This window comes from Citrobacter sp. Ce129 (assembly GCF_030334545.1).
In the GTDB taxonomy this organism is placed as follows: domain Bacteria; phylum Pseudomonadota; class Gammaproteobacteria; order Enterobacterales; family Enterobacteriaceae; genus Citrobacter; species Citrobacter europaeus.
In genome coordinates this window covers 1-115,343 of record NZ_JAOWDS010000059.1, presented here as the reverse complement: position 1 = coordinate 115,343, position 115,343 = coordinate 1, and the positions used below count along the sequence as shown (strand labels likewise).

Genomic DNA, 115,343 nt, shown 5'->3' with positions numbered 1-115,343 from the left:
CTATTGAAGAATACAAAATCTCCGCCTACGATGCAGAACCCACAGGAAACCAATGGTAAATAGAATCATGACCATATATACAATCAACAATCAATGTACTTATGATGATAAAACTCATGAAATCAAAAATCTGAAAAGCTCAGATAGATTAATAATGACAAGTATGAGGGTAAGATGTCTAAGATATATGATCCAAAATTCACACGAGGAAGTTATTCACAAGAAACAGCTTGCGCAGGCTCTATGGGGAGAACGCTGCCAGTTTGTGAACGACGCAAACCTGACTCAGCTACTATATTTATTGCGTAGAGATCTCAGAGAATGTGGTCTGCATGATTTTTTCTCTACCATCCCGAGGCTAGGTGTAAAAGTTAATGCTGACATCATTATCAATAAACCGGTGAAAAAATTATGGCTTCATCAGCGGTTGTGTAAAAACATACTATTTATTACTGTGTTAATTATTTTCTCCGTTCTGGCATTCATATTCATTCATTAATCACTGGGTCAATCATTAGAACCTATAACAGGCATCTCATAATGGACATAGGGATATGTCATGACATTTTATTTTTATCAAGAATAGATTGCAGTAATAGAATAAAATCTTTTGCTACTTGATAACGCTCACTTTTAACAGATATGCAGGCATAGACAGGCAATTTTTTAAATGAAAACTCACTGGGTGGTCGCATAATTTTCACTTTGTAATTTCTGACATCACGAAAATACAAAGCATAATTTAAAGGTACCAGCGCAATCATATCGCTTCGTTCCACAACATTAAAAACCCCAACTAATGAATCACTATGATAACCCGCATTCCTGCGTCCTTTGCAAAAAACTGTGTTCTCATACAAATCAACCACGTCCGCCGCTGCTGGGGTAAAGATATCCGTATGATACATTGCATGTTTACTGGCATAGAAATTATGCAGCGACAGTGCATCTAACTCATACAGTAAATTATGACTACCACATATGCACACATAGTCTTCAATATAATCAATAAGATGAACATCTACCAAATGATGTTCAATGGCTGTGAGACCAAAAGAAATATCGATCCGTCCCTTTATCAGCATCGTACTTAACGCGTTTTTTTCATTTTTCCTGGCTGAGTAGTGGTTAATAATATAATTACTGAATAAATCGCAATCATTAAATACAGAAAAGTAGTAACTCTCAATAATATCACCCCCTAAAATAATGATCTCATTATCTTCTTTGGCGTGATGTTGGCTATTGAGGGTTGCATCGATAGCAGAAATAACTTGCCGAAACACCTGGTGCAAATCTTTTCCTGCCACAGTTGGCACCAGACCATCTCGGGTTCTGATAAAGAGATCTTCGTCATAGATGGTGTGCAGCCTGACAAGAGCATGAGAAACCGCCGCTGGCGTCACCTCCAATTTTTGAGCTGCCCGGGTTGCATTTCCCTCCGTGATAACAGCATCAAATACTTTAATCAGGTTGAAATCAAGATTTTGGTAATGTTTCTTTCCAACAACCATTCACGTATCCCTGTATCAATATGAAAATTTTATCGCGGCAACAGATTACCTTCGGGGATAATTTATTACAATAAAATTACCAGATAACAAGTTATAAATAAACAATACTATTGTAATTACCTACTTTATAAGTATCAGACTCGCCATCAAGATTCATAGCGTAAATGCATGTACAAAAAACGCACATCAACCGTAATAAAAAAAGATAAAAACATTATCACAATTGTTGTTTATCTAAATTAACAATAAATGATTTCTCAACACTCAGGACTTAATCTAGCCTAAAGTCTGATATTAACCAACGAGTGGATTTACAGGCGGCATATTAAATACTGATAACCTGTATTTTCTTATTATGTTAGTGAGGCGCAATAAATTAATGAAACAGTATAAAATCAACGATACGATTATTTATAATGAGTCATTACGAGAAATCACATCATTACAAGATAAAACGATAATAAAAATGACGCATATGCGGGCACAATGCTTAAGCTTTTTGCTTCGCAATGCAAAGCGAGATCTGATTACGCGCGAGATGGTCACAGAAGCCGTCTGGGGGCAAAAAGGGAAATTTATCAGTGACGCCAGCCTGACCCAACTGCTTTATCTGTTACGTCGTGATTTAAAACAAATTGGTTTGGACGAATTGTTCACAACATTGCCACGCCAAGGATTAAAAATTAATGATGATATTAATATCACTTTCAATGATACCCCAACCAGCTATACCTCACCAGCAATAAAAAATAAAACATTACAGGCAATATTTCTAATCACTTTATTGCTCACAATTTCATTCGCACTTGTCAGATATATGTAGGCCAATTGGGGAAAACGCATCATGAATAAGACTCTGGAGAACATTTTGATACTGGAAGGGGGTTATGTTGATAACCCGAAAGACAAAGGTGGTGCAACCAACTGGGGAATTACTGAGGCAACCGCCCGTAAACATGGGTTCTTGAATGATATGCGAGATTTAACTCGCAGCGAAGCCTACGCTATCCTCGAAGAGGATTACTGGATTAAACCAGGGTTTAAAGATGTTGCAAACCTATCCGAATCTATTGCATTTGAGCTATGTGATGCGGCAGTCAACATTGGACAACATCATCCTGTTTTATGGTTACAGCGCTGGTTAAATGTTCTCAACCGAGAAGAGAGAAGCTATCAGGATATTGTCGTGGACGGAAAAATCGGCCCATACACCATGGCAACGCTGCAATATTACCTGACCGTACGTGGCAAAGAAGGTGAGGAGGTATTGGTGAAAGCGCTAAATTGTAGCCAGGGGGCCTGGTATCTGAGTCTCGCCGAGAAAAACCAACAAAATGAAGAATTTATTTATGGCTGGATGAAAAATCGAGTCTCATAACATACTCAATTATGTTATCCCCCGGCTCATGGAGGAGCCTGCTTAAAGAATAAAAGAATATTTAAGCTTTCGCATTATCAAGCATACGTTTTATCTTATCTCCAAGAACCTTCAGAATGGGTCCAGCAAAGACACCACCAAGGCCAGCGGCCAATAACACCATATTAAAGCTGAGCTCTTTTTCAATCGCCAGAGCACTCAACAGGAAGCTGGTAAAACACGAAATAACCATCTGTGTTAAGCAATACCTGATTTTATCGAAAATACTTCGTTTTTCTCTATTTTCTTTTCTCAGCAGAAAGCTGACTACACCTCCCCAGGCGCCAATTGCAATTACCGTCATTAACACTTCCAGTTCCAGCAGCACAACTTCAGACGTAGCTAAATGATTTGAAATAGCCATGATTAACACTCCAGTTTTTAGCGAAATAGTGTTTACAGCTGGAGTTTATGCGCATTAATAAGATGAGAAAAATCACAGTGCATCATCTGTCAGCACAGCGTATCAAAGAAGAGAAATGATATTTCTCATGCACGGCATTAAGGCATGAAAATCGATAGCGAATTAGGCATTACGTTGAGGATAAAAAAACCTGGGCTATTTGCCCAGGTTCAGAGGAGTTCAACACTGAAGCTTAGCGCGTCAGATCGTCGAAGAACTTCTTCACACCATCGAAGAAGCTTTTAGAGCGCGGACTGTTTTGCTCGCCGGTCGGGCCGCCAAAGCTGTCCTGCAGATCTTTGAGCAGTTGCTTCTGCTTGTCGTTCAGGCCCACTGGGGTTTCAACCACCACGCGGCACAGCAGATCGCCCTGAGCGCCACCGCGTACAGACTTGACGCCCTTTCCACGCATGCGGAAAAGTTTGCCAGTTTGCGTTTCGCCCGGAATTTTTAACTTCACGCGACCGTCCAACGTCGGGACTTCAATTTCGCCGCCCAGCGCTGCCATCGCAAAGTTAATCGGTACTTCGCAGTACAGGTTATTGCCTTCACGTTCGAAAATTGGGTGCTGTTTCACCTGCACCTGAACATACAAATCACCCGCTGGCGCACCATGTTCACCGGCTTCACCTTCACCCGCTAAACGAATACGGTCGCCGGTATCAACCCCTGCCGGGATCTTAACGGACAGCGTTTTGCTTTTCTCAACGCGACCATGACCGTGGCATTTGTTGCACGGATCTTTGATCAGCGTACCGCGACCCTGACAGTGTGGACAGGTCTGCTGTACGGCAAAAAAGCCCTGACGCATCTGTACCTGACCGGAACCGTGACAGGTTGGACAGGTCTGCGGCTGAGTCCCTGCCTTCGCACCGCTGCCGTGGCAGACATCACACTCTTCCAGCGTCGGAATACGGATCTCTTTGGTGACGCCACGCACGGCTTCTTCCAGAGTGAGATCCATGTTGTAACGTAAATCAGCACCACGTGAGGCGCGCTGACGACCACGACCGCCGCCAAAGATATCGCCAAACACGTCACCAAAGATATCGCTGAAGTCAGCCCCGCCGCCAAAACCGCCGCCGCCGCCCATGCCGCCTTGCTCAAACGCTGCATGGCCGTACTGATCGTAAGCCGCACGTTTTTGCGCATCGGTCAGGATCTCGTACGCTTCTTTGATCTCTTTAAACTTGGCTTCGGCCTCTTTATCACCCTGGTTGCGGTCCGGGTGATATTTCATGGCCAGGCGCTTGTAGGCCTTTTTGATTTCACGCTCTTCCGCTGATTTGGAAACGCCTAAAATCTCGTAATAGTCTTGCTTAGCCATCTCTTTTTATCTGCCCCTAACATGCGTGCACGGGCGGAGAGGAAACCTCTTCGCCCGTGCCAGTAATTACCCGTTCAAAGGGCGATTATTTTTTGTCTTTCACTTCTTCAAACTCGGCGTCGACAACGTCGTCATCTTTCGCGTTGTTTGCAGAAGCATCAGCGCCTGCTGCGCCAGCCTGCTGCTGTGCGTGCTGCTGCTGAGCGATTTCCATCAGTTTCTGGGAAACCTGTGCCAGCGCCTGCATTTTCGCTTCGATATCTGCTTTGTCTTCGCCTTTCAGAGAAGTTTCCAGCGCGGACAGTGCAGACTCAATGGCAGTTTTGTCATCAGCCGGCAGTTGGTCGCCTGCTTCTTCAACCTGCTTACGAGTGCTGTGCAGCAGATGGTCACCCTGGTTACGGGTCTGAACCAGCTCTTCAAACTTACGGTCAGATTCTGCGTTCGCTTCTGCTTCGCGAACCATTTTCTGAATTTCTTCTTCGTTCAGACCAGAAGAAGCCTTGATGGTGATCTTCTGCTCTTTACCGCTGTTTTTGTCTTTCGCGGAAACGTGCAGGATACCGTCGGCATCGATGTCAAAAGTCACTTCGATCTGCGGCATACCGCGCGGAGCCGGGCTGATACCATCCAGGTTAAATTGACCCAGATCTTTGTTATCAGCGGCACGTTTACGTTCACCCTGCAGCACGTGGATGGTTACCGCAGACTGGTTGTCTTCAGCGGTAGAGAACACCTGGCTGTGCTTGGTCGGGATAGTGGTGTTTTTCGCGATCAGTGGAGTCATTACGCCACCCATGGTTTCGATACCCAGAGACAGCGGGGTAACGTCCAGCAGCAGCACGTCTTTCACATCACCGGTCAATACACCACCCTGAACGGCAGCACCGATTGCCACTGCTTCGTCCGGGTTAACGTCTTTACGCGGCTCTTTACCGAAGAATTCAGCAACTTTCTTCTGTACCATCGGCATACGAGTCTGACCACCGACCAGGATAACGTCCTGAACGTCGGAAACAGACAGACCAGCGTCCTGCAGAGCGACTTTCAGCGGCTCGATAGAACGGTTAACCAGGTCTTCAACCAGGCTTTCCAGTTTCGCACGGGTCACTTTAATGTTCATGTGTTTCGGACCGGTCGCGTCTGCAGTGATGTACGGCAGGTTCACGTCGGTCTGCTGAGCGGAAGACAGTTCGATCTTCGCTTTCTCAGCGGCTTCTTTCAGACGCTGCATCGCCAGCGGGTCGTTACGCAGGTCGATACCCTGATCTTTCTTAAATTCGTCAACCAGGTAGTTGATCATACGGCTGTCGAAGTCTTCACCGCCCAGGTGGGTATCACCGTTGGTTGCCAGAACTTCGAAGGTTTTTTCGCCGTCAACTTCGTCGATTTCGATAATAGAGATATCGAAAGTACCACCACCGAGGTCATAAACCGCGATAGTACGGTTGCCGACTTCTTTATCCAGACCGTAAGCCAGCGCGGCTGCGGTCGGTTCGTTGATGATACGTTTGACTTCCAGACCTGCGATACGACCGGCGTCTTTGGTTGCCTGACGCTGAGCATCGTTAAAGTATGCAGGTACGGTGATAACCGCTTCAGTTACCGGTTCACCCAGGTAATCTTCAGCCGTTTTCTTCATTTTTTTCAGCACTTCAGCAGAAATCTGCGGCGGTGCCATTTTCTGACCTTTTACGTCAATCCATGCATCACCGTTGTCAGCACCGATGATTTTGTACGGCATGATGGCTTCATCACGCTGTACTTCTTCGTCCTGGAAGCGGCGGCCAATCAGGCGTTTAATCGCAAACAGGGTGTTTTGCGGGTTTGTCACTGCCTGACGTTTAGCCGGCTGACCAACCAGAGTTTCACCATCCTGGGTATAAGCAATGATAGAAGGCGTGGTGCGATCGCCCTCGGCGTTCTCCAGCACACGTGCAGTAGTGCCATCCATAATCGCTACACAAGAGTTGGTAGTACCCAGGTCGATACCAATAATTTTACCCATCTAAACGTCTCCACTAAAAATTCGGTCATCATGTGGTTGTGAATCTGTAATAAGGGCGAAACGTGCGGTTTCAACTACCCTGAATCGTTTTTTTTCAGACTCACCACTGCGGTTGTCTACAAGATGGGGTCGTAACCCACTTCATCAAGGGGGGAATGAAAATTTTTTTTAGCCTTGTGGCAATAAAATCACAGAAAAAAGGCTAAAAGATAAAAAATGAATAGTTGCCAACCAGAATTAATTCACACCAGCAATTAAATAAATAAAGCCATTCACATAAAAATTGTAATAAAAAGAAAAGATTACGAGCATGAATCATTTTTCCGACAGCGGTAAGATGGTCTGAAGTCACACACTTTTGCAGCCGTCAAAGAGAAATCCCATGAAATCCTCGTTAACCCTTTCCGCCAGCCTGTTTATGGGCCTGCTGCTGAGCAGCGCCGCGCACGCTAACGATCATAAAGTTTTGGGTATGATTGCCATGCCCCGTAACGAAACCAACGATCTGACCCTAAAACTTCCCGTTTGTCGCGTGGTGAAACGCATTCAACTCACGGCCGATCATGGTGATTTACAGCTCAGTGGCGCATCTGTTTATTTCAAGGCTGCCCGCATGTCCAGCCAAAGTCTGAATGTGCCTTCCTCCATCAAAGAAGGGCAAACGACCAACTGGATCAACATTAATAGTGACAACGACAATAAGCGCTGCGTCAAAAAAATCACCTTCTCCGGCCATACGGTGAACTCCTCTGATATGGCGACGCTGAAAATCATCGGCGACGACTAATTCCGCACACTTTTATTCAGAAGCCATAGAAAACATGAATGTCACGTATTTGAATGACGACGACCTCGACTTTCTTCAGCATTGTAGTGAGGAGCAACTCGCCAATATTACCCGCCTGCTCACGCATAATGAAAAAGGGAAAGCCCGTCTGTCGAGCGTACTAAACCACAACGATTTATTTAAATCGATGGAAGGACACCCGGAACAACATCGTCGCAACTGGCAGCTGATTGCCGGCGAGCTTCAGCATTATGGCGGCGACAGCATTGCCAATAAACTCCGCGGCCATGGAAAACTGTATCGGGCGATTTTGCTGGATGTTTCGAAGCGTCTGAAGCTGAAAACCGACAAAGAGATGTCCACATTCGAAATTGAACAATATCTGCTGGAACACTTTTTACGTAATGCCTGGCAAAAAATGGATACGGAACACAAGCGGACTTTTTTACAGGCCGTTGATGCAAAAGTCTCTGAACTTGAAGAACTTTTGCCACTATTAATGAAGGACCGTCATCTGGCGACAGGTGTATCTCACCTGCTCTCCAGCCAGCTTAGCAAGATCCTAAGAACACACGCCGCCGTCAGCGTCATCGGACACGGATTACTGCGTGGAGCCGGACTTGGCGGCCCGGTCGGCGCCGCATTAAACGGAGTTAAAGCGGTGAGCGGCAGCGCCTATCGCGTGACGATTCCGGCGGTACTTCAAATCGCCTGCCTGCGCAGAATGATCGCCCACGCGCAAGCGTGATGCCCATCACAGGGAAAATAATTCATTTTCCCTTCGTTAGATCATAGACAGTGCCCTCTCCCCTGATTATCATGCCGCGCCCCGAAGACTGCGATCGTTATTCGGGGAAACTATTTCACCATTCAATCAATGATGATTTTGAGGAATTATGGGCAACACTAAGTTGGCTAATCCGGCACCGCTGGGCCTGATGGGCTTTGGCATGACCACCATTCTGCTTAACCTGCACAACGCGGGTTTCTTCGCCTTTGACGTTATTATTCTGGCGATGGGCATTTTCTACGGCGGTATCGCGCAAATTTTTGCCGGTCTGCTGGAATATAAAAAAGGCAACACCTTCGGTTTAACCGCCTTTACCTCCTACGGTTCGTTCTGGCTGACGCTGGTTGCGATCCTGATCATGCCGAAAATGGGCCTGGCGGATGCAACCAATGGTCAGTTCCTGGGCGTGTATCTGGGTCTGTGGGGCGTCTTCACTCTGTTCATGTTCTTCGGCACGCTGAAAGCGGCTCGTGCGTTGCAGTTTGTCTTCCTGAGCCTGACGGTGCTGTTCGCGCTGCTGGCCGTTGGCAACATTGCAGGTAACGAAGCGATCATTCACGTTGCTGGCTGGGTTGGCTTAGTGTGTGGCGCAAGCGCCATTTACCTGGCGATGGGTGAAGTGCTGAACGAACAGTTTGGCCGTACCATCCTGCCGATTGGTGAAGCGCACTAATCTGACGTTATCCCCCCCCTGACGGGGGGATATTCCTTACAAGCGCTGTAACTCTGCCTGCACGTTCGAATCGCGATGATAAATATCCTGTCGCAGCCAAATTCCCAGACCTAACCCCACCAGCGATAGCGCCAGCACATACCAGGCCGGAGCCATTGGCGACACGCTCATTAACATCGTCACGGCGATTGGCGTCAGACCACCAAAAATGGCGTACGACACGTTGTAAGAGAAGGATATTCCGGTAAAGCGGACTTCCGCCGGAAACGCTCGAACCATGACATAAGGCACAGCCCCCACCACGCCAACGCACAACCCCACCAGCCCATACAACAGGAACAAGTGCTGAGGATGGCTGCCGGTCAGGTGATAGAAAAACCAGCTTGAACAGGCCAACAGCAGGCTGCCGACAATAAAGGTTTTGCTGGCGCCGACCCGGTCGACAATAAACCCAGCCAGCAGACAACCCACGCACAGCATAATAGTCGCGACACTGTTGGCTTGTAACGTCAACGCTGGCGCAAAGCCATACTGTTTCTGCAACCACACTGGCGACATCAGGATCACCACCACAATCCCGGCCGACAACAACCAGGTCAGCAGCATGGAAATGACCACCGCTTTTTTATGTTTGCTCACCACCGACTTCACCGGTAGTTCTTGCGCCAGCGCTTTACGTTGCTGCATTTCGAGGAATATAGGCGTCTCCTGCAGCCAGCGGCGCAGGTACATTGCCACCAGCCCAAATACGCCCCCCAGCAGGAATGGAATACGCCAGCCGTAGTCATGCACCGCCTGCTGCGTCAGGCTGGTGTTCACCAGCGTCGCAACTACCGACCCCAGCAGAATTCCCACCGTCAGCCCGGCGGTTAGCGTGCCACAGGCAATGCCGATGCGGCGCTCCGGTACGTGCTCCGCCACGAACACCCACGCGCCCGGCACTTCTCCGCCGATGGCAGCGCCTTGCAAAATGCGCATCAGCAGTAACAGCAGCGGCGCGAGGATCCCCATTGAGGCGTAAGTAGGCAATAGCCCAATCGCCAGCGTTGGTATCGCCATCAGCAAAATGCTCAGGGTAAACATTTTCTTGCGCCCGACCAGATCGCCAAAGTGCGCCATGATAATGCCACCCAGCGGACGCGCCAGATATCCGGCGGCAAAAATGCCGAAGGTTTGCACCTGACGTAGCCATTCAGGGATGTCTGCCGGAAAGAAGAGTTCGCCAACAACAGCGGCAAAGAAGACGAAGATAATGAAATCATAAAACTCAAGCGCACCGCCGAGGGCAGCAAGCGTAAGGGTTTTATAATCCTGGCGATTCAGCGGTCGAGTGTGTTGTGACATAGCAAACCATGAGTCAGTGGAGTAATTGAATCTGTCTGTCGATATATGTAAAGCAAAAATTACTATATCGTAAACAATTCAATACTCCACTATCATCGTCATTTATGTCACGATCGCGCCACCTTCAGGGATTTGTATCGCGAATTGCGCTTTTAGGACGAAAAGATGCTACAACAGCCGGTGCGGTTTCCACATACGGCCCATCCAACAACTGTATACAATACGGTACACTTGCAAAAATACCCGGTACGATAACTTTACCGTCGGCATCTTTCACACCTTCCAGCGTTTCTTTGATCGACTTCGGCTGTCCAGGCAGATTCAGGATCAGCGCCTGCTTGCGAATCACGCCAACCTGGCGGGAGAGAATAGCCGTTGGCACAAAATGCAGGCTTATCTGGCGCATCTGCTCGCCAAAGCCCGGCATCTGGCGGTCGGCTACGGCCAGCGTGGCATCAGGCGTCACGTCGCGACGGGCCGGACCCGTTCCGCCGGTAGTCAGCACCAGATGACAGCTCATTTCATCCACCAGCTCGCATAAGGTCTGTTCGATGATCGCCTGTTCATCCGGGATCAACCGCGTTTGCAGCTCAAAAGGGGTGGTAAGGGCAGACGCCAGCCACTCTTCAAGGGCCGGGATACCTTTATCCTGGTAAACGCCGCTGGAAGCACGGTCAGAAATGGAAACCAGGCCAATGCGTAAAGTATTCATGATTATTCCGTTTAAACAGTCTCGTTAAACAGAATGATACACTGCGAAGGGAAGGACAGACAGGTTTCAGAAGAGGTAGCGTGACCCATATCAGGGCCACGCGCTAATGATTACAGCAGATCGCCGATCATTTTTTCCAGTTTACCCTGGTCTACAGCAAACTTACGGATACCGTCCGCCAGTTTGTCTACAGCCATCGGATCCTGGTTGTGCTGCCACAGGAACTCAGCTTCAGTGATGCGTGCAGGGCGCGCTTTCACTTCGCCGGAGAAGGACAGTTTACGTTCGATAGCGCCTTCGCTTTCCGCCAGCTCTTTCAGCAGTGCCGGTGCAATCGTCAGACGATCGCAGCCTGCCAGCTCAATGATTTCGCCAATGTTACGGAAGCTCGCACCCATCACCACAGTTTCGTAACCGTGTTGTTTGTAGTACTCGTAGATTTCCGTTACGGAAACCACACCCGGATCTTCTGCCGGTGCATACTCTTTTTTGTCGGTGTTGGCTTTGTACCAGTCAAGAATACGGCCAACGAACGGAGAAATCAGGTATACGCCAGCTTCTGCACATGCACGCGCCTGCGCGAAAGAGAACAGCAGAGTCAGGTTACAGTTGATGCCTTCTTTTTCCAACTGCTCAGCGGCACGGATGCCCTGCCAGGTTGAAGCCAGTTTGATCAGAATGCGATCGTTGCTGATGCCAGCATCGTTGTACATTTTGATCAAGCGTTTTGCTTTTGCGATAGACGCGTCGGTGTCGTAGGACAGACGAGCGTCAACTTCAGTGGAGATACGACCCGGGACCAGTTTCAGGATCTCCAGACCGATATTTACTGCCAGTTTGTCGGTCGCGTCGACGACCTGCTGCGCACGGTCGTTGCTCTGCTGCTTAGCCCAGGCTACAGCGTCATCAATCAGCTTGCGGTATTCCGGGATCTGCGCTGCGTTAAGAATGAGAGAAGGGTTAGTTGTGGCATCCTGAGGCTGATACAGCTTCATTGCCGCGATGTCTCCGGTGTCGGCCACTACTGTGGTGAACTGACGAAGGGAGGTCAATTTGTCCGTCATGATAGCGATTCTCTTTAAACAGCTTGTTAGGGGGATGTAACCGATCTTCCCTGATGATAGCACGACGCACTCTCAGCGCAACCGCCTGGATTGTCCGACCAGCCGCTCAGCCCTGATTACGCATCTCAAAGCCCGAGATGCGCAATTAAGGATATAACGATTGTTATGATAAACTCCCGCAATCAATCACCTTTCAAGGTATATACTGGTCGATTATTGGAAGCGCTTACACGGAAATCCTCGCGCTAACCGGCATCAACAAGAGGGATGTTAATGCCTGATTTTTTCTCATTTATTAATGAAATACTCTGGGGATCGGTGATGATCTACCTCCTGCTTGGCGCAGGATGTTGGTTCACCTGGCGTACAGGGTTCGTTCAGTTTCGCTACATTCGCCAGTTTGGCAAAAGTCTTAAAAATAGCATCAGCCCGCAGCCGGGTGGTTTAACTTCCTTTCAGGCTTTATGCACCAGTCTTGCCGCACGAATCGGTAGCGGCAATCTGGCAGGCGTGGCGTTGGCGATTGCCGCCGGCGGCGCGGGAGCCGTTTTCTGGATGTGGGTTTCGGCGGTTATTGGCATGGCAACGTCATTTGCCGAGTGCTCGCTTGCCCAACTGTACAAAGAACGCGACAGCAAGGGACAGTTTCGCGGCGGTCCTGCGTGGTATATGGCGCGTGGGCTGGGCATGCGCTGGATGGGCGTGCTTTTTGCCATCTTTTTACTCATTGCCTACGGGCTGATTTTTAACAGCGTTCAGGCAAATTCAGTCTCTCGTGCGCTAACCTTTGCGTTTGATATCCCTCCCCTCTTCTCCGGTATCACCCTGGCAATCGTGTCATTGCTGGCAATCGTCGGCGGCATTAAAGGCGTTGCCCGCCTGATGCAATGGTTCGTTCCGATGATGGCTCTGCTGTGGGTCGGTTGCAGTATCATCATCTGCCTTTGGCATTTCGGGCAGCTTCCCGGCATTATCATGACCATTATAAAAAGCGCTTTCGGCTGGCAGGAGGCCGCGGCCGGTGCCGCCGGGTATACGCTAAGCCAGGCCATTGCCAGCGGCTTTCAACGCGGTATGTTTTCTAATGAGGCCGGGATGGGATCAACTCCGAATGCCGCCGCCTCGGCAGCGTCCTGGCCCCCGCATCCGGCGGCACAAGGCATTGTGCAAATGATCGGAGTATTAGTTGATACGCTGATTCTCTGTACCGCCAGCGCGATGATCGTTCTGTTGGCAGGCAATGGCACCAGCTATGTGCCAATGGAAGGCATCCAACTGCTTCAGAAAGCGATGGTAACGCTCACGGGGGAATGGGGAGCCGGATTTGTGGCTTTCATTGTGATTCTGTTTGCCTTTAGCTCTATCGTCGCCAACTACATCTACGCGGAAAATAACCTGGTTTTCCTGAAGATGGACAACATGCGCGTCATCTGGCTATTACGGATCGCCACCGTTAGCACCGTGGTCGGCGGAACGTTAATCAGTGTCCCGCTGGTCTGGCAATTGGCCGACATCATTATGGCCTGTATGGCCATCACTAACCTGACGGCGATTTTGCTGCTTTCTCCAGTTGTACATACCATCGCCAGCGACTATCTGCGCCAGCGTAAACTCGGGGTGCGCCCGCAATTCGATCCGCGCCGTTATCCTGATATCAGACAACAGCTTGCGCCCGAAAGCTGGGATGAAACGCCGCGCGAATAGCGCGGCAATCGCAACCATCGATCAATTCAGTCGTTTTTTTTGCTAAAGTCGCAGTAAATTTCCTGCAAGGACTGGATATGCTGATTCTGATTTCACCTGCAAAAACGCTCGACTACCAAAGTCCGCTGGCAACGACACGTCATACGTTGCCCGAACTGCTGGATCACTCCCAGCAGCTTATTCACGTGGCGCGCCAGCTCTCTGCCCCGCAGATTGGCAAGCTGATGGGGATTAGCGACAAGCTGGCGGATCTGAATGCCACGCGTTTCCATGACTGGCAGCCTGACTTCACACCGGAAAACGCGCGCCAGGCCATTCTGGCGTTTAAAGGCGACGTGTATACCGGGCTGCAGGCTGAAACCTTCAGTGAGGCGGATTTCGACTTCGCTCAGCAGCATTTACGCATGTTGTCCGGGCTTTACGGCGTTTTGCGTCCGCTGGATTTGATGCAGCCTTACCGTCTGGAAATGGGCATTCGCCTGGCCAATGCGAAGGGTAAAGATCTCTACCAGTTCTGGGGAGATATCATCACCGATAAACTTAATGAAGCACTTGAAGCGCAAGGCGACAGCGTGGTGATTAACCTCGCCTCGGATGAGTATTTTAAATCCGTGAAGCCGAAAAAGCTCAACGCAGAGCTTATCAAACCGGTCTTCCTTGATGAGAAGAACGGCAAGTTCAAAGTCATCAGCTTCTATGCCAAAAAAGCGCGCGGCCTGATGAGTCGCTACATTATTGAGAATCGCTTAACGCAGCCAGAACAACTGACCGCTTTTAACAGCGAAGGTTATTTCTTTGATGAAGAAGCGTCAGGGAATGGCGAACTGGTGTTTAAACGCCACGAGCAGTAGCGTACATGCCGGATAGCGGGGCCCGCTAAGCAAAGCGCCAGCGGGCACCACCGTTAACCGCGAGTCATCATCAGCTTACGCAGCGCAGCAAAATCAGCAGGCAGGTGATGAGAAAGCAGCGGCAGGTCCGCGCGTTCCGCCAGCTCTTTTGGCAGAGCCAGCTTCAGGTCAAGAATCTCTTCAACGCTTTCTTTAAACTTCGCCGGATGCGCAGTACCGAGGAACAGGCCGTACTCGCCAGGGTTCAACTGGTCGCGCAGCGCACGGTACGCCACCGCCGCATGCGGTTCTGAGGTGTACCCCATCTCATGCAGCTCACGCATCGTATCCTGCGTCGTAGCATCATCAACGGCAGCATAACCCAGCTCATTCAGGCGCCAGATTTTACGGCGGAACAGTTCTTCCACGCGCGGCCAGTTGTTCGGCTGGCTGACATCCATCGCATTCGACAACGTCGCCTGAGTCGCTTTCGGCGCCCACTCACCTTGTGCAAGGAAACGCGGAACCGTATCGTTGACGTTGGTCGCCGCAATAAAACGTTTCACCGGCAAGCCCAGCGATTTCGCCAACAGCCCGGCGGTTAAATCGCCAAAGTTACCGCTGGGAACGGAGATTACCAGTTGATTACGCGCCTCTTGCGGCAGTTGGGCCACGGCCTCAAAGTAATAACAGATTTGCGCCAGCAGACGGCTGATGTTGATCGAGTTAGCCGAGTTCAGCCCCAGAGCCGTCTTCAGTTCTTCGTCATCAAACGCCTGTTTCACCAGCGCCTGGCAGGCATCAAAATCGCCATCAATTGCTACAGTTTCAATATTGCCGCCCAGCGTACAGAACAGTTTTTCCTGTAATGGGCTGATCTTGCCGTTGGGGTAGAGGATTACCACGCGCACATTTTTCAGGCCATAAAAGGCATGTGCGACCGCCGCCCCAGTGTCTCCGGAGGTCGCCGTCAGAATGGTGACCGGTTTGTCGCCGCTGATATGCGTCAGCATCTGCGCCATAAAGCGACCGCCAAAGTCTTTAAATGCAAGCGTTGGGCCGTGGAACAGTTCCAGACAGCCGACATCCGCAGCAACCTGGGCCACCGGCGCCGGGAAGGCAAACGCCGCGCGCACGCGCTGTTCCAGGATCTCCTGAGGGATCTCATCCCCGATAAATGCGGAAAGGATCTTCGCGCTGCGGCTAACGAAATCCAGGTCCAGCATCTCATCAACTTCTGTCAGATTGAATTCCGGCAAATCGTGCGGAAAAAACAATCCCTGATTCTTGCCAAGTCCTTGCGTGACGGCCTGCGCAAAGCTGACCTGTTCGTTGTGATCTTTCAGATTATACAGTTTCATTGATTATCCCAGTACCCGTGCGCCCGCCGTGTCCAGCCGGCAAATATGAACAAAGCCTTCCTGATTTTGCAGATAATTTTTCCCCAGCCAATCTGCTACGCGCTGCGCTGTATCCGGTTTGTCGCACAAGGCAAACAGCGTCGGCCCCGACCCGGAGATACCGCTGGCCAGCGCGCCGATTTCCGCTACCGCCTGACGCGCCTGGCTAAAGCCTGGCAGCAAGCGGGTACGGTACGGCTCAGCAATGACATCTTTCATCAGCTTCGCAGCAAGCCCAGGCTGACGGGAATAGCAGGCATGAATAAATCCAGCCAGATGTCGCCCGTGGGCGATACAGTCCTGACGGCGATACTGCGCAGGTAAAATCGCCCGTGCTTCTGCCGTTGACACTTTAATCCCCGGATACGCCAGTACCCACAGCCACTCATCAAAGCCTGGCACCTGCTGGCTGATAATGCCGTTTTCTTCGATCATTAACTGCATGCCGCCCAAAAAGCACGGGGCGACGTTATCGTAATGAATACTGCCGGAGATACGCCCTTCCAGCTCGCCCATTATCGCTAACAGGCGCGTATCGTTGAGCGGCTTACCGCAGTGTTCGTTCATAGCGACTAACGCCGCCACGACGGAACAGGCGCTGGAGCCTAACCCGGAGCCAATCGGCATATTTTTTTCCAGCGTCATCGCCACCGGAACGCTTTTACCCAGCTCCTGACAGAATCGCTCCCAGCACTGGTAGACAATATTTTCTCGCGGCTCAGGCGGCAGTTTGTTGGCAAAGCGCCCGAGGTTGTTCAGGCTGAAATGGTCGGCCGCCTCAACGGACACCACATCTCCCAACAGCGAACCGTCCACCGGGGTTACCGCCGCGCCGAGCACATCAAACCCGACGCTCATATTGGCACTGGAAGCCGGGGCATAAACTCTCACCATGTCAGACTCCTAACTTCCATGAAAGGGTGCGTAGCAGGTCGGCAAAGACGCCCGCCGCCGTCACATCGTTACCCGCGCCGTATCCGCGCAGAACCAACGGTAACGGCTGATAGTAGTGGCTATAGAATGCCAGCGCGTTTTCACCGTTTTTCACTTTGAACAGCGGATCGTTGCCGTCCACTGCATCAATTTTCACGCGACAAACGCCGTCCTCTTCAATATTGCCAACATAGCGCAATACTTTCCCCTCATCACGGGCTTTCGCCACGCGCGCAGCAAAGGCGTCGTCCAGTTGCGACAATTTCGCCATAAACGCGGAAACATCACCGGAATCATCAAACTCTTTTGGCAGGACCGGCTCAATGACAATGTCAGAAAGCTCCAGCTCACGACCGGTTTCACGGGCCAGGATCAGCAGCTTACGCGCCACGTCCGTACCGGAAAGATCGTCACGCGGATCGGGTTCGGTATAGCCCAGTTCACGCGCCATTGTGGTGGCCTGGGAGAAGCTCATGCCTTCATCAAGCTTGCCGAAAATAAACGACAGCGAACCGGAAAGAATGCCTGAGAATCGTTGCAGTTCATCGCCCGCGCTGAGCAGATTTTGCAAGTTTTCAATAACCGGCAAGCCCGCGCCCACGTTGGTGTCGTACAGGAATTTACGACGCGACTTCGCCGCGGCAAAACGCAACTGATGGTAGTAATCCATCGACGACGTGTTGGCCTTTTTGTTCGGCGTGACCACATGGAAGCCTTCGCGCAGAAAGTCAGCATACTGATCCGCTACTGCCTGACTTGAGGTACAGTCGACAATCACCGGGTTGAGCAGATGATATTCTTTCACCAGACGAATGAGGCGCCCAAGGTTGAATGGCTCTTTCGCGCTTTCCAGCTCCGTCTGCCAGTTTTCCAGATTCAAACCGTGGACGTTGGTCAGCAGAGCCTTCGAGTTCGCCACCCCGCACACACGCAGATCGATATGCTTCTTTTTGAGCCAGGTCTGCTGACGTTTAAGCTGTTCCAGCAGCGCACCGCCCACTCCGCCTACGCCAATCACAAACACTTCAATCACCTGGTCGGTGTTGAACAGCATCTGATGGGTAACGCGTACGCCGGTGGTCGCGTCATCGTTGTTCACTACCACCGAAATAGAACGCTCGGACGACCCCTGGGCGATCGCCACGATGTTGATGTTCGCACGAGCCAGCGCGGCAAAGAATTTCGCCGAGATGCCGCGCAGCGTGCGCATACCATCGCCAACGACGGAGATGATAGCCAGTCGCTCAGTCACCGCCAGCGGCTCCAGCAGGCCTTCTTTCAGTTCGAGATAGAATTCATCCTGCATGGCGCGCTGCGCACGCGCGCAGTCGCCCTGTGGGACGCAGAAACTGATGCTGTATTCAGAAGAGGATTGGGTGATCAGCACTACCGAGATGCCCGCACGCGACATCGCGGCGAAAACGCGCGCCGCCATACCCACCATGCCTTTCATCCCAGGGCCGGAGACGCTAAACATCGCCATATTATTGAGGTTAGAAATGCCTTTTACCGGCAAATCGTCGTCATCACTGCTGGCACCGATCAACGTACCGGGCGCTTGCGGATTACCGGTATTTTTAATCAGGCACGGGATCTGGAACTGAGCAATAGGGGTAATGGTGCGCGGGTGCAGAACTTTGGCGCCGAAGTAAGAAAGCTCCATCGCTTCCTGATAAGACATCGACTTCAGCAGCCGGGCGTCGGGTACCTGACGCGGATCGCAGGTATATACGCCGTCAACATCGGTCCAGATCTCACAACAATCAGCGCGCAAACAGGCGGCCAGTACGGCGGCAGAGTAGTCAGAGCCATTACGCCCCAGCACCACTAATTCACCTTTCTCATTCCCCGCAGTAAATCCGGCCATCAGAATCATATGGTCAGCAGGAATACGGCTGGCGGCAATACGGCGCGTGGATTCGGCGATATCAACGGTAGATTCGAGGTAATGGCCTACTGCCAGCAATTTCTCCACCGGGTCAATGACCGTCACGTTGTGCCCGCGCGCTTCCAGCAGGCCTGCCATGATGGCGATCGACATTTTTTCACCACGGCAGATAAGCGCGGCATTGATACTGTCCGGGCACTGTCCCAGCAGGCTGATACCGTGCAGGACGTGCTTAATCTGGGCAAATTCTTGTTCAACAAAGGCTTTGAGCGGAGCCAGGGGGAAACCCGGCTGTGCGGCGGCCAGACCCACCAGCAGTTCAGAGAAAATGCGTTCGGCGTCGCTGATGTTGGCTAAAGCATCCTGACCACCGATGGTCTTTTCAATCATCGCCACCAGATGGTTGGTAATTTTTGCGGGGGCAGAGAGTACGGTCGCGACCTGCCCCTGTCTGGCATTGCTTTCCAAAATATCGGCAACCCGCAGAAAGCGCTCTGCATTTGCCACTGATGTACCGCCGAACTTCAACACTCGCATGGTTTACCTCATTGCCTTTGGTCGAAAAAAAAGCCCGCACTGTTTAGGTGCGGGCTTTTTCTTGTGTTTCCTGTACGCGTCAGCCCGCACCGTTACCTGTGGTAATGGTGATGGTTGTGGTAATAGTGATGCTGATGCGTTTCATGATGTTGTGTGCTCTGTAATTATTATCTGTCTGTGCTGTATTCTTTTAGGGTTAAAGTATCTGCTGACCTAAGTCAATAAATTTTTAAATTGATCACATTCCGAAACTTGTTCACGAGCGACTGCTTGCCCTTTTACTTTCAACCAAAACAGCATGTTCCCCCCACTTGAAGTCAGAATAAAAAACCACGTAACAAAAACTGCTCGAAATTTTATTTTGTGATGTTTTTTTCTATATCATGTAAAAAACGGTGCAACATTGCCGTGTCTCGCTGCCCTAACAGACCCATTCGCTGTTGCAGCCAGTCCGTCAGCTTGATGTCGTCAGAAACGTTCAGCGTGGCTAATAAACGTAAAATGCGCGCACGCAATGCCTGTAGCTGAAGCTCATCCGTCACCTCACTATTTTTAGCCGGTTGTTGTATTAAACCTGCTAATTGATAGCAATACACCATCACCGCCTGTCCCAAATTGAGTGAGGGATAGTCAGCCACCATAGGTACACCGGTGAGCACATCCGCCAGAGCCAATTCTTCGTTGGTCAGCCCCGAATCCTCGCGACCAAAAACCAGTGCGGCGTGTTCCATCCACGTTGATTTTTCCTGCAACAGGGGAACCAGTTCGACCGGCGTGGCGTAATAATGAAACTTCGCCCGGCTGCGCGCGGTGGTCGCGACGGTAAAATCCACGTCGTGGAGCGCCTCCGCTAACGTTGGAAAAACGTTAATATTATCAATAACATCGCCCGAACCATGCGCAACCCATCGCGTAGCGGTTTCCAGGTGGGCTTCGCTGTCAACGATCCGTAATTGGGTGAACCCCATAGTCTTCATAGCGCGGGCAGCCGCGCCGATATTTTCCGCTCTGGCGGGGGCAACCAGAATAATTGTTAAACGCATTTCGATACTCTTTTTGGCCAGTCTGCAAGGGATTATGTGACGTAGGTCAACATATTACGCTGCGCGAATTTACATATTTTTAACAGAAATCACTGAAAAAGCATTTCGCATACGTTAAAAAATGCTAAACTATTTCCAGGCTGTACTATTGCTTTTTATGTTAACAAAAGTTGCATATCCCTCTGTTTATCCATGATAATTTAATTTAAAATGGATCGCACTGGTTGGATTCATTACATTTATTAATTTGCTCGTGCAACTAGTTGTAATATTGCAATTTTGTGATGAAAGCAAACATTTGGATACGTTGATTTCATCAAACTGTTAACGTGCTACAATTGAACTTGATATATGTCAACGAAGCGTAGTTTTATTGGGTGTCCGGCATGTCTTAGCCTGTTATGTTGCTGTTAAAATGGTTAGGATGACAGCCGTTTTTGACACTGTCGGGTCCAGAGGGAAACTACCCACGACCAAGCTAATGATGTTGTTGACGTTGATGGAAAGTGCATCAAGAACGCAATTACGTACTTTAGTCATGTTACGCCGATCATGTTAATTTACGGCATGCATCAGGCAGGTCAGGGACTTTTGTACTTCCTGTTTCGATTTAGTTGGCAATTTAGGTAGCAAACATGCAGACCCCGCACATTCTTATCGTTGAAGACGAGTTAGTAACACGCAACACGTTGAAAAGCATTTTCGAAGCAGAAGGCTATGATGTATTCGAAGCGACAGATGGCGCGGAAATGCATCAGATTCTCTCTGAATATGACATCAACCTTGTGATTATGGATATCAATCTGCCTGGGAAAAATGGCCTGCTGTTAGCGCGCGAACTCCGCGAACAAGCTAACGTTGCGCTGATGTTCCTGACGGGCCGTGATAACGAAGTCGATAAAATTCTCGGCCTCGAAATCGGCGCAGACGATTACATCACCAAGCCGTTTAACCCACGCGAACTGACTATCCGTGCTCGTAACCTGCTGTCCCGTACCATGAACCTTGGTACTGTCAGCGAAGAACGCCGTAGCGTCGAAAGCTACAAGTTCAATGGCTGGGAGCTGGACATCAACAGCCGCTCTCTGATTGGTCCTGACGGCGAGCAGTATAAACTGCCGCGCAGCGAATTCCGTGCCATGCTTCACTTCTGTGAGAATCCGGGCAAAATCCAGTCTCGCGCAGAACTGCTGAAAAAAATGACCGGTCGCGAACTGAAGCCGCATGACCGTACCGTTGACGTGACGATCCGCCGCATTCGTAAACATTTCGAATCAACGCCGGATACGCCAGAAATCATCGCCACCATTCACGGTGAAGGCTACCGTTTCTGCGGCGACCTGCAGGATTAATTCAATTCTGATGGGTAAAAAAAACGGCGCGTTATGCGCCGTTTTTCATTTCTCTACGGGTCTATTTCCATAAGCGAAACGCGTCACTCTGCTCAGGCTGAGATGCCGGAAGTTCTGACGGTTTTGGTTTTGGCTGCGCCAGCGAGTGCCAGTCAAGATGACGCGTCAGGAACATCACCCCACACAGCGCAAACAACAGCACGCCGGTACCCAGCAGTAAAGAGCTGTCCTGTGAACGCAGCAGCACCCACATCACGCCATCCAGCGCCAGTAGCGCCACGGTGAACAAAATACTGTTCCGCCAGCCCTGCAATATCGCCTGCAAATACACCCCGTTCATTAACGCGCCAACCAGGCTTGCCGTTATCCACGCCGCCGTAAAACCAATGTGTTCTGACAGCGCCAGCAGAAGCAGATAAAACATCACCAGCGATAACCCCACCAGCAGATACTGCATCGGGTGCAGACGCAGACTGGTCATGCATTCAAGCACGAAGAAAGACATAAAGGTCAGCACAATCAGCAGGATGGCATATTTTGTTGCCCTGTCCGTTAACTGATACTGATCTGCTGGCGTGGCGACGGCGACGCTAAACGCAGGCATGCCCTCCCAGCCAATTTTTTCGCCATCAAAGCGCTCGCCGAGGTTATTGGCAAACCAGCTGCTTTGCCACTGGGCCTTGAATCCTGATTCACTGATTTCGCGCTTAGCCGGAAGAAAGTCCCCAAGAAAGTTGGGATGCGGCCAGTTGCTGGTTAAGGTCATTTCACTGTTACGCCCAACCGGTACGACGGAGAAATCGCCGGTACCGCTCAAATTGAGCGGCAACACCAGGCTCAGATGTTGCTCCGCCCAGCTCGCGTCAGGTAGCGGAATGTGAATTCCCTGCGCACGTCCATCCAACCCCGTCCCCGGCTCAACGACCAGCGACGTGCCATTGACCTGTGGCGCTTTTACCACGCCAATCCCGCGCGCATCACCCACACCAACTACAATAAACGGTTTGCCGACGCTGACGTTGGGATGGTTTAAATCGCTCAAGCGCTCGGCGTTAAACTCGGCCTTCACCGAAACATCGTTGTGCCAGACCTGGCCTTCATAAATACCGATTTTACGCGCTTCTACGTTCTGATTCCCCTCAACGACCAACGACTCCGGCAGCCAGAAATGGATATAGCTGCGTTTACGCTGGACCTCTTTGCCCTCCTCCAGCGAGGTATAAAGTTCTGTCACCGGAACGGCAATCAGCGGCCCTACCATCTTTTGCGGCCCGCTGGTGCTCTGACGGATAGCATCTTCGACGTCATCACGATAATCCGATCGCTCAACGATTATCTGCCTGACCATCGTCAGCGGAATTAACAGCAGCAGTATTGCGCCACCTAAGGTGACGATTTTCCAAAACAGGGGGGATTTAAACATAGCGTTCTCCTTTGCAATATCAGCAAGGTAGAACAGCTATGTGCGGAGAATTTGAAGTTATGTGAAGTGACGGTGAAGCGTAAACAGAGCCTGTACGCCCCCTTCCGGTCGGTTAGACAATGCCACCGTACCTGCGTGAAGTCGCGCAACTTCGCTGACAAACGCCAGCCCCAAACCGCTGCTCTTATGCCCATTCTCACGGGGCAGCGAGTAAAAGCGCTCAAAAATACGCGGTAACGCGAAGTCGGGGATCCCGCTGCCACTGTCGATGACCTGCAACGTGACCCGCTCCTCCTGCTGATGCGAACTCAGCGTAATCGTCCCGTCCTGCGGCGTGAAGTCGATCGCGTTGTCGAGCAAATTCCCCAATGCCTGCTCCAGTAACGCAGGGTCGGCGGCGACGCTAAGCGATGAAGGTATAATAGTCAGCGTGATGTTTTTTGCCGCCAGTTGCACGCTGCGTGCCTCTTTAAGCTGAGCAAACAGCGCGTCTACTGCCACCGCCATCAACGTTATGTCCTGTCGATTCTCCAGTCGCGCCTGACGTAGCAGAGTTTCGACCAACGCCTGCATGCGCGCATTTTGCGTCAGAATATTATCGGTAAAGCGCGCAACCACGTTCGGCGGCGGACCTTCGCGCAAAATTTCAGCGGCGCCACGGATGGCCGCCAGCGGACTTTTCAGCTCGTGCGTTAACGCGTAGACATATTGCTCAATGTAGTTTTTGCCCTCAAGCTTCAGACGCATACTTTCCAGCGCCTGCGCCAGTTTACGTAGCTCGCTGCTGCCTAAATCAGGCAGTGGGACGGGTCGATTCTCAGTAACGGAGTCGGCATAGCGCGCCAGCCGGGCAATAGAGCGGTTTATCCACCATACCATCCCGACGCCAATCACTAAGGCAATGCCCAGTAATACGGCGCTGGCCCACAGCATCCGCCGTTCACTGCGTTTAATCACCGGCGCCATCGCCGCATTCGGTTTACCAACGCTAAGCACGCCGATAATACGCCCGCCGTCAACGATCGGCGCGGCAACGTACATCACCGAACTTTCCGGATCGTTCGGGTTTTGCGGCGTACTGCGGGCGCCATATTGCCCACGCAGGGTTAACCACACGTCGTTCCAGCGGGAATAGTCCTGACCGACGGCCTGGTTGGCGGAATCAAACAATACCTTGCCCTGCGCGTCGGTCATGTAGACATGGTATTCGTTACGAACTTTGTTAATGCCGCTGATATTGGCGCTGAATGGACGGTTATGCAGCTGCGAAAATGCCTGCGCCAGCTTGCCGTTGGCGGGAGAGTCAGAGAGCAAGTCATCGCGCGCCAGCGCGGCCAGCAGCGTGGCGGTATCAATCAAGGTGCCTTCGGTCGCCCGGCGAACACCTGGCTTAATTTCCTGCACAAAGATCGACAAAACGAACCAGGCGGCGACGGCAACAATCAGAAAATAGCCGAGCAGCAAACGCATGCCAATGCGCATCAGACGCTCCTCAGGCTGTATCCCATACCGCGATGCGTATTGATAGGGGAAAACTCGGGGTTGATAGCCCGCAGCTTGGCGCGCAGCGTTTTGATGTGGGTATCGACCGTTCTGTCGAAGGTATCCTGCGCATCGGCCCAGACTAAATCCATCAACTGCTGGCGAGAGTAAATACGCCCCGGCGACATCAGCAGCGTTTTCAGCAACAGAAACTCATAGCGCGTCAGGTTTAACGGCCTGCCAAACCAGGTTATTTGCGCGGCCAGTTCATTAAGCTCAAACTCCCCACAGCGCGTCATTGATGAAGGAGCGGAGAATTTCTGCACCCGCCGCAGGAGCGTACGCACGCGGGCGCACACCTCGCGTGGAGAGAAAGGCTTGGCAACATAGTCATCCGCGCCGATTTCCAGCCCCAGCAGGCGATCCACCTCATCGCTGCGCGCGGTCAAAAACAGGATCGGCAACGCCGGATGACGCTCCAGCAGACGTCGGCATAGTTCAAAGCCGCTGATATCGGGTAGACCGACATCCAGAACGATCGCATCAGGACAGCGCTGGCGAGATTTTTCCAGCACCGGTAACCCGCGCTCAAACGCTTCCACGCTAAAACCTTCCTGCGACAGCATGTAGATAAGCGTATCGGCGATGCCCTGCTCATCCTCAACTAACCAGATCAACGGCTGTTGCATTTTGCTTCCTTGTTATTGCCGCCACGGCATGATGGGCACCGCGCTGATGGCATTTTTGGGCGATCCATCGACCACTTTATCTGAATAGGCCAGATAGGCCAGCGCATTACGTTTCGCGTCGTAAAAACGCACGACCTGTAAGGATTTAAACACCAGCGAGGTACGTTTTTTAAACACCACTTCGCCCTGCGCTTTGCCGTTCTTGATTCTGTCGCTCAGTTCTACCGGCCCTACCTGCTGGCAGGAAATGGCGGCATCGGAGGTATCTTCCGCCAGCCCCAGTCCACCTTTGATGCCGCCGGTCTTCGCCCGGCTCACGTAGCACGTCACGTTGGTCACATCCGGATCGTCAAACGCTTCGACCACAATTTTATGATCCGGCCCAAACATTTTGAAAACCGTATCGACAGATCCAATCTGCTCCGCGTGGGCGACCTGCGCCAACATCAGCAGAATTGAGGAAATGATTAAGCTCTTATATTTCATATTGTTACCATTCTTAAAAGTTACTCTGTGTAATTATTCGACATTCTAAGATAAAACGTATACAGATCACAGGATTACAATAATCACGCTTTCGTATGTCCGAAAAAAGCATTTATGAGCAAAAAAAACACTGAATGCTAAAACAGCAAAAAATGCTATTATCCACATACCTGACGTCAGGTACTCGTTGTTGAAAGGATGAGGATATTTTATGGATCAGGCTGGCATTATTCGCGACCTATTAATCTGGCTGGAAGGTCATCTGGATCAGCCTTTGTCGCTTGACAATGTGGCGGCAAAAGCAGGCTATTCCAAGTGGCACCTGCAGAGAATGTTTAAGGACGTGACGGGCCATGCTATTGGCGCCTACATCCGCGCCCGTCGTTTATCAAAATCTGCAGTGGCGCTGCGCCTGACTGCGCGCCCAATTTTGGATATTGCGCTGCAATATCGCTTTGACTCTCAACAAACCTTTACCCGCGCGTTCAAGAAACAGTTTTCCCAGACGCCTGCGCTGTATCGCCGCTCCCCGGAATGGAGCGCGTTCGGTATTCGCCCGCCAATGCGACTGGGTGAATTTACGATGCCTGCGCACGAGTTCGTTACGCTGGAAGATACGCAACTGCTTGGCACCACGCAAAGCTATTCCTGCTCGCTGGAACAGATTTCAGATTTCCGGCATGAAATGCGTATTCAGTTCTGGCGCGACTTCCTTGCTCATGCTCCTTCAATCCCGCCGGTGCTGTACGGGCTGAACGAAACGCGTCCGAGCATTGAAAAAGATGACGAGCAGGAAGTGTTTTACACCACGGCACTGACGCCGGAACAAGCCAATGGCTATGTGCCGTCGGCACAGCCTATCCTGTTACAGGGCGGCGAGTACGTAATGTTTACCTATGAAGGGCTGGGGACCGGCGTGCAGGAGTTTATCCTGACAGTCTACGGCACATGCATGCCGATGCTGAACCTGACGCGCCGTAAAGGGCAAGATATCGAGCGATACTACCCGGCAGAAGATGCCAAAGCGGGAGATCGCCCGATCAACCTGCGCTGCGAATTCCTGATTCCGATTCGCCGCTAGCGCTGCAATTCATCCAACGCAGGGGCATCCAGATGAGAAATGTCCCCTGCCGTTTCAACCACCCATCCCGGCGCCAGCCATAAGCTTTCCTGGTAATCGACGCGAGAAATAGAACAGTTGCGCAGACGCAGGCGACGTTCAGCCCAGGCCGGTAATCCCAGAATCGTACTCACCAGGCAACCCAGCGCGATACCGTGGCTGACCAGCAGTGGACGACTTCCCGGCGGCAGCTCCAGACAGGATGCCAGCGCCGCGTTGACGCGATCGCTCAGCTCCTGCATCGATTCCCCTTCCGGAATACGACCATCCACCGTACCGTTCACCAACTGGCGACGCCAGCCCTCTTCCTCCGGCGTCAGCGTATCAATATGACGCTGCTCCAGCACGCCCATATTCAGCTCACGCAGACGGGAGTCATAGGTGATATCACAGCCACAGGCCTGGGCGATGATTTCTGCGGTGCGTCGTGTACGACCTAAATCGCTACTGATGACATGCGTAATTCCAAACGAGCGGGCGCGTTCTCCCACCTGCATGGCTTGCTGTTCACCTTTAGCGGTCAGTGGGCTGTCTGACTGGCCTTGAATACGTCGCTCGGCGTTCCACTGCGTTTCGCCATGGCGAACAAGGTATACCTGTAACATGCTTTTTTTCCGTTATATACTCGTCATACTTTGAGTAGACTCTGCGATGAATTTTCAAACTGAGCTTAATTATGCACAAGGTTATCTCTGCAACCACCAATCCTGCCAAAATTCAGGCAATTCTGCGGGCATTTGAAGAGATTTTCGGGGAAGGATCCTGCCATATTGAACCCGTCGCCGTCGAGAGTGGCGTGCCGGAACAACCTTTCGGAAGCCAGGAAACGCGCACTGGCGCACGAAATCGCGTTGATAACGCGCGCCGCCTGCACCCGCAGGCTGATTTCTGGGTCGCTATTGAAGCGGGTATTGACGATGACGCCACCTTCAGTTGGGTGGTGATTGATAACGGCATCCAGCGTGGAGAAGCCCGTTCAGCCACACTGCCATTGCCAGCTGTCATTCTCGACAGAGTCCGCCAGGGTGAAGCGCTCGGCCCGGTGATGTCGGACTATACGGGTATTGATGAGATTGGCCGTAAAGAGGGCGCAATCGGCGTCTTTACCGCGGGTAAGCTGACGCGCTCGAGCGTCTACCACCAGGCAGTGATTCTGGCGCTCAGCCCATTTCATAACGCGGTGTATTTATAGCATTGTGCCGGATGTTCAATCGTAGGCCGGATAAGGCAAAGCCGCATCCGGCGGATCAATTTTTCCCGAGCAGTACCTGCTCCAGCCAGTGACGCAGATCCACCGGTGCGGATTTGAGGCTGTTCGACCCCCGCGTAATGGTGGCGATCCCCGCTCCAAGCTCGTTTTTAAGCTCGCGCTGGCTCATCTCGCCACGCAGCAGCTCTTCAATGATACGCACACGCGTGCCCAACGCTTCGCGCTCATCCGGCGTTAACATCAAATTGAGCAGGGGCAGGTGTAAATCTTGTTCATAGGCGTGTTTAAGCAGATCGACAAAACGTAACCACTCCTGGTGACGCTGTTCTGCCATCTCTGCTGAATAGGGTGATTGCTGAGTCATAAGATATCGCCATCGTTGCGGGGGAAGCGTGCTTGCTTCCCCCTTTTGTACTCTTTAACGAGTACGATAGCATAACACAACCGACGCGATCAGTAACGACGTTGCCATTCTGCGTCGCTCATCAACTCCGGTTTATCACCGAGGAAATAGCGGTAGTACGCATCGTAAGCCAACACGTTCTTCACGTAACCACGCGTCTCTGAGAATGGAATGCTCTCGACAAACGCGACGGCATCAATCCGGCCCGCGCTATTGCCAAGCCAGGTGCGAACGCGCCCCGGTCCGGCGTTATAGGCCGCCGACGCAAAAATGCGGTTATTACCGAATTGCTGGTAAACATACTGCAAATAGCTGGTACCAATGTTGATGTTGGTATCAGGATCCAGTAGCTGGCTCGGGCTGCTGTAACCCGGAATCAAGAACATTTTCACCGTATGCGTCGCCGTGCCTGGCATAATCTGCATCAGTCCGCTGGCGCCGACCGGCGATTTCACTTTCGGGTTCCAGGCGCTTTCCTGACGCGCTATCGCCATCGCATAGCTCGGCTGAATATCCTTGCCGCTGGTGTAACGGGTAAACAGATCCTTGTAGGCCAGCGGGAAGCGCTCTTCCAGATGATCCCACAGCTTACCGGCGATCGTCGCCTGCACGCTCAGATCCCACCAGTGATTATTGAACGCGTAACGCGCCAGTTGAGCCTGCTCAGACTTAGTGCGGCTGGTGACCAGATTCGCCCATTCACTGCGCGCGGTATTATCCATGTTCCAGTACATCAGCTCGCGTACGCGCGCCATTTCCGGGCCCTGAGTTAACGCTGAGTCAACGTTGGCTGGGGCTTTATCCACTTTCAACTCATACTCTTCGCCCAGACGCTGTGCCGCCACCATCGGATAGAATCCGCGCTGCTGCATGAGCTGATGCAGGATCTCTTTGGCTTCCGCTTCGCGTCCGCGTTCCAGCAGCAGATCGGCCTGCCAGTAGCGCCACTCATCTTTTTCTTTTGCTTCCATTGGCAGACGCGCCAGCCAGGTATTCAGGCCACGACGATCGCCGGTTCCCAGCGCCATGCGCACGCGACGCTCCACAAGCGAGGTGGAATTCGAACGCATAATGGCGTCATCGCGCCATTTGGCCTGCTCGTCGGTGACGTCGTTGCCCATCAAACGCCAGGCAACAATGTCGCGCAGCTCCTGAGTTTGCTCGTCATTCAACTGCTGTGCTTGTGTCAGAGACGGGATCATCAGGCGGGCATTCTCCACATCCTGACGCGCCACGCTGGCAAAGGCCACCGCTGCCATCTGTCGGGTGAAATCCGTGGCGCCAGTAGTGCGAGCAAAGGTCATCACCGAATTTGGATCGTTGGCCAGCGCAATGATCGCCGAAGCGATAGTTTGATATTGCGCGGGCATCTGTCCGGCCAACGCGGTGACCAGTCCGGTATTCCCGGCTTTCATCGCCAGACGAATACGCTCCAGATACGCCAGCGGATCCTGGGTGCCTGAGGCGCGCCATACGCCGAATAATTTGTCACAAGCGTTCGGCTGGCTTTTCCCGGTCAACCACAGTTCTTTCGCGCCCTGCCAGGCTTCTTCGGTTTGCCCGGTGCTCCATTTCGCAAAGTAATAGTTACATTGCGCTTCCGTGGTACCCGGTTTTTCCGGACTGAATGCCAGCAGTCCACGCCAGTCTTCCCGTCGCGCCAGTTCATTCACGAAACGTGATTGCAGAGTACGCGCTGGGGGCAGCGTCGGGTTGGCGCGCACAAAATTGGTGACGGTAATGGTCGGCTGATTCATCAGATCGTCCGTAATCTGACGATATTCCAGATAAGGATACAGAGGATAGTTCTTCAGGCCGGGCATCATCTGCTCGACGACATCCATCTGTCGGTTATCCCAGGCCTGCTTAATTTGCGCATAGCGATTGCGCTGCTCATCCAGGGAATCGGCTCGCGCCACTTGACTGACCGTCAGCAGACATACGCTGGCCGCCAGCAGGCGCCAGGTAAATTGATTGGCTTTGTCCACAAGCTCTTCCTCTTCTCATGTTACGTCTGTGCAGCATCATGCCGCTTAATTCATTCATGCTAACCAGACATTGCAGAATGCGCCACGTCACGGACACTTTTTTACTTTTGTTGCGAGTGAGATCTGCTGGCTGGGATTGAGCAATGAAAAAGGCTACACTTCGCCTTTGAAAACTCTATTCATCACTATAAAAGAGGCGAAGTCCACGTGGCTCAATTCGTTTATACCATGCATCGTGTCGGCAAAGTCGTTCCGCCGAAACGTCATATTCTTAAAAACATCTCACTGAGCTTCTTCCCTGGCGCCAAAATCGGTGTACTCGGTCTGAACGGCGCGGGTAAATCTACCCTGCTGCGCATCATGGCCGGCATTGATACCGATATCGAAGGTGAAGCTCGCCCACAGCCTGGCATTAAAATCGGTTACCTGCCGCAGGAGCCGAAACTGAACCCGGAACATACCGTTCGCGAATCCGTTGAAGAAGCGGTTGCAGAAGTGGTTAACGCGCTGAAAGGCCTGGATGAAGTGTACGCGAAGTACGCCGAGCCGGACGCTGACTTCGACAAACTGGCCGCGCAACAGGGCAAGTTTGAAGAGATTATTCAGGCCCATGACGGTCATAACCTGAACGTGCAGCTTGAGCGTGCCGCCGACGCCCTGCGTCTGCCGGACTGGGACGCTAAAATTGAGAATCTCTCCGGTGGTGAACGCCGCCGCGTCGCGCTGTGCCGCCTGCTGCTGGAAAAACCAGACATGCTGCTGCTCGACGAACCGACCAACCACCTGGATGCGGAATCCGTGGCATGGCTGGAACGCTTCCTGCACGATTTCGAAGGCACCGTAGTGGCGATCACCCACGACCGTTACTTCCTCGACAACGTAGCGGGTTGGATTCTGGAGCTTGACCGTGGTGAAGGTATTCCGTGGGAAGGCAACTACTCCTCCTGGCTGGAGCAGAAAGATCAGCGTCTGGCCCAGGAAGCCTCTCAGGAAGCGGCTCGCCGTAAATCCATTGAGAAAGAGCTGGAGTGGGTACGTCAGGGCGCTAAAGGCCGTCAGTCTAAGGGCAAAGCCCGTCTGGCGCGCTTTGAAGAACTGAACAACACCGAATATCAGAAGCGTAACGAAACCAACGAACTGTTTATCCCACCTGGAGCTCGTCTGGGCGATAAAGTCGTTGAAGTCACCAATCTGCGTAAATCCTACGGCGATCGTGTGCTGATTGACGACCTGAGCTTCTCGGTACCGAAAGGCGCCATTGTCGGCATCATCGGTCCGAACGGCGCGGGTAAATCAACCCTGTTCCGTATGATGTCCGGTCAGGAACAGCCTGACAGCGGCACCATCACGCTGGGTGAAACCGTCAAACTGGCCTCCGTTGACCAGTTCCGTGATGCGATGGACAACAGCAAAACCGTATGGGAAGAAGTTTCCGGCGGGCTGGATATCATGCGTATTGGCAATACCGAAATGCCAAGCCGCGCCTACGTGGGCCGCTTCAACTTCAAAGGTGTGGATCAGGGCAAACGCGTCGGCGAGCTGTCCGGCGGTGAGCGTGGTCGTCTGCATCTGGCGAAGCTGCTGCAGGTTGGCGGCAACATGCTGCTGCTCGATGAACCAACCAACGACCTGGATATTGAAACCCTGCGTGCGCTGGAAAACGCCCTGCTGGAATTCCCGGGCTGCGCGATGGTTATCTCGCACGACCGTTGGTTCCTTGACCGTATCGCGACTCACATTCTGGATTACCAGGATGAAGGTAAGGTTGAGTTCTTCGAAGGTAACTTTACCGAATACGAAGAGTACAAGAAACGCACGCTTGGCGCAGATGCGCTGGAGCCGAAGCGTATTAAGTACAAGCGTATTTCTAAGTAATTACCGTTAAGCGCCGGATGGCGGCGTTACGCCTTATCCGGCCTACGAGGTTAGTGCGACTTGTAGGCCAAATAAGCGCAGCGCCATCCGGCATTTAAACTATCTCTGCTCGCCCATGAGCTCTTTCACCAACTCCACGCAGCGCAGGAATCGACCGTCGTAGTCCGGCTCCTGAACGTGCACAAAATTGATATTGTTTTCCTGCAGCATCTCAACCAGCAGCGTCTGAAACGCTTTTCTGTCAACCGAACTACCAAGGCTGCGCAAACCATCCGCCACCCACGGGGTGTTGTTTTCCAGTAGGATCACCAGATCAAAGCGATACTCGTCAATCAGCGCCTGCACAAACGGGTGTTCACGCCCTTCATACTTTTTACAGAAGGCCTGAGTGGTCACGAAATCGGTGTCGATGAACGCCACTTTATTGGCATACTTAACTGCAAAATCAATGTATTGCGCTTGTCCCAGGGCGATCTTATCGTAGTCGGAATACTGCAACGCCATCTCATCGCCGCCCAAATGGGAGAAAACGTAATCACGCCCATATTCCCACGCACTGGTGGTGTTAAAGATGTTGGCGAGCTTGTTCACCAGCGTCGATTTGCCGCTCGACTCCCCGCCGAGGATCGCCACGGTACGTACGAAAAACGGCTTCACTTCGGTCGGTATATACTCCCAGTAGCGAAACGGGTTCTCACGAATTTGCCCGCCACTGATGCTCATAAACGTTCGCTTGGGATCCACCAGCACGGTTTCGATCCCCAGATGTTCCAGATACTGCGGGGCATCTGATTCTTCAGAAGTGTAGATCCAGTTTGGCTGGATCCCTTTCTCCTGCATAAACGTTTTGATCCCGTTGCTCCACACGTCCCAACCGTGCGGATACGGCTCCATGCCCTCTTCGTTGAAGGCATGAATACGGATATTTTTCTGATACTTAAAGGTTTGCAGCAGCCAACGTAGACGATCGGGTACCGTAGGCTGTTGCGACATGGCGCTGTCTTCAAACAGGCTGCGATCGCGCGTGTCGTCATAGCCCATGATGATATGCAGTTCATCAACCTGACTACATGCACGCTGGATAAGATAGATATGACCGGTGTGCAGCGGATAAAACTTACCGAATACCACACCAATATTTTTCTGCTGGCGTGGAAACTCCAGCCCAAGAAAGCGGTGCAATGCCTCCAGCTTTTGCGCACTGGGGCTTTTGATTTTGGCATTCAGCAGTTGGCTTAGGTATCCCTTGGTCATGCCACTGGCATCCGCCACCTGTTGCAGGGTACAGCCTTTTTGCTTTATGGCGGTTTTGAGATAGTCGAACGATGACACAAGAGCCTCCTGCTGGAAAAATCGCGTAACACTGCCTGATGGCGCTTCGCTTATCAGGCCTACAACATCAATCCGTTGGCCGGATAAGACGCATTGCGTCGCCATCCGGCAAATTATACAACATCACTGCAAACAGAGGATTATAAGTCGTCAAACACGCCTAACGCATCCGCAAGCTTTTTAACGCCAAAGACCTGCATCCCTTCCGGTACTTTTTTCGGCACGTTGGCGGCGGGAACTATCGCCCGACGAAAGCCGTGCTTTGCCGCTTCCGAAATACGCTCCTGGCCGCTGGGTACCGGACGGATTTCGCCTGCCAGTCCTACTTCGCCAAAGACCACTAAGTCCTGCGGCAACGGCCTGTCGCGCAGGCTGGAAACCATTGCCAGCAGCAGCGCCAGGTCGGCGCTGGTTTCGGTGACTTTTACGCCGCCGACCACGTTGACGAACACGTCCTGATCCGCCATCTGCAAGCCGCCGTGACGATGCAGCACCGCCAGCAGAATCGCCAGGCGGTTCTGTTCCAGACCGACCGCCACGCGACGTGGGTTCGCCATCATTGAGTGATCGACCAATGCCTGAATCTCTACCAGCAGCGGACGCGTGCCTTCCCAGACCACCATCACTGAACTGCCGGAGGTGACTTCATCGCCACGGCTTAAGAAGATAGCGGAAGGGTTACTGACTTCACGCAGCCCCTGTTCCGTCATGGCGAAGACGCCCAGCTCATTCACCGCGCCAAAGCGGTTTTTATGGCTACGCAGTGTACGGAAGCGGGAATCGGCATCACCGTCGAGCAGCACCGAGCAGTCGATACAGTGCTCCAGCACCTTCGGCCCGGCCAGCGATCCGTCTTTGGTGACATGACCAACCATCACAATCGCCACACCGCGCGTTTTGGCAAAACGCGTCAGGTAGGCCGCCGTTTCGCGCACCTGCGCCACGCTGCCCGGCGAAGACTGAATATCCGCCATGTGCATCACCTGAATGGAGTCGATCACCATCAGTTTCGGTTGTTCTTCTTCGGCAATCAGGCAAATTTGTTCGATACTGGTTTCTGACAGCATGTTCAGATTCGCCGTCGGCAGGCCAAGCCGGTGCGCGCGCATCGCTACCTGTTGCAACGACTCTTCACCGGTGACGTACAGGGTTTTCATCTGCTCAGCAAGCTTGCACAGCGTTTGCAGCAGCAGCGTTGATTTCCCCGCGCCGGGGTTACCGCCAATCAGAATGGCGCTGCCGGGTACCACCCCGCCGCCCAGCACGCGGTCAAACTCTTTAAATCCGGTGGAAAAACGCGGCAGTTCCTCAAGGCTGATGTCAGACAGCTTCTGCACTTTTGCGACGCCCGCATTCCCGGCATAGCCACTGAGCCGCTCGTTACGCGCCACCGTCGGCGACGCGGCAAGGCGTACCTCGGTAATGGTGTTCCAGGCCTGGCAGGCGCTGCATTGCCCCTGCCAGCGCGGGTAATCGGCCCCGCATTCATTACAAACAAAGGCGCGTTTTGGAGCTTTTGCCACGTTTTACCTCGTTATTTCTGGTTCATGCTGCCGGAGAGAATGCAGAACACGCCCATCAGGTCAGCATGACGGATAGTAATTTCCGTCTTTTCATTCACTTTCGGTTTGGCATGATACGCAATACCCAATCCGGCCGTTTTGATCATCGGCAGGTCGTTGGCGCCGTCGCCGATCGCTACCGTCTGCGCGATCGGGATCTCATACTCCTGCGCCAGTCGGGTCAATGTATTGGCTTTGTACTGCGCATCGACGATATCACCGATCACATTGCCGGTGAATTTACCGTCCATGATCTCCAGCTCGTTTGCCACAGCCGCCGTCAGACGCAGTTTGTTACGCAGATAATCGGCAAAGAAGGTAAAGCCGCCGGAGGCGATTGCCACTTTCCAGCCGAGCGTTTCCAGTTTTAACACCAGTTGAGTCAGGCCAGGCATCAGCGGAAGTGTTTCGCGCACCTGGTGCAAAATATTGGCATCAGCGCCCTTCAGCGTCGCCACGCGGCTGCGCAGGCTGGCGGTAAAGTCCAGTTCGCCACGCATCGCGCGTTCGGTGACTTCGGCAACCATTTCGCCGGTTCCGGCCAGTTTAGCAATTTCATCAATACACTCGATCTGGATTGCCGTCGAGTCCATGTCCATCACCAGTAAACCCGGCGTGCGCAGATGTGGAATTTTACCCAGCGGTGCAACATCCAGTCTGGCGTCATGCGCCAGTTTTGCCGCGCGTGGCGTTAATGAGCCCGCCAGACGAATCACCTGATAATCTTCAACGCACCACGCCGCCACGATCACCATCGCTGCGCCCAGTTTACTCTGGTATTGCGTTAACCGTTGCTTATCCAGCCCACGACCGTACAGCAGCCAGCCACTACGGCCCGCGTGGTAATCCAGCGGCATGACTTCATCACCGCTTAAAGAGAGAGGCAGACCTGGCCACAGAGAGACATCTTCAGGTAGATCGCACCAGGTAATGTTAGGCATTAAAGCTCCTGTAAAATCGTTCGGGTCGGAATCATCAGGGGAAAATAACGCATGAGGCTACCCTGTAACCAGCGCTTCTGGCAACATTAAGTCTCAAATTTTCAGCAGGTGGAATATGGCTCGCACAAAACTGAAATTCCGACTTCATCGTGCAGTGATTGTATTGTCCTGCCTTGCGCTGCTCGTCGCTCTGATGCAGGGGGCTTCCTGGTTTAGTCAAAGCCACCAGCAGCAGCGTAATCCTCAGCTCGAAGAGCTGGCGCGCACGCTGGCTCGCCAGGTCGCGTTAAACGTCGCCCCATTGATGCGTACCGAAACGCCGGATGAAAAGCGCATTAAGGCGGTGCTCACGCAACTGACGGAGAGTAGCCGTATTCTGGACGCTGGCGTGTACGACGAACAGGGAGACCTGATTACGCGCACCGGTGAGAGCGTCAATGTTCGTGACCGGCTGGCGCTCGACGGCAAAAAAGCCGGAGGATATTTTAACCAGCAGATTGTCGAACCCATCCAGGGAAAAAATGGTCCGCTGGGCTATCTACGCCTGACGCTGGATACCCACACGCTCGCGACCGAAGCCAAGCAGGTGGATAACACCACCAACATCTTACGCCTGATGCTGCTTCTGTCGCTGGCAATCGGCGTGGTGCTGACCCGTACCTTATTGCAAGGTAAGCGTACCCGCTGGCAGCAATCCCCTTTCCTGCTGACCGCCAACAAACCGGTGCAGGAAGAAGAAAACGAGAAAAAAGAGTAAAAACAGTAAAATAAAGGGAAATCAACCATGACCACACTACGCCTGCTTATCTCAGACTCTTACGATCCGTGGTTTAACCTCGCGGTCGAAGAGTGCATTTTTCGCCAGATGCCCGCCACGCAGCGCGTCTTGTTCTTATGGCGTAACGCCGATACGGTGGTGATTGGCCGGGCGCAAAACCCGTGGAAAGAGTGTAATACCCGGCGTTTGGAGGAAGACAACGTGCGGCTCGCCCGTCGCAGTAGCGGCGGCGGCGCGGTATTCCATGACTTAGGCAATACTTGCTTTACCTTTATGGCCGGTAAGCCAGAGTACGACAAAACCATCTCCACCGCGATTGTCCTTAATGCTCTGAACGCGCTGGGCGTAGAGGCCGACGCCTCCGGGCGTAACGATCTGGTGGTCAAAACGCCGGACGGCGATCGCAAGGTTTCCGGCTCTGCTTATCGGGAAACGAAAGATCGCGGATTCCACCACGGCACGCTGCTGTTGAACGCGGATTTAAGCCGCCTGGCAAACTATCTCAATCCCGATAAAAAGAAACTTGCCGCCAAAGGCATCACCTCGGTTCGCTCGCGGGTGGCGAATTTAACGGAGCTGTTGCCGGGCATTACCCATCAACAGGTCTGTCAGGCCATTACGGAAGCCTTTTTTACCCACTACGGCGAACGTGTCGAAGCGGAAATTATCTCGCCGGATAAAACGCCGGATCTGCCGAACTTTGCCGACACCTTTGCCCGCCAGAGCAGTTGGGAGTGGAATTTTGGTCAGGCACCTGCATTCTCGCACCTGCTTGACGAGCGTTTCACCTGGGGCGGCGTTGAGCTGCATTTCGACGTGGAGAAAGGTCATATCACACGTACGCAGGTGTTTACCGACAGCCTCAATCCCGCGCCGTTAGAAGCGCTGGCGGGTCGTCTGCAAGGATGCTTGTACCGTGCGGATATGCTGCAACAGGAGTGTGAGGCGCTGCTGGTTGATTTCCCGGAGCAGGAAAAAGAGTTACGCGAGCTGTCGGCATGGATTGCCGGAGCGGTGCGTTAAGCACTGGTCTGAAAATGCCGGATGGCGGCGACGCCTTATCCGGCCTACGAGAAGAATGGTAAGCCCGGTCAGCTCAGAGCCACCGGGCAAACAACGCTTACTCTTTATCGCCCAGCAGAACGGATTCCAGTGCGATTTTGATCATGTCGTTGAAGGTCGTCTGACGTTCAGCCGCAGTGGTTTGCTCGTGAGTACGGATATGATCGGATACGGTGCAGATGGTCAGCGCTTTCGCACCAAACTCAGCCGCGACGCCGTAGATGCCCGCCGCTTCCATTTCCACGCCCAGCACGCCGTATTTTTCCATCACGTCGAACATTTCGCCGTCCGGAGAGTAGAACAGGTCAGCGGAGAACAGGTTGCCCACGCGCGCGTCTACGCCCAGCGCTTTTGCCGCATCAACCGCGTTACGCACCATGTCGAAATCAGCGATAGCGGCGAAGTCATGATCTTTAAAACGGATACGGTTAACTTTGGAGTCGGTGCAGGCGCCCATACCGATAACCACGTCACGCAGTTTAACGTCCATACGCACAGCGCCGCAGGAACCTACGCGAATGATTTTCTTCACGCCGAAATCGGTGATCAACTCTTTGGTGTAGATGGAACAGGACGGGATACCCATACCGTGGCCCATTACGGAGATCTTACGGCCTTTATAAGTACCGGTGAAACCTAACATGCCGCGCACGTTGTTCACTTCACGAACATCTTCGAGGAAAGTTTCAGCAATATGCTTTGCACGCAGCGGGTCGCCCGGCATCAATACGACGTCAGCGAAATCACCCATTTCTGCATTAATATGTGGAGTTGCCATTTTTTATCCTTATTTCGTTGTTATTGCCTGATGGCGACTACGCCTTATCAGGCCTACAAAACGTATCCAAATACCCTAAGGATTTCGCGTTGTAGGAAGGCGACGAATTCGTGTATCCCCGGGAGCATAGATTCACTATGTGACCGGGGTGAGCGAATGAAGTCAACGCATCTACAGCGCGAAAGACAACGGGTATTACAGCATGTTTTTACCGTAGTCCATCGGCGACGTACCAAAGTAGCTCGCCAGCGTCTGACCGATATCCGCGAAGGTTTCACGGTGACCTAAAGAGCCAGGTTTAACTTTCGGGCCGTAGACCAGTACCGGAATGTGCTCACGGGTGTGATCAGTGCCGGTCCAGCTCGGGTCGCAGCCGTGGTCGGCGGTCAGGATCAGAATGTCATCTTCACCTACCAGCTCCATCAGCTCTGGCAGACGGCGGTCAAACAGTTCCAGACCCGCGGCGTAACCGGCGATATCGCGACGATGTCCCCAGGAAGAGTCGAAATCAACGAAGTTGGTGAAGACGATGGTCTTATCACCGGCTTCTTTCATCTCTTTGATGGTGGCGTCGAACAGCGCGTCCAAACCGGTGGCTTTCACTTTTTTAGTGATGCCGCAGTTAGCGTAGATATCCGCGATTTTACCGACGGAAACCACGTGACCGTCTTTCTCGTCGACCAGTTTCTGCAGCACGGTCGGTGCTGGCGGCTCAACGGCCAGATCGTGACGGTTACCGGTACGCTGGAAGTTACCGGCTTTATCACCGATAAACGGACGTGCGATAACACGACCGATGTTGTAACCACCTTCGGTCAGTTCCTCACGGGCGATTTCGCACAGCTCGTAGAGTTTATCCAGGCCAAAAGTCTCTTCGTGGCAGGCAATCTGGAACACGGAGTCAGCGGAGGTATAGAAAATCGGCTTGCCGGTTTTCATATGCTCTTCACCCAGTTGATCCAAAATCACGGTACCGGAAGAGTGGCAGTTGCCGAGGTAGCCCGGCAAGTTGGCACGTTTTACCAGCTTATCCAGCAGTTCCTGCGGGAAGCTGTTTTCATGATCGGAGAAATAACCCCAGTCAAACAGAACCGGAACACCGGCGATTTCCCAGTGACCAGACGGTGTATCTTTCCCGGAAGAGAGTTCATGCGCCCATGCATAGGCGCCAATGACTTCCGCGTTACCGTCCATGCCAGCAGCAATTTTACCGGTAGAACCTTCGTGAGCTTTCACCAGGCCCAGACGGGTCAGGTTAGGCAGAGTCAGTGGGCCTTTGCGACCATTGTCAGCTTCACCTTTCGCACAGGCTTCTGCAATGTGTCCCATAGTGTCTGAGCCTACGTCGCCAAAGCGATCCGCATCTTCAGTCGCACCAATACCAAAGGAGTCCAGCACCATAATAAATGCACGTTTCATATTAATCTCCGTACCTTTTGCGCCGCAAAAAAGCGATCGGATCAGTATACAGTTATTCGGTTATACGACGATAGACTGTCGGTGTAATTTCTGGCGCTTTATCGTCAAGGCTGATTGCCGCTTTGACCGCTTTCGCCGCTTCCTGCCAGCTGGCTTCATCTTTCGCGTGGATCACCGCCAGCGGACGCTGTCCATCTACGCTGTCGCCCAAACGCGCCATGTCGCTAAAGCCAACACTGTAATCAATGGTGTCCGAAGCCTGACGACGACCGCCGCCCATGGAAACGACCGCCATTCCCAGCGCTCGAGTATCCATGGCGCTAACAAAGCCTTCGGTATCAGCATATACCGCTTTGCTGAGCATTGCCGTCGGCAGGTACTTCGCATAATTTTCGACGAAATCGGTCGGTCCTTTCTGCGCCGCAACCATGCGACCAAAAATCTCTGCCGCTTTACCGTTATCCAACACCGCCTGCAATTTCGCACGGGCTTCGGCGTCATCTTTCGCCAGTTTGCCGGAGATCAGCATTTCCACGCACAGCGCCATGGTGACGTCTAACAGACGTGGATTGCGGTATTCACCGGTCAGGAACTGCACCGCTTCGCGGACTTCTACCGCGTTACCAGCGCTCGAGGCCAGTACCTGGTTCATATCGGTTAACAGCGCGGTGGTACGTACACCCGCCCCGTTCGCCACGCCGACAATCGCTTCGGCAAGGGCTTCAGAAAGCTCGTAGGTCGGCATAAAGGCGCCGCTGCCTACTTTCACATCCATCACCAATGCATCCAGCCCTTCCGCCAGCTTTTTCGCCAGGATGGAGCCGGTAATCAGCGGGATGGAATCCACGGTCGCGGTAATATCGCGGGTGGCATAAAAACGTTTATCCGCCGGTGCGAGCGAGCTGGTTTGCCCAATAATCGCCACACCCACGTCTTTAATAATTTCACGGAAACGCGCGTCGTCCGGGAAGATATCAAACCCAGGAATCGCTTCCAGTTTATCGAGCGTACCGCCGGTGTGCCCCAGGCCACGCCCGGAGATCATCGGAATATAGCCGCCACAGGCAGCAACCATCGGGCCTAACATCAGTGACGTTACGTCACCCACGCCGCCGGTAGAGTGTTTATCCACAATCGGGCCGTTCAGCTGCAGGCTTTTCCAGTCCAGCACGGTTCCTGAATCACGCATTGCCATGGTCAGCGAAACTCGCTCAGGCATTGTCATATCGTGGAAGAAAATGGTCATCGCCAGGGCGGCGATTTGTCCTTCAGAGATGGTGTTGTCGCGAATACCATTGATAAAGAAACGAATTTCTTCATCGCTCAGCGCATGACCATCACGTTTTTTACGAATAATTTCTTGTGCGAGAAACACGGTAACCCCCGATTAATCAGGTTAAATGCTGCGGAAAACCCACTGCAATGAATGATTACTCTTAATAATCCAAGCCGTTGTAGGCCGGGTAAGCAACGCGCACCCGGCGGTCGTACTGATGCCGGATGGCGGCTGCGCCTTATCCGGCCTACGATGGGCAATTCAAACTTAGTAGCTGCTTGCGCTCTTACCGTCGCCATGACCCAGCGCTTTCAGCAGGCTCGCCAGCAGGCTGGATGCGCCAAAACGATAGTGACGAGAATCAGCCCAGTCAGCGCCAAACAGTTCGTCGGCAATCGCCAGGAACTGCTGTGCATCTTCTGCAGTACGCACGCCGCCAGCCGGTTTGAAACCTACGGTTTTAGAAACACCCATGTCGCGGATCACTTCCATCATGATGCGAGCGCTTTCAGGGGTCGCATTGACCGGCACTTTACCGGTAGAGGTTTTGATGAAATCAGCACCGGCTTTGATGGAGATTTCAGACGCTTTGCGAATCAGGGCTTCTTCTTTCAGTTCACCGGTTTCGATGATCACTTTCAGCAGCACGTTTGCCGCCGCGCACGCGTCTTTACAGGCTTTAACCAGATCAAAACCAACCTGCTCGTTACCCGCGATCAGCGCACGGTACGGGAACACCACGTCAACTTCATCTGCACCGTAGGCTATCGCCGCGCGGGTTTCAGCCAGCGCAATCTCGATGTCGTCGTTGCCGTGCGGGAAGTTGGTGACGGTGGCAATACGGATGTCCGGCGTGCCCTGCTCTTTCAGAGTCTTACGCGCAACAGGAATGAAACGTGGATAGATGCAAATTGCTGCCGTGTTGCCAACTGGGGTCTTCGCCTGATGACACAGCGCGATCACTTTTTCATTGGTGTCGTCATCATTCAGGGTGGTCAGGTCCATCAGTTTCAGTGCACGCAGGCTGCTTGCTGTTAAATCGGTCATAACATTCTCCAACGGCATCGCCGTATAAAATTTCACCTTGCGAGTTTGTTAGTATTCTAACATCCGCTCGCTATTACACTTCGATATACATCACAGTTAATGAAAACCACATACAGATTTGCATTACTCTAATGAGATCTACTTCAAATAAATAACCTTTCCTGAGGGGATGCGGTGGCATCAGGCGCATCCGGATCAAAGGTTGTGGCGGCGTTGCTTTCTACAATGGCGTTACACCTTCGGGATAAAAAGGAATCAACGATGCCCACTTCAAGCGAACTCGCGCTGCAACAGCGTTGCCAACAAATCGTGACCAGTCCGGTGCTCAGCCCTGAGCAGAAACGCCATTTTCTGGCGCTGGAGGCTGAAAACGCGCTGCCTTATCCGCAACTGCCTGCTGAGGCACGCCAGGCGCTGGATGACGGGGTGATCTGCGATATGTACGAAGGTCACGCCCCGTTCAAACCGCGCTATGTCTTACCCGACTATGCGCGTTTTCTGGCCAACGGTTCATCGTGGCTGGAGCTGGAAGGCGCCAGCGATCTTGATGATGCGTTGTCCTTGCTCACCATCCTGTACCATCACGTTCCGTCAGTGACCTCAATGCCGGTCTATCTCGGTCAGCTCGACGCCCTGTTGCAACCATATGTTAGAATTCTAACACAAGAAGAGATCGATATTCGAATAAAACGTTTCTGGCGTTATCTCGACAGAACCCTGCCAGACGCGTTTATGCATGCCAACATCGGCCCCGCCGATACGCCAGTCACCCGAGCGATTTTACGTGCAGATGCAGAGCTAAAGCAGGTTTCACCTAATCTGACATTTATTTATGATCCGCAAATTACCCCTGACGATCTGCTGCTCAACGTGGCGCAAAATATCTGCGAGTGCAGTAAGCCGCACATTTCCAACGGCCCTGAAAATGATAAAATTTTCACAAAAGGTCATTATGGCGTCGTCAGCTGTTACAACTCGTTGCCGCTCGCCGGAGGCGGAAGCACGCTGGTCAGGCTTAATCTGAAAGCCATCGCAGAGCGCAGTACCTCTGTCGATGACTTCTTTACGCGCGCCCTACCGCACTATTGCCAACAGCAAATCGCCATCATTGATTCACGATGTGAATTCCTTTATGAAAAATCACATTTCTTTGAGAATAGCTTCCTCGTGCAGGAAGGGTTGATTGATCCCGAACGTTTTGTGCCTATGTTCGGCATGTATGGCCTGGCGGAGGCGGTGAAGCTGCTGTGCGATAAGGCGGGGGAGAACGCGCGCTACGGCAAAGATGCGTTCGCCAATCAGCTCGGCTATCGTATCAGCGCCCAACTGGCGGAGTTTGTCGAAAGCACCCCGGTGAAATATGGCTGGAATCAGCGTGCGATGCTGCATGCACAGTCAGGGATCAGTTCTGACATCGGCACCACGCCGGGCGCGCGTCTGCCCTACGGCGATGAGCCGGACCCGATCACCCATCTGCAAACCGTCGCGCCGCATCACGCGTTTTATCACGCCGGGATCAGCGACATTCTCACGCTGGATGAAACCATCAAACGTAATCCTCAGGCGCTGGTGCAACTGTGCCTCGGGGCGTTTAAAGCCGGAATGCGCGAGTTTACAGCCAACGTGAGCGGCAACGATCTGGTCCGCGTCACCGGCTATATGGTCCGCCTGTCGGATCTGGAAAAATATCGTGCCGCAGGTTCACGCACCAACACCACCTGGCTTGGTGAAGAAGCCGCGCGCAATACGCGCATTCTGGAACGACAACCTCGCGTGATAAGCCATGAACAGCAGATGCGCTTCAGTAAGTAGGCTGATTCCTTTCTCCTGCGTCGACGGGCCGGGCAGTCGCCTGGCTCTGTTTCTGCAAGGATGTAATCTGCGCTGTAAAAATTGCCACAACCCGTGGACGATGGGGCGCTGCAACGACTGCGGGGAGTGTGTACTGCATTGCCCGCATGAAGCGCTGAGCCTGAGCGCGGGGAAAGTATGGTGGCAGTCCGACGTGTGTCAGCAGTGCGATACCTGCCTGCACCTGTGCCCCCAGCAGGCCACGCCGATGGCGCAGAACATGAGCGTTGATGAGGTGCTGGAGCATATTCGCAAGGCAGTGCTGTTTATTGAGGGAATTACGGTCAGCGGCGGCGAAGCAACCACCCAGTTGCCGTTTATCGTGGCGCTGTTTAGCGCGATCAAAACCGATCCACAGTTGCAACACCTGACCTGCATGGTAGATAGCAACGGCATGTTAAGCGAAACCGGCTGGCAAAAATTGTTGCCGGTGTGCGACGGCGTGATGCTTGATTTAAAAGCCTGGGACAGCGTGTGTCATCGACAGCTAACTGGCCGCGATAACACGCTGATTAAACAGAGCATTACCTTTTTGTCCGGGCAGGGAAAACTGGCGGAGCTGCGCCTGCTGGTGATTCCTGGTCAGGTGGATTATCTGCAGCATATCGATGCGCTGGCGGCGTTTATCAAGCGTTCAGGTGATGTACCGGTACGGCTGAATGCCTTTCATGCGCACGGGGTGTATGGCGAAGCGAAAGACTGGCCGAGTGCAACGCCGGAGGATGTCGAGCAACTGGCGCAAGGGCTACGCGAACGCGGTGTGAATAATATGATCTTCCCAGCGCTGTACCTGTGAAATGCCGGATGGCGGCTATGCCTTATCCGGCCTACACATGAGGTCAGTCCGTAGGCCGGATAAGACGCTTTTGCGTCGCATCCGGCACGCAACAATCACACAGTAAACAACGCGGTCGTATTGCGATACAGCGCGTCAGCGATCACATCTGCAGGTTCCGGGCGCAGCTCGCATAAGACGTCAAACACTCTGACTACCTGCTCAGGGCGGTTGGGCTGTCCCTGAAAGCCGTTGAGCGGCATATCCGGCGCGTCGGTTTCCAGCAGCAGCGAGTCCAGCGGCAGTTGCGCCATTACCTCGCGGGTTTTACTGGCCCGCGGATAAGTAATGGTGCCGCCCACGCCAATTTTGTACCCCAGTTGCACAAAGCGTTCGGCCTGCTGCACGCTTCCGGAAAACCCATGCACCACGCCTGTTCGTGGCAAAGCATGGCGTTTAAGGTGCATCGCCAGCTTGTCATGAGTGCGCCGCGAATGCAGGATCACCGGCAATTCGTAACGCTTCGCCAGCTTAAGCTGCGCTTCCAGCAGTCGCTCTTGCTTGTCGAATTGCGGATCGTCCCGATACAGATCCAGCCCAATTTCGCCTACTGCCACCAGCTTTTTGGGACGCTTATCCAGCGCCTGCTGCAACTGTTCCAGGCAATCATCACCATGCTGTTCAATGACAATCGGGTGCAGCCCCAGGGCAGCAAACAATGAAGGATAATGTTCCGCTAACGCCAGTACGCGGGGAAAATTCGCCGCCTGGGTAGCCGGAACGATAATGCTTTGCACGCCGACGTCAGCCGCGCGCTGAATGCTGGCAGATTCATCGCCGGTAAACGGTGGGAAATCAAAATGACAATGCGTATCGATAAAACGATAACTCACGCCAAATCCTCATTATCAAACGTCGTGTCGTTCGCCTGAGGCGCATTGGCTACCACAGGCGCGTGGGCGTCGTTGGCCACCAGCGCGGGAGGAACCACCACCGGCCCCGGCACCACAATCTTCGGCGTCTGACGAGGCAGCGGCGCATTTTTCGCCAGCAGTTTGCCGACTGTCGCCAGGAAGTAACGACCACACAGGCGTCCTGTCTTGTAATCTTCCCGCAGCGCCGGAATACGGCTTCCCAACGCCATACTATGGAGCGGCTTGGGTGGATAGATCTCAAAGATGCGCAGTTTACCCGGCGGTTTCTCAATAAAACTTTGGATCGCGCGATAGCTGTCTTCATGGTGCTGGACCAGATTCAATAACGGTTGCAGACTGCTTTCGCCCAGCCAGCGTTCCATACGTTTGAACCACTGTGGCGTATAGTACATTTGCGAGGGTACTGTGCGGATAACCACCAGCGTTTTTGCTCCGTGCTTCGCCGCCTCTTGCACCGGTATGGCGTCGCTGACGCCACCATCAAGATAGTTCACGCCATCGAGCGCAACTCCTGTGCGGTAGAATCCGGGAATCGCGCTGGAAGCACGGATAAGATCGAGCCAATTTTGCCGATTCGGCGAAAAATAGCCCGGCGTGTAGTCATCGCCCCGACAGGCGCACATATAAAACGCTTTCCCTGCGGCAAACAGGCGCTCGGCGTTATCCATTGCCAGCGGCATCTGGGAGGCGGTCGAATCCACCAGCCAGTCGAGATCGATTAAGTTTCCCCCGCGCACAAAGCGCACCGGGTCAAAAAACTCACGTCGGGTAGTGTAACGCATGATGACTTTACGACCGTAACCAGGCTGGTTACAGAGATAAGCTGAAAGGTTTTGCGCGCCAGCGGACGTCCCGTAGAAGAGATCAAAGGGATTGAACTGCGCCCGCATGAATTCATCCAGTACGCCAGCGGTGAAAATGCCTCTTTGTCCCCCGCCTTCGCACACCAGCGCCATACTGCCTGGTTGGAACGGACGTAACGATAACGGCGCGATATTACCGAGCGTGACGGGTATTCTCTGCCCCACCTCTGCCTTCCTGTTGTTTTTTTAATAGGAGAACAAAGTAACGCAAAATGCCTGCCGCTAAAACCGTAAAAGCCAGTCCGCTGGACTGGCTGAGTAGCAAGATATCTTTACGGTTTACTTATTACGGTCGTTTACGCCCGGTAAACAGGCTGACCAGAAACAGAATGATCCCCACCACAAAAACAATTTTCGCTGCGCCTGCAGCGGTACCCGCCAGTCCACCAAAACCCAGTGCAGCGGCAATTAACGCGATAACCAGAAATATGATGCCCCATCGAAACATGTGCTTCTCCTTTACCATAGTTAATGTCACCGCTTGATATGAGCACTCAGGCTGCCCATCGGCGATATTTTCAGTGTGGTGCACAACACGCCTCCCGACAAACGTCAGGAGGACGAATTAAGTCTAATTAGTGAGTTTTAAGATCGTTTTTGACGCTTTTCACGCCATCAATTGCTTTGGCGATGCTCTCAGCGCGATCGCTTTGAGCCTGTGATTCAACAGTTCCTGAAAGCTGTACCACGCCATCGGTGGTTTCAACCTTCACTTTGCGGGAAGGGACAATATCATCGGCCAGCAGTTTGGCTTTTACCTCACTGGTGATTGCCGTATCGCCCGCATAGCCTTTTACAGAAGTATCTTTGCTATCACGCACGTGTAATTTGTCGCTGACGGAGGTCACACCCTCTACGCCTTTCGCCACTTTCACCGCCTCTTCGGCTTGTGCCTGGCTTTCAACAAACCCGCTTAGCGTCACCACCTTCTGATCGGTTTTGACGGAAATATCGGTGCTCTTAATGCTATCGTGGTCCACCAGCGCGGCTTTCACTTTCGCGGTGATGGTGCTGTCATCCATGAAATTACCGACTTTGTTCATAGAGCTATCGACTTTCTGCCCCGCACTTTCGACGCCGGATTGCGCTTTATCCGTCGTGGAGTTTTCTGCAAAAGCAGAACCCGTTGCAACAGCGGAAGTCAGCATCACGGCCAGCAGCGTTTTAGAAATCTTAAGTCCTGTCATTGTCATCGATGTATTCCTGTATGTTTGCTAAAAGCTATGCTCTGCCGTTATAGGGCTTGAGCCAGCAACTAATCTTGTAAGTGGAATAAATATCAGCAATAGAAGCTGCAACAGGCAGCCTAAAAAGCATTTAACGCCGACATTTATGTCATCACATTGTTAAATATAGTTCAGGATTTCGTGATCGCAGTCCAGATTGACTAAAAAACAGGCAAACAAAAGAAAAATGAGAGGTTTTAAGAACATTCCGCAAGGGATTTAAAAGACAGGGAAAGTTGCAGGGCACGGCGGATACCGTGCCCTGGAAGGTCGATTAGTGTTCGCGCGTTTTACGGAACTGAACGTCTGGGTAACGTTCCTGGGTGAGATTCAGGTTAACCATGGTCGGCGCAATATAGGTCAGGTTATCACCGCCATCCAGCGCCAGCTGAATTTCGTTTTTACGCTTGAATTCTTCGAATTTCTTCACGTCAGAACACTCTACCCAGCGGGCAGTCGCCACGTTGACCGACTCATAAATCGCTTCAACGTTGTATTCGCTCTTCAGGCGTGAAACCACCACGTCGAACTGCAGCACACCGACAGCGCCCACGATCAAATCGTTATTGGCGATCGGACGGAAGACCTGCACTGCACCCTCTTCTGACAGCTGAACCAGCCCTTTCAGCAGCTGTTTCTGCTTCAGCGGATCCTTCAGGCGAATACGACGGAACAGCTCCGGCGCGAAGTTCGGAATACCGGTGAACTTCATCATTTCGCCCTGGGTGAAGGTATCACCAATCTGGATAGTGCCGTGGTTGTGCAGACCAAGAATATCGCCCGGATACGCTTCTTCCACGTGAGAACGGTCACCAGCCATAAAGGTCAGCGCATCGGAGATAACCACGTCTTTACCAATGCGCACCTGGCGCATTTTCATGCCTTTTTCGTACTTACCGGACACCACGCGCATGAACGCCACGCGGTCACGGTGTTTCGGGTCCATGTTGGCCTGAATTTTAAACACGAAGCCGGTGAACTTCTCTTCGGAAGCCTCAACGACGCGGGTGTCGGTTTTACGCGGCATCGGCGCAGGTGCCCACTCCACTAAACCGTCCAGCATATGGTCAACGCCGAAGTTACCCAGCGCGGTACCGAAGAAGACCGGGGTGATTTCGCCTGCGAGGAACAGCTCATGGTCGAATTCGTTAGACGCGCCCTGCACCAGCTCCAGTTCGTCACGCAACTGCTGCGCCAGGTCTTCGCCCACGGCAGCATCAAGTTCCGGGTTGTTCAGACCTTTAACAATGCGGACTTCCTGAATGGTATGGCCTTTACCCGTCTGGTACAGGTAAGTTTCGTCTTTATATAAGTGATAGACGCCTTTGAACAACTTACCGCAGCCAATCGGCCAGGTGATCGGCGCACAGCCGATTTTCAGTTCGTTCTCGACTTCATCCAGCAGCTCCATCGGATCGCGGATGTCACGGTCGAGTTTGTTCATAAAGGTCAGGATTGGCGTATCGCGCAGACGGGTAACTTCCATCAGCTTACGGGTCCTGTCCTCAACGCCTTTTGCGGCGTCAATAACCATCAGGCAGCAGTCCACCGCCGTCAGGGTACGGTAAGTATCTTCGGAGAAGTCTTCGTGCCCCGGGGTATCCAGCAGGTTGACCAGGCAGTCATGGTACGGGAACTGCATTACGGAGGTGGTAATCGAGATACCACGCTGCTTTTCCATTTCCATCCAGTCAGATTTGGCATGCTGGCTGGAGCCACGGCCTTTTACCGTACCGGCGGTCTGAATCGCCTGTCCGAATAACAGTACCTTTTCAGTAATTGTCGTTTTACCGGCATCCGGGTGAGAAATAATGGCAAAAGTGCGGCGTTTGGCCACCTCTTGCAAATAAGGAGACAACGTCATAGTCAAATCTTCTTAGGTAAGCACGGCAACGGGCCGTGCAAGTTGAATACGAAAAATTGCGGCTATTTTACCCATCAACGGGGGGGAGGCAATCAGTGTTTACACAGGAGTTGCTCCAGTTCGCTTAATGACGCTACGGTCCAGGTGGGCTGAATGCCCGCTGGCTGCTCGCGGTGGTGCGTATTTAGCCAGCAGGTGGATAGCCCAGCGTTAATGCCGCCAAGAATATCGGACTCTGCGGTGTCACCCACCATCAGCACACGGGAACGGTCAGGATTGCCCGCCTGCTCCAGCGCATGGTCAAAAATACGGGGATCGGGTTTTGCCACGCCAACCTGCTCAGAAATCACCAGCAGGTCGAAATAGTCGCGCAGCCCCGTCCGCTCAAGGCGGATTTGTTGCAACGCCGTAAAGCCGTTAGTAATGATGCCGATTTTCGCTTTACCACGAATCGCATTGAGCAGAGAAACCGCCCCTGGCAACGGCGAGCAGATTTCCGCCATCGCATTGATGAATGCGTCGTTAAGCTGGCCTGGCTCGACCTTCAGGCGTTCAGCCCAGCTCTGGAAACGGGCATGCTGCAGTTGTAATGAGGTAATCGCGCCGTTTTGATAATCCACCCACAGCGGTTTATTTACAGCCTGGTAGTCCTGAAAATCTTCAGCGGTAAAAGTAATGCTATAGTCGAGAAACATCCGCTGTAAGCCGGTAAACGAGTCAAACGTAAACAGCGTTTCGTCGGCATCAAAGAAAATCCAGTCCCACTTCTTCATCATTACACCTTGTCTTACATGCTGATTGGTAATGCCATGATAATGGCATCTTCATGACCATCGGCCGTCGGATAGTAATTGCGCCGGATCGTTGCCTCATTAAAGCCCAGGCTTTCATATAGCGCGATAGCGGCAGCATTTGAGGCGCGCACCTCAAGCCACAGGGTCAAAATGCCACGCTTTTCCAGCTCATCGATCAGGTGCTCCAGCAGCTCACGCCCCAGGCCCCGGCGCTGAAAGTCAGGATCAACGGCGATATTGAACAGCGTAGCTTCATCCAGCACGACCTGCGTAATCGCAAAGGCGGCCATCACGTCGCCAACCCTCAACTGAAAATTGAGGTAGCGATCGCCCTGGTTGCTGGCAAATGTTTTTTCACTCCACGGAAAAGCGTGGGCGCGTTTTTCAATCTGAAATGCTGCAGGTAAATCAGTCGGCTCGAGGGAAGAAATCGTGTTCATATGCGCAGATTTGTTGCCATAACGCGGCGCGGGCCGCTGGGTTTTCCCGTAATTCATTAAACGCAGGACTCGCGACCTGAGCGCCCTCCAGCAGCAGCGGCTCATCGGTTCCCAGCCGCCAGCTATTACAGCGGCTGCCCTGCGGCAGCATGGCGACACGGTCAGGCGTCAGTTGTAAAACCTGATCCGGGCTGACGGTTAATGCGCGTAAAATATCGCTCATCAACGGTTCGGTTAGCGCGGGTAACTGTGCAGCAACCATCACCAAACGGACATGCGCAGGAATTGAAATCGCGATCTCGCCCTGCAGTGCGCCAGGACGACGCAACGACCACTGCGTAATGCCCAGTTGCTGTAACTGCCAGTCTCGTCGGGATGTCATAGCGAAACACTCCTGTAATCAGGGGCGCAAATATAGCAAATTTGTCGAATCCGCGCCATCAAACAACTATAATCCCCCGCTGTACAATTTAAGGAGCACTCCATGTCTGCTTTTACCCCGGCAAGTGAAGTCTTGCTGCGCCACAGTGATGATTTCGAACAAAGCCGTATTCTGTTTGCCGGTGATTTGCAGGATGACCTGCCTGCCCATTTTGAAAGCGCCGCCAGCCGTGCGCACACTCAGCAGCTTCACCACTGGCAGGTGCTTAACCGCCAGATGGGCGACAACGTCCGCTTCAGCCTCGTCGCGCAGGCCGATGACGTCGGCGATAGCGATACGTTAATCTACTACTGGCCGAAGAATAAGCCGGAAGCCCAGTTCCAGTTGATGAACCTTCTTTCGCTGTTACCGGTAGGTACTGATATTTTTGTGGTGGGTGAGAACCGCAGCGGCGTACGTAGCGCAGAGCAAATGCTGGCCGAATACGCGCCGCTGAACAAAGTCGACAGCGCGCGTCGCTGTGGCCTGTACCATGGTCGTCTGGAAAAACAGCCGGTCTTTGATGCCGAAAAATACTGGGATGAATACCAGACCGAAAATCTGACCATCAAAACGCTGCCGGGCGTATTCAGCCGCGACGGCCTGGATGTTGGCAGCCAACTGCTGCTCTCCACGCTGACGCCACACACCAAAGGCAAAGTTCTGGATGTCGGCTGTGGCGCGGGCGTACTCTCCGTCGCGCTAGCCAGCCACTCGCCAAAAGTGCGCTTAACCCTGTGCGATGTTAGCGCCGCCGCGGTTGAAGCCAGCCGCGCAACGCTTGCCGCCAACGGGATTGAAGGTGACGTCATCGCCAGTAACGTCTTTTCTGACGTGACGGGTCGCTTTGATATGATCATCTCCAACCCACCGTTCCACGATGGGATGCAGACCAGCCTCGATGCCGCGCAGACGCTGATTCGCGGCGCAGTGCGCCACCTCAACAGCGGCGGTGAGCTGCGTATCGTGGCGAACGCCTTCCTGCCTTATCCGAAGGTACTGGATGAAGTGTTTGGCTTCCACGAAGTTATCGCGCAGACCGGGCGCTTTAAGGTCTATCGCACCGTCATGACGCGCCAGGCGAAAAAAGCCTGACCGATCCAGGCCGGATAAGGCGTTTACGCCGCCATCCGACGTGACACCGAGCAACGCCGGATAGCGCTAGCGCTCATCCGGCCTGGATAAAACGCCAAACCCCGAAGAAACGCCTTTTTTTTCGGCAATCACGTTAAGTTCGATAATTAACTGTTGACGCCCTGCATAAAATCTCTAGAATTCGCCCCCGTGGTAACGATACTTTTTGAGTGTCGATGGTATGCGAAGGTGGCGGAATTGGTAGACGCGCTAGCTTCAGGTGTTAGTGTCCTTTCGGACGTGGGGGTTCAAGTCCCCCCCCTCGCACCATAATCCACGTTGATATTGCTCGCACTGGGCGAAGGTGGCGGAATTGGTAGACGCGCTAGCTTCAGGTGTTAGTGTCCTTAGGATGTGGGGGTTCGAGTCCCCCCCCTCGCACCAACGAGGCGATATCAAAAAAATAAGATGACTGTGCGAAGGTGGCGGAATTGGTAGACGCGCTAGCTTCAGGTGTTAGTGTCCTTAGGATGTGGGGGTTCGAGTCCCCCCCCTCGCACCAATTATCTTATTCCCCTCTCGGTTTTCTTCCCTGTTTTGTTCATCCCTGATTCCAGTTCATCATTATCAGAACAATGCCGCCGATCAGCGCCGCGCAAGAAGGCAACAACACAAAGTGCCGTAAACGCTTGTGGTACAACATGAGCGAAGTCAGAAGTAATCCTAATACAATCATCGCCTTCCATACGTAGACCGACAGGTCACTAAATGCCATCCCGGCAATAAGTATTCCCGGCAGCAGAACACCCCATCCACTGCCCAGCGTACGTTGCAACATGGTATCACCTATGAAATTGATAATGATAACCAATATCATATGATAAATTTTCTCATTTGTCAGCTATGGGGCACTATCAATTATATGAGTTTTACTTAACGATTGATGACATAAATAATTTAAGGTGATAAATTGCTCGCCGGTTAGCTTTTCAACTAAAAACAATAAAAACCTCAGCGAATGTTACCCCGTTCGTTATTTGTTTTATTTACCAACACACCTTCGTACATTGCAGATAACTAACAATATTTACCTATGACAGTACAATCCTGGCGAACTCTGCGTACCAAAAAATACCAACTCTCTTTACGACTGTTTCTGCTGCTCAATGCTATCTCTGCACTGTTTACGCTTTTTTTCCCACTGTTTGCGGTGAAAGCTCTGTCTGTACCGGCACTGCTGATGCTCGTAATGAGTACATTGTTGCTGGCATGGCATGGGAAATATGCGGACAAAAGAATTAATCTCCCTTTTATTTCAATCGTTTTTGGCTTGCTATGGGCGTTACATATTTTCCTGAAATATAACGCGCTGGGTCATAATGATTATTATTTTCTATTGATCGCCCTTCTCAGCGTGCTGTTTATTGGATCTATCGCTTTTGCCAATAATATCATCGCGTTTACGCTTCACTCATTGCCATCCGTCGCCGTCTGTTTATGGCTGAACGGCAGCGAGCATGGTTTGCGAATTTTCTATTTTATGGCGCTGCCCATGGCCGGGATTGCCATCCAGAATGTAATACAAAAGCGCTACGATGGCTTCGCCCAACAGCTGATGTATAAACTGCTGGAAGAACGGGAAACCCTGAACGGACTCAGCATGCTCGACCCGCTGACCGGTTTGTACAATCGCCGGGGGTTGCAACACAGACTTGATACGCTGCTGGCCCTGAGTAATTCGAAGCACTACGTCCTGCTGCTGGATATCGACCATTTCAAAGCCTATAACGATCACTACGGGCATATGATGGGCGACCAGGCACTGATCCGGGTTTCTGCCGCGATTCGTGACTCCGTGCGTTCCCGGGACGTGGTGGCGCGCTTTGGCGGCGAAGAGTTTATGGTTCTGCTGACCGCAGTCGATCCCCAACAGGCCCAGGCTGCTGCCGAGCGCATTCGCCAGAAAGTGTACGACCTTAAAATTCCCCACATGTTTAATGAGAGCGTGGCAACTAACGTAACCGTTAGTATCGGCATTGCGCCTCTTGTTGAGCAGGATATTGAGGCCGCTATTGCCCGAGCGGATAAAGCCCTTTATGAGGCCAAGAACCTTGGGCGCAACAGCACGCTGGTCAGCGATGAACTGCGGGTAAACTGCCCTTCTGCCTGAGCTATCTGTGCGGTGTCGCCCGAGATGGCGACAAAGATCTTGCCATCGCTCAACGTCAATTATAGGATTGGCAATCATTATCATTAAGATTAACATCCTTATATCGACATGGCTTATCGTTCCGCACCGATCGTTGAAGATGTCATCTGGCGTAGCCATCTCCCGGCAAAGATCCCCTCGCTGGCTGCTGCCGTACGCGCAACGATAGCCAAAACCCGTGAGCACCTGCTGGACTTCATTCGTCTGGACGAAACACCTGTGCCAGGTGCGATGACGCTGCATGAATGGACGCAACCCACGACGTTAAGTTCATTGCTGGCGGTTTATTCAGACCATATTTATCGCAATCAGCCCACGCTGACACGCGAAAATAAGCCGCTGATTTCTCTCTGGGCCCAGTGGTATATCGGCCTGATGATGCCTCCGCTCATGGTAGCTCTGCTGACGCAAAAAGAGGCTATCGATGTCTCTCCTGAACACATGCACGTAGAATTCCACGAAACGGGCCGTGCAGCCTGTTTCTGGATCGATGTGCATCAGGATCACCAGGCCACGGCCCTGTCTCCTCAACAACGTATGGAAACGCTGATTCTTACAGCGCTGACGCCGGTTGTGCAGGCGCTGGAAGCGACAGGCGAGATCAACGCGAAGCTTATCTGGAGTAATACGGGATACTTAATTCACTGGTACTTAACGGAAATGAAGCCGTTGTTAGGTGAAGAACTGTTGAACACGTTGCGTCAGACCTGCTTTTTTGAGAAACAACTCTCCTGCGGCCAGGATAACCCCCTGTGGCGTACCGTTGTTCCACGCGAGGGACTACTGGTGCGCAGAACCTGCTGCCAGCGCTATCGCCTGCCCGATGTTCAACAGTGCGGTGACTGCACGCTGAAGTAAGCGAGGAGCCGTAGCCCCCCGCCAACACTTTATGCAACCTGCTGACTTTCCTCTTCTATACGCTGCGCTTCTTCTTTTTCCTGCGCTAATAGCTGCTTTTCGTAAACCTTAAAGAATGGAAAGTAGATAACAGCAGACACCAGCGCCAGCAGAACAACCAGAATGGCCGCACGATAATCCCAGCCTAACGCCCATGCCGCGCCAACCGGCGCCGGGGCCGTCCAGGGAACGACTGAAATCACTCGCCCAATTAAATCCAGTTTCATCGCCGCCCACGCCAGTACCGCATTCACCATCGGGGCCAGCAAGAAAGGGATAAAGAACACAGGGTTCATGACTATCGGCGTACCGAAAATCACCGGTTCGTTAATGTTAAAAATGCTGGGGACCACGCTCAAACGTCCGATCGAGCGTAGATGGGCCGAGCGACTCCGCAGATAGCAAATCACCAACCCCATCGTCGCGCCGGAACCACCAACCACAATGAAGAACGTCCAGAATGCTTCCATAAAGATATGCGGTAAAGGCGCCCCCTGCGCCAGCGCCGACTGGTTCATCCCGAGATTGGTGAGCCAGAACATTTGCAGCATTCCCGACACAATTGCCGCGCCATGAATGCCGGCAAACCACAGCAGATGGCCGATCAGTACTGCCAAAAGTATCGCCGGGAGAGAATCTGCCGCCGACACCAGTGGTTTAAAGATGGCCATGATGGCCTGCGGGATCAGCATGTCAAACTGCGACTGAATCACCAGGCTCAACGGGTATAGCGTCAGCACCACCACCAGCACCGGGATCAGCAGATCGAAGGAGTTTTTGATCATCGGCGGCACTTGATCGGGTAAACGAATGCCGATGTTGTGCGCCTTCAGGAAGCGCATCATTTCAACACAGTAAATGGCCACCAGGATAGCGGTGAAAATCCCCGTACCGCCCAGGCTATCAACCGGCATCGTGCCTTTGGTTTTCGGTGCAGCAATCAGTAAAAAAGCCATGATCGATAGCATCGCGCACATGAATGGATCTAACTGATGTGACTTCACATAGTGCTTGCCCAGGTTATACGCAATAGCCGCACAGATGTAGACCGACATAATCCCCATCGTCATATCAAACGGTGTAAGGATTTGGCCTTCAAACTGTTTCGCCATATCCAGCCACGCGCGGGCAAACCCCCAGGTCGTATCAGGAGAAAAAGGCGGGTAGGCAAAAACCAGCAAAAACGAGCCTACGATCATAAAGGGCATCGCCGAAATAAACCCATCGCGGATGGCCATCACATGACGTTGTGAAGAAATGCGTCCGGCAACAGGACTGACATAGTTTTCAACAAAGCGGAAAATTACATTAAACACAGCATGATTAGTAGACATAGCCGTTCTCCCGTTGTGCAAAACCCTGCAACCGTGCTGGCATTAACACCACCACGTAAAGCCCATTACCACTTTTCGCAACCGTGCCGGGAGGAACGCCAGCGCTACTGCATTTTGAGTTAAGTTTCATAGTTGGCTCTTATTATGTGATACAGAGGAAGTGACAACTTCAGTATTAATCGTCATTTCAGCATTCTGCAACCGGTTACTGTAACCGGTTTCTTTGATTGTGAAGAGGATCGAAAAACTGCCAATGTTGCCATGTTGTTACATTAAAATATTTACAGCGAGCTTGCCCCTATGACAAATTACGCCATGCGGTTTTCTGCTGTACGCAGCTGCCTGTAGGCGATTTGGAGAGAAGAATGAGTTTGCAATCAGTGCGCCAATTTTTAGCGCAACATGCACCAGATATTGAGATCATCGAATTAGATCAGAGTACCGCTACCGTCGATCTGGCAGCAAAAGCCCATAACGTCGAACCCGGTCAGATCGCGAAAACGCTTTCGTTGAAGGTCAGGAACGACATTATTCTGGTCGTCGCCAAAGGTGATGCCCGACTGGATAACAAAAAGCTAAAGAGTACGTTCGGCGCCAAGACCCGTATGTTGAGTAGCGATGAGGTGGTGAACGCGACGGGTCATCCCGTTGGCGGCGTTTGCCCTTTCGGACTGGAAACGCCGATTGCGGTGTACTGCGACGTCTCGTTAAAGCATTACGCTGAAGTGCTTCCCGCCGCAGGCGCCATCCACAGCGCTGTTCGAATCACGCCGGAAAGGATGGCTGAGCTGACTTCCGCCACCTGGGTGGATGTGTGTCAGTGAGGCTTCATGCCCCGTGCCAGTAGCAAAACCCGGCACGGGGCGATCTGACATGACCCCTTAAGAAGCAGCCTGCAGGAAAGGCGCCGGTTCACCTGCACGCAGATACAACAGAATATCTGCCGCATCCAGCAGTCCGGCATCTGAGCTCACGCCAAGTTTCGACATCACATTAAATTTATGTGCCCGAATAGTTTTAATATTCCGCTCAAGCTGCACAGCAATCTGCGGCATTGAATAGCCATTCGACATAAAGCGCAGTATTTCGCGTTCTGTCGGACTGAGCATCCGGCTTTGATTGATATACCAATGGTTTTTCGAACCTTCGGTTCCTCGGCTGGAGCAATTCAGTGCCGTAAATAGCGCGTCCTGAAGTACCGTTAACGAGGAAGATTTACTCACAACACCATCTAGCGGCAAGGGTGACAGAGAGCCAATTAAGCGCGCCTCCGCATCATCATCGGCAATGACCACACGCTTGATGCGCGGAAAATTAATCGCCAGCTCAGTCAGATAGGCGAGGCCAGCTCTGCGATCGGTTCTGATTGCAGAGAGAGAGAAAATAACTGCCGAAAATGGCGTTTTTAACATCGCCTGACTAAAGGCTGGCTGATTAGAAAAAAGATGAAGTTTATATCGGTCATCCGGCATGGTATTAAATAAACTCTTAATACCCACACTACTCATCGCGCACTTTTCTACCAGTGCGACGTTTCTTTTGATGCTTCTGCTTTCCATTCCGTGGTCTCTCCATAAACTGAAGGTAAATTCAGTTCTCGTGATCCTTGAGAACTGTTTATCCATGCGTACATTTCTGCATTGCTGTGTATTGATAAGCGACGCATAGCGCTGTTCTTTTGGGCACTGATTGTTTTATTGCTTTTCTTCAGCAATGTCGCAATCTGATTAATTCCCCAACCTTTTCCCAGCAGTCTCAGCACTTTTCTCTCCGAGAGCGTAAGTACAATTGAGCGGGCGCTATGGTCTGCTAACTCTGGCATCACGGGCGGAGAGAGCAGCGACTTGCTAATTCTCTCAGCACGAGTATTTCCTGCGTGAATAACATTCACTAAACTTTCAATCGGCTCGGCATCAGATAACAGCGAACTGACAGGACACATCAGCAGCTCAATGGCCAGAGGATAAAAAATACGGGAAACGAGAAATACCCAGTGAATATCACGGTATTGAGATAATAAAGAGTAATATTGTTCGCAGACTGAACGTGGATGATTACAGTCTCCGGATAAATCAGCAACCACCAAATCAGCGCACCGCAGCTGCAACAATGTCAGTTCTTCAACGGAACGACAGTAGGTAAGTTCGTAATCAGCGAACTGCCCCTGCATTACACCTTTAAGTCCGGTTTGTACGATTGGTAATTTACTAATAATAATTGCGTTTTTGCAGCGTCCTGGCAACATATCTCCTCCACACTCACCAGTCCGTATTCGCACTTATTAAAAATTTCCTGATAAATTAAAAATATTAATTAACAGAAAACCTCTAAACAATAGACGAGGTGAATTGTTTATCCTTGGCTTTTATTAAAATATAAAGTAATGGCGCTACAATCCCAATAGCGTCAAACTATTGAACCATTATTACAAAATTACGCATAAATACATTCTATGTACAATTAAAAGAACTACAATAGAACATTAGCGTTGCTTACGTATTTGCCATCCTGATAAATAACACTACATTTTCATAATGTGTTGTCTTTATTGATAAGCAGGTAAGGCGTCCAGGCGTGTAAGACCTGCGTCTTTTTTCGACGCAAAGATTGATCTTAGCCAGAGCCAACAGGATCATGCTTCATGATAAAAAGAAGGCATCCTTCATGCAAAGAGATCCTTATCAGTCAGAGCGAGCCATGCAAACAGAGCAGTCGTCACAGCGAACGGTTACACGGTTATGTATTCAATGCGGTCTTTTTTTACTTCAGCATGGGGCAGAAAGCGCGCTGGTTGACGAGCTATCCACCCGCCTCGGGCTGGCGCTTGGCATGGACAGCGTAGAAAGCGCTATCTCTTCTAACGCTATCGTCCTGACCACCATTAAAGATGGGCAGTGCCTGACCTCAACGCGAAAAAATCAGGATCGCGGGATTAACATGCACGTCGTGACGGAGGTGCAGCACATCGTTATTCTCGCGGAACACAAACTGCTGGATATTAAAGGCGTTGAGAAACGCTTTAGCCAGATTAAACCGCTGCGCTATCCAAGATGGCTGGTCGCCTTGATGGTCGGCTTGTCCTGCGCCTGCTTTTGTAAACTCAATAACGGCGGATGGGATGGCGCGGTGATCACCTTTTTCGCCAGCATGGTGGCGATGTATATCCGCCAGATTCTGGCGTCCCGGCATTTGCACCCGCAAATCAACTTTTGCATCACCGCGTTTGTGGCGACCACGATTTCAGGCCTGCTACTGACGTTGCCGACGTTTAACCACACTCCAACCATCGCCATGGCCGCCAGCGTACTGCTGCTGGTTCCGGGCTTTCCGCTGATCAACTCCGTCGCGGATATGTTTAAGGGACACATTAATACCGGGCTGGCCCGCTGGGCGATTGCCAGCCTGCTGACGCTGGCGACCTGCATTGGCGTCGTCATGTCGATGACCTTATGGGGGCTGCGCGGATGGGCGTGATCGATTTCATTTTGGTGCTGATGCAGGACATGATCCTGTCTGCGATCCCGGCGCTCGGCTTTGCCATGGTATTTAACGTACCGCATCGGGCGCTCCCCTGGTGCGCGTTACTCGGCGCGCTTGGGCACGGTTCGCGAACGGTGATGATGAGCACTGGGTTTAATATCGAATGGTCGACCTTTATGGCGTCATTGCTGGTCGGCTGCATTGGGATCCAGTGGTCACGCTGGTATCTGGCACATCCGAAAGTCTTCACGGTTGCGGCGGTGATCCCTATGTTCCCTGGGATCTCCGCCTACACAGCCATGATCTCGGCGGTAAAGATCGGCCATTTTGGCTACAGCGAAGCGCTGATGATCACCCTGTTGACCAATTTCCTCAAAGCCTCATCAATTGTCGGCGCGCTCTCCATCGGGCTGTCCGTTCCGGGATTATGGCTGTATCGCAAACGCCCGCGCGTGTAGCGGCACGCTTTTTTAGCACCTCGCAGAGAGGGGAATCACCTCCTCATCTGCTGCTCTCCTTCTTCTCTGTGTTACTATAAAAGCAGTCCCCTTCTCGGTTGTTGTTCAGTATTGAGAAACATTATGCCCAGCAAAATTTTGACGCCGGACGTCACTAGCATTGACGCCTTACTACACGATCACCACGCGGTGCTGGCCAGGTCTGCAGGCGGTGCCGTAGCCGTTTTCGCCAATAACGCGCCAGCGTTTTACGCGGTGACGCCTGCACGACTGGCCGAGTTGTTGGCGCTTGAAGAGAAGCTGTCACGCCCGGGAAGCGATGTGACGCTGGATGCACAATTTTATGAAGAGCCGCAAGCCGCCCCCGTTGCCATACCAATGGGGAAATTTGCGATGTACGCTGACTGGCAGCCCGATGCCGACTTTCAGCGCCAGGCCGCCCTGTGGGGCGTGGCGTTAAGAGAACCGGTCACCGCTGAAGAACTGGCCTCATTTGTCGCCTACTGGCAGGCCGAAGGCAAAGTTTTTCACCATATTCAGTGGCAGCAAAAACTGGCGCGCAGTATCCAGATTGGCCGGGCCAGCAATGGCGGAATGCCGAAGCGCGATGTGAACAGCGTCAGCGAGCCTGACAACCATATACCACCGGGTTTTAGAGGATAACGATGAAAAACGTTGGCGACCTGATGAAACGTCTGCAAAAAATGATGCCGGCTAATGTCGAGCCTGCCTTTAAAACGGGCGAGGAGCTGCTGGCATGGCAAAAAGAACAAGGTGAAATTCGTGCCGCAGCCCTGGCCCGCGAAAACCGGGCCATGAAAATGCAGCGCACTTTCAACCGTTCCGGGATCCGTCCGCTGCATCAGAACTGTTCGTTCGATAACTATCGGGTGGAGTGCGAGGGCCAGATGAACGCCCTGAGCAAAGCCCGTCAGTACGTTGAAGAGTTTGACGGCAATATCGCCAGCTTTATCTTCTCCGGCAAGCCCGGCACCGGTAAAAACCATCTGGCCGCCGCCATCTGCAACGAACTGCTGCTGCGCGGCAAGTCGGTGCTGATCATTACCGTGGCTGATATTATGTCGGCGATGAAAGAAACCTTCACTAATCGTGAAACCAGCGAAGAACAGCTACTCAACGATCTGAGTAACGTAGATCTGCTGGTGATCGACGAGATCGGCATGCAAACCGAATCGCGCTACGAAAAAGTGATCATCAATCAGATCGTCGATCGCCGCTCGTCTTCAAAACGACCAACAGGCATGTTAACCAACAGTAATATGGATGAAATGAACAAACTGCTGGGCGAGCGGGTAATGGACCGCATGCGGCTTGGCAACAGCCTGTGGGTAATCTTTAACTGGGAAAGCTACCGTAGTCGGGTAACCGGTAAAGAGTATTAACGTATTAGGACCACTCCTAAGACTGCCAGCGCTATACTGCGCTGAAAAGGCATAACACGAGTTGCATATAATGATGAAAACACCCCAACGTCTGCTGTGCTGTGCGCTTGCCGCCAGCACGCTCATCTCCACCAGCGTTTTTGCTGCCTCCTGGCAGGATTCACTCTCCAGCGCGGCCAGCGAACTGAGCAAACAAAGCTCCGGCTCGCAGGGCAGCTCGTCGCTCTCTTCCCTGACCAGCCTGCTGAATGGCAGCAATCAGTCGCTGACTTCCAGCAGTATGAATAACGCCGCTGGGATCCTGGAATATTGTGCGAAACAGAAGCTGGCCTCGGTCACCGACACGCAAAACGTCAAAAACCAGGTGCTGGATAAACTGGGGCTCAGTGCTCCTGAGCAGAAGCAAGATACCAACTATATGGACGGTATTCAGGGTCTGCTCAACGCCAAAGATGGTCAACAACTGGACCTGAACACGATTGGCAATAGCTCGCTGGCGAAGCAGGTAAAAACCAAGGCCTGCGATCTGGTGTTAAAACAGGGTATGAACTTCATTTCCTGATGCACGACATGCCGCGTATTACCTGCGCGGCATCAGTTTTTTACCCCATTACATTCACACGTCAAATAACCAGTAAATCCCCTGCAAAAAACACGCATATCTAAACCAATTCTGAATAACAACGTAATTTAATGTCACTACAATTGCAGCAATATAACATCGCTATTACATTGTGCTTTCCCCTAATGATTAGCCTGCCAGGCATGTGCCCGGTTTATTGAGGATCGACCGTTGTCAGAATTAATCTCCATCACTCTGTTTCTCGCTTCAGTGCTGATTTACGCCTGGAAAGCGGGTCGCAACACCTGGTGGTTTGCCGCCACATTAACGGTGCTGGGGATTTTTATTGTCTTGAATATCACGCTGTACGCCAGTGACTATTTCACCGGCGACGGGATCAATGACGCGGTACTCTACACGCTGACCAACAGCCTGACCGGCGCGGGGATTGGAAAATATATTTTGCCAGGGGTCGGCATCGCGCTGGCGCTGACGACGGTTTTTGTCGCTCTCGGCTGGATCCTACGCCGCCGTCGCCATCATCCGCATCATGTGGGTTACAGTCTGCTGGCCCTGCTGCTGGCGCTGGGCTCCGTTGACGCCAGCCCGGCGTTTCACCAGATAACCGAACTGGTGAAGTCGCAGTCGCGCGATGGCGATCCGGATTTCCCAACGTATTATAAAGAGCCATCGAAAACCATTCCCAACCCCAAGCTGAACCTGGTTTATATCTACGGCGAAAGCCTCGAACGCACCTATTTTAACAATGACGCGTTCCCGGAACTGACCCCAGAACTCGGCGCGTTGAAAAATGAAGGTCTGGATTTCAGCAACACCATGCAGCTTCCGGGCACCGATTACACCATCGCTGGCATGGTCGCCTCCCAGTGCGGTATTCCGCTGTTTGCGCCATTTGAAGGCAACGCCTCGGCGTCGGTCTCAAGCTTTTTCCCCAACAATATCTGTCTGGGCGATATCCTGAAAAACTCCGGCTATCAGAACTACTTTGTGCAGGGGGCCAACCTGCGCTTTGCCGGCAAAGACGTGTTCCTGAAATCTCACGGCTTTGACCATCTGTATGGCGCAGAAGAGTTAAAAAGCGTGGTGGCGGACCCGGCCTATCGCAACGACTGGGGCTTCTACGACGATACCGTACTGGACGAAGCGTGGAAAAAATTCGAAGAGCTTTCGCGCTCGGGCCAGCGTTTTTCACTGTTTACGCTGACTGTGGATACCCATCATCCGGATGGATTTATCTCACGTAGCTGCAACCGTAAACGTTATGACATCGACGGGAAGGCCAACCAATCGTTCAGCGCGGTCAGCTGCAGTCAGGAAAATATTGCCGAATTTATCAATAAAATCAAAGCATCGCCATGGTTTAAAGATACCGTAATCGTGGTTTCTTCCGATCATCTGGCGATGAACAACACCGCATGGAAGTATCTGAACAAGCAGGATCGCAACAACCTGTTCTTCGTGCTGCGCGGCGACCAGCCGCAGCAGGACACGCTGGCGGTGAAGCGTAACACGATGGATAACGGCGCAACGGTACTGGATATTCTCGGCGGCGATAACTTTATCGGACTTGGTCGCAGCAGCTTGTCGAGCGAATCCGTGTCGGAAGTGTTCCTGAACATCAAAGAAAAAATGCTGGCGTGGAAGCCCGATATTATCCGTCTGTGGAATTTCCCGAAAGAGATGAAAGAGTTCACCGTCGACCAGGACAAAAACATGATCTCTTTCTCCGGTAGCCACTTCCGCCTGCCGCTGCTGCTGCGCGTGTCGGACAAACGCGTCGAACCGCTGCCGGAAAGCGAATACTCGGCCCCGCTGCGCTTCCAGTTGGCGGATTTCGCACCACGCGATAACTTCGTCTGGGTCGATCGCTGCTACAAAATGGCGCAACTATGGGCGCCGGAGCTGGCGCTCTCTACCGACTGGTGCGTATCGCAGGGTCAGTTAGGCGGGCAACAAATCGTGCAGCACGTTGACAAAGCCAAATGGAAAAGCAAAACCGTCTTTAAAGACACGGTGATCGACATGGAGCGCTACAAAGGTAACGTCGATACGCTGAAAATTGTCGATAACGACATTCGCTACAAAGCCGATAGCTTCGTCTTCAACGTGGCGGGCGCACCTGAAGAGGTCAAACAGTTTAGCGGCATATCACGCCCCGAATCCTGGGGACGCTGGTCCAATGCGCAGCTCAGTGAAGAAGTGACCATCGAATACAAGGCCCCACTGCCGAAGAAATTCGATCTGGTCATCACCGCGAAAGCCTTCGGTGACAACGCCAATCGTCCGATCCCCGTGCGCGTTGGCAACGAGGAACAGACGCTGGTGTTAGGCCATGACGTCAGCACCACCACCTTGCATTTTGATAACCCGGCGGATGCCAATACGCTGGTAATTGTCCCACCCGATCCGGTCGCCACCAACGAGGGCAATATTCTCGGCCACTCGCCGCGTAAGCTGGGGATCGGGATGGTTGAAATCAAAGTAGTAGCTCAGGGTTCGTAACATGATAGGCCTGATAGCGCTTCGCTTATCAGGCCTATCGTTAACCCCATTTATTGCCTGAAAAAAAACAGCGCCCAACACCACACCGGGCGCTGCATGGCAACCTTATTCCAGACCGTTCACCGCCTGGCGCATACCCTGCACCAGAATCATCTCGAGGTTAGCCGTCACCTGTCCGGCAAGCCCTGGCAGCAACGTTAAATCTTCACCCCAGTGCGCCGTATCGCCGAGCACGGCATCCACCAGTTCACCCAGCGTTAAATCATTGCCTACTCGCGGCCACAGGCTGGCATACAGGCTTACCCACTGTTCATCATCCTGTATCGGATAGCGTTCCCCGTCGCGCTCTGCACGATAAAACGCCAGCAGCGCAGCGAGGGCAAACGTTAACCGCACGGGCCAGCGCCCATTTCGCTGACCCGCCAGCAGTTGCGGCAAAATTCGGGTACGGAATTTAGTCATGCCGTTTAGCGCAATGGAAAGCAACTGGTGACGAATGTAAGGGTTCTGAAAACGCCCGCTTACCGCGTCGGCAAATTCTCGCAGTTCATCCGCCGGAAGATCCAATACCGGTATAATTTCCTCGCCAATCGCCCGCTCGACAAAGCGGTGAACATCGGCATCCCGCATCGCCTCACCGACGGTCTCCAGTCCGCACAGCCACGCCACCGGCACCAGCGCCGTATGCGCGCCATTGAGAATGGCGACCTTGCGCTCTTTGTACGGTTTGATATCGCTCACCACCCGGATATTCAGCGGACACTGCACCAGCTTCAGCTCCTCTGCCAGCCACTGCGGCCCCTGGATCACGAACAGATAAAAATGCTCCGCGGTATCGAGAAACGCATCGTGATAGCCAAGCGTCGCTTCCAGCGCGGCAGCTTCTTCACGCGGGTAGCCAGTAACAATGCGGTCGACCAGCGTCGAACAGAAGGTGTTCGCCGTTTCCACCCAGTCGGCAAACGCCGGAGGAAGCTGCCACTCATGCGCATACCGCAGCACCAGCGTTTTGAGCGCCTCACCGTTATAGTCGATCAGTTCGCAGGGGATAATCACCCAGCCCTTATCCACCGCCCCCGCAAAATGGTTAAAGCGCTCCAGCAGCAGTCGCGTCAGTTTGGCCGGAAAACTCACCGGCGGGGCATCATCCACGCAGTCTGCCGCGTGATAGCTAATTCCGGCTTCAGTGGTATTCGAAAACACAAATCGGATGTCCGCATTGTGCGCCAGCGCCAGATACGCCGCGAAATCCTGGTACGGATTGATTTCGTTATTCACCGAACGGATAAGCCGCGCTTCGCTCACCGCTTCGCCCTGCTCGTTAAGCCCGCGTATCAGCGTGGTATACAGCCCGTCCTGGGTATTCAGCGACGGCGGAAAATCAGTATTGATCGGGCGAACGATGGTCACGCCAGCATTCAGAGTGGTGTGCTCGTTGAGGATATCCAGTTGCCAGTCGATAAACGCCCGCAGGAAGTTTCCTTCACCAAACTGGATCACGCGCGTTGGGTAGCTGGCCCCCGGAAAATCACGTCGATTCAATGTGTTCATCGCAATTACCCTCTCAGAACGTGATCACGCCTTTAATCAGCTCACGGTTGTTAATAACATCCCGCTCGTAGATTTCTGCCAGTGTGGCAAACGCGTAACGGTGCGTGAGCATCATGTCGGCGGTCAGTTTGCCTTCCGACATCAGACGGCCCACTTTGGCGAAATCTTCCGGCGTGGCGTTGCGACTGCCCATCATGGTGGTCTCTTTCTTGTGGAACTCGGGGTCAGAGAACTGCAAATCACCTTTGAACAGCCCAACAAAAACGATGCTGCCGCCATGGCGAATCAAATTCACCGTGTTGTTCATCGCATGCTGGTTTCCCGTGGCATCAATGACCTTTTGCGCCAGCGAACCGCCAAACTGAGCGCGCAGCTGCGCATCAAAATCTTCAGCGGATGGGTCGATAACCGGGAGTCCCAACCGGGAAGACACGTGCTCCCGACGCGCGGGACTGGTATCGGCGACCACCACCTGTGCGCCATCGGCTTTGGCAATCGCCGCTGCGCCCAGACCAATCGGACCAGCACCGACCACCAGCACCTGCTCACCTGGCGCCACCGCCGCCCGACGTACCGCATGCGCGCTGATGGCGTAAGGCTCAATCAGCGCCGCCGCCTGCGGGTCAATCCCCTGCGCGTCCAGTAAGTTGGTCACCGGAACGGACAGATATTCACTGAAACCACCATCCTGATGTACGCCAATCACCGAAATCTTCTCGCAGCAGTTGGTACGTCCGCTCAGGCATGCCGGACACTGCTGGCAGGCCACGTAAGGAATAACCGCCACCTGCTGACCATTTTTCAGATTCTGTATATTTTTTCCCAGCCCGACAATTTCCCCACATATTTCATGACCTAATACACGTGGGTAGCTGAAAAAAGGCTGATTGCCGCCCCAGGCATGAATATCGGTACCACAAATCCCTACCGATTTAATTTTTATTAATGCTTCGCCCTCACCCGGAATAGGTATTTCGCGTTCTTTCCAGACTAATTTTTTAGGTTCCTGGCAAATCAACGTATTCATCGTAGACATGATTCTGCTCTCCTGTTTTTTTGTTGCCTCAGATATCAACGAAAATAAAAAAGCCGGAGAAAGCAGAAACACAATCTGTGAATTCCAACGCATAAAAATGTTTTAAATCGGGTTTTAATAGGCAAAAAGGAGAAACCATGAGCCGTTCGCAGAACTTACGTCACAATGTGATTAACCAGATTATCGATGATATGGCGCGTGGTCATATCCCTTCCCCTCTCCCATCGCAAAGCGCATTGGCGGAGATGTACAACATCAGCCGCACCACAGTGCGCCATATGCTGAGCCACTTAGGCGAGTGCGGCGTGCTGACCCAGGTCGGCAGCCACTATGTCATCGTGCGTAAACCCGACAATGACGACGGTTTTGCCTGCACCACCGCCTCCATGACCGAGCAAAACCGGATTTTTGAGCAGGCGTTTTTCACCATGATCAACCAGCGCCAGCTGCGTGCAGGCGAGAGCTTCTCCGAACTGCAGCTTGCCAGAGCCGCGGGCGTCAGTCCGGTAGTCGTACGGGAATATCTTTTAAAATTCGAACGTTACAACCTGATCAAAAACGAAAAACGCGGTCAGTGGAGCATGAAGCAGTTCGATCAGGCCTATGCGGAGCAGCTGTTTGAACTCAGAGAAATGTTGGAAACCCATTCCCTGCAGCATTTTCTCAATCTGCCGGATGATGACCCGCGCTGGCTGCAGGCTAAAACGCTGCTGGAACGCCACCGGATCCTGCGCGACAGCATCGGCAGCAGCTTTCGTATGTTCTCGCAGTTAGACCGTGAGTTTCATGCCTTGCTGCTCTCTGCTGCCGATAATATATTTTTCAATCAATCACTTGAAATCATCTCCGTGATTTTCCACTTCCACTATCAGTGGGATGAGAGCGACCTCAAACAACGCAACATCATTGCCATCGATGAACATATGACCATCCTCAGCGCGCTGATCTGTCGCAGCGACCTGGATGCCACCCTGGCGCTCTGTAACCATTTGAATTCAGCCAAACAATCGATGATTCGCTCCATCAACCAGAGTCATAGCGCCGCCCATTAAGTACCGATAAAAAACAGCAAACCATTACCGGGAGCACGATTTTATAAAAATAAAAACGCCTGAAAAATACCTCTTGCCTATGCTCACGCTAAGTCGACTGCATTAAAAACTTTTGTGAGCGGTGATGAGCGAATTGATTCATCACTGGTATTTTTTTCAATACTGCACAGCCCGGCTGTGTGAAAAATAAATTATTGAGGTTCAGGAGTCCGGCGTGGAAAAAAATAATATTACCCTCGACCCGAGTTCTTCGTTTGGCACGTCGTCATCTGCGGATATTAATGTTCCGCCTGAGGGCATGGTGCAACGCAGTAGCCGAATAAAACGTATTCAGACCACAGCAATGATTTTATTATTTTTTGCTGCGGTGATTAATTACCTAGACCGCAGTTCATTATCGGTCGCCAACTTAACAATTCGGGAAGAACTGGGGCTGAGCGCCACGCAAATCGGCGTCCTGCTGTCGGTCTTCTCTCTCGCTTACGGTATTGCGCAACTGCCCTGCGGCCCGCTGCTGGATCGTAAAGGTCCGCGCATTATGTTAGGACTCGGGATGTTCTTCTGGTCGCTGTTTCAGGCGATGTCCGGCATGGTGCACAGCTTCACACAGTTTGTGCTGGTGCGTATCGGGATGGGGATTGGCGAAGCGCCGATGAACCCGTGCGGCGTAAAGGTGATCAACGACTGGTTTAACATCAAAGAGCGCGGTCGCCCGATGGGGTTGTTTAACGCCGCCTCGACCATCGGGGTTGCCATTAGCCCGCCGATTCTGGCCGCCATGATGCTGGTAATGGGCTGGCGCTGGATGTTTATTACTATCGGCGTGCTGGGTATTTTTCTCGCCATCGGCTGGTACATGCTGTATCGCAACCGCGAGCAAATTGAGTTGAGCGCCACGGAACAAGCGTACCTGAACGCCGGCAGCGTCAATGCCCGCCGCGATCCGTTAAGCTTTGCCGAATGGCGCAGCCTGTTTCGCAACCGTACTATGTGGGGCATGATGCTGGGCTTTAGCGGCATCAACTATACCGCATGGCTATACCTGGCCTGGCTGCCGGGCTACCTGCAGACCTCCTATAACCTGGATTTAAAAAGCACCGGCTTAATGGCGGCGATCCCGTTCCTGTTTGGCGCAGCCGGCATGCTGATTAACGGTTTTGTCACCGACTGGCTGGTGAAAGGCGGTATGGCGCCGATTAAGAGCCGAAAAATTTGTATTATCGCCGGGATGTTCTGCTCTGCGGCCTTCACCTTCGTCGTGCCGCAGGCAACAACGTCGATGGCCGCCGTGTTACTGATCGGTATGGCGCTGTTCTGTATCCACTTCGCCGGCACCTCGTGCTGGGGCCTGATCCACGTCGCCGTCGCCTCACGCATGACCGCTTCCGTGGGCAGTATCCAGAACTTTGCCAGTTTTATCTGCGCGTCGTTTGCGCCGATCGTCACCGGATTTATTGTTGATACCACCAACTCTTTCCGTCTGGCGCTGATCATCTGCGGCTGCGTCACCATGGTGGGCGCCCTCGCCTACATCTTCCTGGTTCGCCAACCCATCAGCGATCCGCGTAAAGATTAATCCTTCAGATGCCCGATAACACCGCGCTTATCGGGCATGTTATGCTCCTCGTATGAACATCACCTTGCGCGCGACTACTCTGGCAGACACTGCCGCTCTTCCCGCCATCGAACGATCTGCGGGGCAACGTTTTTTACTCATCCCCGAACTGGCGTGGATTGCTGACGACCAGATTATATCGGCTGCTCAGCATCGGGCATTTGCCGCCGCAGGCATGAGCTGGCTGGCGCTGGTCGATGCGCGTCCGGTCGGTTTTTTGGTTGCCGAAGCGCTGGGGTCATCGCTGTTTATTGCTGAACTTTCACTGCATCTGGAGTGGCAGGGAAAAGGAATTGGCCGCAGATTGCTTGACTATGTTGCCAAACAGGCGCGTGAGAAAGGATATACGTCGCTCACGCTAACCACCTTCCGCGGTGTGCCGTGGAATGCGCCATTGTACGCGCGACTGGGATTTGAAATGCTGGCTGACGAGACGCTTTCGCCGGAATTGCGCGAAAAAAGAGCTGAAGAAGCGGCGCACGGGCAGACGTACGAACTACGCTGCGCCATGCGCCTGATGTTGCGTTGATTGCCCGGTGGCGGCTACGCCTTATCCGGCATCACAGGTCTAGAACGTTTCCCAGTTATCCCCGGCATCCGTTACCGCAGCTTTACGCGGCTGGGCCGTTGAAACCGGTTTAGCGGCGGCAACGTCACGCGCGCGCTGTTGGTCATGCTGAATACGGAACACGGCAACGGCCTGGGTCAGACGGCTGGCCTGCTCTTCCAGCGCCGCAGCGGCGGCGGCGGATTCTTCCACCAACGAGGCGTTCTGCTGCGTCACGCGATCCATCTCAGCGACAGCCAGACCGACCTGGTCGATACCGCGGCTCTGTTCATCAGAAGCAGAGGCGATTTCACCCATGATATCGGTCACGCGGGTTACCGCATTGACGATCTCATCCATGGTTTCACCGGCGCTTTCAACCAGCGTTGAACCCACATCCACACGGCTGACCGAGTCTTCAATCAGGCTCTTAATCTCGCGCGCGGCCTGCGCACTACGCTGGGCCAGGTTACGAACTTCACCCGCAACCACCGCAAATCCACGGCCCTGCTCGCCCGCACGTGCAGCTTCTACCGCGGCGTTGAGTGCCAGAATATTAGTCTGGAAGGCAATGCCGTCGATAACGCTGATAATGTCGGCGATTTTCTGCGAACTGGAAGCGATGTCGCGCATGGTTTGCACAACATTATCCACCACTTTGCCGCCTTTCTGCGCGGTTTCAGAAGCGCTCAGCGCCAGATGGCTGGCCTGACGCGCGTTTTCGGCGTTCTGCTTCACGGTCGCCGTCAGTTGTTCCATGCTGGCCGCAGTTTCTTCCAGAGATGCGGCCTGCTGTTCGGTACGCGAGGAGAGATCGTTATTCCCCATCGCAATCTCGCTGGCCCCGCTGTAAATCGCGTTGGCACCGTTACGTACGTCACCCACGGTATTCATCAGCTCACCCTGCATGTGACGCAGGCTTTCCGCCAGTTGTCCAATCTCGTTGGAACCTTCCACCTCAATACGCTTCACCAAATCGCCGCTGGCGATATGACGAATGCTGTCGATCAGACGGTTCATTGGGGAGATAAGGGTCAGTTTGATACCAAACCACACCGCAATAATCGCCGCCAGTACGGTAATCAGCACGCAGATCAGCACCCACATCGCCTGGCTGTAAGAGCTGTTGTTATCTTCCACCGCGATGTCATACAGGCGATCGTTCTGCTGCATGTAACTCATGTACTGCTTCTCAAAGCCATCCTGATAGCTCTGCGTCGGTTGATCAAAGAACGCGTTGATCTTCCCGTCACCCAATAACTGGATCAGCTCCGCCAGCGCGCCGTGGTAGATGTCATAGGTGCGATTAATCTCCTGGAACGCGGCTTCGCTTTGGCGCGGATCGCGCGGGAGCGACTCGTAAATCGCCCAGTTTTTTTCCGTCAGCTTCAGCGCCGTGCTGGCTACCTGCATCAGTTCGGCAACGGTCGCGCCGCTGCCGATATTGCTCTGATCCATCATGTAGCGAATGCCCGCCCGGTTCAGGGTATTACGCGTTTGCAGCAGCTCAACCCAGGTGGCGTTCAGCGCAGACTGTTGCTGGCGAATGGTTTGCAGAACGGTAAAGTTCTCTTTGTCATTCTTAAGTGAGTTAAAAAACAAGCCGCCCGAGGCGAGCTGTAAAAGGCCAAACAGCGCCAATACCAGCAGTAAGCTGGTAACAATCTTCATTCGTTTTAACATGTTTTCTCTTTCCGCTAGACAGATGTCAGAATTTTCGGCCTGGAAAGGGAAAACTTTATGAAATTCGTGCTAGTTGAATCGATCTCAGCATCGACGATTCGTCGATCCCCACCGCCAGCCAAAGATCTAAACGGGTTTATTAGTGATCTCAATCACATAAATTTCCCCGCTCATCCCCACTACTTACCGCTCACTGACATTTGGGACCGCTTAAGCTGACATACAACCGTTCACTTATTTACCTTACTTTACGCGCGTAATTCTCTGGCAAGATCCCCCCAACATAGCAGTCAAATAACCTCCTCAAACACAAGATCAAACCCACGCGGCTTCGGCCAATTATTAATAGGTACCCTAGATAATTCGAGTTGTAAGAAGGCGGCAAATGAGGGAATCCTCAGGAGCTTACAAAAGTAAGTGGCTGGGGTGAGCGAATGAAGCCAACGCACATACAACTTGAAGTATGACGGGTAAAAAACCAGGTTTTACTATGGATACGAAAAAGTTATTCAAGCACATACCCTGGGTGATTCTCGGAATCATCGGTGCATTCTGCCTCTCGGTAGTGGCATTACGTCGGGGTGAACACATCAGCGCCCTGTGGATCGTGGTCGCCTCAGTTTCTGTTTATCTGGTGGCCTATCGTTACTACAGCCTTTATATCGCCCAAAAGGTGATGAAACTTGACCCGACGCGTGCCACGCCGGCGGTCATCAACAATGACGGTCTGAACTACGTTCCAACCAACCGTAACGTATTGTTTGGTCACCACTTTGCCGCTATCGCAGGTGCGGGTCCGCTGGTTGGGCCGGTACTGGCTGCGCAGATGGGCTACCTACCCGGTACGCTGTGGCTGCTGGCAGGCGTCGTGCTGGCCGGTGCGGTACAGGACTTCATGGTGCTGTTTATCTCTTCCCGCCGTAACGGCGCATCTCTGGGTGAGATGATCAAAGAAGAGATGGGCCCGATCCCAGGAACCATTGCGCTGTTCGGCTGCTTCTTAATCATGATCATCATCCTCGCGGTACTGGCGCTGATCGTGGTAAAAGCGCTGGCGGAAAGCCCGTGGGGTGTGTTCACCGTCTGCTCAACCGTACCTATCGCACTGTTCATGGGGATCTACATGCGATTCCTGCGTCCGGGGCGTGTGGGTGAAGTGTCGGTGATTGGTATTGTGCTGTTGGTAGCCTCAATCTACTTCGGCGGCGTGATTGCGCACGACCCGTACTGGGGCCCGGCGCTGACCTTTAAAGACACCACCATCACCTTTACCCTGATCGGTTACGCGTTTATCTCTGCGCTGCTGCCGGTATGGCTGATCCTCGCCCCGCGCGACTATCTGGCTACTTTCCTGAAAATCGGCGTTATCGTCGGTCTGGCGGTGGGGATTGTTATCCTCAACCCGGAACTGAAAATGCCGGCAATGACGCAGTACGTTGATGGTACTGGCCCGCTGTGGAAAGGCGCTCTGTTCCCGTTCCTGTTCATCACCATCGCCTGTGGTGCGGTATCTGGCTTCCACGCGCTGATTGCTTCCGGTACCACGCCGAAGCTGCTGGCCTGTGAAACCGATGCGCGCTTTATCGGTTATGGTGCGATGCTGATGGAATCCTTCGTGGCGATTATGGCGCTGGTTGCTGCGTCTATCATCGAACCGGGTCTGTACTTCGCGATGAACACCCCGCCTGCGGGCCTTGGCATCACCATGCCGAACCTGCATGAAATGAGCGGCGAAAACGCACCGCTGATTATGGCGCAGCTGAAAGATGTTACCGCACATGCGGCAGCGACCGTCAGCTCCTGGGGCTTCGTGATTTCGCCTGAGCAGATCCTGCAGACCGCGAAAGACATCGGTGAACCGTCCGTTCTGAACCGAGCAGGTGGCGCACCGACGCTGGCCGTGGGTATCGCTCACGTGTTCCACAAAGTGCTGCCGATGGCTGATATGGGCTTCTGGTATCACTTCGGTATTCTGTTTGAAGCGCTTTTCATCCTGACCGCACTGGATGCCGGTACGCGTTCTGGCCGCTTTATGCTGCAGGATTTACTGGGTAACTTCGTGCCGTTCCTGAAGAAAACCGACTCTCTGGTTGCGGGCATCATCGGTACTGCGGGCTGCGTCGGCCTGTGGGGTTATCTGCTGTATCAAGGCGTTGTTGACCCGCTGGGCGGCGTTAAGAGCCTGTGGCCGCTGTTCGGCATCTCTAACCAGATGCTGGCTGCCGTGGCGCTGGTTCTCGGCACCGTGGTGCTGGTTAAAATGCAGCGCACCAAATACATCTGGGTTACCGTGGTTCCGGCAGTATGGCTGCTTATCTGCACCACCTGGGCGCTGGGTCTGAAACTGTTCAGCACCAACCCGCAGATGGAAGGCTTCTTCTTCATGGCGAGTCAGTACAAAGAGAAGATCGCTAACGGCGGCGAACTGACCGCGCAGCAGATTGCAAACATGAACCACATCGTCATCAACAACTACACCAACGCAGGTCTGAGTATTCTGTTCCTGGTGGTGGTGTACAGCATCATTTTCTACGGGTTCCGTACCTGGCAGAAAGCCCGCTCCATCAACGGTCGCTCTGATAAAGAGACGCCGTATGTACCGGTGCCGGAAGGCGGCGTGAAGACCTCTTCACACCACTAACCTGAAGCCGGGTGGCGCACGCTTACCTGGCCAGGATCACTTAGTGCCGCAGTTAACGTAGGCCGGATCAGGCGCAAGCCGCCATCCGGCTTTATTCATTAACAGGACGATAGAATGTTTGGTACTTTAGGTCAGGCAAAAAAGTATCTCGGTCAGGCGGCGAAGATGCTGATTGGTATTCCGGACTACGACAACTACGTCGAGCACATGAAGACCAACCATCCCGATAAGCCGTACATGACCTACGAAGAATTCTTCCGCGAGCGCCAGGAAGCCCGCTACGGTAGCGGCGGAAGCAGTTGCTGTTAGAAGGAGAAGTGAATGACCCCGATTGCAGTTACCCTACTCACCGGTTTTCTTGGCGCGGGTAAAACCACCCTGCTGCGCCATATTCTCAACGAGCAGCACGGTTACAAGATTGCTGTTATCGAAAACGAATTCGGCGAAGTCTCGGTGGACGATCAGCTGATTGGCGATCGCGCCACGCAGATCAAAACCCTGACCAACGGCTGCATTTGCTGTACCCGTTCCAGTGAGCTGGAAGACGCACTGTTAGATCTGCTCGACAACCTCGACAAAGGCACCATCAATTTCGACCGTCTGGTGATCGAGTGCACCGGCATGGCCGACCCCGGCCCGATTATTCAGACCTTTTTCTCCCATGAAGTGATTTGCGAACGCTACCTGCTGGACGGCGTAATTGCGCTGGTTGACGCGGTACATGCTGATGAACAGATGAACCAGTTCACCATCGCCCAGTCGCAGGTAGGCTATGCCGACCGCATCCTGCTGACCAAAACCGACGTCGCTGGTGTTAGCGAAAAGCTTCGTGAGCGCCTGGCGCGCATCAATGCCCGCGCCCCGGTGTATACCGTCACGCATGGCGACATCGACCTCTCCCTGCTGTTCGACACCAACGGTTTTATGCTGGAAGAGAACGTGGTCAGCGCCAAACCGCGCTTCCACTTTATTGCCGACAAGCAAAACGATATCTCCTCGATCGTCGTCGAGCTGGATTACCCGGTGAACATCAGCGACGTGTCGCGAGTGATGGAAAACCTGCTGCTGGAATCCGCCGAGAAGCTACTGCGCTACAAAGGCATGCTGTGGATTGAAGGCGAGCCGAACCGCCTGTTATTCCAGGGCGTCCAGCGCCTGTACAGCGCCGACTGGGACCGCCCGTGGGGCGACGAACAACCGCACAGCCTGCTGGTGTTTATCGGCATTAACCTGCCGGAAGACGAGATCAGAGCCGCGTTTGCGGGATTGAAGAAGTAATCCCCTGCTGAATTGCCCGGTGGCGCTACGCTTACCGGGCCTGGAAATTCCACCTTCCCATAGGCCGGATAAGGCGCAGCCGCCATCCGGTACTTACTGCCCCGGGATAAGACTATTTCTTGTTTTGCTCTCTCAACATAGCCTCGCGCAAAATAGCATTCAGCCGCGTCTGGTAACCCTTCCCGGGGCGCTTTAGCCACTCCATCACGTCAGCATCAATGCGCACCGATGCCTGCGTTTTCAACGGACGGAAAAACTTACCGCGATTAGCCTCTGACCACTGCTTATCTTCGGTCACGGGAATGTCGCTGTAATCAATATCATCATCCGGTTTATTCGCCAGCGCCTTCAGTTCAGCCTCATGCTGAGCACTCAGCGCGGATACGCTGCCGCGTTTATGTTTAACCATGCTCATAACGATTCCTCTCTTTACTGTCTGCCTTTCTGGCACTGATGATACGAATGACTTCAACGCCACTTTCAAACCTAACGCTATGGGCAACCAGAATGACCACCACACCATACATCATCCCTATGGTCTGCCACCGATACTCACCGTTCTCATAACGATCCTGTCTGGACAAATGCCGGGGATCGTCGAAAACCAATACTGCGTCCTCAAAGCGAACACCATGTTTACGGTAGTTACTTTGCGCCTTGTTTGCATCCCATTCAAACTCCATTGGCATGTATTTTATCCCTAATTGTATATACAAAAACGTATATACAATTATCTTACAATTATACCTGGATTGTTGGAAATAGCCTCACAATTTGACGACCAGGAATTGAATTTTGAAGGCCGGATAAGGCTTATCCGCCATTCGGCACTGACTCCCCACTCACTCGATAATCGCAAACCGCGTCGCGGCAAAGCAGTTCAACACCCGATGCACCAGAAATACCATGGTCAGCGTTGCCACCAGCGCGACGGTGACGGAGGTGATGCGGTACAGATCGCTGAACACCAGGTCCTGATCCGGGTGCAGGTTCTGGCCAAACATAATGCCGATGGTGGTGATACTGGCAAACCCCACGCCCGCGCCGACTTTTTCCATTACGTGCAAGCGGGCGCTGAATGCCAGCCCAAGGCCAATCAGCGGCATCATCAGCACCATATGATTGCTGAAATCATAGATAAGCAACTGCACCAGCAGAATATACAGACAGGCCAGCACCACGCCGACCACACGCCAGATCGAGCTGATCACCGCCCCGCGATAGTGCATCGGAAACAGGATCAAAATGCCTGCCATCAGCGCCGACAGCGAATCACTCAAATCGCAGATCTGGAAGACCACAAAAATCATCGTCGCCACCGTGCCGGAAAGCAGCGATTCATGGCGCACCCGGGCGGCATCTTTCTCAATGCGCGGCGGTGGCTGGCGGGGTTCCACGTCCGGAATCAGATAATGCAGCAGCGCGCTCAGCGCCACCGCCATGACGCAGGCTTCCATATTGGAGAACATCAGCGTATGCCAGTTGGTGGTGGGATAGCTCATAAAGTTGAGCATCGTGCTCTGGCATACCACGCCCATCGAACCGAGCAGAAACAGCGGGCCTTTGCTCATAAAACGAAAGCGCATCACGTACAGGCCGAACACCACCAGCGTCATCATCAGCGGCCACTGCGACAGATAACCGACAATCAGCACCATTTCAACGCAGTTTACCGCCGCGCTGAACACAAACTGTGTTGCCACATGGCGGTTGAATACCGGCACCAGCGACAGCAGCATCAGCGGATAAACCACAAAAAATACGCCGTACTGCACGTTGTAGAATGTCGAGATACTCAGTGCGATTGTCCCGGCAACGGAGATACGCAGGGTCTGGCGAAAATCATTGGCGGTATAGACAATATTCCCGTGCGGCGTAAAGACGTGGGCCAGCGTGTTAATAGACATAATGCAGCCAACTGACGAGGTGGATCTGCGCCCCGGCAAAGGTGCGGGCGAACATCCCCTCGCTGTTATACAGCTGTACCGTGGCGCGCGCCCCGGTCGGTAACGGCGTGTCGAGCGGTTCGTTCAGCGCGACGTGAATGCGCATACGCTGGGCATCACGCACCCAGCGGGTGGACTGTTCCGGCTGCGACAGCTGGCCGTTCACCTGCTCCTGGCCCGCCAGAATACCGGCATCGCTGCTGGTAACGCGAGCAGAGAAAACCTTGCCCGGCATGGCATCGAACACCACGGCGGCATCGGTATTTACCCGAGTGTGGCGCAGGCTTTTCTCGCGAAAGTCGGCCACGATATCGGTCTGGTGGCTGACCAGCGCCAGCAGCGGCGTGGCGGCGGTGGCGTAAAGTCCGGGGCTAAGCTGGAGATTGCTCACCGTACCGTCGGTCTGGGCATACACTTTGCTCCAGCCGAGGTTCAACTGCGCCTCTTCCAGCGCGTTACGGTATTTTTGCAGCGTCACGTTACGCTTATCATCGCGCTCGCCGCGCTGGATCAGCAGGTTCTGAATACTGGCATTAAGCGCCGCCACCGACTGCTCGCTGGTCTGCCAGGCGGTACGCACCTTGTCGAGATCGGATTGCGACACGTTCTGCATGGCACTCAGGCGCTGATAACGGTCTAAGGTGGTCTTATCGTTACGGGCGTTGAATTGCGCGGTGCGCAGGTTGGCGCGCGCGGAAGCTATCTGCGCATCCAACTGTTGGTTGCTCAGCTTCGCCTGCTCAAGGGCGATTTGCGCAGCCTCGACCTTATTGATAAACGGCGTCGGATCCAGTTCGTACAGCAAATCGCCCTTCTTCACCTGGCTATTATTGTGTACATGCACCTGCGAGACGTATCCGGAAACGCGTGAGGAAACAGGCGTTACCACGCGCATCACCGTGGAGTCCGGCGTCAGCGGGATCCAGATATCGGCAACGATAAACCAGGCGAATATTACCAGGAAAGCGGCAATACTCACCCTTACCCAACGGGCAAATTTTTGTTCTGGGGTCATCATAGTTTTTTAGTGTTGATTGTCTTCTTCGCGGATTGTCCGCAAATTGCAGGCGAGTTGATTTAAGGTTGCGCTGAAGGAGGCAAGCTCCGCTTCAGGAATGGTGCAGGTGACGCGATGTTGGTATGTCTCAATCACCCGGTTAAGTTCTTCAAGCCTTAAGCGGCCTTGCGCGGTCAGCGTTAGCAGGCGGATGCGTTTGTCATAAGGCGATGTGGAACGCAGCAGATACCCCTGCTTTTCCAGCTGTGAGAGGGTGCGCATCAGCGGAGGCAATTCAATGCCCTGCATTTGTGCCAGTTCGCTGACCGAGACGTTGTCTCCCAGTTGATACAGCTGCATCAGTACCGTCCAGCTGGACTGCGTCAGGCCAGTATCGGTGATGGCAGCATCAATAATGGCCCGCCACTGGCGCACCACCATTGCCATGCGCATCCCCATTGGTCGGCGGGCAAACAGTTCATCTTCAGTCATCTTACTTTCCCCTCATCGCTGAAAAGAAAATAATACTTATCAGGGTAAGTATCAAGAAACAGACTATCCAGAAGCATGAATTGATAAATATGGTGAATATAAAAAGGCCGGGAGATAACCCCCAGCCTCTGTCGATAAAAGAAAATCACTCCACCTGATCGCGTCGTAGCCCGACATCCCGCAGCCGCTCATCACTCATCTGTTGCAATACGCGCCGCGTTTGCGCCCGCAGCCGCCACGCCTTGTATGCCCGCCAGATCAATACAAACCCAATAAACGGCTGTTTTGCTTTATTCTCGTGAAATTCCATACCTTGCCTCCCCGCCTTGCCAGAGGCTTTATCTTCACGGATTTAGCCCAAAACAATACAGACTCACAAAGTACTTTTATTTAACATACAGATTGGTTAAAAAGAGTTCTGCATCGCTTTTTACACGCTAATCTGTACTGGTTTTTTAATCTGTATGGTACCCATGAGGGATACAGCATGACGCGTTACCAACATCTGGCCAATTTGCTGGCCGAACGCATTGAGCAGGGGCTGTATCGCCATGGCGAAAAACTGCCCTCGGTTCGCAGCCTGAGCCAGGAGCACGGGGTGAGCATCAGCACCGTCCAGCAGGCGTATCAGACGCTGGAACAGCGCCAGCTGATCACACCGCAGCCACGTTCCGGTTATTTTGTCGCGCCACAAAAAGCGCAGCCGCCCGTGCCGCCGATGTCGCGCCCGGTGCAGCGTCCGGTCGAAATAACGCAATGGGATCAGGTGCTGGATATGCTAAAGGGCAACGCGGACAAATCGATAATCCCGTTTAGCAGCGGCGTGCCCGACATTGATCAACCCAGCCTGAAGCCGCTGTGGCGTGAACTCAGCCGCGTGGCGCAGCACAACCTGCGCGCGATACTGGGCTACGATGAAATCTCCGGATGCCGCGAACTACGTCAGCAGATTGCGCGACTGATGCTGGATGGCGGTTCGGTGGTCAATGCAGATGATATTGTGATCACCAGCGGCAGTCAGAGCGGAATGTCGCTGGCGCTGCTGACGGTCTGCCAGCCCGGAGACATTGTCGCCGTTGAATCGCCTGCCTATTACGGCACGATGCAGCTGTTGCGTGGCCTTGGGATCAAGGTGATTGAGATCCCAACCGATCCGGATACCGGGATCAGCATTGAAGCGCTGGAGCTGGCGCTGGATCAGTGGCCGATCAAAGGTGTGCTGCTGGTTCCCAACTGCAACAACCCTCTCGGATTCATTATGCCGGATGCGCGTAAGCGGGCAGTGCTCGCCCTCGCCCAGCGGCACGACATCGTTATTTTTGAAGACGATGTGTATGGCGAGCTGGCAACGGAGTACCCACGCCCGCGCACGATCCACTCCTGGGACAGCGACGGTCGGGTAATACTCTGCAGTTCGTTTACCAAATCCGTCGCCCCCGGACTGCGCGTGGGTTGGGTGGTGCCCGGTCGCTATTACAACAAGCTGCTACACATGAAGTACGCCGTCATTGGAACTAACGTTCCCGCTACGCAACTGGCAGCGGCTTCCTTTGTGCGCGAAGGTCATTATCATCGGCATATCCGGCGTATGCGCCAGATTTATCAGCGCAATATGGAGATCTACACCTGCTGGGTACGGGAATACTTCCCCTGCGGGATCTGCGTCACCCGACCGAAAGGCGGCTTTATGCTGTGGGTCGAGCTGCCGCTCCAGGTCGATATGGTCTGTGTCGCTAAGCAGCTCTGTCGCCTCAAAATCCAGGTTGCACCGGGTTCTCTGTTCTCCGCATCGGGGAAGTATCGCAACTGTGTGCGCATCAACTGCGCATTGCCGCCAAACGACAAGCATCGGGAAGTAATGCAGAAGCTCGGAGAGGCGGTAAAAACGGCAATAGAGTAGATCGAGCTGCCCGGCGCTTCCGGGCAGGCAATTAGGCAGTTTAAGCTATATCTAATGGCTTAAACCCTGAATATCTTCAGCGGAAAGTCGGGTGATTTTTTGTACCGTGCTGATATCAATGCCATCTGCCAGCATGGTGCGGGCAATACGCAGCGCCTCATCATGTCGCCCCTTTATCAGCCCTTCTTGTTTGCCTTCCTGTTTACCTTCCTGCTTGCCTTCAAGCCATCCTTTTTGAAATCCGGCCTCATGCAATCTGTCCGCAATCGTCATCAAATGCTCCTTATGTTGCGGTGAACGTTCGGCAACCCCACGAATAAACTCACTGAATCGAGGTGCATCGCCAGTTCGTAAAATATAATTAAACAGCGTCTTTATCTGGCTGTCATTAGTCAGTCCAGTAAGTAGCAGGGAAACAATTTGCTCCACCAGCCCCATAAGATCGCGCTGACGGATGTGTTTTTGGATTAACTCCAGCAGCGCCATACGTCGATGCTGCACAATTTCGTCATCCGGTATGACCGTAATATCCACCAGCGGAAACGCCGCAGCATACAGCTTACGAGCCAGCTTCGGGTTGGCAAACTCATCCAGCCAGCACAGTGAATAAGGGTACGGGCTTTTAGCGCCGTGATAGAACAGCATCGGCACCACCAGCGGCAATTGCTGGTACCCGGCATCTAAATGTTTCTGCATAGCCGCTATCGCATAGCGCATCAGTCTGAATGCCATATGCGCATCCGGTGTGCTTTGGTGTTCAATCACTACATAAATATATCCATCCCCATCCGTGGTTTTCACCGACCACAGCACATCGGAATAGTACGCACGTAAATTCTCTTCAATGAAACTGTCTGACTCGAGTGTAAGCGTCTGAAGATCGCAAAGCTCGCGTAGCGAAGCGGGAAGATGTATTTGTAGGAAATCCCGGGCAGTCTCAGGGTGGCGTAAAAACGTTTTAAAAACCGCATCGTGCGGTGTTGAAGTGGGAGCTTTGTTCATGGCGATCCATCACCTGGAAATAAGATGCCGTAACTGTAGCGCCGTAAAACTGTCCCCTCATCTGCAACTTTCTCTCTTTGCGAGGTGATTTCCGGGATAAATACGTCCTTATGTAACGTCTGCATTTGTCTGGAACACATCACGCAGAATCGCTATCTCAATGCACATTCCCACTTTTTCACCACTCTGCCTGTGCTATAACAAATCATCACTTTCATGGAGGACTCGATGTGACGCATACCCGGGATATTCCACAATCGTTCTGGCGTGATGAGCAGTTGCCGTGGCTGGAGCTGCGCAGCACCTGGCAAAGCCAGCAGGCCTATAAGCGTCATCACCACTCTCAGCTCTCGATTGGGGCAATTCTCGAGGGGGAAACGTGCTGTCTGTGCGATGGCGAAGAATACCATCTGCAGGTGGGCGATCTGATTGTGATCCCGCCGCTGGTGCCTCACAGCTGTAATCCCGTCAACGGGCAGTTTCGCAGCTACCACATGCTTTACCTTGATGCCCGGTGGTGTCTGGCTAATCTGGCTGTGCAGAACAACAATCAACTGCTTTGCACGCGTGCTCCCGTTATCCGCGATGCGCAAATATTCCAGCGTTATATGCACCTTGTGGCACTCGTGCCGCAACGGCAAACGACGCTAATAACAGATGCTGCACGAAAATTGCTGCACTCGCTGCCATTGCAGTCGGTAACACCAGAAAACCTAAGCGCCACCAGCCAGTATCTGCGCGAGCGCTTGCAGTCCAGCCTGCTCGCTCCGCCCTCACTCGATGAGCTGGCACATGAGTGTCACATACGTAAAGAGACGCTGATCCGTACTTTTAAGCAGGACACCGGGCTGACGCCGGGAAGTTATCTGAACATTCTGCGGATTGACTATGCCCGCCAGCGTCTGCGGGCTGGAGACGAGATTGCCGATGTCGGCTACCAGAGCGGGTTTGCCGACCAGAGCCATTTCCATCGAACTTTTGTTCGCTACACCGCAGCCACACCGCGCCAGTACGCGTTGGGACGATCAATATCAGACAATAATTAGCGCTGCGCCAGACGTACGGTGATCTCAGATTCATTCTCTGAGGTCGCTATGTCGTTGCTTACTGAACTTTTTCCTTCTGCTTTCCCCGCGCTGGCGCTGGCGCATTTTGTCGCATTGCTCAGCCCCGGACCGGACTTCTTTTTACTGGTCGGTTATGCCGTACGTTACCGGATGCGCGGCAGCGCCGGGCTGTGCGTGGGGATCGCTTTCGGCAACGGGCTGTATATCCTGCTGGCGATTATCGGTTGGGGGATCCTGCGCCAGCTTCCCCTGTTGTTTACGGTTATTGAACTGCTGGGTGCGCTCTATTTGTTGTGGATTGGCAGCCTGCTGATACGCAGCCGCCCGCAAACGCTGACCGGAGCGGACGCCCGGTCTACCTGTCCGGGATTTGGCAAACAGCTGCTGCTGGGATTGGGTTCATCATTGCTCAATCCCAAAAATGCACTGTTTTATCTGGCGCTGATGACCGCCCTGCTCGGCCCGTCGGTGACGCTGCTGCAACAAACCATGAGCGGGATCTGGATGACCAGCGTGGTCCTGTTTTGGGATCTGCTGATCGTGATGTTCATCGGTTTGCCGCAGATCCAGCGATGGTTAACCAGAGGGATATTGTGGGTAGAGCGTATCGCTGGGGGGGTATTGATTATCTTCGGTTGTGCCATCGCGCTGCGGTTTTTGCAGAGCATCGTAGTCTGATTTGCGCGGCGATTTTCTGCAAATAAACCGGATAAACTCGTTTAATTAATATCCAATCCGCATTACACTGCGGATGGTTATTACCCGTTCAACTTACTCTTCCTGAGGTGCGATGTGCTGATTGTTACCTGTAATCGTTACGTTTTCTGACCCCGCGTCAGTGAACGTATCTTCTGTTTGCGCTTCGCGCAGGCAGCGTTTTTGATTACATGAAATTCAGTACATTTGCAGTCTGCTTTATTCTGTCATCGGTCTGACGTCTCAAAGACGGTATTGAATTTCGCTATTCCCGTTGAGGGTTTTCTCCCGACAAGGAGCTGTTTTATGCAACGGATTCTCGCGTTTTTCTCCCAACGCGCCACAACGCTATTTTTTCCTGTCGCGTTGATTTTATATGACTTCGCCGCCTATCTGTCCACGGACCTGATCCAGCCCGGCATCATCAATGTGGTGCGTGATTTCAACGCCGACGTCAGCCTGGCGCCCGCTGCAGTGAGCCTTTATCTGGCGGGCGGCATGGCACTGCAATGGCTGCTGGGGCCGCTTTCCGACCGGATTGGCCGTCGACCGGTGCTGATTGCGGGGGCGTTAATCTTTACGCTCGCCTGCACTGCCACACTGTTCACCACCTCAATGACGCAATTTCTGGTCGCCCGATTTGTGCAGGGCACCAGCATCTGCTTTATCGCGACTGTTGGCTACGTCACGGTACAGGAGGCGTTTGGGCAAACAAAGGCCATTAAGTTGATGGCGATAATCACTTCCATAGTGCTGGTGGCGCCGGTTATTGGCCCGCTCTCCGGGGCTGCGCTGATGCACTTTGTACACTGGAAGATCCTGTTTGCCATTATTGCCGCCATGGGGCTTATCGCCTTGATTGGATTAGCGTTAGCCATGCCGGAAACCGTCCAGCGCGGCGCAGTGCCGTTCAGTGCACGCGGCGTACTGCGCGATTTCCGTGACGTTTTCCGTAATCGGGTGTTCCTGTCTGGCGCAGCCACGCTGTCGTTAAGCTATATCCCGATGATGAGCTGGGTGGCGGTCTCGCCGGTTATTCTGATAGACGCAGGCGGTATGAGCACAACGGAGTTTGCCTGGGCCCAGGCGCCGGTATTTGGCGCGGTGATCGTCGCCAATATGGTGGTTGTTCGTTTTGTGAAGGATCCGACCCGGCCGCACTTTATCTGGCGAGCGGTCCCCATTCAACTGAGCGGGCTGGCGGTGCTGATTGCCGGCAATTTACTGTGGCCGCACGTCTGGCTGTGGTCGGTGCTGGGAACCAGCCTGTATGCCTTTGGCATTGGAATGATTTTCCCCACGTTGTTCCGCTTTACGCTGTTTTCCAACAACTTACCGAAGGGTACGGTTTCGGCGTCGTTGAATATGGTGATCCTGACAGTCATGGCGGTTTCTGTCGAAATCGGACGCTGGCTGTGGTTTAACGGCGGCAGGATTTCATTTCATCTGCTGGCGGTTGTGGCGGGGATTGCTGTCGTGTTCACGCTGGCAGGTTTGCTCAAACGGGTACGCCAGCATGAGGTAACCACGTTAGCCACTGAAAACTAACCTGCCCGCTTATCCGGCCTGCAGAGTTGTAGTAGGCCGGATAAGGCGCTTGCGCCGCATCCGGCTACGATCACGTCACCTTACGCAATGCGGGCAAATCCCGCGTCCAGATCGGCAATCAGGTCGTCGATATCCTCGAGGCCAATATGCACCCTGACCAGCGTACCGCTGAAATCCACCTCTCCTGCCGGTCGAATGCTGTTTAGCTCTTCCGGCTGATTAGCCAGAATGAGCGACTCAAATCCGCCCCACGAATAGGCCATATGGAACAGCGAGAAGTTATCGAGAAAATTCGCCATCTGTTCGTCGGTCAGTCTCTTTTTCAGCACAAACGAGAACAGGCCTGAGCTTCCGGTAAAGTCGCGCTGAAAATACTCATGGCCCGGACATTCCGGTAATGCCGGATGATTCACCCGCGCCACTTCCGGCCTTGCCGACAGCCAGCGGGCAATATGGATGCTGCTCTCCTGATGCTGCTTAAGACGTACCGCCAGGGTGCGCAATCCGCGGCTGCCGTTGTAGGCCGTATCGGCGTCCAGCGTTTGCCCCATCAAATAGGAGTTCTCGCGCAGGCGATCCCAACACCGGGCGTTCGACACCGCCGTGCCCAGCATGCCGTCCGAATGACCGATGGTGTACTTCGTTCCCGCCTGAATGGAAATATCCACGCCATAATCCAGTGCTTTAAACAGCACGCCTGCCGCCCAGGTGTTATCGATCATAATGACAATCTCTGGATTCACCGCGCGGATAGCCTTCACCATCCCCGGCACATCCTGAACTTCCATAGTGACCGAACTCGGCGACTCGAGGAATACAACCTTCGTTTCCGGACGCAGAAGATCGACAATCCCAGCGCCAATCAGCGGATCGTAATACGTGGTTTCCACGTTGAATTTACTCAGGATCTTATTGCAAAAATCCTGAGTTGGCTCGTAGGCCGCGCCCGTCATCAGAATATGATCGCCACCCTGAACAAACGCCAGAATCGCGTTGGTCACCGCCGCAGCGCCGCACGGGTACAGCGCGCAGCCAACGCCGCCTTCCAGCTCGCTCATTGCCTTCTGAAAGGCAAAGTGGGTGTAGGTTCCGCGACGACCGTAAAACAGCTCGCCGTTCGCGCGATTGGCGGTGGCAAATTTCTTGTCCTTCACGGTATCAAATACCAGTGAAGAGGCGCGTTGGATAACCGGATTCACCGCTCCCTGGGTGTAGCGTTTGTCACGACCAGCAACAACCAGGTGCGTCTCAAGCTTCATTGCGTCTTTCATAACATCTCCTGTTCTTAATCCGTGTGAAACCTATACCACCGCAGCAGTAGAGTTTATTTCAGTGTTGGTCTGCTTTTTTCCAGCGAACCGTTCGACAATCTGCGCCGCATTCAAATCATGGATAACGTTGATCAGTGTGGCCGGCGCATCGGTAATCGTGCCCAGCACCACCAGCATCGGGATCGCTTCCATCGGCAGGCCGAGCGTGGTGACGATAAAGATTTCACCGAGGAATGCCCCGCCCGGTACGCCGCCGACAATAATGGCGGAGAGCACCGCGATCAGCATCGTCAGGAAGAAGGTCTCGGTGGTGAACTCCATGCCCAGCACAGAATAGATAAAGACAATTTTTAGCGCGGCAATCATCGCCACGCCGCCTTTGTTGAGGTTAACCAGCAGCGGAATGGAGACATCAACGATTTCCGGGTTAATCCCCATCGCCTTACCGGCACGCAGCGTTACCGGCAGCGTCCCCAGCGAAGAGCAGGTCCCCAGCGCAGTGGCAGACGGCTCAATCGCATTACGCCAGAAGGCTCTGACCGCCGGAATACCGCCGCCAATATACGAATAAAGAATTGAGCCAAAAACAAAATAGACCAGCGTGGCGACCATAAACAGGCCGATAGCACGGGCAAAGGTTAACAGCAGCGCCGAGTCCTGACTGGCCATGGTGGCGGCGAAGTAGCAGCCCAGACCAATTGGCGCAACCTTCATGATGATCGACACGATCTTCATGATCACGGTATTGGCATCTTCCAGCAGCGACGCAATGCGTTTACCGGCCTGATCCGACTGGCCAATCGCCACACCGGCGATGATTGCCATCACGATCAGCGCCAGAATATTGGACTTAGAAAACAGTCCAATAAAGTCGCTGGTGGTGATCATACTGACAAAATCCATCTTGCCGCTGCCCGCCTGCACCGACTGCGAGAGATCGATAGTGACGCCCTGCGCCGGGTTATACCATAGCGCCAGCGCGACGATCCCGGCGGCCGGAATAAAGGCCATGGCGATCGAAACAATAAAGATTATCGCCATAATGCGCCCTAACCTTTTCAGGTCGGTCATACTGGCGATCGAAGACATGACGCTGATCCCCACCAGCGGCACAATAATCATAAATAACAGGTTTAAGAATATCTGACCTATTGGCTGGAGTTTACTTGCAAGCGATGGGGCATAAATACCTAATAAGCCGCCAATCACCAGAGCAACTAATAAAATAATCGACGATCTGTAGGGTTCGAGTCGTGACCACATAATCGGTACCTTTAGAATAATAATTAATGAGATTAAATTCACAATGTGATGAGTTTCCGTTTCGCCTCCTTTTATTTTGTGACGTAACTCACCTAAGTTGTTATTTTTTCATTTTGCCAGCAAGTTGTTTCCTGTGATTCAATAGTTGCATGTTTAAAAGGCGAATGTAACGGCCTATTCGTACCGTTTTTGCAAATCACTTGTGAATTAAAGGAAACTATGAGTACGCCGATTTCACTCAAGCATCTGGAATTTTTTACTAAAATCGTCGACTGCGGAGGATTGTCAGAAGCCGCGGCGCAGCTCAATGTATCGCCGTCTGCGGTCAGCAAAAGCCTGGCCGCGATGGAAGACACGCTGGGCACGACATTAATTAAACGCACGACCCGCAGTATTACCCTGACCGACGCCGGGCAATATCTCTTCAACCGCGCTAATAAGCTTTTGAAAGAATTCGATGAAACGCTGAATACCACTTCCGGTTATTACCACAGCCCGCAGGGTGAATTACGCATAACCTGCTCAATTGCGTTTGGTTATTCCCGACTGGTGAACCTGGTGGATAAATATCGCTCCCAGTTTCCGGATGTGAATCTGTATATCGATCTCAACGATAACTTCGTGAATCTGAACGAAACGGATTTCGACATCGCCCTGCGCATCTCCACCGCACCGCCGCAGAACTATGCGATGCGCAAGCTGGTGCCAGTCCGTTGGGCGTACTGCGCTTCACCCGGCTACCTTGCCAAAAAAGGCATGCCCCAGCGCCGAAGCGACCTGGTCAACCATGATTGTCTGGTTTACCCAGGCCTCACGCCGGTGCTGAAGGTGGCGGATGAACAGGATCGCCTGCACCAGTTAAAACTGCATATGCCAATCCAGGCCAACAGCAGCCTGGTATTACTGAAGTCGGTGTTAGAAGATCAGGGAGTGGCGTATTTGCCCACCTATCTGATTGGCGATCATATTCAAAAAGAAGAGATAACGCCGCTGATGCTCGACGGCACCATCACCTGTGAAACTCACGCCCTGTATGCGCTGTACTTTCCCAGCAAGTACAGCAATCCGAAGGTGCGATCGTTTATCGATTTTCTGGTGGCGGAACTCGGCCCCTTGCCCGCCTGGGACAACTGGATCCCGGAGTAAGCTTTACCCATCTGAAAATGGGAGGCGCTCCACATTTTTTGCGCGATCCCCCCGTCTGGCTCTATCCTTAAGCCTATGAATAAAATTGCTGAACTCAAACGCGCCAAGCGGCTGGCGCTTTCATTGCTGCTGATTGCCGCCGCGACCTTCGTCATCACGCTGTTTCTGCCGCCTAACTTCTGGGTGCTGGGGATCAAAGCGATCGCCGAAGCGGCGATGGTCGGCGCGCTGGCGGACTGGTTTGCCGTGGTGGCGCTTTTTCGTCGGGTGCCGATCCCATTTATCTCGCAACATACGGCTATTATCCCGCGTAATAAGGACAGGATCGGCGAAAATCTCGGGCAATTTGTGCAGGAAAAATTTCTCGACACCCAGTCGCTGGTCGCGTTGATCCGCCGCCATGAACCGGCGCTGTTGATCGGCAACTGGTTCAGCCAGCCGGAAAACGCCCAGCGCATCGGCCAGCATCTGCTGCAAATTATGAGCGGTTTTCTCGAACTGACCGACGACTCGCGCATTCAGAGGCTGATCAAGCGGGCGGTACACAAGGCCATCGACAAGGTCGATCTCTCCGGTACCAGCGCGCTGATGCTGGAAAGCATGACTAAAAACAATCGCCATCAGGTGCTGCTCGACACGCTGATCGCCCAACTGATCGCCCTGCTCCAGCGCGACAGCTCGCGGGCATTTATCGCCAGACAGGTCGTGCATTGGCTGGAAACCGAACATCCGCTGAAAGCGAAGATCCTGCCGACCGAATGGCTGGGCGAGCACAGCGCCGAACTGGTGTCTGATGCCGTTAACTCCTTGCTGGATGACATCAGCCACGATCGTGCGCATCAGATCCGCCACGCCTTCGATCGCGCTACGTTTAAGCTCATCGATAAGCTCAAACACGATCCGGAGATGGCCGTGCGGGCCGAAAGCATGAAAAGCTATCTGAAGGAAGACGAAGCCTTCAACCGTTATCTTGGCGAACTGTGGGCAGACCTGCGCCAGTGGGTGAAAACCGACATAAACGCCGATGATTCGCGCGTGAAGCAGCGCATTGCCAGCGCCGGGCAGTGGTTCGGCGAAACGCTGGTTGCCGACAGCGCTCTGCGCGCCTCACTGAATGGGCATCTGGAGCAGGCCGCGCATAAAGTGGCGCCGGAGTTCGCCACTTTCCTGACGCGCCATATCAGCGACACGGTGAAAAGTTGGGATGCGCGCGATATGTCGCAGCAAATTGAGCTGAACATCGGTAAAGATTTGCAGTTTATCCGCGTCAACGGCACGCTGGTCGGCGGTTCTATTGGGCTGGTTTTATATCTGTTGTCGCAAATACCTTCCCTGCTGACGCTGGTGAATTTTTAAGGAGAAAAATTCAATGACAATCAACATCCGCATTTTTTCCCTGCGCGAGACGCCGGAAAAGCTGCACGAGGTCACCGCTTACTTTCAACAACAATGGGCCTCAGAAGACTCCATGAAGGTTTACGAGGATGCGCTGCACCGTTGTATTGGCGCAAAGAACCCGCTACCGCAGTGGTACTGGCTGCAGGACGGCGACAGCATTATTGGCTGCGCCGGATTAATCACCAATGATTTTATCAGTCGCGGCGAACTGTGGCCGTGGCTATGTGCGCTCTATATCGATCCTCACTACCGTGGACGCGGTCTGGCATTTCGCCTGATTGAACATATTGCCAGTCAGGCCAGACAACTGGGCTTTATGCAGCTCCATTTATGTACCGACCTGGAAGGGTTATACGAGAAAGCGGGATTTTACTTTGACGGGCCAGGCTATCACCCGTGGGGGGAAGTCTCGCGGGTCTACAGTCGTAACCTGTAAGCGTACAATTGTTGTACATCAATAAAGCCAGATAAATTACAGGGTTATAATGCGACGTCTTTTACTCTCTCCCGTGTTACGGGGAAGGAAAATCATGTCGCTAATCACCGATTTACCCGCCATTTTCAACCAGTTCTCCGACGCCCGTCAGAAAGGTTTTCTCACCGTAATGGATCTTAAAGAGCAGGGTATCCCGCTCGTTGGAACCTATTGCACCTTTATGCCGCAGGAGATAGCGATGGCGGCGGGCGCGGTAGTCGTTTCGCTATGCTCAACCTCTGATGAAACCATAGAAGAAGCCGAAAAAGATCTACCACGTAATCTGTGTCCGCTGATCAAAAGCAGCTACGGGTTTGGTAAAACTGATAAATGCCCGTACTTCTACTTCTCTGACCTCGTGGTGGGCGAAACGACCTGCGATGGTAAAAAGAAGATGTACGAGTACATGGCTGAATTTAAAGCGGTACATGTGATGCAACTGCCCAACAGCGCCAACGATGCGGCTTCGCGTGCGCTATGGAAAGCCGAGATCCTACGTCTGCAGCAGGCTGTCGAAGCCCGTTTTGGCACCCCGATTACCGAAGCTGCGCTACGTGAAGCCATCATTCTAAAAAATCAGGAGCGTCGCGCACTGGCGAATTTTTACCGCGTTGGCCAACTCAATCCACCCGCACTCAGCGGCAGTGACATTCTGAAAGTTGTTTACGGCGCAACCTTCCGCTTTGATAAAGAATCGTTGATCGACGAGCTTAATAGCATGGCCGAACGGGTACATCAGGAATGGCAGGCCGGGAAACGCCTGGCATCACGTCCACGCATACTGATAACCGGTTGCCCCATTGGCGGCGCGGCAGAAAAAGTGGTGCGTGCCATTGAAGAAAACGGCGGTTGGGTAGTGGGTTATGAAAACTGCACCGGCGCGAAAGCCACTGAGCAGTGCGTGGCGGAAACTGGCGACGTCTACGACGCACTGACCGATAAATACCTCGCCATCGGTTGCTCCTGTATTTCCCCTAACGATCAACGCCTGAAAATGCTTAGCCAAATGGTTGAAGAGTACCAGGCTGACGGCGTCGTCGATGTCATTTTACAGGCTTGCCACACTTACGCCGTTGAATCACTGGCCATTAAACGCCACGTCCGCCAGCAGCACAACATTCCCTACATCGCTATTGAAACCGATTACTCCAGCGCGGATATCGGCCAGCTTAGCACCCGTGTCGCCGCGTTCATTGAAATGTTGTGAGGAACAGGAATGAGATTCTCAATAGGGATCGATTCCGGCTCCACGGCGACGAAAGGTATTTTGCTGGAAAGGAACGTCATCAAACGTCGCTTCCTCTGCCCAACGCCTTTTCGCCCTGCCGAAGCGATCGCGCAGGCATGGGAAACGCTGCAGGCCGGGCTGGACGATAAACCATTTTTAACCCTCACAGGCTACGGACGGCAGCTCGTGGATTATGCCGACAAACAGGTCACTGAAATTTCCTGCCACGGGCTGGGGGCACGCTTGCTGGCTCCCGGTACCCGCACAGTGATTGATATCGGCGGTCAGGACAGTAAAGTCATCCAGTTAGATGATGATGGCAACCTCAGCGATTTTTTGATGAACGACAAATGTGCGGCAGGGACCGGGCGATTTCTGGAAGTCATCTCACGTACGCTCGGCGCCAGCGTAGATCAGTTGGATGCGATCACCGCTGGCGTCGAACCGCATGCCATCACCAGCATGTGTACGGTTTTTGCCGAATCTGAGGTCATCAGCCTGCGCTCTGCGGGTGTCGCGCCGGAGGCAATTTTAGCTGGCGTAATCAACGCGATGGCCAGACGCAGCGCAAACTTCATCGGGCGGCTTTCTGCACAGGCTCCACTGTTATTTACCGGCGGGGTAAGCCACAGCCGCGCCTTTGCTCGTATGCTCGAAGGCCACGTGGGTATTCCCGTGCGCACGCATCCCGACGCGCAGTTTGCCGGGGCAATTGGGGCCGCGTTAATTGGTCAACGTCAGGGGAAACGTGAGTGAAGGAAGCCCTGTTCTTGTTTCACACTACTCTCGGCGTCATCAAAACGCGTAAAGCGCTACAGGCTGCAGGTATTTGCTTTCGGGTGGCCGATATTCCCCGCGAGCTACGCGGTGGCTGCGGGCTGTGTATTTACATCGACTGCATTGCTGGCGAGGAGAATGAGTGGGTAATTGCGGGTCATACCGAATCTATCTACCGCCTTGAAAACGGAGACTGGCGCTGCATTGCCACTTTCCCTCCTTCCTGAACGCGCGAGGGCACTGCGTTTTATTTTACTTTTCATTATCATTTACGCATGTAATATAACAATTATCAGATAGCAGCGTGAAATGAGAGCCCGTATGTCCCAGGAAAGCCCAGATTCAAATCGTCATGCTATCAGCGTCGCGCTGTTTGGCATGCTGGTCTTAACGCTGGGTATGGGAATTGGGCGCTTTCTGTATACGCCAATGCTCCCGGTGCTGCTGTCGGAAGGTCAGTTCACATTTGACCAGCTTTCCTGGATTGCCAGCGCCAACTACGCTGGGTATCTGGCAGGAAGCCTGCTCTTCTCCTTCGGGCTCTTTCATCTTCCCTCACGCTTACGCCCGATGTTGCTAACGTCCGCGCTCGCTACCGCGGGGTTGATTCTGGCGATGGCAAGCTTTACGCAGCCCGCGCTGGTGATGTTGATCCGTTTTCTGGCGGGCGTCGCCAGTGCAGGTATGATGATCTTTGGCTCAATGATCGTTCTGCATCATACCCGGCATCCCTTCGTGATCGCGGCGTTGTTCTCCGGCGTTGGAGCAGGCATTTTGCTGGGCAATGAATATGTCATTAACGGTCTGCATTTTGCGCTGTCATCGCACACCCTCTGGCTGGGCGCAGCGGCAGCGTCGGCTCTGTTCTTTGTCCTACTGGTTATACTCCTGCCATCTCGCGATCATGCCCTCCCCGCCGCGGCGCCGGTAAAAACGGAACATCAGCCGATGTCCTGGTGGCTGCTGGCGCTGCTGTACGGGTTAGCCGGATTTGGCTACATCATTGTCGCCACCTATCTACCGCTAATGGCGAAAAGCGCCGGTTCGCCGCTGTTGACTGCCCATCTCTGGTCGCTGGTCGGCATATCGATAATTCCAGGTTGTTTCGCCTGGCTGTGGGCCGCCCGACGCTGGGGAGTTTTGCAATGCCTGACGGCGAATTTGCTGATTCAAAGCGCCTGCGTGGTGATGACGCTCGCCAGAGACTCCTTGCTGCTGCTGGTGATAAGCAGCGTGGGGTTTGGCGCAACGTTTATGGGGACCACTTCACTGGTGATGCCGCTCGCCCGTCAACTTAGCGTCCCGCGTAATATTAATCTGCTGGGCCTGGTCACTCTGACTTACGGCATTGGACAAATACTCGGGCCGCTATTAACCAGCCTGCTGGGAAGCGGTGCACAGGCGATCGTTAACGCCACGCTGTGCGGCGCCGTCGCGTTGTTCATTGCGGCGCTTATCAGCCTGACGCAATTATATAAACAGCGTTTCGCTTCCCCCAAAAGGGTATAATCAATAGCCTATAAACAAATATATTCGGATTAATCCGCAATTAAATGTCAACATTTAATAAACCGCAAATAATCGGTAATTACCCGCCAGACAATTTATAATTCCCGGCTGTTCATTTATAAACTCAATTTAAAATGCGTAAAAATGGACATATTAATTCAACATCAACACCATCGTCGGGAAAAGTACATGTCGTGGTTTAAAAAAATACTGCTGGGGTTAATTATTTTGGCTGGTTTAATTGGCACGCTAAAGGATTATAAAGACTTTGGCCTGTTTGGCGCACTAGGATTGTTTATTATCTTCCTGTTAACAACGACTTTCTTATGGCAATGGGCTTCTGGCAGGCTACCGGAGATAACCAGGTTACAGGCCGTATTTATTTTACTGGCCAGCGCGGTAGCCTCTATTTTTGTTATCAATATGGCCATTGCCGGAAATTTGCATGTGGATTTAATGGAAGTCATGCGCGTAACTATTACGCATAATCCGCTTTTTTATCTGATCCTCTGCGTGGTCGCATGGGTAAAAGTGGGCATCTGGCAATGGCTGTTTAGCGGTGTACAGCAGGAAGAGAGTCAGCCGGTTTAAACGCCGACAGAGGTAAAAAAGGCGTCTTAACTAAGACGCCTTTTTGCAGATCAGAACAAAAACTTAGAACTGATAGGTCAGACCCGCAACAACCTGGTTGTCGCCATCAGCGCCATCGAGCAGGTTAATTTTGTAACCCACATCAGCCACGATGTTTTTGTTGAAGTAGTAGTCTGTACCCAGCGCTACGTATTCGGTCAGGTCATTATTGTTGTTATCACGCGCGTGGACGTAAGCCACGTTCGGACGCAGACCAAAATCAAACACATACGCAGCCATCGCTTCAAAGTGCTCAGCTTTGTCCGCATCCTGAATCAGGTTGTGGGACTCGCCGTACATGGTCGCGACGTAGATAGCGTTAGCATCATATTTCAGACCCGCGCCCCAGAACTCTGCGTTTTCACCTTCCCAGCCGCTTCGTTTCTGCTGAGCCGTCACCGCGTTGGTGGTGTAAGCCGCAATGGCAGATACGCCGGAATCCGCGATGTTGTCATAGCCCAGCGAGAAGCCGTAGCCATTACCGTGCTGTTTTGCTGGGTTAGCGTTAGAGTCATCCTGACCCTGATATTGCGCGCCGACGCTCAGACCATCAACGGCACCAAACAGATTTTTGGTGCGGAGTGTTGCAACGCCAGAAGTGCGTGTAGTAAGGAAGCGGTCAGTATCTTCATAGGAGTCACCGCCGAACTCTGAAAGAGTGTCAGTGTAAGCTCCCACGTCGTAAGCGATACCGTAGTTACGACCGTAGTCAAAGCTAACGTCATGGCCATAATCCAGGCCAGCAAACGCCAGACGTGTATTGACGCCATTCTGAGAACCTTCTGCTTTAGAGGCATCAAACTGACTTTCAAATTGGCCATAACCGGTCAGTTGATCGTTGATTTGTGTCTCACCGCGAAAACCCAGACGCGCGTAGGTACCATCGGCATCGGTGCCGTCAGTCCAGGAATGGACCGCTTTTACTTTGCCGTACAGATCCAGTTTGTTGCCATCTTTATTATAAATTTCCGCTGCATGAACGGAGGTTACCCCTAATGCCATTACAGCTAATGCCACTACTGACTTTTTCATGTTATTACTCACTTTTAATTGTGAATTTTGCTATCAACTTTGTTATGAAGGCAGAATACCCGCATAAAAAAGTCCCCTATGGAAAAGGGGAAAGCCTCTAACACACCAATGAAGGCAATAATAAAGTGGCAAGACACATATCATTTAGGGTTTTAAATAAAACCCGAACAGAGAGTAATTACTTGGATTCTTCGTTTACGCTCTCATTAACAGAGCGATACAACATTAATGCTTCGGCAATAATATCTTGTTTACTTTTACGGGTTTCAAATGCCAGCGTTCGAACATATTCCCACAGAGAGGTATCGACACGGGCACTTAAAAGAACCATATCTTTTGATCGGGTTCCCCTGGCTTTTCTAATATCAGGGTAATCTCGAGAGGGCATTGTCATCTCCTGAACGCAAACACGCTTATGGCGATGAAATATGCAGTCAGTGTAAAAACAAGTCAACGGCAAAATACAGTCACAATAGTAATGAAACTGTTAATAAAACGCAGGTAAATGGAACGCTATTTCAAATGAAAGATAACTTGTTTATAGAATAATGTGTAATTATTACTTTACAAATATTCGTTTTTATTCATTTGATTAAAAAAGCTTGAGCCATTGACAAAAACCATGATTACAAATCAAAACATCATTGCAGCCAATAAGTTACGCACCGTTATTAATGTCTACATTTGCGTGAAGCGTTTGTTTTTACGCACTGTAATGCACGACTGTCTCGTCCTGAAAGCTGCGGAAATTAGTTTGATTCTCACTTAACACTGGCGCATTTTGTCTAAAAATAAGCACGTAAAGGTAAAAATAAGGTAAATAACGCATTTTTTCGCATGCAAAAATAAGTTATTTTTAATTGATGTAAATCAATTTGTATCGTACAGAGGCGCAGGAAAAATCATCATCTGAGGCAATGGAAACAATTTTTTACGTGACGTTCATGACGTGAAAAGAATGTTTGTTACGCGCTACATTCTTGTGCGGAAAAGCGTCGCGCGGGCCGCTACAGCCCGCGTGGGAGAGGAAGGAAAATCAGGCGTTAACTTTATCCAGCGGCCAGGACTCGAACAGATAGCCATCAAAATCAATGTCATCAACATTGGAAAACTCCAGCAGGCGTTGTTTGACATTTTCCAGATGCTGCCACATTGCCAGCTTGGCCGCACGGGCATCTTTTTTGATTAATGCCGCCAGGATCTGCTTGTGGTCGCCCATCCACTCTTTACGATAGTGAGTATCGTCGAGGTGACTATGAAGCTGGATCCACATCGGGTTGTTCTCGCGCCACTGCCATGACTGGCGAAACAGCTCCACCAGCATGCTGTTATGCGTAGCTTCAGCGATGGCGAGATGGAACTGCATGTCACCGCTTTCAGAGCCGTTAGGCTCGCTGGACGCCAGCTCACGCTCTTCCAGCTGTAACGCCTGGCGCATTTTGACGATATCTTCACGGGTAGCCTGCAGCGCGGCAAATTCGGCGATATTGCTTTCCAGCAACTGTCGCGCCTGCAGAAGCTCAAACGGGCCCGCATCATTGCAATGATTGACATCCGTACTGTCGATAGCCTGCGCATCCGCATTGTCGAGCACGTAGATCCCGGCGCCGCGGCGTACATCCACCAGCCCCTTAATTTCCAGCATGATTAACGCTTCGCGAACCACCGTGCGAGTGACGTTGAGCATCTCGGCAATCTCACGTTCCGGTGGCAAACGCTCACCGGGCTGGTACGGTGTCTGGACAATCAGATCGCGGATCATGGCACCCACTTCCTGGTAGGGTCTTTGTTGAGAAGTGTTCGATTTCATCGTGTTATGTCCGTCAGAAGCGTGTAATCAGATACGGTGAATAGGTATCGAACTATAGCATTTGCGGCAAGTCAAAAACAGAAAACGGGTCAACCAAATCAGTATTTTGATTGACCCGTCATAGTTCGGGGAATTAAGCGTCAGCGCTTAACGCGGCAACACACTCACGCGCGCCCAGCTCGCACAGTTGTTGATACATGGCGATAATCGTCTCAACAAAGTCGGCGTTTTCCGCCAGATCGTGACCAAAGATGCCGCTCAGCCCCAGTAGCGCCGTCACGCGTTCGGCCCCCTGATACTGTTGGTTTATACGCTGGAATTCAGCCAGCATGGGGTCAACAACATCAATAACCTGTCCCTGTTCATCCACGCCATGGGTGTAGCGCATCCAACCCGCCACGCCCAGCGCCAGGTGACGCCAGCCGCTGGCGTTTTGCAGGTGCAGACGCACAGGATCCAGCAGACGCTGCGGCAATTTCTGGCTGCCGTCCATCGCAATCTGCCATGTGCGGTGGCGCAGAGAGGGGTTGCTGAAACGTTCGATCAGCAGCGTCGCATAGGCATTGAGATCGGTGCCTTCCGGCATCGACAGCGTCGGCGCTTGCTCCTGCATCATCAGCGCGAACGCCGCTTTGCGGTACGCCGGGTTGGTCATGGTATCAGCGATAGTTTCATAGCCGCCGAGATAGCCCAGATACGCGAGGAATGAGTGGCTGCCGTTTAGCATGCGCAGTTTCATCATTTCAAACGGCACCACGTCGGCAACGAACTGTGCGCCGACTTTGTCCCAGTCAGGACGACCGTTAACAAAGTTGTCTTCAATTACCCACTGGCGGAACGGCTCGCAGGCGATAGCGCACGGGTCGTAAACGCCCAACTGGTCGGCAATCTCTTGCAACGTTTCTGGCGTCGCCGCCGGAACAATGCGGTCGACCATAGTGCACGGGAAAGTGGCATTTGCTTCAATCCACTGCGCCAGCTGCGGGTCGCGCGCCTGCGCAAGGCCCAGCACCGCGACTTTCGCCACATGACCATTTTCACGTACGTTATCGCAGGACATCACGGTAAAGGCCGCCAGCCCTTGCTCACGACGCAGATGCAGCGCCTGTACGATGTAACCAATCGCCGACTTCGGCGTGGTCGGATTTGCCAGATCGTGTTTAATCAGTGGGTTATTGAGATCTAACTGACCGCTGGCGGCATCGGTGCAGTAGCCTTTTTCCGTGACCGTCAGCGAGACAATTGCCGTCTGCGGGCGTGCCATAGCCTGTAAAATACCGTCACAGCCGTCAAGATCCGGGTGCAGCGCTTCCTTCATCGAGCCGATCACTTTCAGCACGGTGTTGTCCGCGCCTTTTTCCGCCACGGTATACAGCAGTTGTTGCTTGCGCAGGTTTTCAATCAGTACGCAGTCATTACCCGGCATCAGGTTAACTTCACAGATACCCCAGTCGCTGTCGGTGGTTTCCAGCAGATGGTGGGTGTACAGCGCCTGATGCGCGCGGTGAAAAGCGCCGCATCCGAGGTGAACAATGCGGGATTGCAGGCGCGAGCTGTCCCATGCTGGGCGCGCAACCGGCAGGTTGCTATTGGCAATTGTCGTTGTCATCGTGAACTCCAGAACCCGTTGAAAGACCAACGGAAGAGAAAAGAAAAACGCCGGTCAGACAGGTGACCGGCAACTCGCTTTAGCGGCTAAAGAAAGCGCGCTGGATAGCCATCTCAACGCCGCGCACTTCCGCCAGCCCTTTCAGGCGACCAATCGCGGAGTAGCCTGGGTTGGTTTTCTTTTTCAGATCGTCAAGCATCTGGTGACCGTGGTCCGGACGCATAGGGATCAGGTCCTCTTTGCCCTCGGCTTTACGGCGCTGCTCTTCCTCAACGATCGCTTTCACCACTTCGTACATGTCGACGTCGCCGTTAAGATGCGCCGCTTCATGGAAAGTTTTCGGGTTATCTTCACGCAGCGTGGAGCGCAGATGGGTGAAGTAAATGCGTGGGCCAAACTGTTTGATCATGTCGACCAGGTCGTTGTCCGCCCGCACGCCATAGGAACCGGTACACATGGTGAAACCGTTCGCCATGCTGTTGACCGTATCGACCATCCACTGCATATCTTCCACGGTGGAAACAATGCGCGGCAGGCCGAGGATCGGGCGCGGCGGATCGTCCGGGTGTACCGCCATACGTACGCCTGCTTCTTCCGCCACCGGAATAATCGCCTTCAGGAAGACGGCAAAATTCTCGCGCAGCGCGGCTTTATCGATATCTTTATAACGAGCCAGATGCTGGCGGAACTGGTCAAGCGTGTAGCCCTCTTCCGCGCCAGGCAGCCCGGCGATGATATTACGGGTCAGACGCGTTTTGTCTTCATCGCTCATGGTGGCGAAACGTTCATTCGCCTGCGCGATCTCTTCGGCGGTGTAGTCCGCTTCCGCACCCGGGCGTTTGAGGATATGCAGCTCAAAGGCGGCAAATTCAATTTGATCGAAACGCAGCGCTTTGGAGCCGTCCGGCAGGACGTATTCCAGGTCGGTGCGGGTCCAGTCGAGAACCGGCATAAAGTTGTAGCACACGGTACGAATGCCGCACTGGGCTAGGTTACGCAGGCTTTGCTGGTAGTTGGCGATCCACTGCTGATAGTTGCCGGAACGGGTTTTAATGTCTTCGTGGATCGGCACGCTTTCAACGACCGACCAGACCAGGCCCGCCTGCTCAATAATCGCTTTGCGTTTGAGGATCTCATCAACCGTCCACACTTCCCCGTTCGGGATATGGTGTAAGGCGGTGACAACGCCAGTTGCACCCGCCTGACGTACATCCGCTAAGGTGACCGGATCGTTAGGACCATACCAGCGCCATGTCTGTTCCATGTTTTATTCCTCGTTTACGTTATGGACTCGACGATATGGCACATAAATTCCTCCTTTTGGTATTACATGTCAACCTGAAGCGAGAAATTGGTTAACCAAATCATGATATCTGCTGATTAGATCGCCAGATTACGGTCAGCCAGACCCGTTTCAATGTAAACATGTAACGCAATGTGACATTCATCGCATCAATGGTTAACCAATATATGTAACATCTCAACCAAAATCATAATAGTTCAACCAAATTAAGGTAGACGTTATATGCACGTTCTCAATATTCTGTGGGTCGTATTCGGCATCGGTCTGATGCTGGTGCTCAATCTAAGATTCAAAATAAACTCAATGGTCGCCCTGCTGCTGGCGGCGCTCTCGGTCGGCATGCTGGCGGGGATGGATTTAATGGAACTGCTGCACACCATGAAATCCGGCTTTGGCAGCACGCTGGGTGAACTGGCGATTATCGTAGTATTCGGGGCGGTCATCGGTAAGCTGATGGTTGATTCCGGCGCGGCGCATCAGATTGCTCATACGCTACTGGCGCGACTCGGCCTGCGCTATGTGCAGCTGTCAGTGATCATTATTGGTCTGATCTTTGGCCTGGCGATGTTCTATGAAGTGGCATTTATTATGCTGGCGCCGCTGGTGATCGTCATTGCCGCGGAAGCGAAGATCCCGTTCCTCAAGCTGGCCATTCCGGCCGTTGCCGCCGCGACCACCGCCCACTCGCTGTTCCCGCCACAGCCGGGTCCGGTCGCGCTGGTTAACGCCTACGGCGCTGACATGGGCATGGTCTACATCTATGGTATTCTGGTGACCATTCCGAGCGTGATCTGCGCCGGGCTTATCCTGCCGAAATTCCTCGGCAACCTCGATCGTCCAACGCCGTCATTCATGAAGGCCGACGTACCGGTTGACCAGAACAATCTGCCGTCATTCGGTGTGTCTATTCTGGTGCCGCTGATCCCAGCGATCATCATGATCTCCACCACCATCGCCAACATCTGGCTGGTGAAAGGGACGCAGGCGTGGGAAGTGGTCAACTTCTTAGGCTCTTCCCCAATCGCAATGTTCATTGCCATGGTTGTCGCCTTCGTGCTGTTTGGTACCGCGCGTGGTCACGACATGCAGTGGGTGATGAACGCCTTTGAAAACGCGGTGAAAAGCATCGCCATGGTGATCCTGATCATCGGCGCGGGCGGCGTTCTGAAGCAGACCATTATCGATACCGGTATTGGCGATACCATCGGCATGCTGATGTCGCACGGCAATATCTCTCCGTACATCATGGCGTGGTTGATAACCGTGCTTATTCGTCTGGCAACCGGTCAGGGCGTGGTCTCCGCCATGACGGCGGCGGGGATTATCAGCGCCGCCATACTCGACCCGGCTACCGGTCAACTGGTCGGCGTCGACCCGGCGTTACTGGTGCTGGCGACAGCGGCAGGCTCCAACACCCTGACCCATATCAACGATGCCTCGTTCTGGCTGTTCAAAGGCTACTTTGACCTGTCGGTGAAGGATACGTTGAAAACCTGGGGTCTGCTGGAGCTGGTGAACTCCGTGGTTGGGTTGATAATCGTGTTGATCATCAGCATGATTGCATAACATCGATACCGCTCTGGCCTATAGCGCCAGAGCGGTTTTCCATCCTGCCTCAACAATCCTCAATAATCAGATACACCGCCTTCACCGGGCCATGCACCCCAACCACCTTGATAAGCTCAATATCCGCCGTCGAGCTGGGTCCACTGATGATGTTAATACACGATGGCATACGCTCACCGGCCTGCGCCTTCTGATGCAGTTTTTCTGCCAGCTGCGCCACGCGCGGCAGGATGGTGCTTTTACGCAGCACGAAAATCGAGGACTCCGGCAACAGGCTCAGGGAGCGCCCGCGCTCCGGTGCGGAAAACAGCACCACGCCGCCGGACTCGGTCAGGCCATATTCGGCAAACACTACGCCGACTTTCGCCTGCTCGGCCTGGGTAATATTTTCGCTACCACGCGCCGGATCCCAGACCACGGCGTTGCATTCCTGCTGCAAGCGTTGGGTGATGCCCAGCTCCACCAGCCGGCTGTCGCCGCTCAGCACCACCGGCTGCTGACCCAATTCTTCGCACAGGCGCAGCGCCGCGTCTGCGGCCTGGTCCTCGCGGGTCAGTTCGCAGCGGGCCAGCATCACTTCGCTGGCAAACTGGATAAACGCAGAGCAGCGCTGCTCGGGGCTAAGCTCGGTCAGGCGCTCGTTGGCAAAATTGTTAACCGGTGCGGCATCCGCTTGCGGCTCGAAACGCAGCGGGCGACCCAGCGCCTGGGCGATGGTGTTTAAAAACGCGGTACGGTTATCCATTCTTTTTCTCCTGCGCCTGATGTTTCTTAAACCAGCTGCGGAAGCTCTCGCCGTCAGCATCAGGCAGATCGCGCGCCTCCATCCAGTCACCAATCGCGCCAACCTTGAGCGGCGTTTTGCCACCATTGATAAACCAGCTCGCCGCATGCGCGCCCGCCATCATCCCGACTTTCCACAGCCCCGGATGGCTATTGGCATAGGCGAACATTTTGATCGCCCGCCGCTCGGCTTTCGGCGTAATGCCCTCCTCGGCCATCACCCGGCGATGACGCAGGATCAGTTTTGATAGCGGAATACGCACCGGGCAGACGCTGTCACAGGCCGTGCATAAAGAACAGGCGTACGGCAGGTCTTTAAAATCTTTATAGCCGCCGAGTAGCGGAGAAATTACCGCGCCGATAGGGCCGGGATAGATAGAGCCATAGCCGTGTCCGCCGATGTGGCGGTACGCCGGACAGGTGTTCATACAGGCTCCGCAGCGAATGCAGCGCAGCACATCGCGAAACTCTGAGTCCAGCACCTGCGAGCGACCGTTATCGACAATCACCAGATGGAACTCTTCCGGTCCGTCAACGTTATCCGCCTCACGCGGGCCGGTCAGCCAGGTGTTGTAGCCCGTCAAACGTGCGCCCACGGCGCTGCGCGCCAGCATGGTGATCAGCACATCCACCTCGGCAAAAGTCGGTGCGATACGCTCCATGCCCATCACCGCAATGTGCGTTTTCGGCAGCGTGGTGCACATGCGCGCGTTGCCTTCGTTGGTCACCAGGCACACCGAGCCGGTTTCCGCCACGGCAAAGTTACAGCCGGTAATGCCGATTTCGGCACTGAGGAAATCCTCACGGATTTTCTGGCGAATGAATAAGGTCATGGCTTCCGGCGTTTCCGGGCCGTCGTAGCCCAGACGTTCGTTCAGCACCCGGCGGATCTGGTAGCGATCTTTATGAATAGCCGGGACCACGACGTGCGAAGGCGGATCCTGATCCAGTTGCAGGATGTACTCGCCGAGATCGGTTTCGATCACCTGAATTCCGGCATCCTGCAGCACATGGTTGACGCCGATCTCTTCGGTCACCATCGACTTGGACTTCACCACCTTCTTCGCATTTTTACTCTGCGCAACCTGCAGAATATAGCGGGTGGCGTCTTCTTTGGTTTTGGCGAAATAGACGTGCCCGCCGTTTTCCGTCACTTTCTCGGAGAGTTGATACAGGTAAGCGTCGAGGTTGCTCAGAACGTGATCGCGGATCTGGCAGGCACGATCGCGCCAGTCATCCCAGTGGCCTAACTCATCGACCATTTTTTGTCGATTCGCGCCGATACGCTCCTGCGCATTGGCCACGGCTTTACGCATGATCGGATCTTCTATCTGCTGACGGATGCGCAGTTTAAATTCTACATCGCTGGTTTTTAACGACATCTCTTTCTCCTCAGCGGCTCATCAGCACTTCAGCAATATGCATCACTTTGACCGGCTGGCCTTCTCGTTGCAGTCGACCGCCAATATTCAGCAGGCAGCTAACGTCCGCGCCAATCAAATATTCCGGCTTCGCATCCATCAGATGTAAGACTTTCTCTTTCACCATCTCGCCGGATATCTCGGCCATCTTGACCGAGAACGTCCCGCCAAAGCCGCAACAGGTGTCCTGATCGGCAAATGTCAGCAGCTCCAGCCCGCGCACGTTTTTCAGCAGCGTGAGCGGCTCTTCCTTCACCCCCAGCTTGCGGGTCAGGCTACAGGAGGGATGATACACGGCGCGGCCCTGCAGGCTGGCGCCCACGTCCACCACGCCAAGTTTGTTGACGATAAAGGAGGTGAGATCCTGCATACGGGCGGCAACGTTCTCAGCACGCAGCGCCCATTCCGGTTCATCGGCAAGATACGTCGGGTAGCTTTTTACTGCGTAGGTACAGGAGCCCGCCGGAGAGATAATCGGGTAGTCGTTGTCTTCCAGCGCGGCGATCAGGTTTTTCATCCCTGGGATCGCCTCTTTGATGTAACCGCTGTTGATAGCCGGCTGACCGCAACACCCTTGCTTCTCAGGGAAATTCACGCGACAACCCAGTTTTTCCAGCAGCAAAACGGAGTCTCGTGCCATCCGTGATTTCAGTGCGTCACCAATGCAGGTAACAAAGAAATTTACATTCACAATAACTACTCCATTGCTTCATTTCTGTTTGTTGCGCTTGATATCGCTATATCAAGCAAAGGTTCAGCCGTAATTCACACCCAGTTTTCTGTTTTTTGGTTCTACCAACGCCTGGGTTCATGGTGATGCTCTGATCGTTTTCCTTTGATGACGACTCTCCTCTTCTTATATCAGGACAATCGCAAATGTCTGTATTTTTCATTTGTATGACAAAACCAAATAATCCCCTAATCGACTCACACATGCAATACCCTGGTTTATTTATTTCGGCCTCGCTCACATTTTTATATTGCAAACCACAGCGTTATTAACACCTTAGAAAACAGTTTCAAGTGATTACCACTGTTGTCACTACCATTATTAAAAAGGTTATTAAATAACTACTTATAGGTATTTAACCGGCATTTAAGTATATTTACCCGGTATTAAATTTTAATTAAAAGATTACAATAGTTACAAAACCACAAATCATAATTACTTTATTCACTGAAGCGATTCAGTTTACATACTTTATTACAACAGCAATGTAGCCTCCCCGCCATAAATATAAATCAGGTTTAATGAACCAATCGGGAATAGCAATGAACGAATATTTTATGTTTGCCCTGGCACTCTCTCCGTTACTACTGATGGTATTTTTAATATTGAAATTGAAAATGCCCATCCATTATTCCGTGCTGATCTCTTTAGTATTCACCGCCGCGCTGTCGGCCATATTCTGGGAGATGCCCGTACAGAATCTGAAAGTCGCGATAGGCTATGGCGCACTGAAGGGGTTATGGCCGATTGTGATTGTGATCCTCGGCGCTATCTTCAGTTATAACGTCATGCAGGCGACCAAAGCGCTGGATATTCTGCGCGATATTCTCGCCAGCATTAGCGAAGATAAGCGTATTCAGGTGCTGCTGATTTCATGGTGCTTTGGTGGATTTCTTGAAGCCGCGGCGGGTTATGGTACGGCGGTCGCCATTCCGATCGGCATTCTTATTGCGCTGGGATTCAATCCGCTGAAGGCGGCGATTGCCTCTCTGGTGGCAAATACCGTTCCCACTGCATTCGGCGCGGTCGGGATCCCGGTTTCTATTCTGGCGGAACAGGTTAACCTGCCGGTTTATACCTTAGGCGGAACTATTATTCTGCAGCTCGCGCTGTTTAATATTCTGCTGCCGTTTGTGATTGTCTGCATTATTGGCGGCGGCCTGAAAGCCATTCGCGGCGTATTTCTGATCACGCTGATTTGCGGTATCACCACGCTGGTTCCACAGTATTTTGTCGCCATCCATCTTGGCGCGGAATTACCTGCCTTTGCCGGGAGCCTGGTCAGCCTGCTTGCCGTGGCGATGGTCAGCCGCCTGCGCAAAGGGAAAACCGATCCCGAGTGGCGCATTGAGGTCAGCCATACCCGCGAAACCACGCCGCGCTCGGCAAAAGTGTTGTTCCGCGTTGGCTCTATCTATCTGTTTATTTTTGTGTTTATCCTGCTGTGTTCGCCACTTTTCCCGACAATAAAAGGCGCAGCGTCTCAACTGGCCTCGGTGCTGCATTTCACGTTGGCTGACGGCAAAACGATGGCACTGAAAGTTGAATGGGTGACCACGCCGGGGATGCTGATAATCTTTGCGACCATTATCGGCGGTTTCATTCAGGGAGCGTCCGTGCGCGGAATGCTGGAAGTGTTTATCAAAACCATTTTCCAGCTTAAAAATTCCATTGTTGCGATTATGGCGATCGTCGCGCTGGCCACGGTGATGGATCTCAGCGGGATTATCTCCACGCTGGCCCAGTCGATTGTTGATTTGACCGGCAGCTCATACGTCTTCCTCGCCCCGGTGATTGGCGCGCTGGGCACGTTCGTTACCGGCAGCGATACCAACTCGAACATTCTGTTCGGCAAGCTGCAAACCATTGCCGCCAGTAAACTGCATATCGATCCCAACTGGCTGGCGGCGGCCAACACCTCTGGCGCAACGGGCGGAAAAATGATTTCGCCGCAGAGCATCGCTATTGCGGTTTCGGCCACAAAAATGGACGGCCAGGCCAACCAGATAATGTCTGGCACCATGAAATACTGCTGCGCCTACATTGTGATCCTCGGCCTGAAAGTCGGTCTGTTTTATTACTGGTTTATGGCGTAAACCCTTGTCAACCCCGTCAAATTCGCGGCAACCGTATTTGACGACGCGGTGACCAAAAAGGTTTACACCGCCCCGGGAACGGAACGGGGTGACAGACTTTACGATTTGTCGGCGCTGACTAAAATAGCGCCGATGTTTCAAATCGAGGATTGCTGTTATGTTGTTCTGGAAAAAGATGGTGAAGAAGTTCGACGCCTTTTCCGCGTTGATCCCACCACGCTACTTCCGCGTGTAAAAAGCTGATGGCGCTTCGCTTATCAGACCTACGTTTCACACTCATTTGTAGGCCTGCGTTTCACGCTCATTTGTAGGCCGGATAAGGCGCGAGCCGCATCCGGCAGCGACAGCAGCAAATGCTCACCCCTTTCTCTTACGCAGTCCGCACGCTCTTAACATCACCACCCAAATACGCAGCCACGCAAAACGGTAGACCAGCGGATGTTGAAGCCGCAGCAATGTCAGAAACATACAGCCTCCTTGCGGCGCTACAGTACCGTTGCCTGATAGCGAATCTGCGGCTCCATTATCTGGTGACGCGCGTCTATCAGCCGCAGTTCATACGAGTCGCGCTCTTTCGTTAGTCGCATCACCGCGTCAACAACACTGGTGGTCCGCTCCAGCGCCAGCTTGTCCTCATAACCATTGAGCAGTGAGGCCAGCATCACGCTGCAAATCAAATCCCCTACGCCCACCGGCATTTTGGCAAAGCTATACAGCGGCCTGGCGATGTGTAACGTCTGTTCCGCCGTCACCAGCAGCATTTCAAACGCCTGTTTGTCACGCGAGCAGTCGCCGAGATGCTTCACCAGCACCTTCTTTACGCCCCACGACACCAGTTGCCGCGCCGCTTCCACTACCTCGTCAAAACTACGCAGTTGTCTGCCCGTCAGCACGCCCAGCTCATAGAGATTCGGTCCCATTATGTCGGCCAGTTGAATGGCGTCATCGACAAAAAAGGACTCCACGCCCTGCGCGACAATACAGCCTTTTTGCGGGTCGCCCATTACCGGATCGCAAAAATAGAGCGCCTGCGGATTACGCTGACGAATGGTGGTGACCGCGTGTTTCACCTCTTCACAATGGCGTTTATCTCCAAGATACCCGGACAATACGGCATCGCATTGCGTCAGCTTTTGCAGGTCATCCAGCCCGCTGATGATGGCGCTCAACTCACCGTGCGGCATCGCCATGCCCTGCCACATCCCGTACTGGGTGTGGTTAGAAAACTGTACGGTGTAAAACGGCCAGACATCGATCCCCGAAAGCTGCATCGGCAACACGGCGGCTTTATTTCCGGCATAGCCATAAACGACTGACGACTGAACAGACAACACGTTTTTCATTTTAACTCCGTCTAACGAAACGTTGGCAGCAGACCAAATACGTCCAGAACAACCGTCAGATAAACAACCGCCCCACAGACAATCACCAGGTTGAGCACGGTGTTATTACACGGCGCGGTATAGCTGGCGGTCGGAAAACGTTTCCGTGCCGCTTTCACCAGGAACGGCGGCAGGATCACGCTCCAGATGGTAAAGGCCAGACCGGCGTAACCAATCGCGTGCACAAAACCGTTCGGGAAGAAGAAGCACACGGCGGCTGGCGGGAAGTAGGTCACCAGCGCGGTTTTCAGGCGGCCCATGCCGTCATCCGGGAAGTGAAACAGATCGGCGATATAATCGAACAGGCCAAGCGTCGCCGCCAGCAGTGAACTGGCTACCGCGAAGTTGCCGAAGAAGGTCAGGATCAGATCCATATAACGGCTGGTGAACAGCCCGCTAATGGCCTCGACAAACACGTCGATATTGCCGCCTTTGGCAATAATTGGCGGGAACGAGGAACGACTAATGTTGCCCATCGTCACGCCCAACCAGAAGATATACAGCAGCAGGGCAAACAGTGTGCCGATGATAATCGAACGCGTAATATTCGAAATCCCGCGCGTGCCATACAGCTTGACCAGGCTCGGCACGTTACCGTGAAAACCAAACGAAATAATGCAGAACGGCAACGTCATCAGGATATACGGCAGGTACTGCGAATCGGGCAGCGCCACCGCCACGCTATCGACCAACTTTGCCACTTCAATATGGCCAACCAGCCCGGAGAAGGTGGCAAAGAACGCGATAAACTTACCGATAATCAACACGGTAGTAATACGTCCAACCAGCAGGGAGCTGTACCAGGCAATCGCCCCGACCAGCATACTGACAATCACCACCGAGATATTCGCCGGAAATCGCACGCCGCTGTATTTGAACACGGTTTGCGCCATCACCGCCGACGAACCGGAGATATAGGCATAGGTCAGAATATACAGCACAAAGCCGAAAGCGATACCGACAACGATATTCCACTTACGGCCTAATAAATCCTGAGTAAAGGTATTAAAACTGGCACCAGCGCCATAATGCAGGTTTACTTCGACCAGCATCAGACCGGTTAATAACATCATAATGGCGATAAAGAGAAGAATAACTGACGCACCGGGAAACCATACGCCGGCCATCGCTATCGGCAGGGAAAACATCCCGCCACCCACTACGGTCGCGATAACCAACATGGTTCCGCTAATCAGTCCGGGGGTACTACTCTGTCGCTCAATGGCATTAATATCCATGATAAATGTTCCTGTAGACTATTCGTTATAATTACAGCTGTCATTTGTACATCATGCGGATAATAAAAATGTCGGAGTCAGGGTTTACTTTTTTTAGTTATGTCACGGTAACGGGCACCGCAAAGGCTTCCTGTTCATGGAAAAGAAAGACAAAAAAGCCCCATCCTGAGATGGGGCCATAATTATTATTTAGATATAGTCAAAGCGTGCAGTAAAGAAACGCAACTGCTTCGGCTCATAAATAAACTTCAGCCCGCGAATATCTTCTTTGTGCTGGTAAAGTTTAATAATACCGTCAGCCACGACATCCATATGCGCGTAGGTATAAACGCGGCGCGGAATAGTCAGACGCACGGTTTCCAGTTTCGGTCTGTGGTGTTCACCGGTCACGTTATTACGGCCCGCAGAGATAATTCCGCGTTCCATACTACGTACGCCCGTTTCCACATAGATGCTGGCAGCCAGGCTTTGCGCCGGGAACTCGTCCTGCGTCAGATGCTCGCAGAAGCGACGCGCATCGAGGAATACCGCGTGACCACCCACCGGTTCAACAATCGGTACGCCAGCGGCTTTCAGCTTGTCACCCAGGTAGCGAACCTGCTTCACGCGGTGCTCAATGTACTCATACTGCATGGCTTCGCGCAGGCCAATCGCCATAGCTTCCATGTCGCGTCCGGCCAGGCCGCCGTAGGATGGCATCCCTTCGTAGACCACGACTAACTCTTTGGCAGAAGAGAACATTTCGTCATCATTCATGCACAGGAAGCCGCCGATGTTCACCAGACAGTCTTTTTTACCACTCATGGTACAACCGTCGGCGTAGCTGAACATCTCATGCACGATCTCGGCGATGCTCTTGTTCTCAAAGCCCTGCTCTTGCTCTTTGATAAAGTAGGCGTTTTCTACGCAGCGGGTGGCGTCGTAGAACACTTTAATGCCGTGTGCTGCTGTCAGTTCACGTACCGCACGCATGTTTGCCATCGAGACCGGCTGTCCGCCCGCGAGGTTAACCGTCACCGCCAGGCAGATATAGGCAATATTCTCGGCACCTTTTTCGTCAATCAGCTTTTGTAATTTTTTAAGATCAATATCACCTTTAAACGCAATATTCAGACCGGCATCGTGCGCTTCGTCACGAACGATATCGACAAATACCGCACCATTTTTTTCCTGGTGATAACGGGTAGTGGTGAAATACATATTCCCGGCAACATATTGCCCCGGTTTAATTGCCAGCTGCGATAACAGGTTTTCTGCGCCGCGTCCCTGGTGAGTCGGAACAATATGTTTAAAGCCGAACAGTTCCTGCACAGTTCTTTCCAGATGATAGAAGTTTTCGCTGCCCGCGTACGCTTCATCACCCATCATCATTCCGGCCCACTGCTTATCGCTCATTGCGTTAGTGCCACTGTCGGTCAGCAGGTCAATATAAATATCTTTTGAATTTAACAGGAAAGTATTGTAACCCGCTTCCTGCATTTTCTTAAGGCGTTCGTCACGCGGGATCATAGATACAGTTTCAACGCTTTTAATACGGAAGGGTTCTGCCGGATAATTCATTTTGTTTCTCCAGTAACAGTGGTCATGTACGTATTAATGTGAAGTAAAGCATATCGAGTTCATCAATAAAGTCTGATGAAATATAACTATTCGCCTCCTGATCCAGGGGGAGAAATAATGTGGAGGCACTATGCAAGATTTAATTGATTATGGAAATAGCCCGGTCAACATTAATCACTGGCAATAATTTAAAAAGCTGTAAATGTGAGTGACGCAAATCACACGTCATTTTTTTACCCGTTCATATTCAACGAGTTTTTTTTGCGGGTTGATTTGCCGTTTGCGGTAGTGCGCCCACAGAGGGGGGAAATACTGAAAACTTAACTTTCCAGGCTGTGCTCATAATGTATTGCTCAATGAGTACACCCCATTTTGTGAGAGTCAGATCACTTCGCGGGTTTATATTTGTGATTCACATCACTAAAAGTGTAAAGCAAAGTGTACAAATCAACGTTGTTTCAGAGTTTGCTATTTGCTTCAGTGAGTTAAATCACATTTTTGTCCAGATGCTGACAGGCACTGTTTTCTGGAACGAGGGGATATTCAGGCGTGCAAAAGGCAATGAATTTATACAGTGAATAATACCGGATTTATTGGGATGAGGGAGTTTTCTATTTATTCCGAAAGCGTGCTATTCGCGCTTATTTCATTGTATTTACATCTGGACTTAGCCCAAGACACTGGGGTAATTTACAGGGGTTTTATTAGCGCGATGCGAAGGTGCGCCAACACCTGCGCATCGCTAATCACAGTAACTATTTCACGAGAATAGCCATCATGACTGATACGCATTGTATTGCAGTTTCATTTGATCCAGAAGTGCATGCCGCAGATAACCGTCGCCTGAAGGTGGGTTATGCGAGCCGTTATCCTGATTACAGCCGTCTGCCGGTGAAGTACGTCCAGTTTCCGTCCATCGTGATGAAGGGCCAGTGGCTGAAAGCCGCCGGATTCGACACCGGCACCCGCGTTGATGTACGCGTAATGCAAGGCTGCATCGTGCTCACCGCCCGCGCCGCCGAACCCGAAGAGTCAGAACTGATGCAATCGCTGCGCAAAGTAGAAAAGCTGTCAGCACGCAAGCAAAAGCAGGTGCTGGAGTTTATCGGGGTGATTGCGGGGAAAGGGTCGAAAGCGTGAGATCTGGCAGCTACTAATACCGCTTCAAGGTAAAACCCGATAACAGCAAGGGAATTTAAATGAACCAGGGCCATAAATAAGGCCCTGGATTGTGATTAAGGTAGCATTCAGATATTGGCGACGATTTCTTTAATCAACGGCGGGCCTTTAAAAATAAAGCCTGAATAAATCTGTACGAGGGTTGCACCGGCAGCTATTTTCTCACGCGCGGCAATCACCGAGTCGATACCGCCAACACCAATAATCGGCAGATGACCTTTTAATTCCTGAGACAGCTGGCGAATAATTTCTGTACTTTTTAATTGCAATGGTCGACCGCTCAGGCCCCCCATTTGATCGCAATTTTTCATTCCCTGAACGAGAGAACGATCGAGAGTAGTGTTAGTTGCAATTACGCCATCAATATTATGACGAACTAAACTGTCAGCAACCTGGATCAGTTCTTCCAGAGAAAGATCCGGCGCGATCTTTACCACCACCGGAACATATTTATGGTGGATCGCTTGCAGATCATTTTGCTTATTTTTAATTGCCGTCAGGAGATCGTCCAGCGCCTCGCCGTATTGCAGTGTACGTAATCCCGGCGTATTTGGTGAAGAGATATTAATCGCGATATAACCGGCGTAAGCATAGACTTTTTCCATACAAATCAGATAGTCATCTTTGCCATTCTCTACCGGAGTATCTTTATTCTTACCAATATTAATCCCCAGAATACCGTCAAAATGCGATTTTTTAACGTTCTCAACCAGGTTATCAACCCCCAGGTTATTAAACCCCATGCGGTTGATCAAACCTTCCGCATCGACCAGACGGAACAGACGCGGTTTATCGTTACCCGGCTGAGGCCGCGGCGTCACAGTACCAATCTCAATGGAGCCAAATCCCATCGCGCCGAGTGCGTCAATGCACTCCCCGTCTTTATCCAGTCCGGCAGCAAGCCCGAGTGGATTTTTAAACGTCAGCCCCATACAGGTAACCGGTTTTGCGGGTACTTTCTGGCGGACAAGCGCTTCGAGCGGCGTGCCGGTAATGCGACGTAATTGCTGGAATGTCAATTCATGGGCGCGCTCTGGATCGAGCTGAAAAAGGGCTTTACGAACGAAGGGGTAGTACATGAACTCTCCTGGATTCCCGGTGTGCAAACCGGGGGCGTATTATGTGCGATCGCGAGCAAAAAGGGAATTGACCTGCGGCAATAAATAGCAATCGTTTTCCT

General features: G+C 52.7%; 111 protein-coding genes, 3 tRNA genes and 1 other annotated feature. Of the genes, 50 read left to right on the top strand and 64 right to left on the bottom strand.

What is annotated here, in order from left to right; translation table 11 throughout:
* Positions 1-52 precede the first annotated feature (52 nt).
* On the top strand, positions 53-499 hold the full coding sequence (locus OGV77_RS10185) for a winged helix-turn-helix domain-containing protein (protein ID WP_309295032.1): 447 nt from the start codon (positions 53-55) through the stop codon (positions 497-499).
* 58 nt (positions 500-557) lie between these two features.
* On the opposite strand, the gene OGV77_RS10180 is transcribed toward OGV77_RS10185, so the two are convergent.
* A complete protein-coding gene (locus tag OGV77_RS10180) occupies positions 558-1,514 on the bottom strand; it encodes a LysR family transcriptional regulator (RefSeq protein ID WP_087050994.1) in 957 nt (318 codons plus the stop codon).
* A 379-nt stretch (positions 1,515-1,893) separates the two neighbouring features.
* Between OGV77_RS10180 and OGV77_RS10175 the strand changes: the two genes are divergently transcribed.
* Entirely contained in the window at positions 1,894-2,337 is a 444-nt protein-coding gene (locus OGV77_RS10175) for a winged helix-turn-helix domain-containing protein (protein WP_043018365.1), read from the top strand.
* A gap of 21 nt (positions 2,338-2,358) precedes the next feature.
* Complete coding sequence (locus tag OGV77_RS10170) at positions 2,359-2,892, top strand: glycoside hydrolase family 108 protein (protein ID WP_043018364.1); 534 nt, start codon at positions 2,359-2,361, stop codon at positions 2,890-2,892.
* Between the two features lie 61 nt (positions 2,893-2,953).
* Here the strand turns inward: OGV77_RS10170 and OGV77_RS10165 are convergent, their stop codons facing one another.
* The 3 genes from OGV77_RS10165 to dnaK all read right to left on the bottom strand — a co-directional run bounded on the left by OGV77_RS10165 (position 2,954) and on the right by dnaK (position 6,669).
* Positions 2,954-3,295 carry a phage holin family protein gene (locus OGV77_RS10165; protein ID WP_080625745.1) on the bottom strand — a complete coding sequence of 114 codons (342 nt, stop codon included), beginning with the start codon at positions 3,293-3,295 and terminating at the stop codon, positions 2,954-2,956.
* Positions 3,296-3,527: 232 nt separating this feature from the next.
* Positions 3,528-4,661 (bottom strand): molecular chaperone DnaJ, encoded by a 1,134-nt coding sequence (dnaJ, locus tag OGV77_RS10160; protein ID WP_008786151.1) that lies wholly within the window; start codon positions 4,659-4,661, stop codon positions 3,528-3,530.
* 85 nt (positions 4,662-4,746) lie between these two features.
* Entirely contained in the window at positions 4,747-6,669 is a 1,923-nt protein-coding gene (gene dnaK / locus OGV77_RS10155; protein WP_047406333.1) for a molecular chaperone DnaK, read from the bottom strand.
* A 382-nt stretch (positions 6,670-7,051) separates the two neighbouring features.
* Here dnaK and OGV77_RS10150 point away from each other — a divergent pair, with 382 nt between their 5' ends.
* The 3 genes from OGV77_RS10150 (at position 7,052) to satP (ending at position 8,919) form a co-directional block, all read left to right on the top strand.
* Positions 7,052-7,456, top strand: coding sequence for a DUF2541 family protein (locus OGV77_RS10150; RefSeq protein WP_043018362.1), 405 nt, complete (start codon positions 7,052-7,054; stop codon positions 7,454-7,456).
* A gap of 34 nt (positions 7,457-7,490) precedes the next feature.
* On the top strand, positions 7,491-8,204 hold the full coding sequence (gene msyB / locus OGV77_RS10145) for an acidic protein MsyB (RefSeq protein WP_075145234.1): 714 nt from the start codon (positions 7,491-7,493) through the stop codon (positions 8,202-8,204).
* Between the two features lie 148 nt (positions 8,205-8,352).
* The gene (satP, locus tag OGV77_RS10140; protein ID WP_006686623.1) at positions 8,353-8,919 is read left to right on the top strand and encodes an acetate uptake transporter; all 567 of its coding nucleotides are present in this window, start codon (positions 8,353-8,355) and stop codon (positions 8,917-8,919) included.
* Positions 8,920-8,955: 36 nt separating this feature from the next.
* On the opposite strand, the gene OGV77_RS10135 is transcribed toward satP, so the two are convergent.
* The 3 genes from OGV77_RS10135 to tal form a co-directional block, all read right to left on the bottom strand.
* The gene (locus OGV77_RS10135) at positions 8,956-10,263 is read right to left on the bottom strand and encodes an MFS transporter (RefSeq protein ID WP_043018360.1); all 1,308 of its coding nucleotides are present in this window, start codon (positions 10,261-10,263) and stop codon (positions 8,956-8,958) included.
* A gap of 124 nt (positions 10,264-10,387) precedes the next feature.
* Positions 10,388-10,975 carry a molybdopterin adenylyltransferase gene (mog, locus tag OGV77_RS10130; RefSeq protein ID WP_043018359.1) on the bottom strand — a complete coding sequence of 196 codons (588 nt, stop codon included), beginning with the start codon at positions 10,973-10,975 and terminating at the stop codon, positions 10,388-10,390.
* Between the two features lie 110 nt (positions 10,976-11,085).
* Positions 11,086-12,039, bottom strand: coding sequence for a transaldolase (gene tal, locus OGV77_RS10125; RefSeq protein WP_016151631.1), 954 nt, complete (start codon positions 12,037-12,039; stop codon positions 11,086-11,088).
* Positions 12,040-12,312: 273 nt separating this feature from the next.
* On the opposite strand from tal, the gene OGV77_RS10120 reads away from it, so the two are divergent.
* Both OGV77_RS10120 and yaaA read left to right on the top strand, forming a co-directional pair.
* Positions 12,313-13,743 carry an alanine/glycine:cation symporter family protein gene (locus tag OGV77_RS10120; RefSeq protein WP_043018358.1) on the top strand — a complete coding sequence of 477 codons (1,431 nt, stop codon included), beginning with the start codon at positions 12,313-12,315 and terminating at the stop codon, positions 13,741-13,743.
* A gap of 77 nt (positions 13,744-13,820) precedes the next feature.
* A complete protein-coding gene (yaaA, locus tag OGV77_RS10115) occupies positions 13,821-14,594 on the top strand; it encodes a peroxide stress protein YaaA (RefSeq protein WP_043018357.1) in 774 nt (257 codons plus the stop codon).
* 53 nt (positions 14,595-14,647) lie between these two features.
* On the opposite strand, the gene thrC is transcribed toward yaaA, so the two are convergent.
* The 6 genes from thrC to yjjY all read right to left on the bottom strand — a co-directional run bounded on the left by thrC (position 14,648) and on the right by yjjY (position 20,914).
* Positions 14,648-15,934 (bottom strand): threonine synthase, encoded by a 1,287-nt coding sequence (gene thrC / locus OGV77_RS10110; RefSeq protein WP_043018356.1) that lies wholly within the window; start codon positions 15,932-15,934, stop codon positions 14,648-14,650.
* Between the two features lie 3 nt (positions 15,935-15,937).
* Positions 15,938-16,867 carry a homoserine kinase gene (gene thrB, locus OGV77_RS10105; RefSeq protein WP_016155645.1) on the bottom strand — a complete coding sequence of 310 codons (930 nt, stop codon included), beginning with the start codon at positions 16,865-16,867 and terminating at the stop codon, positions 15,938-15,940.
* A 1-nt stretch (position 16,868) separates the two neighbouring features.
* Entirely contained in the window at positions 16,869-19,331 is a 2,463-nt protein-coding gene (thrA, locus tag OGV77_RS10100) for a bifunctional aspartate kinase/homoserine dehydrogenase I (protein WP_043018355.1), read from the bottom strand.
* A 23-nt stretch (positions 19,332-19,354) separates the two neighbouring features.
* Positions 19,355-19,481 (bottom strand) — a sequence feature (Thr leader region).
* On the bottom strand, positions 19,411-19,476 hold the full coding sequence (gene thrL / locus OGV77_RS10095; RefSeq protein ID WP_032337689.1) for a thr operon leader peptide: 66 nt from the start codon (positions 19,474-19,476) through the stop codon (positions 19,411-19,413). Its footprint overlaps the feature before it by 66 nt.
* A gap of 206 nt (positions 19,482-19,687) precedes the next feature.
* A complete protein-coding gene (locus tag OGV77_RS10090) occupies positions 19,688-20,374 on the bottom strand; it encodes a tRNA/rRNA methyltransferase (protein ID WP_286502653.1) in 687 nt (228 codons plus the stop codon).
* A gap of 399 nt (positions 20,375-20,773) precedes the next feature.
* Positions 20,774-20,914 (bottom strand): YjjY family protein, encoded by a 141-nt coding sequence (gene yjjY / locus OGV77_RS10085; protein ID WP_042998021.1) that lies wholly within the window; start codon positions 20,912-20,914, stop codon positions 20,774-20,776.
* A 95-nt stretch (positions 20,915-21,009) separates the two neighbouring features.
* Between yjjY and arcA the strand changes: the two genes are divergently transcribed.
* Positions 21,010-21,726, top strand: coding sequence for a two-component system response regulator ArcA (gene arcA, locus OGV77_RS10080; protein WP_001194359.1), 717 nt, complete (start codon positions 21,010-21,012; stop codon positions 21,724-21,726).
* Positions 21,727-21,787: 61 nt separating this feature from the next.
* Here the strand turns inward: arcA and creD are convergent, their stop codons facing one another.
* From creD to creA, 4 genes are read right to left on the bottom strand one after another with little or no spacing between them, the layout of a single operon-like run.
* A complete protein-coding gene (creD, locus tag OGV77_RS10075; protein ID WP_087050993.1) occupies positions 21,788-23,149 on the bottom strand; it encodes a cell envelope integrity protein CreD in 1,362 nt (453 codons plus the stop codon).
* Positions 23,150-23,206: 57 nt separating this feature from the next.
* Positions 23,207-24,631, bottom strand: a complete 1,425-nt coding sequence (creC, locus tag OGV77_RS10070) for a two-component system sensor histidine kinase CreC (protein ID WP_087050992.1) — start codon at positions 24,629-24,631, stop codon at positions 23,207-23,209.
* Positions 24,631-25,320 carry a two-component system response regulator CreB gene (gene creB, locus OGV77_RS10065; RefSeq protein ID WP_043018351.1) on the bottom strand — a complete coding sequence of 230 codons (690 nt, stop codon included), beginning with the start codon at positions 25,318-25,320 and terminating at the stop codon, positions 24,631-24,633. Before creB ends, creC begins: the two co-directional genes overlap by 1 nt.
* Before the next feature lie 12 nt (positions 25,321-25,332).
* Positions 25,333-25,806 carry a protein CreA gene (gene creA / locus OGV77_RS10060; protein WP_043018350.1) on the bottom strand — a complete coding sequence of 158 codons (474 nt, stop codon included), beginning with the start codon at positions 25,804-25,806 and terminating at the stop codon, positions 25,333-25,335.
* Positions 25,807-26,017: 211 nt separating this feature from the next.
* Between creA and robA the strand changes: the two genes are divergently transcribed.
* A complete protein-coding gene (robA, locus tag OGV77_RS10055) occupies positions 26,018-26,887 on the top strand; it encodes an MDR efflux pump AcrAB transcriptional activator RobA (RefSeq protein ID WP_043018349.1) in 870 nt (289 codons plus the stop codon).
* Here robA and gpmB read toward each other — a convergent pair.
* Positions 26,884-27,531, bottom strand: coding sequence for a 2,3-diphosphoglycerate-dependent phosphoglycerate mutase GpmB (gene gpmB / locus OGV77_RS10050; RefSeq protein WP_005123948.1), 648 nt, complete (start codon positions 27,529-27,531; stop codon positions 26,884-26,886). The two genes, robA and gpmB, sit on opposite strands and share 4 nt — an antisense overlap.
* 71 nt (positions 27,532-27,602) lie before the next feature.
* On the opposite strand from gpmB, the gene yjjX reads away from it, so the two are divergent.
* Positions 27,603-28,118: an inosine/xanthosine triphosphatase gene (yjjX, locus tag OGV77_RS10045; RefSeq protein ID WP_043018348.1), complete on the top strand. Its 516-nt coding sequence runs from the start codon at positions 27,603-27,605 to the stop codon at positions 28,116-28,118.
* Between the two features lie 55 nt (positions 28,119-28,173).
* Here yjjX and trpR read toward each other — a convergent pair whose 3' ends face one another.
* Both trpR and sltY read right to left on the bottom strand, forming a co-directional pair.
* Positions 28,174-28,500, bottom strand: a complete 327-nt coding sequence (gene trpR / locus OGV77_RS10040) for a trp operon repressor (protein WP_005123945.1) — start codon at positions 28,498-28,500, stop codon at positions 28,174-28,176.
* Positions 28,501-28,589: 89 nt separating this feature from the next.
* Positions 28,590-30,527: a murein transglycosylase gene (gene sltY / locus OGV77_RS10035; RefSeq protein WP_286502652.1), complete on the bottom strand. Its 1,938-nt coding sequence runs from the start codon at positions 30,525-30,527 to the stop codon at positions 28,590-28,592.
* A gap of 207 nt (positions 30,528-30,734) precedes the next feature.
* Here sltY and ettA point away from each other — a divergent pair, with 207 nt between their 5' ends.
* Positions 30,735-32,402: an energy-dependent translational throttle protein EttA gene (gene ettA, locus OGV77_RS10030; protein ID WP_043018346.1), complete on the top strand. Its 1,668-nt coding sequence runs from the start codon at positions 30,735-30,737 to the stop codon at positions 32,400-32,402.
* Positions 32,403-32,501: 99 nt separating this feature from the next.
* On the opposite strand, the gene nadR is transcribed toward ettA, so the two are convergent.
* From nadR to serB, 3 genes are all read right to left on the bottom strand, one after another.
* Positions 32,502-33,734: a multifunctional transcriptional regulator/nicotinamide-nucleotide adenylyltransferase/ribosylnicotinamide kinase NadR gene (gene nadR, locus OGV77_RS10025; RefSeq protein WP_043018345.1), complete on the bottom strand. Its 1,233-nt coding sequence runs from the start codon at positions 33,732-33,734 to the stop codon at positions 32,502-32,504.
* A 140-nt stretch (positions 33,735-33,874) separates the two neighbouring features.
* Complete coding sequence (gene radA / locus OGV77_RS10020) at positions 33,875-35,257, bottom strand: DNA repair protein RadA (protein ID WP_043018344.1); 1,383 nt, start codon at positions 35,255-35,257, stop codon at positions 33,875-33,877.
* Between the two features lie 11 nt (positions 35,258-35,268).
* Positions 35,269-36,237: a phosphoserine phosphatase gene (serB, locus tag OGV77_RS10015; protein WP_043018343.1), complete on the bottom strand. Its 969-nt coding sequence runs from the start codon at positions 36,235-36,237 to the stop codon at positions 35,269-35,271.
* Positions 36,238-36,352: 115 nt separating this feature from the next.
* Here serB and OGV77_RS10010 point away from each other — a divergent pair, with 115 nt between their 5' ends.
* Complete coding sequence (locus OGV77_RS10010; RefSeq protein ID WP_087052209.1) at positions 36,353-36,994, top strand: YtjB family periplasmic protein; 642 nt, start codon at positions 36,353-36,355, stop codon at positions 36,992-36,994.
* Between the two features lie 27 nt (positions 36,995-37,021).
* The gene (gene lplA, locus OGV77_RS10005; protein ID WP_141110907.1) at positions 37,022-38,038 is read left to right on the top strand and encodes a lipoate--protein ligase; all 1,017 of its coding nucleotides are present in this window, start codon (positions 37,022-37,024) and stop codon (positions 38,036-38,038) included.
* 97 nt (positions 38,039-38,135) lie between these two features.
* Here the strand turns inward: lplA and deoD are convergent, their stop codons facing one another.
* From deoD to deoC, 4 genes are all read right to left on the bottom strand, one after another.
* Positions 38,136-38,855 carry a purine-nucleoside phosphorylase gene (gene deoD / locus OGV77_RS10000; protein ID WP_000224864.1) on the bottom strand — a complete coding sequence of 240 codons (720 nt, stop codon included), beginning with the start codon at positions 38,853-38,855 and terminating at the stop codon, positions 38,136-38,138.
* 195 nt (positions 38,856-39,050) lie between these two features.
* The gene (gene deoB / locus OGV77_RS09995; protein ID WP_043018340.1) at positions 39,051-40,274 is read right to left on the bottom strand and encodes a phosphopentomutase; all 1,224 of its coding nucleotides are present in this window, start codon (positions 40,272-40,274) and stop codon (positions 39,051-39,053) included.
* Between the two features lie 52 nt (positions 40,275-40,326).
* Positions 40,327-41,649, bottom strand: coding sequence for a thymidine phosphorylase (deoA, locus tag OGV77_RS09990; protein ID WP_043018339.1), 1,323 nt, complete (start codon positions 41,647-41,649; stop codon positions 40,327-40,329).
* Between the two features lie 168 nt (positions 41,650-41,817).
* Complete coding sequence (deoC, locus tag OGV77_RS09985; protein WP_042312514.1) at positions 41,818-42,597, bottom strand: deoxyribose-phosphate aldolase; 780 nt, start codon at positions 42,595-42,597, stop codon at positions 41,818-41,820.
* Between the two features lie 261 nt (positions 42,598-42,858).
* On the opposite strand from deoC, the gene OGV77_RS09980 reads away from it, so the two are divergent.
* Together OGV77_RS09980 and OGV77_RS09975 are read left to right on the top strand one after the other, a co-directional pair.
* On the top strand, positions 42,859-44,409 hold the full coding sequence (locus OGV77_RS09980) for a YjjI family glycine radical enzyme (RefSeq protein WP_087050989.1): 1,551 nt from the start codon (positions 42,859-42,861) through the stop codon (positions 44,407-44,409).
* A complete protein-coding gene (locus OGV77_RS09975) occupies positions 44,381-45,244 on the top strand; it encodes a YjjW family glycine radical enzyme activase (protein WP_087050988.1) in 864 nt (287 codons plus the stop codon). The genes OGV77_RS09980 and OGV77_RS09975 overlap by 29 nt, the downstream gene beginning before the upstream one ends.
* A 95-nt stretch (positions 45,245-45,339) precedes the next feature.
* Here OGV77_RS09975 and OGV77_RS09970 read toward each other — a convergent pair whose 3' ends face one another.
* From OGV77_RS09970 to holD, 8 genes are all read right to left on the bottom strand, one after another.
* Positions 45,340-46,116 carry a metal-dependent hydrolase gene (locus OGV77_RS09970; protein ID WP_075145241.1) on the bottom strand — a complete coding sequence of 259 codons (777 nt, stop codon included), beginning with the start codon at positions 46,114-46,116 and terminating at the stop codon, positions 45,340-45,342.
* On the bottom strand, positions 46,113-47,186 hold the full coding sequence (locus OGV77_RS09965) for a patatin-like phospholipase family protein (protein ID WP_087050987.1): 1,074 nt from the start codon (positions 47,184-47,186) through the stop codon (positions 46,113-46,115). Before OGV77_RS09965 ends, OGV77_RS09970 begins: the two co-directional genes overlap by 4 nt.
* A gap of 121 nt (positions 47,187-47,307) precedes the next feature.
* Positions 47,308-47,469 (bottom strand): DUF1328 domain-containing protein, encoded by a 162-nt coding sequence (locus tag OGV77_RS09960; RefSeq protein WP_003019081.1) that lies wholly within the window; start codon positions 47,467-47,469, stop codon positions 47,308-47,310.
* A gap of 127 nt (positions 47,470-47,596) precedes the next feature.
* On the bottom strand, positions 47,597-48,214 hold the full coding sequence (gene osmY / locus OGV77_RS09955; protein ID WP_043018333.1) for a molecular chaperone OsmY: 618 nt from the start codon (positions 48,212-48,214) through the stop codon (positions 47,597-47,599).
* A gap of 307 nt (positions 48,215-48,521) precedes the next feature.
* Positions 48,522-50,111: a peptide chain release factor 3 gene (gene prfC, locus OGV77_RS09950; RefSeq protein WP_016151601.1), complete on the bottom strand. Its 1,590-nt coding sequence runs from the start codon at positions 50,109-50,111 to the stop codon at positions 48,522-48,524.
* A gap of 92 nt (positions 50,112-50,203) precedes the next feature.
* Positions 50,204-50,884, bottom strand: coding sequence for a pyrimidine 5'-nucleotidase (gene yjjG, locus OGV77_RS09945; RefSeq protein ID WP_043018332.1), 681 nt, complete (start codon positions 50,882-50,884; stop codon positions 50,204-50,206).
* Between the two features lie 14 nt (positions 50,885-50,898).
* On the bottom strand, positions 50,899-51,345 hold the full coding sequence (gene rimI / locus OGV77_RS09940; protein ID WP_043018331.1) for a ribosomal protein S18-alanine N-acetyltransferase: 447 nt from the start codon (positions 51,343-51,345) through the stop codon (positions 50,899-50,901).
* Complete coding sequence (gene holD, locus OGV77_RS09935; RefSeq protein WP_047406371.1) at positions 51,314-51,727, bottom strand: DNA polymerase III subunit psi; 414 nt, start codon at positions 51,725-51,727, stop codon at positions 51,314-51,316. The genes rimI and holD overlap by 32 nt, the downstream gene beginning before the upstream one ends.
* 102 nt (positions 51,728-51,829) lie before the next feature.
* Here holD and rsmC point away from each other — a divergent pair, with 102 nt between their 5' ends.
* The 4 genes from rsmC to OGV77_RS09915 all read left to right on the top strand — a co-directional run bounded on the left by rsmC (position 51,830) and on the right by OGV77_RS09915 (position 53,402).
* Positions 51,830-52,861, top strand: coding sequence for a 16S rRNA (guanine(1207)-N(2))-methyltransferase RsmC (gene rsmC / locus OGV77_RS09930; protein WP_043018329.1), 1,032 nt, complete (start codon positions 51,830-51,832; stop codon positions 52,859-52,861).
* 222 nt (positions 52,862-53,083) lie between these two features.
* A tRNA-Leu gene (locus OGV77_RS09925) sits at positions 53,084-53,170 on the top strand.
* Between the two features lie 28 nt (positions 53,171-53,198).
* Positions 53,199-53,284, top strand: a tRNA-Leu gene (locus OGV77_RS09920).
* A 32-nt stretch (positions 53,285-53,316) separates the two neighbouring features.
* Positions 53,317-53,402, top strand: a tRNA-Leu gene (locus OGV77_RS09915).
* 39 nt (positions 53,403-53,441) lie between these two features.
* On the opposite strand, the gene OGV77_RS09910 is transcribed toward OGV77_RS09915, so the two are convergent.
* Positions 53,442-53,717, bottom strand: a complete 276-nt coding sequence (locus OGV77_RS09910; protein ID WP_043018328.1) for a DUF1435 domain-containing protein — start codon at positions 53,715-53,717, stop codon at positions 53,442-53,444.
* A gap of 216 nt (positions 53,718-53,933) precedes the next feature.
* Between OGV77_RS09910 and OGV77_RS09905 the strand changes: the two genes are divergently transcribed.
* Both OGV77_RS09905 and fhuF read left to right on the top strand, forming a co-directional pair.
* Positions 53,934-55,010, top strand: coding sequence for a GGDEF domain-containing protein (locus tag OGV77_RS09905; protein ID WP_087050980.1), 1,077 nt, complete (start codon positions 53,934-53,936; stop codon positions 55,008-55,010).
* Between the two features lie 108 nt (positions 55,011-55,118).
* Positions 55,119-55,907, top strand: coding sequence for a siderophore-iron reductase FhuF (gene fhuF / locus OGV77_RS09900; protein ID WP_043018326.1), 789 nt, complete (start codon positions 55,119-55,121; stop codon positions 55,905-55,907).
* Between the two features lie 29 nt (positions 55,908-55,936).
* On the opposite strand, the gene OGV77_RS09895 is transcribed toward fhuF, so the two are convergent.
* On the bottom strand, positions 55,937-57,280 hold the full coding sequence (locus OGV77_RS09895) for a PTS sugar transporter subunit IIC (RefSeq protein WP_043018325.1): 1,344 nt from the start codon (positions 57,278-57,280) through the stop codon (positions 55,937-55,939).
* Positions 57,270-57,410, bottom strand: coding sequence for a hypothetical protein (locus OGV77_RS09890; protein ID WP_170928017.1), 141 nt, complete (start codon positions 57,408-57,410; stop codon positions 57,270-57,272). Before OGV77_RS09890 ends, OGV77_RS09895 begins: the two co-directional genes overlap by 11 nt.
* 235 nt (positions 57,411-57,645) lie before the next feature.
* On the opposite strand from OGV77_RS09890, the gene OGV77_RS09885 reads away from it, so the two are divergent.
* The gene (locus OGV77_RS09885) at positions 57,646-58,104 is read left to right on the top strand and encodes a YbaK/EbsC family protein (protein WP_087050979.1); all 459 of its coding nucleotides are present in this window, start codon (positions 57,646-57,648) and stop codon (positions 58,102-58,104) included.
* A 57-nt stretch (positions 58,105-58,161) separates the two neighbouring features.
* On the opposite strand, the gene bglJ is transcribed toward OGV77_RS09885, so the two are convergent.
* Both bglJ and OGV77_RS09875 read right to left on the bottom strand, forming a co-directional pair.
* Positions 58,162-58,839 carry a DNA-binding transcriptional activator BglJ gene (gene bglJ / locus OGV77_RS09880; RefSeq protein ID WP_051642787.1) on the bottom strand — a complete coding sequence of 226 codons (678 nt, stop codon included), beginning with the start codon at positions 58,837-58,839 and terminating at the stop codon, positions 58,162-58,164.
* The gene (locus tag OGV77_RS09875; RefSeq protein ID WP_087050978.1) at positions 58,800-59,525 is read right to left on the bottom strand and encodes a helix-turn-helix transcriptional regulator; all 726 of its coding nucleotides are present in this window, start codon (positions 59,523-59,525) and stop codon (positions 58,800-58,802) included. The genes bglJ and OGV77_RS09875 overlap by 40 nt, the downstream gene beginning before the upstream one ends.
* A 452-nt stretch (positions 59,526-59,977) precedes the next feature.
* Between OGV77_RS09875 and OGV77_RS09870 the strand changes: the two genes are divergently transcribed.
* The 6 genes from OGV77_RS09870 to opgB all read left to right on the top strand — a co-directional run bounded on the left by OGV77_RS09870 (position 59,978) and on the right by opgB (position 65,706).
* Positions 59,978-60,754 (top strand): threonine/serine exporter family protein, encoded by a 777-nt coding sequence (locus tag OGV77_RS09870; RefSeq protein WP_043018522.1) that lies wholly within the window; start codon positions 59,978-59,980, stop codon positions 60,752-60,754.
* Entirely contained in the window at positions 60,745-61,218 is a 474-nt protein-coding gene (locus tag OGV77_RS09865; RefSeq protein WP_047406380.1) for a threonine/serine exporter, read from the top strand. Before OGV77_RS09870 ends, OGV77_RS09865 begins: the two co-directional genes overlap by 10 nt.
* Before the next feature lie 123 nt (positions 61,219-61,341).
* The gene (dnaT, locus tag OGV77_RS09860; protein WP_043018320.1) at positions 61,342-61,881 is read left to right on the top strand and encodes a primosomal protein DnaT; all 540 of its coding nucleotides are present in this window, start codon (positions 61,342-61,344) and stop codon (positions 61,879-61,881) included.
* A gap of 2 nt (positions 61,882-61,883) precedes the next feature.
* On the top strand, positions 61,884-62,621 hold the full coding sequence (gene dnaC / locus OGV77_RS09855) for a replicative helicase loader DnaC (protein ID WP_087050976.1): 738 nt from the start codon (positions 61,884-61,886) through the stop codon (positions 62,619-62,621).
* Between the two features lie 70 nt (positions 62,622-62,691).
* Positions 62,692-63,183, top strand: coding sequence for a YjjA family protein (locus tag OGV77_RS09850; RefSeq protein ID WP_043018318.1), 492 nt, complete (start codon positions 62,692-62,694; stop codon positions 63,181-63,183).
* A gap of 231 nt (positions 63,184-63,414) precedes the next feature.
* Positions 63,415-65,706: a phosphatidylglycerol--membrane-oligosaccharide glycerophosphotransferase gene (opgB, locus tag OGV77_RS09845; RefSeq protein ID WP_087050975.1), complete on the top strand. Its 2,292-nt coding sequence runs from the start codon at positions 63,415-63,417 to the stop codon at positions 65,704-65,706.
* Between the two features lie 105 nt (positions 65,707-65,811).
* On the opposite strand, the gene OGV77_RS09840 is transcribed toward opgB, so the two are convergent.
* Together OGV77_RS09840 and OGV77_RS09835 are read right to left on the bottom strand one after the other, a co-directional pair.
* Positions 65,812-67,257, bottom strand: coding sequence for a tagaturonate reductase (locus OGV77_RS09840; RefSeq protein WP_087050974.1), 1,446 nt, complete (start codon positions 67,255-67,257; stop codon positions 65,812-65,814).
* Positions 67,258-67,270: 13 nt separating this feature from the next.
* Positions 67,271-68,293 (bottom strand): zinc-binding alcohol dehydrogenase family protein, encoded by a 1,023-nt coding sequence (locus tag OGV77_RS09835; RefSeq protein ID WP_032942306.1) that lies wholly within the window; start codon positions 68,291-68,293, stop codon positions 67,271-67,273.
* Positions 68,294-68,430: 137 nt separating this feature from the next.
* On the opposite strand from OGV77_RS09835, the gene OGV77_RS09830 reads away from it, so the two are divergent.
* From OGV77_RS09830 to OGV77_RS09820, 3 genes are all read left to right on the top strand, one after another.
* Positions 68,431-69,345 carry a GntR family transcriptional regulator gene (locus OGV77_RS09830; RefSeq protein WP_087050973.1) on the top strand — a complete coding sequence of 305 codons (915 nt, stop codon included), beginning with the start codon at positions 68,431-68,433 and terminating at the stop codon, positions 69,343-69,345.
* 214 nt (positions 69,346-69,559) lie between these two features.
* The gene (locus tag OGV77_RS09825; protein ID WP_003845612.1) at positions 69,560-70,921 is read left to right on the top strand and encodes an MFS transporter; all 1,362 of its coding nucleotides are present in this window, start codon (positions 69,560-69,562) and stop codon (positions 70,919-70,921) included.
* 52 nt (positions 70,922-70,973) lie between these two features.
* A complete protein-coding gene (locus OGV77_RS09820; protein WP_087050972.1) occupies positions 70,974-71,489 on the top strand; it encodes a GNAT family N-acetyltransferase in 516 nt (171 codons plus the stop codon).
* A gap of 39 nt (positions 71,490-71,528) precedes the next feature.
* On the opposite strand, the gene tsr is transcribed toward OGV77_RS09820, so the two are convergent.
* Entirely contained in the window at positions 71,529-73,190 is a 1,662-nt protein-coding gene (gene tsr, locus OGV77_RS09815) for a methyl-accepting chemotaxis protein (RefSeq protein WP_043018314.1), read from the bottom strand.
* Between the two features lie 490 nt (positions 73,191-73,680).
* Between tsr and btsT the strand changes: the two genes are divergently transcribed.
* From btsT to yjiA, 3 genes are all read left to right on the top strand, one after another.
* Positions 73,681-75,831: a pyruvate/proton symporter BtsT gene (gene btsT, locus OGV77_RS09810; protein ID WP_043018313.1), complete on the top strand. Its 2,151-nt coding sequence runs from the start codon at positions 73,681-73,683 to the stop codon at positions 75,829-75,831.
* Between the two features lie 114 nt (positions 75,832-75,945).
* Positions 75,946-76,140 carry a YbdD/YjiX family protein gene (locus tag OGV77_RS09805; protein ID WP_003830038.1) on the top strand — a complete coding sequence of 65 codons (195 nt, stop codon included), beginning with the start codon at positions 75,946-75,948 and terminating at the stop codon, positions 76,138-76,140.
* A 12-nt stretch (positions 76,141-76,152) separates the two neighbouring features.
* Positions 76,153-77,109, top strand: coding sequence for a GTPase (yjiA, locus tag OGV77_RS09800; RefSeq protein ID WP_043018312.1), 957 nt, complete (start codon positions 76,153-76,155; stop codon positions 77,107-77,109).
* A 112-nt stretch (positions 77,110-77,221) separates the two neighbouring features.
* Here yjiA and OGV77_RS09795 read toward each other — a convergent pair whose 3' ends face one another.
* The 6 genes from OGV77_RS09795 to OGV77_RS09770 form a co-directional block, all read right to left on the bottom strand.
* Positions 77,222-77,524, bottom strand: coding sequence for a BrnA antitoxin family protein (locus tag OGV77_RS09795; protein WP_043018311.1), 303 nt, complete (start codon positions 77,522-77,524; stop codon positions 77,222-77,224).
* Positions 77,511-77,798, bottom strand: a complete 288-nt coding sequence (locus OGV77_RS09790; RefSeq protein WP_043018310.1) for a BrnT family toxin — start codon at positions 77,796-77,798, stop codon at positions 77,511-77,513. Before OGV77_RS09790 ends, OGV77_RS09795 begins: the two co-directional genes overlap by 14 nt.
* 153 nt (positions 77,799-77,951) lie before the next feature.
* Entirely contained in the window at positions 77,952-79,016 is a 1,065-nt protein-coding gene (locus OGV77_RS09785) for a DUF2955 domain-containing protein (RefSeq protein ID WP_087050971.1), read from the bottom strand.
* Complete coding sequence (locus tag OGV77_RS09780; protein ID WP_075145249.1) at positions 79,006-80,073, bottom strand: HlyD family secretion protein; 1,068 nt, start codon at positions 80,071-80,073, stop codon at positions 79,006-79,008. Before OGV77_RS09780 ends, OGV77_RS09785 begins: the two co-directional genes overlap by 11 nt.
* 6 nt (positions 80,074-80,079) lie before the next feature.
* Positions 80,080-80,544: a MarR family winged helix-turn-helix transcriptional regulator gene (locus tag OGV77_RS09775; protein WP_043018307.1), complete on the bottom strand. Its 465-nt coding sequence runs from the start codon at positions 80,542-80,544 to the stop codon at positions 80,080-80,082.
* Positions 80,545-80,689: 145 nt separating this feature from the next.
* A complete protein-coding gene (locus OGV77_RS09770; RefSeq protein WP_008786105.1) occupies positions 80,690-80,854 on the bottom strand; it encodes a DUF1127 domain-containing protein in 165 nt (54 codons plus the stop codon).
* Between the two features lie 177 nt (positions 80,855-81,031).
* Here OGV77_RS09770 and OGV77_RS09765 point away from each other — a divergent pair, with 177 nt between their 5' ends.
* Positions 81,032-82,444 (top strand): aminotransferase-like domain-containing protein, encoded by a 1,413-nt coding sequence (locus OGV77_RS09765; protein WP_087050970.1) that lies wholly within the window; start codon positions 81,032-81,034, stop codon positions 82,442-82,444.
* 51 nt (positions 82,445-82,495) lie between these two features.
* Here OGV77_RS09765 and OGV77_RS09760 read toward each other — a convergent pair whose 3' ends face one another.
* Positions 82,496-83,446: an Rpn family recombination-promoting nuclease/putative transposase gene (locus tag OGV77_RS09760; RefSeq protein WP_075145250.1), complete on the bottom strand. Its 951-nt coding sequence runs from the start codon at positions 83,444-83,446 to the stop codon at positions 82,496-82,498.
* 230 nt (positions 83,447-83,676) lie between these two features.
* On the opposite strand from OGV77_RS09760, the gene OGV77_RS09755 reads away from it, so the two are divergent.
* From OGV77_RS09755 to mdtM, 3 genes are all read left to right on the top strand, one after another.
* Positions 83,677-84,492 (top strand): AraC family transcriptional regulator, encoded by an 816-nt coding sequence (locus OGV77_RS09755; RefSeq protein WP_043018304.1) that lies wholly within the window; start codon positions 83,677-83,679, stop codon positions 84,490-84,492.
* 48 nt (positions 84,493-84,540) lie between these two features.
* On the top strand, positions 84,541-85,191 hold the full coding sequence (locus OGV77_RS09750; protein ID WP_080625769.1) for a LysE family translocator: 651 nt from the start codon (positions 84,541-84,543) through the stop codon (positions 85,189-85,191).
* Between the two features lie 324 nt (positions 85,192-85,515).
* Positions 85,516-86,757 carry a multidrug efflux MFS transporter MdtM gene (gene mdtM / locus OGV77_RS09745; RefSeq protein WP_043018302.1) on the top strand — a complete coding sequence of 414 codons (1,242 nt, stop codon included), beginning with the start codon at positions 85,516-85,518 and terminating at the stop codon, positions 86,755-86,757.
* Positions 86,758-86,837: 80 nt separating this feature from the next.
* On the opposite strand, the gene metC is transcribed toward mdtM, so the two are convergent.
* Both metC and OGV77_RS09735 read right to left on the bottom strand, forming a co-directional pair.
* Positions 86,838-88,028, bottom strand: coding sequence for a cystathionine beta-lyase (gene metC, locus OGV77_RS09740; protein WP_043018301.1), 1,191 nt, complete (start codon positions 88,026-88,028; stop codon positions 86,838-86,840).
* A gap of 30 nt (positions 88,029-88,058) precedes the next feature.
* A complete protein-coding gene (locus tag OGV77_RS09735; protein ID WP_087050969.1) occupies positions 88,059-89,291 on the bottom strand; it encodes a dicarboxylate/amino acid:cation symporter in 1,233 nt (410 codons plus the stop codon).
* A gap of 219 nt (positions 89,292-89,510) precedes the next feature.
* On the opposite strand from OGV77_RS09735, the gene OGV77_RS09730 reads away from it, so the two are divergent.
* The 8 genes from OGV77_RS09730 to OGV77_RS09695 all read left to right on the top strand — a co-directional run bounded on the left by OGV77_RS09730 (position 89,511) and on the right by OGV77_RS09695 (position 96,415).
* A complete protein-coding gene (locus tag OGV77_RS09730) occupies positions 89,511-90,437 on the top strand; it encodes a LysR family transcriptional regulator (RefSeq protein ID WP_003830068.1) in 927 nt (308 codons plus the stop codon).
* A gap of 75 nt (positions 90,438-90,512) precedes the next feature.
* Positions 90,513-91,793, top strand: a complete 1,281-nt coding sequence (locus OGV77_RS09725; protein ID WP_043018299.1) for a DUF445 domain-containing protein — start codon at positions 90,513-90,515, stop codon at positions 91,791-91,793.
* 13 nt (positions 91,794-91,806) lie between these two features.
* Positions 91,807-92,271, top strand: coding sequence for a GNAT family N-acetyltransferase (locus OGV77_RS09720; RefSeq protein ID WP_043018298.1), 465 nt, complete (start codon positions 91,807-91,809; stop codon positions 92,269-92,271).
* Between the two features lie 94 nt (positions 92,272-92,365).
* Positions 92,366-93,517, top strand: coding sequence for a double-cubane-cluster-containing anaerobic reductase (locus OGV77_RS09715; RefSeq protein WP_080625773.1), 1,152 nt, complete (start codon positions 92,366-92,368; stop codon positions 93,515-93,517).
* 9 nt (positions 93,518-93,526) lie between these two features.
* Positions 93,527-94,294, top strand: coding sequence for a putative 2-hydroxyacyl-CoA dehydratase activator YjiL (gene yjiL / locus OGV77_RS09710; RefSeq protein WP_087050968.1), 768 nt, complete (start codon positions 93,527-93,529; stop codon positions 94,292-94,294).
* Complete coding sequence (locus tag OGV77_RS09705; protein ID WP_087050967.1) at positions 94,291-94,542, top strand: putative Se/S carrier protein; 252 nt, start codon at positions 94,291-94,293, stop codon at positions 94,540-94,542. The genes yjiL and OGV77_RS09705 overlap by 4 nt, the downstream gene beginning before the upstream one ends.
* Before the next feature lie 94 nt (positions 94,543-94,636).
* The gene (locus OGV77_RS09700) at positions 94,637-95,824 is read left to right on the top strand and encodes an MFS transporter (RefSeq protein WP_087050966.1); all 1,188 of its coding nucleotides are present in this window, start codon (positions 94,637-94,639) and stop codon (positions 95,822-95,824) included.
* A gap of 189 nt (positions 95,825-96,013) precedes the next feature.
* Positions 96,014-96,415, top strand: a complete 402-nt coding sequence (locus tag OGV77_RS09695; protein WP_043018293.1) for a hypothetical protein — start codon at positions 96,014-96,016, stop codon at positions 96,413-96,415.
* 63 nt (positions 96,416-96,478) lie between these two features.
* Here OGV77_RS09695 and OGV77_RS09690 read toward each other — a convergent pair whose 3' ends face one another.
* From OGV77_RS09690 to uxuA, 5 genes are all read right to left on the bottom strand, one after another.
* Positions 96,479-97,486 carry a porin gene (locus tag OGV77_RS09690; protein ID WP_043018292.1) on the bottom strand — a complete coding sequence of 336 codons (1,008 nt, stop codon included), beginning with the start codon at positions 97,484-97,486 and terminating at the stop codon, positions 96,479-96,481.
* 178 nt (positions 97,487-97,664) lie between these two features.
* Positions 97,665-97,874: a hypothetical protein gene (locus OGV77_RS09685; RefSeq protein ID WP_043018291.1), complete on the bottom strand. Its 210-nt coding sequence runs from the start codon at positions 97,872-97,874 to the stop codon at positions 97,665-97,667.
* Positions 97,875-98,522: 648 nt separating this feature from the next.
* On the bottom strand, positions 98,523-99,296 hold the full coding sequence (uxuR, locus tag OGV77_RS09680) for a Uxu operon transcriptional regulator (protein ID WP_043018290.1): 774 nt from the start codon (positions 99,294-99,296) through the stop codon (positions 98,523-98,525).
* Between the two features lie 133 nt (positions 99,297-99,429).
* On the bottom strand, positions 99,430-100,905 hold the full coding sequence (locus tag OGV77_RS09675; protein ID WP_087050965.1) for a fructuronate reductase: 1,476 nt from the start codon (positions 100,903-100,905) through the stop codon (positions 99,430-99,432).
* A gap of 79 nt (positions 100,906-100,984) precedes the next feature.
* The gene (gene uxuA / locus OGV77_RS09670; RefSeq protein WP_043018288.1) at positions 100,985-102,169 is read right to left on the bottom strand and encodes a mannonate dehydratase; all 1,185 of its coding nucleotides are present in this window, start codon (positions 102,167-102,169) and stop codon (positions 100,985-100,987) included.
* Between the two features lie 261 nt (positions 102,170-102,430).
* Between uxuA and gntP the strand changes: the two genes are divergently transcribed.
* Positions 102,431-103,774 (top strand): gluconate permease GntP, encoded by a 1,344-nt coding sequence (gntP, locus tag OGV77_RS09665; protein WP_003033260.1) that lies wholly within the window; start codon positions 102,431-102,433, stop codon positions 103,772-103,774.
* A gap of 49 nt (positions 103,775-103,823) precedes the next feature.
* On the opposite strand, the gene OGV77_RS09660 is transcribed toward gntP, so the two are convergent.
* The 3 genes from OGV77_RS09660 to OGV77_RS09650 are packed head-to-tail and all read right to left on the bottom strand — an operon-like array spanning position 103,824 to position 106,669.
* Entirely contained in the window at positions 103,824-104,519 is a 696-nt protein-coding gene (locus OGV77_RS09660) for a LutC/YkgG family protein (protein WP_087050964.1), read from the bottom strand.
* A complete protein-coding gene (locus OGV77_RS09655) occupies positions 104,512-105,939 on the bottom strand; it encodes a LutB/LldF family L-lactate oxidation iron-sulfur protein (protein WP_087050963.1) in 1,428 nt (475 codons plus the stop codon). The genes OGV77_RS09660 and OGV77_RS09655 overlap by 8 nt, the downstream gene beginning before the upstream one ends.
* Before the next feature lie 10 nt (positions 105,940-105,949).
* Positions 105,950-106,669 (bottom strand): (Fe-S)-binding protein, encoded by a 720-nt coding sequence (locus tag OGV77_RS09650; protein ID WP_043018285.1) that lies wholly within the window; start codon positions 106,667-106,669, stop codon positions 105,950-105,952.
* A 581-nt stretch (positions 106,670-107,250) separates the two neighbouring features.
* Between OGV77_RS09650 and OGV77_RS09645 the strand changes: the two genes are divergently transcribed.
* Entirely contained in the window at positions 107,251-108,804 is a 1,554-nt protein-coding gene (locus OGV77_RS09645) for an L-lactate permease (protein WP_087050962.1), read from the top strand.
* A gap of 485 nt (positions 108,805-109,289) precedes the next feature.
* On the opposite strand, the gene pdxY is transcribed toward OGV77_RS09645, so the two are convergent.
* The 3 genes from pdxY to OGV77_RS09630 form a co-directional block, all read right to left on the bottom strand.
* Positions 109,290-110,147 carry a pyridoxal kinase PdxY gene (gene pdxY, locus OGV77_RS09640; RefSeq protein ID WP_043018283.1) on the bottom strand — a complete coding sequence of 286 codons (858 nt, stop codon included), beginning with the start codon at positions 110,145-110,147 and terminating at the stop codon, positions 109,290-109,292.
* A gap of 11 nt (positions 110,148-110,158) precedes the next feature.
* Positions 110,159-111,424, bottom strand: coding sequence for an aromatic amino acid transporter (locus OGV77_RS09635; protein ID WP_075145254.1), 1,266 nt, complete (start codon positions 111,422-111,424; stop codon positions 110,159-110,161).
* A 189-nt stretch (positions 111,425-111,613) separates the two neighbouring features.
* The gene (locus OGV77_RS09630) at positions 111,614-112,984 is read right to left on the bottom strand and encodes a tyrosine phenol-lyase (RefSeq protein WP_016155590.1); all 1,371 of its coding nucleotides are present in this window, start codon (positions 112,982-112,984) and stop codon (positions 111,614-111,616) included.
* Positions 112,985-113,761: 777 nt separating this feature from the next.
* On the opposite strand from OGV77_RS09630, the gene symE reads away from it, so the two are divergent.
* Entirely contained in the window at positions 113,762-114,124 is a 363-nt protein-coding gene (gene symE, locus OGV77_RS09625; RefSeq protein ID WP_087050961.1) for an endoribonuclease SymE, read from the top strand.
* A gap of 107 nt (positions 114,125-114,231) precedes the next feature.
* Here symE and pyrD read toward each other — a convergent pair whose 3' ends face one another.
* Entirely contained in the window at positions 114,232-115,242 is a 1,011-nt protein-coding gene (gene pyrD / locus OGV77_RS09620; protein WP_087050383.1) for a quinone-dependent dihydroorotate dehydrogenase, read from the bottom strand.
* Positions 115,243-115,343 lie beyond the last annotated feature (101 nt).

Excerpts from the sequence above, each read along its gene's own strand:
- yjjG (WP_043018332.1), bottom strand. The coding sequence starts at position 50,884 with ATGAAGAAGTGGGACTGGATTTTCTTTGATGCCGACGAAACGCTGTTT.
- OGV77_RS09715 (WP_080625773.1), top strand. The coding sequence starts at position 92,366 with ATGTCGCTAATCACCGATTTACCCGCCATTTTCAACCAGTTCTCCGAC.
- yjiA (WP_043018312.1), top strand. The coding sequence starts at position 76,153 with ATGACCCCGATTGCAGTTACCCTACTCACCGGTTTTCTTGGCGCGGGT.
- thrA (WP_043018355.1), bottom strand. The coding sequence starts at position 19,331 with ATGCGAGTGTTGAAGTTCGGCGGTACATCAGTGGCAAATGCAGAGCGC.
- arcA (WP_001194359.1), top strand. The coding sequence starts at position 21,010 with ATGCAGACCCCGCACATTCTTATCGTTGAAGACGAGTTAGTAACACGC.
- rsmC (WP_043018329.1), top strand. The coding sequence starts at position 51,830 with ATGTCTGCTTTTACCCCGGCAAGTGAAGTCTTGCTGCGCCACAGTGAT.
- prfC (WP_016151601.1), bottom strand. The coding sequence starts at position 50,111 with ATGACGTTGTCTCCTTATTTGCAAGAGGTGGCCAAACGCCGCACTTTT.
- OGV77_RS10180 (WP_087050994.1), bottom strand. The coding sequence starts at position 1,514 with ATGGTTGTTGGAAAGAAACATTACCAAAATCTTGATTTCAACCTGATT.
- dnaK (WP_047406333.1), bottom strand. The coding sequence starts at position 6,669 with ATGGGTAAAATTATTGGTATCGACCTGGGTACTACCAACTCTTGTGTA.
- gntP (WP_003033260.1), top strand. The coding sequence starts at position 102,431 with ATGCACGTTCTCAATATTCTGTGGGTCGTATTCGGCATCGGTCTGATG.
- yjjX (WP_043018348.1), top strand. The coding sequence starts at position 27,603 with ATGCACAAGGTTATCTCTGCAACCACCAATCCTGCCAAAATTCAGGCA.
- OGV77_RS10150 (WP_043018362.1), top strand. The coding sequence starts at position 7,052 with ATGAAATCCTCGTTAACCCTTTCCGCCAGCCTGTTTATGGGCCTGCTG.
- OGV77_RS09785 (WP_087050971.1), bottom strand. The coding sequence starts at position 79,016 with ATGTCTATTAACACGCTGGCCCACGTCTTTACGCCGCACGGGAATATT.
- OGV77_RS09695 (WP_043018293.1), top strand. The coding sequence starts at position 96,014 with ATGTCGTGGTTTAAAAAAATACTGCTGGGGTTAATTATTTTGGCTGGT.
- metC (WP_043018301.1), bottom strand. The coding sequence starts at position 88,028 with ATGAAAGACGCAATGAAGCTTGAGACGCACCTGGTTGTTGCTGGTCGT.
- creD (WP_087050993.1), bottom strand. The coding sequence starts at position 23,149 with ATGTTTAAATCCCCCCTGTTTTGGAAAATCGTCACCTTAGGTGGCGCA.
- creC (WP_087050992.1), bottom strand. The coding sequence starts at position 24,631 with ATGCGCATTGGCATGCGTTTGCTGCTCGGCTATTTTCTGATTGTTGCC.
- OGV77_RS09960 (WP_003019081.1), bottom strand. The coding sequence starts at position 47,469 with ATGTTTCGATGGGGCATCATATTTCTGGTTATCGCGTTAATTGCCGCT.
- OGV77_RS09790 (WP_043018310.1), bottom strand. The coding sequence starts at position 77,798 with ATGCCAATGGAGTTTGAATGGGATGCAAACAAGGCGCAAAGTAACTAC.
- deoC (WP_042312514.1), bottom strand. The coding sequence starts at position 42,597 with ATGACCGATTTAACAGCAAGCAGCCTGCGTGCACTGAAACTGATGGAC.
- holD (WP_047406371.1), bottom strand. The coding sequence starts at position 51,727 with ATGACATCCCGACGAGACTGGCAGTTACAGCAACTGGGCATTACGCAG.
- OGV77_RS09750 (WP_080625769.1), top strand. The coding sequence starts at position 84,541 with ATGTCGTTGCTTACTGAACTTTTTCCTTCTGCTTTCCCCGCGCTGGCG.
- OGV77_RS09830 (WP_087050973.1), top strand. The coding sequence starts at position 68,431 with ATGAGCCGTTCGCAGAACTTACGTCACAATGTGATTAACCAGATTATC.
- OGV77_RS09820 (WP_087050972.1), top strand. The coding sequence starts at position 70,974 with ATGAACATCACCTTGCGCGCGACTACTCTGGCAGACACTGCCGCTCTT.
- osmY (WP_043018333.1), bottom strand. The coding sequence starts at position 48,214 with ATGACAATGACAGGACTTAAGATTTCTAAAACGCTGCTGGCCGTGATG.
- OGV77_RS09890 (WP_170928017.1), bottom strand. The coding sequence starts at position 57,410 with ATGAAACTTAACTCAAAATGCAGTAGCGCTGGCGTTCCTCCCGGCACG.
- creA (WP_043018350.1), bottom strand. The coding sequence starts at position 25,806 with ATGAAATATAAGAGCTTAATCATTTCCTCAATTCTGCTGATGTTGGCG.
- OGV77_RS09980 (WP_087050989.1), top strand. The coding sequence starts at position 42,859 with ATGCCCACTTCAAGCGAACTCGCGCTGCAACAGCGTTGCCAACAAATC.
- dnaC (WP_087050976.1), top strand. The coding sequence starts at position 61,884 with ATGAAAAACGTTGGCGACCTGATGAAACGTCTGCAAAAAATGATGCCG.
- creB (WP_043018351.1), bottom strand. The coding sequence starts at position 25,320 with ATGCAACAGCCGTTGATCTGGTTAGTTGAGGATGAGCAGGGCATCGCC.
- yaaA (WP_043018357.1), top strand. The coding sequence starts at position 13,821 with ATGCTGATTCTGATTTCACCTGCAAAAACGCTCGACTACCAAAGTCCG.
- uxuA (WP_043018288.1), bottom strand. The coding sequence starts at position 102,169 with ATGGAACAGACATGGCGCTGGTATGGTCCTAACGATCCGGTCACCTTA.
- trpR (WP_005123945.1), bottom strand. The coding sequence starts at position 28,500 with ATGACTCAGCAATCACCCTATTCAGCAGAGATGGCAGAACAGCGTCAC.
- OGV77_RS09850 (WP_043018318.1), top strand. The coding sequence starts at position 62,692 with ATGATGAAAACACCCCAACGTCTGCTGTGCTGTGCGCTTGCCGCCAGC.
- tal (WP_016151631.1), bottom strand. The coding sequence starts at position 12,039 with ATGACGGACAAATTGACCTCCCTTCGTCAGTTCACCACAGTAGTGGCC.
- OGV77_RS09760 (WP_075145250.1), bottom strand. The coding sequence starts at position 83,446 with ATGAACAAAGCTCCCACTTCAACACCGCACGATGCGGTTTTTAAAACG.
- pdxY (WP_043018283.1), bottom strand. The coding sequence starts at position 110,147 with ATGAAAAACGTGTTGTCTGTTCAGTCGTCAGTCGTTTATGGCTATGCC.
- yjjY (WP_042998021.1), bottom strand. The coding sequence starts at position 20,914 with ATGACTAAAGTACGTAATTGCGTTCTTGATGCACTTTCCATCAACGTC.
- fhuF (WP_043018326.1), top strand. The coding sequence starts at position 55,119 with ATGGCTTATCGTTCCGCACCGATCGTTGAAGATGTCATCTGGCGTAGC.
- OGV77_RS09865 (WP_047406380.1), top strand. The coding sequence starts at position 60,745 with ATGGGCGTGATCGATTTCATTTTGGTGCTGATGCAGGACATGATCCTG.
- OGV77_RS09660 (WP_087050964.1), bottom strand. The coding sequence starts at position 104,519 with ATGGATAACCGTACCGCGTTTTTAAACACCATCGCCCAGGCGCTGGGT.
- OGV77_RS09895 (WP_043018325.1), bottom strand. The coding sequence starts at position 57,280 with ATGTCTACTAATCATGCTGTGTTTAATGTAATTTTCCGCTTTGTTGAA.
- rimI (WP_043018331.1), bottom strand. The coding sequence starts at position 51,345 with ATGAACACGATTTCTTCCCTCGAGCCGACTGATTTACCTGCAGCATTT.
- lplA (WP_141110907.1), top strand. The coding sequence starts at position 37,022 with ATGACCACACTACGCCTGCTTATCTCAGACTCTTACGATCCGTGGTTT.
- OGV77_RS09875 (WP_087050978.1), bottom strand. The coding sequence starts at position 59,525 with ATGTTGCCAGGACGCTGCAAAAACGCAATTATTATTAGTAAATTACCA.
- OGV77_RS09730 (WP_003830068.1), top strand. The coding sequence starts at position 89,511 with ATGAGTACGCCGATTTCACTCAAGCATCTGGAATTTTTTACTAAAATC.
- robA (WP_043018349.1), top strand. The coding sequence starts at position 26,018 with ATGGATCAGGCTGGCATTATTCGCGACCTATTAATCTGGCTGGAAGGT.
- pyrD (WP_087050383.1), bottom strand. The coding sequence starts at position 115,242 with ATGTACTACCCCTTCGTTCGTAAAGCCCTTTTTCAGCTCGATCCAGAG.
- mog (WP_043018359.1), bottom strand. The coding sequence starts at position 10,975 with ATGAATACTTTACGCATTGGCCTGGTTTCCATTTCTGACCGTGCTTCC.
- OGV77_RS09770 (WP_008786105.1), bottom strand. The coding sequence starts at position 80,854 with ATGGAATTTCACGAGAATAAAGCAAAACAGCCGTTTATTGGGTTTGTA.
- yjiL (WP_087050968.1), top strand. The coding sequence starts at position 93,527 with ATGAGATTCTCAATAGGGATCGATTCCGGCTCCACGGCGACGAAAGGT.
- serB (WP_043018343.1), bottom strand. The coding sequence starts at position 36,237 with ATGCCTAACATTACCTGGTGCGATCTACCTGAAGATGTCTCTCTGTGG.
- thrB (WP_016155645.1), bottom strand. The coding sequence starts at position 16,867 with ATGGTGAGAGTTTATGCCCCGGCTTCCAGTGCCAATATGAGCGTCGGG.
- gpmB (WP_005123948.1), bottom strand. The coding sequence starts at position 27,531 with ATGTTACAGGTATACCTTGTTCGCCATGGCGAAACGCAGTGGAACGCC.
- deoD (WP_000224864.1), bottom strand. The coding sequence starts at position 38,855 with ATGGCAACTCCACATATTAATGCAGAAATGGGTGATTTCGCTGACGTC.
- satP (WP_006686623.1), top strand. The coding sequence starts at position 8,353 with ATGGGCAACACTAAGTTGGCTAATCCGGCACCGCTGGGCCTGATGGGC.
- deoB (WP_043018340.1), bottom strand. The coding sequence starts at position 40,274 with ATGAAACGTGCATTTATTATGGTGCTGGACTCCTTTGGTATTGGTGCG.
- OGV77_RS10175 (WP_043018365.1), top strand. The coding sequence starts at position 1,894 with ATGAAACAGTATAAAATCAACGATACGATTATTTATAATGAGTCATTA.
- symE (WP_087050961.1), top strand. The coding sequence starts at position 113,762 with ATGACTGATACGCATTGTATTGCAGTTTCATTTGATCCAGAAGTGCAT.
- tsr (WP_043018314.1), bottom strand. The coding sequence starts at position 73,190 with ATGTTAAAACGAATGAAGATTGTTACCAGCTTACTGCTGGTATTGGCG.
- OGV77_RS09805 (WP_003830038.1), top strand. The coding sequence starts at position 75,946 with ATGTTTGGTACTTTAGGTCAGGCAAAAAAGTATCTCGGTCAGGCGGCG.
- OGV77_RS09655 (WP_087050963.1), bottom strand. The coding sequence starts at position 105,939 with ATGTCGTTAAAAACCAGCGATGTAGAATTTAAACTGCGCATCCGTCAG.
- msyB (WP_075145234.1), top strand. The coding sequence starts at position 7,491 with ATGAATGTCACGTATTTGAATGACGACGACCTCGACTTTCTTCAGCAT.
- thrC (WP_043018356.1), bottom strand. The coding sequence starts at position 15,934 with ATGAAACTGTATAATCTGAAAGATCACAACGAACAGGTCAGCTTTGCG.
- OGV77_RS09795 (WP_043018311.1), bottom strand. The coding sequence starts at position 77,524 with ATGAGCATGGTTAAACATAAACGCGGCAGCGTATCCGCGCTGAGTGCT.
- OGV77_RS09775 (WP_043018307.1), bottom strand. The coding sequence starts at position 80,544 with ATGACTGAAGATGAACTGTTTGCCCGCCGACCAATGGGGATGCGCATG.
- OGV77_RS09735 (WP_087050969.1), bottom strand. The coding sequence starts at position 89,291 with ATGTGGTCACGACTCGAACCCTACAGATCGTCGATTATTTTATTAGTT.
- OGV77_RS09885 (WP_087050979.1), top strand. The coding sequence starts at position 57,646 with ATGAGTTTGCAATCAGTGCGCCAATTTTTAGCGCAACATGCACCAGAT.
- OGV77_RS09870 (WP_043018522.1), top strand. The coding sequence starts at position 59,978 with ATGCAAACAGAGCAGTCGTCACAGCGAACGGTTACACGGTTATGTATT.
- OGV77_RS09910 (WP_043018328.1), bottom strand. The coding sequence starts at position 53,717 with ATGATATTGGTTATCATTATCAATTTCATAGGTGATACCATGTTGCAA.
- OGV77_RS09720 (WP_043018298.1), top strand. The coding sequence starts at position 91,807 with ATGACAATCAACATCCGCATTTTTTCCCTGCGCGAGACGCCGGAAAAG.
- uxuR (WP_043018290.1), bottom strand. The coding sequence starts at position 99,296 with ATGAAATCGAACACTTCTCAACAAAGACCCTACCAGGAAGTGGGTGCC.
- dnaJ (WP_008786151.1), bottom strand. The coding sequence starts at position 4,661 with ATGGCTAAGCAAGACTATTACGAGATTTTAGGCGTTTCCAAATCAGCG.
- OGV77_RS10010 (WP_087052209.1), top strand. The coding sequence starts at position 36,353 with ATGGCTCGCACAAAACTGAAATTCCGACTTCATCGTGCAGTGATTGTA.
- OGV77_RS09835 (WP_032942306.1), bottom strand. The coding sequence starts at position 68,293 with ATGTCTACGATGAATACGTTGATTTGCCAGGAACCTAAAAAATTAGTC.
- OGV77_RS10120 (WP_043018358.1), top strand. The coding sequence starts at position 12,313 with ATGCCTGATTTTTTCTCATTTATTAATGAAATACTCTGGGGATCGGTG.
- OGV77_RS10170 (WP_043018364.1), top strand. The coding sequence starts at position 2,359 with ATGAATAAGACTCTGGAGAACATTTTGATACTGGAAGGGGGTTATGTT.
- OGV77_RS09905 (WP_087050980.1), top strand. The coding sequence starts at position 53,934 with ATGACAGTACAATCCTGGCGAACTCTGCGTACCAAAAAATACCAACTC.
- OGV77_RS09685 (WP_043018291.1), bottom strand. The coding sequence starts at position 97,874 with ATGCCCTCTCGAGATTACCCTGATATTAGAAAAGCCAGGGGAACCCGA.
- mdtM (WP_043018302.1), top strand. The coding sequence starts at position 85,516 with ATGCAACGGATTCTCGCGTTTTTCTCCCAACGCGCCACAACGCTATTT.
- bglJ (WP_051642787.1), bottom strand. The coding sequence starts at position 58,839 with ATGGAAAGCAGAAGCATCAAAAGAAACGTCGCACTGGTAGAAAAGTGC.
- OGV77_RS10185 (WP_309295032.1), top strand. The coding sequence starts at position 53 with ATGGTAAATAGAATCATGACCATATATACAATCAACAATCAATGTACT.
- btsT (WP_043018313.1), top strand. The coding sequence starts at position 73,681 with ATGGATACGAAAAAGTTATTCAAGCACATACCCTGGGTGATTCTCGGA.
- OGV77_RS09645 (WP_087050962.1), top strand. The coding sequence starts at position 107,251 with ATGAACGAATATTTTATGTTTGCCCTGGCACTCTCTCCGTTACTACTG.
- OGV77_RS09765 (WP_087050970.1), top strand. The coding sequence starts at position 81,032 with ATGACGCGTTACCAACATCTGGCCAATTTGCTGGCCGAACGCATTGAG.
- OGV77_RS09840 (WP_087050974.1), bottom strand. The coding sequence starts at position 67,257 with ATGAACACATTGAATCGACGTGATTTTCCGGGGGCCAGCTACCCAACG.
- OGV77_RS10090 (WP_286502653.1), bottom strand. The coding sequence starts at position 20,374 with ATGCGTTTAACAATTATTCTGGTTGCCCCCGCCAGAGCGGAAAATATC.
- OGV77_RS10165 (WP_080625745.1), bottom strand. The coding sequence starts at position 3,295 with ATGGCTATTTCAAATCATTTAGCTACGTCTGAAGTTGTGCTGCTGGAA.
- OGV77_RS09630 (WP_016155590.1), bottom strand. The coding sequence starts at position 112,984 with ATGAATTATCCGGCAGAACCCTTCCGTATTAAAAGCGTTGAAACTGTA.
- OGV77_RS09690 (WP_043018292.1), bottom strand. The coding sequence starts at position 97,486 with ATGAAAAAGTCAGTAGTGGCATTAGCTGTAATGGCATTAGGGGTAACC.
- OGV77_RS09780 (WP_075145249.1), bottom strand. The coding sequence starts at position 80,073 with ATGATGACCCCAGAACAAAAATTTGCCCGTTGGGTAAGGGTGAGTATT.
- OGV77_RS09675 (WP_087050965.1), bottom strand. The coding sequence starts at position 100,905 with ATGACAACGACAATTGCCAATAGCAACCTGCCGGTTGCGCGCCCAGCA.
- OGV77_RS09700 (WP_087050966.1), top strand. The coding sequence starts at position 94,637 with ATGTCCCAGGAAAGCCCAGATTCAAATCGTCATGCTATCAGCGTCGCG.
- OGV77_RS09975 (WP_087050988.1), top strand. The coding sequence starts at position 44,381 with ATGAACAGCAGATGCGCTTCAGTAAGTAGGCTGATTCCTTTCTCCTGC.
- dnaT (WP_043018320.1), top strand. The coding sequence starts at position 61,342 with ATGCCCAGCAAAATTTTGACGCCGGACGTCACTAGCATTGACGCCTTA.
- OGV77_RS09635 (WP_075145254.1), bottom strand. The coding sequence starts at position 111,424 with ATGGATATTAATGCCATTGAGCGACAGAGTAGTACCCCCGGACTGATT.
- OGV77_RS10135 (WP_043018360.1), bottom strand. The coding sequence starts at position 10,263 with ATGTCACAACACACTCGACCGCTGAATCGCCAGGATTATAAAACCCTT.
- OGV77_RS09725 (WP_043018299.1), top strand. The coding sequence starts at position 90,513 with ATGAATAAAATTGCTGAACTCAAACGCGCCAAGCGGCTGGCGCTTTCA.